Genomic DNA, 115,343 nt, shown 5'->3' with positions numbered 1-115,343 from the left:
GTGTCGGACCACACGTAGAAGTCGCCGTACGGACCCTCGGGGTCGGAGCGGCTGGCCTGGAACCACGGGTGCGCGTCGCTCGTGTGGTTCATGACGAAGTCGATGATCACGCGGATGCCGCGGCTGTGCGCCTCGTCGAGGAACGTGTGGAAGTCGTCGATGGAGCCGATGGCCGGCAGGACCCCGGTGTAGTCCGCGACGTCGTAGCCGCCGTCGCGCAGCGGGGAGGGGAAGAACGGCGGGATCCAGAGGCAGTCGACACCGAGCCACTGCAGGTAGTCGAGCTTCTCCACCAGGCCGCGGAAGTCGCCCGTGCCGTCGCCGTTGGAGTCGCGGAAGGAGCGGACGAGCACCTCGTAGAAGACGGCCGTCTTGAACCAGTCCGGCTGGGGGCGCCCGGCCGACTCCGCGTCCACGCCGGAGTCCGTCGTCCCGTCGACCACCGGGTCGCGGGTCAGCTCCTGCTCCTCGGCGGCCACCGGCTCGCCGGCGGGGCCCGTGCCCTGCTCGCCGGCGCTCATCGGGCCGCCCGCACGGTGAGGACGTGGGCGGGCTCGTGGAACGGGTCGAGCCGCACGTAGTTGTGCTGGCCCCACGTCCAGTCCGCGCCGGTGATCTCGTCGTGGACGGCGAACGACTCGCCCAGGCCGAGGGCGTCGACGTCCAGGTGCACGGTGGTCTCGTGGACGCCGTGCGGGTCGAGGTTGATCACCACGATCACGGTGTCGGCCGAGGCGTCGCCCGGGACGGCCTGCTTGGCGAGGACGAGCACCTGGTCGTCGTCGCTGTAGTGGATGGTCGTGTTGCGCAGCTGCTGGAGCGCCGGGTGCGCCCGCCGGACCTCGTTGAGGCGGCGGACGTAGCCGATGAGCGAGCGGCCGCTCGCCTCGGCGGCCTCCCAGTCGCGCACCCGCACCTGGTACTTCTCGGAGTCCAGGTACTCCTCGCTGCCGGGCTTCACCGCGACGTGCTCGCACAGCTCGTAGCCCGAGTACATGCCCCACGAGGGGCTGCCGGTCGCGGCCAGGGCGGCCCGGAGCTTGAAGGCCGCCGGGCCCCCGTACTGGAGGAACCCGTGGAGGATGTCCGGGGTGTTGACCCAGAAGTTCGGGCGCATGAGGTGGTCGGACTCCCGCGCCACCTCGAGCAGGTACTCCTCGATCTCGGCCTTGCCGGTGCGCCAGGTGAAGTACGTGTAGGACTGGTGGAAGCCCACCGCGCCGAGACCGTGCATCATCGCCGGGCGGGTGAAGGCCTCGGACAGGAACAGGACGTCGGGGTCGGTGCGGCGGACCTCGCCGAGCAGCCACTCCCAGAACGCCACCGGCTTGGTGTGCGGGTTGTCGACGCGGAAGACGCGGACGCCGCGGCTCATCCAGTAGCGCACCACGCGGAGCACCTCCGCGCAGATGCCGCGGGGGTCGTTGTCGAAGTTGACCGGGTAGATGTCCTGGTACTTCTTCGGCGGGTTCTCCGCGTAGGCGATCGTGCCGTCCGCGCGGGTGGTGAAGAACTCGGGGTGCTCGGTGGCCCAGGGGTGGTCCGGGGCGGCCTGGAGCGCCAGGTCGAGGGCGATCTCCAGGCCCAGCTCGCGGGCCCGGGCGACGAAGGCGTCGAAGTCCTCCACGGTGCCCAGGTCGGGGTGGATCGCGTCGTGCCCGCCGGCCTTCGAGCCGATGGCCCAGGGCGAGCCCGGGTCGTCCGGTCCGGGGGTCAGGGTGTTGTTGGGCCCCTTGCGGTTGACCTCGCCGATCGGGTGGATCGGCGGCAGGTAGACGATGTCGAAGCCCATGGACGCCGCGCGCTCCAGGCCGGAAACCGCGGTGCGGAAGGTGCCGCTGACGACCTTGCCGGTGGCCTCGTCGACGTACGCGCCCTCGCTGCGGGGGAAGAACTCGTACCAGCTGCCGAACAGGGCCCGCGGCCGGTCGGCGAAGAGCGGGAACGGGCCCTCGACCGTGACGAGCTCGCGCAGCGGGTGAGCGCGCAGCACCTGGGCGAGCTCGGGGTCCTGGAGGGCGGCCAGCCGCGCCTCGGCGGGGCGTCCGGTGTCGGTGGCGGCCAGCACCGCGCCGTCCAGGACGTCGGCGGCGAAGGTCTCCTCGGGGAGGAGACCCGCGCGCACCCGCTCGAAGAGCAGGCGCCCCTCGGTGAACATCAGCTCGACGTCGACGCCGGCGGGCACCTTGACGCCCGCGTTGTGCTCCCACGTGGCCAGCGGGTCCGACCACGCGTGGACCTCGAAGCTCCAGGCGCCGCCCACGTCCGGGGTCACCCAGGCGCTCCACCGGTCCGGCACAGCGGCGTCCTTCGTCATGCGGACGGGGGCGCGGCGGCTGCCGTCCGGCGCCACCAGCACGACCTCGGCGGCCAGCTTGTCGTGTCCCTCGCGGAACACGGTGGCCGTCACCGGCAGGGGCTCGCCCACGGTCGCCTTGGCGGGTTGCCGCCCGAGATCGACCAGGGGCATCACGTTCATCACGGGGATGCGTCCGACCATGTGACCCACCCAACCGGCTCCGCCCCTGCCCTGCAAGCCACCCCACAGGAGACCCGGCGTGGCCTGCGCGACTTCCCCGCCGCCGGGAGCGCGGGACGGGACGAACCAGGACGCACCGGGGGGAGCCGCGCGGCCGCGCGGCTCCCCCCGGTCGTGGGCGGCGAGGGTCAGCGCGCGTAGACCTGCAGCTCCGCGGCGTGGACGATCGTGCCGCGGTCGGACGCCGTGGAGCAGTCCGTGTCGTTGAGCGGGTCGGCGTCGATCTCCCCGGCGTAGCCGGCGAACCCGGTGCACTGGTTCTCCAGTGCCACGAGCCGGACGGCGGCGGCCCGGACGCGACGGGGGAGGACGAACTCCCGCAGCGTCTGGTCCGGGGCGACCGGGCGGGGCCGGACGGCGGGGAAGGCGTTCGCGTCGGAGGTGTAGACGCGACGCCAGGTGCCCGAGCCCGCGCAGCCGGTCGTGCAGACCTCGATCGCGAACCGGCGCAGCGCGGTGAACCGCGAGCCCGAGTCCTGGTCGACGTCGGTGTCGGAGTCGACCGGGTTGAGCAGCGCGCTCACCTGGACCCGCTTCACCCGGCGGACGCCGCCGGCCAGGTCCACCGAGACCGACGGGTTCGAGACGTCCACGTTCTCGGCCGTGACACCCGCCCAGCTCGTGTCCTCCGTGCCGTCGATGAGCGAGTCGGCGTTCAGCGAGCCCTCGGTGGCGGCCAGGACGGAGGCGCCGTTGGCGGCCGCCGCGAGGTTGCGACGGCTCGGCAGGGGGACGACGGTGCGCTCCCCGGCCACCACGGTGGCGCTCAGCCGGGTGAACCCGCCGCGCGGGGAGACGAACACCAGGTCGTAGGTGCCGGGCGTCATGGACTGCACCGAGCCGAGGTCCGTGCCGGGGAGGGTGTCCGCGAACGGCGTGGCGCGAGCCTCGTAGGTGCCGACGTACACCGAGCCCGGGACGTCGCCCTGCTCGAAGGCGATGGTCCCGTTGCCGGACGGCGCGGCGAACCCGCCGGTGACGCTGGTGGCGTCCCCACCGTCGGTGGCGGCGTCCACGCCCATGCCGCGTCGGGCGAAGGCGGCCCACATGACGTCGACGTCACGGCCCCCGAACCGCATGCGGTCGGCCGCGATCATCGCGTCCCGGGCGTCGAGCATCGACGTGGCGCCCTGCTGGAGCAGGAAGGAGTCGAAGACCAGCTGCACCCAGCGGCGGTTGCCGGGGCAGTACTGCGGGGGCAGCGGCGACGCGGTCGCCGACCCCTGGGCGCAGGCCAGCTGGAGCTCGGCGTCGTCGTAGGGGAACTTCTCGTCGTAGCGCTTCACCAGGGCCTGGCGGACCTCCCACTGCGTGCCGTTCCAGATCTCGCCGTCGGCGTGCACCTCGGCGCCGGTGGTGTCGAACCCGTAGTCGGAGTAGTTCAGCGGGTTGTGGTTGATCGCGTAGTCGCGGATCGCCACGCTGCGGTTCCCGGTGGCGTAGACGCCGACGGCCCAGATGTTGCCGCCGTTGTCGTAGCCGTGGCTGAACTGGTACTCGGCGGCCACCAGGTCGCTCCACGACTCACCCATCGCGCCGCCCTGCTCGGAGGTCAGCCCCTCGTCGGGGCCGGCGACCATGCGGTTGGAGATGGCGTGCGTGTACTCGTGGCCGACGATGCCCATGTCGAGCCCGCCGTCGGTGCAGGGGGCGTAGAAGGAGCCCGCGATCGGCTGGAACAGGTACTGGTTGGTGATGCCGGGGATGCCGTCCTGGAGGGCGATCTGGTTGGCGTTGTCGCGGCCGAGGAGCAGCGGCTGCCCGCCGGTGAGCGCGCCCGCCTGGGCGTTGCCGACCTCGGCGTCCCCGCCGACGCCGCCGCGGCCGAAGTTGTCGGCCTGCATGTTGTAGTTCTTCTCGGTGAAGCCCAGGTAGTAGCTGTAGTCGTGCATCCGGTTGTGCGAGACGAACAGGTTGGTCACCGAGGCGTCGATGTCGTTGCCGCCGGGCACGAGGTTGGTCGGGTCGCACTGCGACTCGTTCCAGGCGTCGGTGAACTCCGGGGTGTAGGTGCGCGTGGGCGAGACGGGCGCCTGGAGCAGGCCACCGGGGGTCAGGGGGCTCACCCAGGCCTCGTGCGTGGTCGCGTTGTTGCCGACCGTGGTCGTGGTGGACGTGGCGCCGGCGTTGACGGTGTCCCAGCCGACGGGGGAGGCGAGGTTCTCGAACGGGCCGGTGGGGGAGGTGCACAGGTCGGTGGCCACCCAGCAGCCGACCACCTCGTCGTCCGGGGTGACGCCGACCTCGGTGGAGTCCATCGACGGGTTCGCCGTCCAGTACGCCCAGGTCGGGTCGAAGCCGAGGCCGTCGGCGGACGGCTGCTCGGCGTCGGAGGTCGCCACCAGCATCGAGTAGGTGCCGACGACCGCGGAGGCGCTGTCGTAGGGGCAGACCTGGGCGGCGTAGACCCCGGCCGGGAGGTCGTCGGAGGCGTAGGTGGCGACCTCGGGGCTGGTCCCGAGGTCGCCGGTGTAGAGGAGGGCGCCGTCGGGGCCGAAGAACTTCACGACCACGTCGTCGACCGGGGCGGCCAGCGCCACCGCGTTGATCGAGCGCGTGGCGTCGTCGGTGAGCTCGAACTCGTGCCGCGGACCGCACTCGGTGCTGCTGTAGGTGCCGGAGTAGACGTCGGAGACGGAGTCGTTCTCGGCCTGGTCCTGACGGAACCAGACGGTGCCGTCCACGGCGTCCACGAAGACGGTGTAGGCGAGGGTGGCGCCGCCCTCGACGTCCACGACGTTGGCGACGTAGACCGGTCGGACGGTGCCGTCGGCCAGGGCCAGGGAGCGCAGGCGCACCTGCTGCTCCTGGGCGAAGCCGGGCACGGTGAGCCGCGTCCAGCTCAGGGGGCCGCCGTCGGCGGTGCCGGCGATCTTCGAGACCTGGGCGGTGCCGAGCGGGCGACCGACGTTCGCGGCGGCGGCCAGCCAGCCCTCGAGGGGGGTGAGGACGGCGGCCTCGGGCGTGGCGTCGGTGCGCACCAGCGAGGACGAGACGTAGACGATCGAGCCGCGCGAGACGCCCACCGTGACGAGGCTGCCACCGGCGGCCGGGAGCCCGCCGAAGCGCTGCCGGAAGAGGACGGCATGGCCGGCGTTCGCGCCTGGATCGCCGTCCGCGTCCGGGTACGAGGCGAGCTCGGCGTCGTTGACCAGTGCGAGCCCGTCCATCTGGGCCGCGGTCATGCCGAACAGGTCGGCGTGCCGGCGCAGCCAGGTGCGGGCGGCCCGGACGGGGTCGGCGGAGGTGGCCAGGGCGAGCACGCCGTCCTCGGCGAGGACCGAGGCCGGCGTCCCGTAGTCGTTCCAGCGCAGGGAGACACCGCCGAGGTCGGCGTCCAGGGCCCGGGCGGCGCGCCGCTGGAGCGCGGAGGGCACGGCCGTGCCCCGGGCGTCGAGGTCGTCCAGTCCGGCGGTGGGGTCGGCGAGGGTGCCGAGCCCGTCCGTGGTGGTGCTGCCGAGCGAGGAGCCGAGCGCGGAGGCGCCCGACGCGGTGGCGGGGAGTGCGTCCGCCGCGAGGGCCGGGAGCTGGGTGAGCCCCGGGGCGAGTGCGGCGGTGAGCAGGGCCAACGCGGCCGTGGTCCGGCGCGCGCGGCGCTGGTGAGGGGTGGTCATGGCCCGACAACGGCCACCGGAAGCCCCGGGTTACGCGCCGGTAGGTCCAACGGCCCTGACGTCACGCACTGTGAACAGAGACCAACGCCGGTCCCCGGCGGCCTGCACGAGGGCTACGGTCGTCCCGTGCGCGCGATCCGACGACTGACCGTCCGCCCGGCGCTGCCGGGGCCGCTCGAGGGGCTGGGGGAGCTCGCGGGGAACCTCCGCTGGGCCTGGCACCCGCCCACCCAGGACCTGTTCGCCGAGCTGGACGCCGGCGCGTGGGCCGACAGCGGGCACGACCCGCTCAAGACGCTGAGCCTGGTGCCGCGCGCCCGGCTGGAGGCAGCGGCCGCCGACGAGGCCTTCGTGGCGGCGGTGGAGGCGGGGGTGGCCGACCTGCGCCGCTACCTCACCACGGACCGCTGGTACCAGCGCTCCGCGGCCCGCGCCGAGGGCCCGGAGGCCGCCGCCTGGCCGCGCGCCATCGGCTACCTCTCGGCCGAGTTCGGCATCTCCGCGGCGCTCCCGGTGTACTCCGGCGGCCTGGGCATCCTGGCCGGCGACCACCTCAAGGCCGCCAGCGACCTCGGCGTGCCGATCGTCGGCATCGGCCTGCTCTACCGGCACGGCTACTTCCGCCAGTCGCTGGACCGCCACGGCTGGCAGCAGGAGAGCTACCCGCTGCTCGACCCGGCGGCCCTGCCCGTCCAGCTCCTGCGCGAGGCCGACGGCACCCCCGCCACCATCTCGCTGGCGATGCCCGGCGGCCCGGACATGGTGGCCCGCATCTGGGTCGCGAGCGTGGGCCGCGTGCCGCTGGTGATGATGGACACCGACGTCAAGGAGAACCCCCAGCACTACGCGGACGTCACCGACCGGCTGTACGGCGGGAACGCCGAGCACCGGCTGCGCCAGGAGCTGCTCCTCGGTGTGGGCGGCCTCCGGGCCCTGCGCGTCTTCTGCCGGCTCACGGGTCACCCCGAGCCGGAGGTCTTCCACCTCAACGAGGGCCACGCCGGCTTCCTCGGCATCGAGCGCCTGCGCGAGCTGAGCGTGGCCGAGGACGGTCCGCAGCTCGACCTCGCGACGGCGCTGGAGGTGGGGCGCGCCGGCACGGTGTTCACCACGCACACGCCCGTCCCCGCGGGCATCGACCGCTTCCCCCGGACCCTGGTGGAGCAGTACTTCGCGACCGCCGGCGGCGTGACGCCCGGGGTGCCGACCGAGCACGTGCTGGGCCTGGGCGCCGAGGACTACGTCGGCGGCGACGCGGGCGTGTTCAACATGGCCGTCATGGGCTTCCGGCTCGCCCAGCGCGCCAACGGCGTCTCCCAGCTGCACGGGCACGTCTCGCGGGAGATGTTCAACGGCCTGTGGAGCTCCTTCGACGAGGACGAGGTGCCCATCACGTCCATCACCAACGGCGTCCACGCGCCGACCTGGGTGGCGCGCGAGGTGCTCGAGCTCGCGGTGGCCCGCGGCGCCGACCCCGAGGGCGACGACACCGAGGCGTTCTGGCGCGCCGTCCAGGAGGTCCCGGACGCCGAGCTGTGGGCCGTCAAGCGGCGGCAGCGCGAGCGCCTGGCCGGCGAGGCGCGCCGCCGCCTGCGGGCGTCCTGGCTCCAGCGCGGCGCCACCGAGGCGGAGCTGGCCTGGACGGACTCGGTGCTGGACCCCGACGTCCTCACCATCGGCTTCGCCCGCCGGGCCGCGTCCTACAAGCGGCTCACGCTGATGATGCGCGACCCGGCCCGGCTCAAGGCGCTGCTGCTCGACCCGCAGCGGCCGGTGCAGCTGGTCATCGCGGGCAAGGCCCACCCGGCCGACGACGGCGGGAAGAAGCTGATCCAGGACATCGTGCGGCTCTCCGACGACCCGGAGGTCCGGCACCGCATCGTCTTCCTGCCCGACTACGACATCGCCATGGCGCAGCCGCTGTACCCGGGCTGCGACGTCTGGCTGAACAACCCGCTGCGGCCCTACGAGGCGTGCGGCACCTCGGGCATGAAGGCTGCGCTCAACGGCGGCCTCAACCTCTCGGTGCTCGACGGCTGGTGGGACGAGTGGTTCGACGGCGAGAACGGCTGGGCCATCCCGTCCGCCGACGGCCTGGACGACCCCGAGCGCCGCGACGACCTCGAGGCCGCGGCGCTCTACGAGCTGATCGAGAACGAGGTCGCCCCGCGCTTCTACGACGCGGACGCCTCGGGCGTGCCGACCCGCTGGACCGACATGCTGCGCCACACCCTGCTCTCGCTGGGGCCGAAGGTGCTGGCCAGCCGCATGGTGCGCGACTACGTCCGGCTGCTCTACTCGCCCGCCGCCGGCTCGTCGCGGGCCCTGGGGGAGGACCACGCCGGCGCCCGCTCGCTGGCCCTGTGGAAGCGGGGCGTGCGCGAGGGCTGGGGCGCGGTGCGCGTCGAGCACGTCGAGGGCTCGTGGGTCGGGCCGGTCGAGCACGAGGTCCCCGAGGTGGGCGACCGGCTCTCGGTCCGCGCGTTCGTGGCGCTGGGCCAGCTGGACCCGCAGGACGTGGCGGTGCAGCTGGTCGAGGGCACGGCGGTGGACTCCGACGAGCTGGTGGACGTCACCACCACCGACCTGGCCCGGGCCGAGTCCCTCGGCTCCGGCCGCTACCGGTTCGACACCGAGATCGAGCTCGCGCACGCGGGCCCGTTCGGCTACACGGTGCGGGTCGTGCCGAGGCACGCGGCGCTGGCGACGCCGGCCGAGCTCGGCCTGGTCACCTACCCGCGCTGACGCCGCCACGGGCGCCGGCACCTAAGCCGGCGCCCGACGGCCGGGCGGCCCCTGGGGGCGGCCCGGTCAGCGCATCTCGCGCAGCACGACCAGCGTCCGCCTGCCCAGGACGAGGTGCTCGCCCGCGCGCACGACCTCGCCCACGGGGTGCTCGGCGTCGGTGGAGATGACGACCTCGCCCTTCTGCACCCAGTCGTTCTCCGGCAGCAGCACCCGCTGCCGGGCGCGGCCGGGGTTGAACCACACGACGAACGAGGAGTCGAGCTGCTGCTCACCCCGCGGGCCGGGGGAGCGCAGGGGGCCGCCCGAGAGGAACATGCCGAACGCGGAGACCTGCGGGTCGTGCCAGTCTGCGTCGGTCATCTCGCGGCCCGAGGGGTGCAGCCAGGCCATGTCCTTCGGGCCGCCGACGATGGTGGGCCGCCCCTCGAACCAGTGGCGCTGGCGCAGCGCGGGGTGGTCGCGCCGCAGCTGGAGGGCCGCCTTCGTCGTCTCGTAGACGTCGAGCCAGGCGTCGTCGGCGCGCCAGTCGATCCACGAGGTCTCGTTGTCCTGGCAGTAGGCGTTGTTGTTGCCGCGCTGGGTGCGGCCCCGCTCGTCGCCGGCCGTGATCATGGGGACGCCGTTGGCCAGGCAGAGGGTCACCATGAGGTTGGCGGCCTGGCGGCGGCGCAGGCCCTGGAGTGCCGGGTCGTCGGTCTCGCCCTCGACGCCGTGGTTCCAGGAGCGGTTGTTGTCCGTGCCGTCCCGGTTCTCCTCGCCGTTGGCCTCGTTGTGCTTGCCGTTGTAGCTGACGAGGTCGCGCACGGTGAACCCGTCGTGGGCGGTGACGAAGTTGATCGAGTTGTAGGCCGTGCGGCCGTCGTCGGAGTACAGGTCGGAGGAGCCGGCCAGGCGCGTGGCGATCGCGTGCACGCCCCAGGTCTGGTTGCGCCAGAAGTCGCGCAGGGTGTCGCGGAACTGGTCGTTCCACTCGGTCCAGGGCGCGGGCATGCCGCCGACCAGGTAGCCGTCCATCGAGGCGTCCCAGGGCTCGGCGATGAGCTTGACGTGGCGCAGCACCGGGTCCTGCCCGATGGCGACCAGGAGGTCGGCGCCCATGTCGACGTTCGTTCCGGTGCGGGTGAGCGCGGACATCAGGTCGAAGCGGAAGCCGTCGACGTGCATCTCGGTGACCCAGTAGCGCAGCGAGTCGAGGATCATCCGCAGGCCGAAGGGGTTCTCGGTGTTGACGGTGTTGCCGCAGCCCGTGACGTCCCAGTAGGTGTCGTCGAAGCCCTCGGTGCTCGGCACCCGGCGGTAGAAGCCGCGGTCGTCGAGGCCGCGGAAGCTGAGGGTCGGGCCCAGCGGGCCGGCCTCGGCGGTGTGGTTGTAGACGACGTCCAGGATGACCTCGAGCCCGGCGCGGTGCAGCGACTTCACCATCTGCTTGAACTCGTTCACCTGGCCGCCCGCGTCACCGACGGAGGAGTAGGCGCCGTGCGGAGCGAAGTAGCCCAGCGAGTTGTAGCCCCAGTAGTTCACCGCGTCGCGGGCGGTGAGGCCCGGCTCGGAGACGAACTGGTGGACCGGCAGGAGCTCGACGGCGGTGATCCCGAGGTCGCGCAGGTAGTCGGTCACCGCGGGGTGGCCCATGCCGGCGTAGGTGCCGCGGAGCTCCTCGGGGACGCGGTCGTGGAGCTTCGTCATGCCCTTGACGTGGCACTCGTAGATGACGGTGTCGCGCCAGCGGCGCTGCATGGGCTCGTCGCCCTCCCAGTCGAAGGAGGGGTCCACGACCACGCTGCGGGGCACGAACGGCGCCGAGTCGGAGCGGGAGCGGCGGTGCGGCTGGCCGAAGACGTAGCCGAACGCGGCCTCGTCGGGCACGAACTCGCCGCTCACGGCCTGGGCGTAGGGGTCGAGCAGCAGCTTGTCGCGGTTGAAGCGCAGGCCCTGGGACGGGTCCCACGGGCCGTCCACGCGGAAGCCGTAGGGGGTGCCCGGCGCGATGCCCGGGAGCGCGCCGTGCCAGATGCCCAGGGAGTGCTCGGTGAGCTCGTGACGGGTCTCGACCTCGCCGCCCGCCTCGTCGGTGCTGAACACGCAGACCCACACCTGGGTCGCCCCCGGGGCGCTGACCGCGAAGTTGGTCGACTCGGGCGTCCAGGTGGCGCCGAGGGGCCAGTTGCGGCCGGGCCAGACCTTGGCGGTCTGACCGAGGTGCTTCCAGGTGACGGGTGGCATGCGGGGATTGTCCCAGCCTTCCGCCCGACGCGGTGGGTGCGGGCGGAGTGACGCGTCTGACAGAGTTGCCGGTGTCCCGCGCGGTCCCGGTCCGCCAGATTGAGCCCCGCGGGTGGACGGGCACCTCCCGTCGCCCCCCGCATCCCCAGCACGGGGGACCTCACGCACATCCCCGAAGGAGCCACCCATGGCCGAGTTCGTCCGCCTCGAGGTCGACGAGGGCGTCGCCACGATCAGGCTGGACCGCCCCAAGATGAACGCGATCAGCCTGGCCGTGCAGGCCGAGCTGCGGGAGGCGGCCGAGGAGGTCTCCGACCGCGAGGACGTCGCGGCGGTGGTCCTCACCGGTGGGGAGCGGGTCTTCGCCGCGGGCAACGACGTCAAGGAGATGGCCGACATGTCCTACGCGGACATGCTGGCCGTCGCCGGGCCGCTCCAGGCCGCCGTGACCGCGGTGGCGGAGATCCCCAAGCCGGTCGTCGCGGCGGTCAACGGCTACGCGCTGGGCGGCGGCTGCGAGCTGGCGCTGGCCGCGGACGTCCGGTTCGCCGCCACCGATGCGGTGCTCGGCCAGCCCGAGGTGCTGCTCGGGATCATCCCGGGCGCCGGCGGCACGCAGCGCCTGGCGCGGCTCGTCGGCCCCTCGCGCGCCAAGGACCTCATCTTCACCGGCCGGTTCGTCCGCGCCGACGAGGCGCTGGAGATCGGTCTGGTCGACCGGCTCGTCGCGCCGGCCGACGTCTACGCCGAGGCGGTGGAGTGGGCCCGGCAGTTCGTCGGCGCGGCCTCCCTGGCCCTGCGGGCGGCCAAGCAGGCGGTGGACGGCGGGCTGGCCACCGACCTCACCACCGGGCTCGCCCTCGAGCGGGCGGCCTTCGCCGGCCTGTTCGGCACCGAGGACCGCGAGGCGGGCATGCGCTCCTTCATCGAGAACGGACCGGGCCAGGCCCGGTTCGAGGGGCGGTGAGCCGCGTGGCACGGATCGCGCGGGGTCGCGCGCTGCTCGCCCAGCTGGTGTGGACAGCGGTCGTCGTGGTGGCTGCGGTGCTCGCCCTGGGCGCCCTGCTCGTCGCGATCGGGGCCAACCCGGACAACACGCTCGTGCGCCTGGTCTTGGACCTCGCCAACGCCGCGGACCTCGGAGTCTTCAGTCGCACCAATGGCATCCGCCAGTTCGGCGGCGAGAATGCGGACGTGAAGAACGCGCTGTTCAACTGGGGCCTCGGAGCGATCGCCTACCTGGTGGTCGGCCGGGTGCTGGCCCGGTTGATCAGCCCGGGCAAGAGCTGAGTGTGACCCAGCCCACCGCCGGGGTGGGCACCCAAATGTGACCGGCGGGTAACATCGCCGGAGTCGAGAGCCCAGGAGTGGCCCCGCGGGGCCGGAGGACCAGATGAACATTGTCGTGTGCGTGAAGTACGTGCCGGACGCGACCGCGAACCGGCAGTTCGAGGCTGACAACACCGTCGACCGCGTCGGCGTCGACGGTCTGCTCTCCGAGCTGGACGAGTACGCCGTCGAGCAGGCGCTCCAGCTCAAGGAGAAGGCCGAGGACCCGAGTGCGGTCACGGTGACCGCCCTCTGCGTCGGCCCGGAGCAGGCCACCGACGCGGTGCGCAAGGCGCTCCAGATGGGCGCCGACGCCGGCGTCCTCGTGACCGACGAGGCCGTCGCCGGCTCGGACGCCCCCGCGACGTCCCTGGTGCTGGCGAAGGCCGTGGAGAAGCTGGCCGCGGAGAACGGGCAGGCCGAGATCGTCATGTGCGGCATGGCCTCCACCGACGCCGGCATGAGCGTGGTGCCGGCGATGCTGGCGGAGCGGCTCGGGCTGCCGCAGGTCACCTTCGCCTCCCGCGTGGAGACCCAGGGCGACCAGGTGCGGATCAAGCGGGACACCGACACCGCCACCGAGATCGTGGGCGGGCGCATGCCGCTGCTGCTCAGCGTCACCGACCAGACCGGCGAGGCCCGCTACCCCTCCTTCAAGGGGATCATGGCCGCGAAGAAGAAGCCCATGACCACATGGTCGCTGGGCGACCTCGGCGTGGACGCCGGCTCCGTCGGCGCCTCCGTGGCGTGGACCGTCGTCGAGCAGACCACCGCCCGCCCGCCGCGCGAGGCCGGCGAGATCGTCACCGACGAGGACGGGTCGGGCGCCGTGGCGCTGGCCGGCTTCCTCGCCGACAAGAAGTTCATCTGAGCGCGGCTGAGCGAAGAGAGAGGACGCAGAACATGAGCGAGGTCCTGGTCGTCGTCGACCACGTCGACGGCGCGATCCGCAAGCCCACCCTCGAGCTGCTCACGCTGGCCCGCCGCCTGGGCACGGCCTCGGCGGTCTTCATCGGCCCGGCCGACGCCGCGGCCGCCGCGGCCGAGAAGCTGGCCGCCCACGGCGCCGAGAAGGTCTACACCGTGGACGACGCCGCCCTGCGCGGCTACCTCGTCGTCCCCAAGGTCGAGGTCCTCCAGCAGCTGGTCGAGAAGACCTCCCCGGCCGCGGTGCTGCTGGTCTCCGGCGCCGAGGGCAAGGAGATCGCGGCGCGGCTCTCGATCCGCACCGGCTCCGGCCTGATCACCGACGCCGTGGACGTGGCCGCCGACGGCACCACCACGCAGTCGGTCTTCGCCGGCTCGTACACGGTGCAGGCGAAGGTCACCACCGGCACGCCGATCATCACGGTCAAGCCCAACGCCGCCCCGGTGGAGGACGTCGCCGGGGCCGGCACCGTCGAGCCGTTCGCGGCCACGGTGAGCGAGGCTGCCCGTTCGGCGATGGTCGTGGCCTCGCAGCCGCGCAAGGCGTCGGGACGCCCCGAGCTGACCGAGGCCGCGATCGTGGTCTCGGGCGGCCGTGGCACCGGCGGCGACTTCGCCCCCGTGGAGGGCCTGGCCGACGCGCTGGGCGCGGCGGTGGGCGCCTCGCGCGCCGCCGTCGACTCGGGCTGGATGCCCCACAGCTTCCAGGTGGGCCAGACCGGCAAGACGGTCTCGCCGCAGCTCTACGTCGCCAACGGCATCTCGGGCGCCATCCAGCACCGGGCCGGCATGCAGACCTCGAAGACGATCGTGGCGGTCAACAAGGACCCGGAGGCGCCGATCTTCGAGCTCGTCGACTTCGGCGTCGTCGGTGACCTGCACACCGTGCTCCCCGCGCTGACCGAGCAGGTCACGCAGCGCAAGGGCTGAGTCCGGCACGGCGGAGGAACGCCGGGTCCCTGTTCCGACGTTCCTCCGCCGCCCGGACAGTGTGCTCCCGCCCACCCCTTCTGCGCGAGGGGTGGGCGGAGTCGTCTGCGCCGGTTCCTCACCGGTGCCCGCGGATTCTCCCGGGGCCACCCGGCGCCGCGGGACGGGCCGCAGACCGCGCCGGTCCGCAGTAGGTTGCCTGGCCATGGCTTCCCTGCCCCCGGCTGCTCACGGGTCCGGCGTCCTGCGGACGACGTGGCTCGCGCTCGTCCTGGGGTCCGTCGTGGGCGCCCTCGCCGCGGTCTACCTGCTCCTCGTCCGCCTGCTGGTCGGGCTGGTGTGGGACGGGGCCGACCCGCGGCTACCCGGCGAGGGCCGCTGGCAGGTCGTGCTCGTCTGCGTGGTGGGCGGCCTGCTGGTGGGTCTCCTGCGCCGGCGGCACGACCGGGACACCCCGCACGACCTCGAGGACGTCCTGACCCTGCTCGACGGCCTCACCGGGGCGGACGCCGAGCAGCAGCCCCTGCCGAGGGCGACGTGGCTCCTGCGCGCCGGCGCGCTGGGCGTGGTCTCGCTCGCGGCGGGCGCCTCGCTCGGCCCGGAGGCGCCGCTGCTCCTGATGGCCAGCGGCCTGGGCCAGCGCGCCGCCCGCATCCTGCGGGTGACCCGGCACGAGGCCGCTTACCTCTCCTCGGTGGGCGCGGTGAGCGGGCTCTTCGGCGGCCCGCTGGGCGCCGTGGTGCTGCCGGTCGAGGGCAGCCGGCGACCGGAGGTGCCGTCCCGGTTGGTCGGGGCCGGGGTGGTGGCGGCCGTGAGCGGGCTCCTCACGCTCCTGGTGCTGCTCCCCGGCGAGGGGCTGCACCGCTACGTGCTGCCGGACCCGGGCAGCCTGGAGGGCCTCGACCTGCTGGTGGACCTCGGCTGGGTCGCCGTCGCGGCCGTGCCCGCGGCGCTGGTGGGTCTCGCGCTGCAGCTCTCGCTCGAGCCGACCCGGCGCGCGGCCGAGCGGCTCGTGCCGTCCGCCGTGCCCCGCGCGGCCCTGGGCGGCGCGGTCCTGGGCCTGTGCGGGGCCGTGGAGCCGCTCGCCCTGTTCTCCGGCGAGCACGACGGGCAGCACCTGCTCGACGCCGCCGCGACCACCGGGGCGGGCGCGCTGCTCGCCGTGGCCGTGCTCAAGCTCGTCGCGACGCTCGCCTGCCTGTCCACCGGGTGGTTCGGCGGACAGATCTTCCCCGTGGTGCTCTCGGGCATGGCGGTGGGGCTGGCCGTCGCGACCCTCGCCGGGGCGGCCCACTGGTGGGGCGTCGTCCCGCCGCTGGGTGCCCTCGCCGCCGCCGGCGCGGCGTCGGCCTGCGTCGTCCTGCTCCGCCGGCCCCTGGCCGTGGTGGCGCTGCTGCTCTTCTTCTTCCCCCTCGAGGCGTCGCCGGGTCTGCTCGCGGGTGCCGCGATCGGGATGCTGGTGCTCTCCGCGCTGGGGGACCGCGTCCCGCAACCGGCGCACCACTGAGCCGGCGCACCCCCAGGACGCCGGCGCACCCCCGAGGAGGGAGTGGCTCAGGACGAGGCGGTGACCAGCGGCGGCAGCAGCACGTCGTAGGCACGCTCGGTCAGGTGCAGCCCGTCGTCCTCGAACGCGTCGTCGCCGAGGTCCTCCAGCAGGTCCCGCGTGTCCACGACGGCGCCACGGCGCGCCACGAACACCTGCTCGGCGGTCTGGCTGTACCAGCTGATGGCGGCGTTGGTGCGGCCCTGGGCGCCGGGGGCGCCGGGCACGACGCCCGGGGGAGCCAGGTAGACCCAGCGGCGGGCGCGCACCAGGTCGACGACCGCGGCCAGGTGCGTGCGGAACGCCTCGCGCGGGGTGGCCGCGGCCGGGGCGGCGTCGTTGGTGCCGACCGAGACCACCACCACGTCGTCCGGGGTGATCGACTGGCTGCGCACCTGCGCGGCCAGGTCGGCCGCGAGGGCCCCGCCGCGCGCCGCGTTCACGACGAGCGCGCCGGCGGCCACGCCGACCTGCTCGCCCTTGACCCCGAGCCGCTCCAGGTGGCTGTCACCCACGAGCACGATCCTCATCCTGCGAACCCCATCTCCGGCCCCCTCGCGGGGTGCCCTCGGCGCGCACCCTCGTCCTGCGCGCTCTTTACCCACGAACCTAGCGGCGCCCGCATGCCGAAGCGCGTCGGGGAGAGGGTTCTCACGCGCCTAGTCTGGGCACCGTGACGACCACCGCCAGTGCGCCCAGCCAGACCCCCGCACCCTCCGCGGTCGCGGAGCCGTCCCTCACCAGCGAGGACGCCGTGCGCGCCCTCGCCCGCCGGGCCCGGACCGCCTCCCACGAGCTGGCCGTCGCCACCCGGGCGGTCAAGGACGCGGCCCTGCACGCGATGGCCGACGCCCTGCTGGCCGCCGAGGCCGACGTGCTGGCGGCGAACGAGGAGGACTGCGCCCGCGCGGAGGCCGGTGGCACCCCGCCGAACGTGGTGGACCGGCTCCGGCTCACCCCCGACCGGCTCGCCGGCATGGCCCAGGGCCTGCGGGACGTCGCGGGCCTGCCGGACCCCGTCGGCGAGGTCGTCCGTGGCTCGACGCTGGCCAACGGCCTGGAGCTGCGCCAGCTGCGGGTGCCGTTCGGCGTGGTCGGGATGATCTACGAGGCCCGCCCCAACGTCACCGTCGACGCCGCCGGCATCTGCCTGAAGTCCGGCAACGCGGTGCTGCTGCGCGGCTCCTCCAGCGCGGCCTCCAGCAACGCCGCGCTCGTCGCGGTCCTCCGCGCGGCGGCCGCCGAGGCCGGGCTGCCCGCGGACGTCGTCCAGCTCGTGCCGGCGGACTCGCGCGAGACGGTCACCCACCTCATGCGGGCCCGGGGCGACGTCGACGTCCTCATCCCGCGCGGTGGCGCGGGCCTCATCGCGGCCGTGGTCGAGGGCTCGACCGTGCCGGTCATCGAGACCGGCGTGGGCAACTGCCACGTCTACGTGGACGCCGCGGCGGACCTCGACATGGCGCTCGAGATCGTCCTCAACTCCAAGACCCAGCGCACCAGCGTGTGCAACAGCGCGGAGTCGCTGCTCGTGCACGAGGCGGTGGCCGAGGCCTTCCTGCCCCGCGTCGCGGCGGCGCTGCGCGAGCGCGGGGTGACCATCCACGGGGACGAGGCGTTCGCCGCGCTGGAGGGCGTCGTGCCCGCCACGGAGGAGGACTGGGGCACCGAGTACCTGGCGCTGGAGATCTCGGCGGCCGTCGTCGAGGACCTCGAGGCGGCGGTGGCGCACATCCGCCGGTGGTCGTCCGGCCACACCGAGGCGATCGTCACCTCGGACGTGCGCGCGGCCCGCCGGTTCACGGCGGCCGTGGACTCCGCCGCCGTCATGGTCAACGCCTCGACCCGCTTCACCGACGGGGGCGAGCTCGGGTTCGGTGCCGAGATCGGGATCAGCACCCAGAAGCTGCACGCGCGGGGCCCGATGGGCCTGCCGGAGATGACCTCGACCAAGTTCGTGGTCACCGGTGACGGGCACGTGCGCTGACCGGCCGACCCACCGTCTAGGATGTCGCCCATGCTGCAGCTGATCGCCCTCGCCGCCGAGTCCGAGTCCGAGGTCAACCACGCCCTGAGCTGGGGCATCGGCGCCCTCGCCCTCGTCGTCCTGCTGGGCCTCATGGTCGCCCTGCTGACGTTCGCCGGTGGCCGCGAGCACAGCTGACGCCCTGATGGGCGGGCCGAGCGCCGCGCCGACCCCCGGCCGTCGCCGGGTGGGGGTCATGGGCGGCACGTTCGACCCGATCCACCACGGCCACCTGGTCGCGGCCTCCGAGGTCCAGTCCTGGTTCGACCTGGACGAGGTCCTCTTCGTCCCCACCGGTGACCCCTGGCAGAAGTCCGGCCGGGCCGTCACGGAGGCGGAGCACCGCTACCTCATGACGGTCATCGCGACCGCCGCGAACCCCCGGTTCAACGTGAGCCGGGTGGACATCGACCGGGCGGGTCCGACGTACACGATCGACACGCTGCGCGACCTGCGCGACAGCCTGCCGGACACGGACCTGTTCTTCATCACGGGCATCGACGCGCTCGCGGAGATCTTCACCTGGCGCGACGCGGGGGAGCTCTTCGAGCTCGCTCAATTCGTCGGGTGCACCCGTCCCGGGTACACCATGGACGAGCAGACGCTGGGAGCGATCCCGGCCGACCGGGTCACCCTCGTCGAGATCCCCGCCCTGGCGATCTCCTCGACCGACATCCGCCGCCGCAAGGAACGGGCGGAGCCGGTCTGGTACCTGGTGCCCGACGGCGTCGTGCAGTACATCGCCAAGCACGACCTCTACCCGGCCACCGGCGAGCAGCCGCGCGGCCACCTCCGAGGAGACTGACGTTCCACCCATGACCGCCACCGACCACGCCCGCGACCTCGTCGTCGCCGCTGCCCGCGCCGGGAGCGACAAGCTCGGCACCGACATCATCGCCTTCGACGTCTCCGAGCAGCTCGCCATCACCGACGCCTTCGTGCTCATCTCCGCCTCCAACGACCGCCAGGTCCGCGCCATCGTCGAGGAGGTGGAGGACCAGCTCCGCGAGATCGGCGCCAAGCCGCTCCGCCGCGAGGGCGAGCGGGACGGCCGCTGGGTCCTCATCGACTACGGCGACGTCGTCGTCCACGTCCAGCACGAGGAGGAGCGGCAGTTCTACGCCCTCGAGCGGCTGTGGCGCGACTGCCCCGTCATCGGCCTGCCCGAGGACGTCACGCGTGGCTGACGTCGTCGACGCCCCCGGGGGTCGACGACTCCTGCTGCTGCGGCACGGCCGCACGCCCTACAACCACGCCCGCGTGGTGCAGGGGCACATCGACTCCAGCCTCGACGACACCGGGCTGCACCAGGCCGCGGCCGTGGCGCCGCGCATCGCCGCGCTCGACCCGCAGCACGTCTGGTGCTCCGACCTCACCCGCGCCCGCCAGACGGCCGAGCCGCTGCTCGCGGCCACGGGCCTCGAGGCCACGTACGACGCGCGCCTGCGGGAGTTCAACCTCGGCACCCGCGAGGGCCTGTCGCACCCGGAGTACGAGGCCGCCGCGCCGGAGGAGTACGCCACCTTCGTCACCGGTGACTTCGACGTCGTGGACGGCGGGGAGGCGACCGCCGCGGTCGCCCAGCGGATGACCTCGGCGCTCGACGAGCTGCTCGCGGCGACCGACCCCGGCCGGGTGTCCGTGGCCGTCTCGCACGGCGCGGCGATCCGGGTCGCCGCCGTGGCGATGCTCGGCTGGCCGCTCGAGGTCTCGCGCAGCCTGCGCGGGCTCGCGAACTGCGGGTGGGTCGAGCTGGTCGAGTACCACGACACCGCCCGCGGGCTGCGCCTCGCGGCCTACAACCGGGTCGTGGGTCCCGACGTCGCCCCCGTGGCCCCCGCGACGGTCTGACCCCGGCGACCCCGGGAGGCCGGCAGGGTCCTCCCGGGAGCGCACCGGTTCACCCGGATTTCGCATTCGCGAAGGCGTTGGTCTACTGTTCTCGACGTCGCAAGGCGCGCCGGAAGGCGGGCGGAGCGGCTACCCACCTCGGGGGTGTGGCGCAGCTGGTAGCGCACCTGCATGGCATGCAGGGGGTCAGGGGTTCGAGTCCCCTCACCTCCACCGGAGGTCAGTCCGCGGGAGACAGGCGAGAGCCTGTCGCCCGCGGACTTTCTCGTTTTCCGCCCCCGGCCGCTCACGCCTCCGAGGGGTCCGGGATCTCCTCCGGCCGGTAGCGGGGGAGCCGCGAGGCCGGGAGGATCGCGATCGCGCTGAGCCCGGCGAGGACCAGCAACCCGATCCGGAGCGCGTCGAGGCGGGCCGTCGTGGTGGCCTCGACGAGGGCGTCGGCGTCCGTGCCCTCCACGCCGCTGTCGGCCAGCGCGTCGCGCAGGTGGTCGTTGCTGATGAAGCCGACCGAGTCGAGCTCGGCCTGGGCGGCGAGCTCGGGGGAGACCTCGGGGTGGTCGAGGGTCGCCTGGGCGATGCTGAGCGAGAGGAACGAGACCAGCATGACCCCGGCGAGGGCGGTGCCGACGGCGGAGGCGAGGTTCTGCGTCGTGCCGCGGATCGAGCCGACGTCGCCGGCCAACGTCGTGGGCGCCGAGGTCACCAGCACGTTGAACACCAGGGTCACGAGGGCGCCCTGCCCGACGCCGAAGACCACGAGCCCGAGGATCGTCGGCACCGTCTCCCAGTTGTTGGTGACCACGAACGCCAGCCACGCCAGCCCGGCGGTGGTGAGGCAGAAGGAGAAGACCGCGATCGTGCGGGGCGGGAAGCGACGGTAGGTGCGGATCACCAGGGTCGCGGTCACGAACACCGTGAGGTTGAACGGCATCATCGCCAGGGACGTCGAGAAGGCGCTGCGGCCCTGCACGATCTGGATGTAGAGCGGCACCGTGAAGTTCAGCGCCGACTCCAGCAGGACCACGACGAACATGGCGTAGACCGCGGCCCGCTCGGTGGGCTCGCCGAGGACGCTCAGCGCGATCAGCGGCGTGCGGCCGTCGCGGGTGCGCCGCCGCGTCCAGAGGAAGAACCCCTGGCCCAGCACGATGCCGAGCACGACCATGGCGGGCGCGGGGGAGACCCCGGCCAGGTCGAACGGGGCGTCCGGCGTGGCCAGCAGCGGGCCCCAGGTGTTGAGGTTGTTGAAGCCGAGGGTCAGCGAGATGACGCCCAGACCGATGAGGGCGGCGCCGACGACGTCGATCTGGACCGACGCGTCCCCCTTGTCCCCGCGCAGGGTGAGGCTCAGGGCCAGGACGGCCACGGCCAGGGCCAGCACGATGAGGAAGGACGGACGCCAGCCCACCAGCGTGCTCAGGGCGCCGCCGATCAGGAACGCGCTGACGCCCGACAGGGCGCGGGCCGAGCCGAGCGAGCCGATCGCGGTGGCCTGCTGGTCGCCCCGGTAGTTCTCGGCGATGAGGGCGACCAGGGACGGGACGATGATCGCTGCGGAGGCTCCGGCCAGGGCCTGGGCCGCGATCACCCACCCGACGGAGGGTGCCAGCACCATCATCGTCGCGGAGACGGCGAAGACCGCCACGACGACCCGGAAGACGATGACCCAGCCGACCCGCTGGCCGAGCTTGGCGCCGACCATGACGAGCGCGGCGACCGCGATGCCGTAGGTGACGATCGCGGTGCTGACGCTCGTGGCCGGTACGTCGAAGTCCTCGACCATGCCGCCCAGGGAGACCGGCAGCGAGGCCACGTTGAAGGACATGAGGACCTGCGCGAGGAAGAGGCCGACCAGCGGCAGCCAGGAGGCCTTCTCGACGTCGGCGGGCGGTGCGGTGGTGCTCGTGCTCATCGGTGGGACCCTCTCGTCGGGACGTGGGCGTCGGAGGCGAAGATGTTGAGGCCGAGCGCGCGGGAGAGGTACGCGGTGGCGCGCTGCCCGCGGACGCTGTTGCCGGCGGGGTCCAGGCGCGGCGAGTAGACGCCGATGCCCGCCTTGCCCGGGGCGATGGTCACGATGCCGCCCGAGACGCCGGACTTGCCGGGCAGGCCGATCTCGAGGAGCCACTCGCCGGAGCGCTCGTAGAGGCCGTTGGTGGCCATCACCGCGAGGGTGTCGCGGCAGACGTCGGCGGCCACGACCTGCTCGCCCGTCACCGGGTTGACGCCGCCGTCGGCCAGCGTCGCGCCCATCACCGCGAGGTCGTGTGCGGTGACGCTGAGGGCGCACTGGCGGGTGTACACGTCCACGACCGCCAGCGGGTCGAGCTCGACCCGCCCGTAGCTCTCCAGCAGGCGGGCGATCGCCCGGTTCCGCTGGTTCGTGGCGGCCTCGGAGCGGTAGACCTCGTCGTCCACCTCCAGCGGGCGCCCGGCGAAGGCGGAGAGCCCCGCCTGGATCGTCGCCCACTGCTCGTCGGCGGACGCGCCGGGCACGAGCGCCGTGGTGGCCAGGGCGCCCGCGTTGACCATCGGGTTGAGCGGGTGGCCGCCGTTGAGCTCGAGCGCCATCACCGAGTTGAAGGGCAGGCCGGTGTTGTTCACGCCGACGCGGTCGGCGACCACGTCGTGGCCGAGGTGCTCGCGCACGAGGGCGTAGACGAAGGCCTTGGAGATCGACTGGACGGAGAAGGCGGCCTGCGTGTCCCCGACGGCGTGCGCATGACCGTCCACGTCGACCACGCAGACCCCGAACAGCGCCGGGTCGGCGCGGGCCAGGACCGGGATGTAGTCGGCGACCGCGCCCTCCCCGTGCGGCGTCGCGTGCGTGAGCGCGCGCGCCACGAGGTCGTCGATCTCCTCCTGGGCCGGGAGCGGCCCCGTCGCCACCCGCTGCTCCACGTGCTCGACCCCGAGGTCCATGCCTCGCCTCCCCCCGCTCCGGGCGGTCGGCACCTGCCGGCCGCGAAACGGCTCGAAAGTAAAGGACCAAGGTGGTCCGCGCCAGGGGGTCTGCACCCGTGTCAGGGGCCTCCGACGTGCGGTCCGGGAGGGCGACGGGAGGGGTCGGGGAGAGGGGCCGGGGGCGGGTTGGGGGCTCGGACCCGGGTGGGCTACTGTTCCGTCCGCCGGTCCAGCGGGCCGGCGACGACGGGCTGTGGTCCGTCGCCCGGGGGTGTGGCGCAGCTGGTAGCGCACCTGCATGGCATGCAGGGGGTCAGGGGTTCGAGTCCCCTCACCTCCACCGGCGACACGACGAGGGGCGGTCTCCCGCAAGGGGCCGCCCCTCGTCGCGTCCAGGGCCGTGCCCCGGGCGCGTCCAGACCGTGTCCCGGGGCCGCCGCACGAAGGTGCGAGGGGGGATCGGGGGCCCGCCCTGAGTGGGATGGACGGGCCCCGTGCGAGTGGGTGACAGCGGAGGGTCGTCACACTCGCACTCGGCCTCGGGCGAGCCTCCCCCCGGAGATCGCCGCGCCGACAGCGACATCGTAGGGCCTGGGTGCACGGCTGGGGTCGCGCGGGGCCCGGAAGGGCCTGTCGGCCGCCCGCGATGACCCGGACGGGCCGCGACGCCTGGCCCATCAGGGCCATCGGGGCCTCGGGTGTGGCGCGCGCCACGTTCCCTGCGGTCCGGACGACCCCTGCCCGCGCGCGAGGGCGGTGCCAGGATCGAGGCGGTCCGTCGCCCGGGCCGCCTCCGGCCGGAGCCGGGGTGCGAGGGCCCGGCCGCCGAGCCGTCCAGGAGGCGCCGACATGAGCACCAGCGACACGAGCAAGGGCACGGGCACCGGCACGGGCACCACCACGGATGCGGGCACGGACGCGGGGGCGGGTGCCCCACCTGGCGTCCTGGTCGTCGCGGTGGCGGCCGTCCTCTTCCTCAGCTACCTCCTCTTCGCGGTGGCCTGGAACTGGGGCGACCTCTACATCCGCAGCCTCGGCTTCTCGGCGTCCCGGACGGCGCTGATGACCAACGCGGTCACCCTCGCCCAGGTGACCGGGAGCCTGGTCGCCGCGGACGTGCTGCTCCGGCTGGGAGCCCGCCGTGCCTTCGCCCTCGGCTCGATGCTGATCGTGCTGGGTGGCGCCGCCGTGCTCACCCACGTGTTCCCCGTCATCTTCCTGATCCGGTTCGCGATGGGAGTGGGTGGCTCCATCGTCGTCGTGCTGATGTCGGGGATCGTCGCCCGGCTGATGAGCGGGCGGGCGCTCCAGGTCGCGAACGGGGTCAACTCGGTCGCGTTCAACACCGGGCTGGCGGTGGCGCTCACGTTCGGCAGCCGGATGGCGGGCACACCGACCCGGGCCGTCCTGCTCGCCGCGGGCCTCTCGGTGCTCGTCCTGCTGGCCTGGCTGGTCCTGTCGCCGCGGGTCCTGCCCCCGGAGGAGGCCGCCGCGGCGCGGGAGGACGACTACTCGATGGCCGACGGCTTCCGGGAGTGGTTCAACTGGGTCTTCTCGCTCGCCTACACCGGGCTGCTGTCCTACTACATCGTCGCCTTCACGTTCATGGACCCCGACACCATCCGGTGGGTCGTCTACGCCGGGGTGGTCGGCGCGCTGTCGGGCACGGTGGTCTCCGCACGGGTGAGCGACCGGACCAAGCCTCTCGTCGTCGTGGTGTGCGGCGCCGCGCAGCTGGTCGCCGCGGCCGCGGTGCTGGGGTTCGCCGAGCACCGGTACGCGCCGTTCGTCGGCGTCCTGCTGGGGCTGGTGATCTTCTTCCCCATGCCGTTCTTCGTGCAGCTCGCCTTCCTGCGGCCGGGGGTCACCCCGCGGCACATCGCCGTCACGTTCTCGATCTTCTGGGCGGTCAGCTATGCAGGCTCGGTGGTCTTCATCCAGGTCTTCGCGTGGATCACGGACGCGACGGGCGGGCTCAGCGGCGGCGTCCCGGTCTCCCACGTCCCGCTGGTGTTCATCGTGCTCGTCGAGTCGACGTTCGTCATCGGGGCGGCCCTGCTCCTGCGGTGGTTCCGAGCCCAGCCGCCGGCCGCGACGCCCGACCACACGCCCGACCACACGCCCGCCCCGGAGGTGGCCTGAGTCATGACCCTGCACCCCGCGTTCCGCACCTACCTGGACGAGCTCGAGCCGCTGGTCGCGGCGGCCGCCGCGGCGGGCGTCGAGCCCACCCCGGAGTCGGCCCGCGCCGCCCTGGCCGGTCTCAACGCCTTCTCGGCCGCGCCTACACCCGTCGCGGTCGTCCGGGACAGCGAGGTGCCGGGCGTGCCCGGCGAGCAGGGACGCCCGGGCGTCGGCGTCCGCGTCTACGTGCCCCGGCCCGGGGTGCCGAGCGACGTGGTGCTCTTCGTCCACGGGGGCGGGCACATGGCGGGCGACCTCGACGTCTACGACTCCTCGGCCCGGCGCACGGCGGCGGCCACCGGCATGGTGGTGGTGTCCGTGGACTACCGCCGCTCGCCCGAGGCGCCCTACCCGCTCGGGCTGCTCGACGTCGAGCACGTCCTCGACCACCTGGACGAGGTGCTGCTCGACGACGCCACGACGGGCACCGTGCACGCGATGGCCGACTCGGGTGGCGGTGCCAAGCTCGCCTCGGTGGCGATGCGGGCGGCGGCGGGGGAGCGGACCTCGCCGATCGCCCGGCAGGTGCTGCTCTACCCGAGCCTCGACTACACGATGAGCGGGGACACGGTCGCGGAGCTCGGCACCGGGTACTTCCTCACCGCCGAGCGCGTCGCCTGGTACTTCGACCACTACTTCCCGTCGGGCGCGGACCGGGTGGCGGCCTCGCCGGTGACCGGGCCGTTCTCCGCGGACATGCCGGACACCCTGGTGGTCGCCGCCGAGTACGACCCGCTGCGCTCCGAGGCCGAGACGTACGTCCGCCGGGTGCGGGAGGCGGGTGGGTCGGCGCACCTGCTCGTCGCCCCCGGCATGATCCACGCCTTCGCGTTCTTCGAGACGCTCGTGCCCGACGAGGTGGGCCGGCTCTACGAGGTGGTCGGTGGCTTCCTGGCGGACGGCGCGGTGCCGGCGTCCTGGTGACGTGCCCACCGTCACCCCTGGGGACGGTCGCCCCCGGCCCCCACCCCTGTGGGAGGCTTCGAGAGCCGCGCCGCCCCGGCGGCGCACCCCGGCGCCGAGCGACGCCGAGCAGATGTCCGAGCCGCACCGAGCAGCTCCCCAACGAAGACAAGCGAGACGAGAAGTGAGCCTGTACGCGGTCACCGACCCCGCCACCGGTGAGGTCGTCGAGGAGTACCCCACCGCCACCGACGCCGACGTCGAGGCCGCCATCGCCGCGGCCACCGCCGCCGGCAACACGTGGTCCCGCAGCACCACGGTCGCCGAGCGTGCCGCGCTCGTGCGCCGTGTCGGTGAGCTGCACGAGGAGCGCAAGGACGAGCTCGGGCGGATCATCGCCCGCGAGATGGGCAAGTCCCTGGAGGACTCGATCGGCGAGGCCGAGTTCGCCGGCGCGATCTACACCTACTACGCGGACAACGCCGAGACCTTCCTGGCCGACGAGCCGATCGAGCTCCTGGACGGCGAGGGCTCCGCCTTCATCCGCCGCTCGCGCTTCGGCACGCTGCTCGGGATCATGCCGTGGAACTTCCCCTACTACCAGGTGGCCCGCTTCGCCGGCCCGAACCTGTGCCTGGGCAACACGATCGTCCTCAAGCACGCCCCCCAGTGCCCGGAGTCGGCCGCGGCGATCCAGCAGATCTTCCTGGACGCCGGCTTCCCGCCCGGCGCCTACGTCAACGTGTACGCGACCAACGAGCAGATGGCCACGGCCATCGCCGACCCGCGCATCCACGGCGTGTCGCTCACCGGCTCGGAGCGCGCCGGCGCGGCCGTCGCCGAGATCGCCGGCCGCAACCTGAAGAAGTGCGTGCTCGAGCTCGGCGGCTCCGACCCCTTCATCCTGCTCTCGACCGACGACCTCGACGCCACCGTCGAGGCCGCTGTGGCCGCCCGCCTCGACAACACCGGCCAGGCCTGCAACGCCGCGAAGCGCTTCGTCGTGGCGGCCGACCTCTACGACGCGTTCGTGGAGAAGTTCACCGCCGCGGTGAAGGCCGGCGCCGAGGGCATCACCCCGCTGTCGTCGGTGGCGGCCGCGGACCGGCTCCAGCAGCAGGTCGACGAGGCCGTGGCCCAGGGCGCGCACCTGGAGAGCGCGGGGGAGCGCGACGGCGCCTTCTTCCCCACGGGCGTGCTCACCGGCGTCACCACCGAGAACGACGTGTACTACCAGGAGCTGTTCGGCCCGGTGGCGATGGTCTTCAAGGCGGAGACCGAGTCGCAGGCCCTGGCCATCGCCAACGACACTCCGTTCGGCCTCGGCTCCTACCTCTTCACCACCGACCCCGAGCAGGCCGCCCGGGTCGCCGACGGCATCGAGGCCGGCATGGTCTTCGTCAACGGCGTCATGCTGGACGGGGTGGAGCTGCCGTTCGGCGGCATCAAGCGCTCCGGCTTCGGCCGGGAGCTCGGCCGGTACGGCATCGAGGAGTTCGTGAACAAGAAGATGATCCGCACGGTGCGCTGACCCGCAGCCGGATCCGGCACCGCCCGTCGCCCCACCGGGGGCGGCGGGCGGTCGTGCTTCAACGGTCCAGTCCACCGGTGCCGCGGCCGTGACCCGTCCGGGGCCGGCTTCGTTGGCCCGGGTGCCGGCGCTCCGCCGGCACGGCCGGGCGTGCCCCACGCCCGCTCCTCCGACGGAGGCGAGCCATGTTCGACCCCGACCTCGGCGCCGGCGGCCCCGAGACACTGCGCGAGCTCCACACGGTCGTCCCGGCGGCGCTCTACTACGACCTCGGCCGGGACCCGGCGGACGTCTCCGAGCGCACGACCACCCAGAGCCACCTGCTCGACTGGGCCTTCGGCGCCCAGGACGACCCCGTGCCGGCGGCCGAGAACCCTGTGGGGGACGCGGGCGAGGACGCGGGCGGAAGGCTGCCCCGCTCCGCCGTCGACCTCCCGGAGACCCCGGACGACGAGCGCGACCGGACCCTGCGGGCGCTCGGGATGCTGCGTGACCAGCTGCCCGAGCAGCCACCCACGGACGAGGCGGACGACGCCGCGGGGCCCGGGGGTCCCGAGGACCCCGACGGGGCCTGACGCCTCAGATCGTGAACATCCCGATGGCGGCCTCCAGGCGGCGCCCCATCTCGGCGAGGTCCGCGGAGACCTGACGGGCCTCCTCGACGTCCTGGCCCGCGCCCGCCATCGCCTGGCTGACCGACCCGATCGAGTCGCCGACGGTGGAGGCGCCCTGGGCCGCCTCGCCCACGGACTGGGAGACCAGCGCGGTCGTGGCCGACTGCTCCTCGGCCGCGCCCGCGATGGCCGCCTGGTACCCGTTCATCTCCTCGATGACGCTGGTGATGCGCCGCATCGCCTCGACGGCCTCGCCCGTCTGGGCCTGGATCTGCTCGATCCGGCTGCCGATGTCGGCGGTGGCCCGGCCGGTCTCCTGGCTGAGGGCCTTCACCTCCTGCGCCACGACGGCGAAGCCCTTGCCGGCCTCGCCGGCGCGGGCGGCCTCGATGGTGGCGTTGAGGGCGAGCAGGTTCGTCTGCTCGGCGATGGAGGTGATCATCCCGACCACCTCGCCGATCTCGGCGGAGGACTGGCCGAGGGCGGTCATGGTCGTCGAGGTCGCGGAGGCGAGGCCGACCGCGGTGTCCGCCACCCCGGCGGCCCGGGCCGCCGAGCTGGCGATCTCGCTGATGGAGGCGTTGAGCTCCTCGGCCGCCGTGGCCACGCTGGCCACCTGCTCGGTCATGTCGGTGGTGGCCACCGTCGCGGCGTCCACGCTCGCCGCGGTGGAGCGGGTCGCGGTGGCGATGCCGGCGGTGGTGACGGCGAGCTGGGTGGCGCCCGCCGAGGCCGAGATCGCCGCGTCGCGCACGTCGCCCATCGTCATCCGGACGTTGAGGAGGGCCGTGTTGACCGCCCGGCCGAGCTCGGCGAGCTCGTCCGTCCCGTCCGCGGGCAGCTCGACGGTGAGGTCACCCACGGCGAGCTGCTCCGCGGCCGCGATGCCCGCCCGGAGCGGGCGTCGCACGGCGCGGGCGAGCAGGACGAGCAGGCCGGTCATGGCCCCGACGACGAGGACCATGAGGGCGGCCCAGATCGTCAGGCTGCGGTTCGCGGAGGCCACCAGCGCCGAGGAGGCCTGCGAGAGCTGCTCGCCGCTGCTGGTCTCCAGGCCGCGCATGACCCCGAGGTAGTCGGTGGCGACCGCGAACCAGTCCTGCGGGTCCACCTTCAGCGCCGGGTCATCGGGTCCCGCCGCGGACAGGGCGGCGGAGGCGATCTGGTGCACCTGGACGGCGGAGGCGTTGGACGAGAGGGCCACGATCTGGTCGTGCAGCACCCCGTCGGTGACCTCGGCTGCTCCGAAGAGCAGGCCGTCGTGGGTGTTGAGCAGCGCGGAGACCGTCTCCTTCTGGCCGTCCGCGAACCCGTGGTTGGTGAGGACGTTCGAGAGCTGGGCGCGGAGCAGCCCGACGCGCTCCTTGGCGGTGACCACGAACAGGTTGGCCGCGGCCTCGCGTCCCAGGCCCACCGCGTCGGTGGCCGACGCGGACTCCGCCATCACCGCCAGCACGGAGGTGTCCACGGCGGTGTACCAGGCCACGGCGGCCGTGACCTCCGTCGAGAGGTCGTCGACCCCGGCACGGGTGGCGTCCAGCTCGCCCAGGGACGAGTCGATCCCGTCGAGCTCGTCGCGCAGGGTCTGCGGGATGTCGAGCCCCTCCAGGGCCGTGGACTCCACGAGGTAGGCGGCCAGGGCGGCGTCGGTCTCGTCGCGGAACCCGGCGAGCTCGGTGCCGAAGGTGGCGCCGCCGCTGCTGAGGAAGACGCTCGTGGCGCCCCGCTCGCGCTGGAGGCCGTGCAGCAGGGTGCCCGCGGCCACGGTGTAGTCGATCCACACCCCGGCATCGGCGGCGCGCTGTCGCGCCTGGAGGGCCTGGAACGACTGCAGGCCCAGCACCAGGGCGAGCGCGAACGTCGGCACCAGGGCGACGGTCACCATCCGGCGCACGAGGGTGCCGGTGACGAGGCCGCCGAGGCGCGAGAAGCCCGGGACCCTCCTGCGGGTGCGCGGCGCCCGCGGCGCGCCCGTGGGAGCGGCCGTGGGTGCGGCGGGGCCGACCGGTGCGCTCCGGGGGGAGCCTGACGAGACGGTCGGGGCGGGCAGGGTGCTGGTCATGGGGTCTCCGAGGGTCGAGGACGCACGCACGCGTCCGGGAGCCGGCACGGACGTCGGGGCGGGCGACGTCCATCCGTTCGGTCGTCCGTGACGTGCGCCACCTGAGGACGTTCCCGGACAAGGGGGACCTTGGTCCCTGGCGGATGGCAGGAAAGGGACAGCGGCCGGTCGGGACGGATCCCCCGTGAGGGCGCCGTGAAGATCTGTCCGCGGGGGCCTCGGGCGGTCGGGCAGCCGTCAGGTGGTCCCGGGCGGCGCCGATCTGTGCGGCACGTGGCGCGACCCCGTCCCACTCGTCCCGTCCGCCCGATCCGTCCCGCAGGAGCGTCCCCATGCCCCAGGCCACCCCTCCCACCCTCGCGGACCCGCGCCCGCGCCGCGCCGCGCCGACCGACGTGCTTCTCAGGCCGGTCGAGGCGCTCTCCGGGAGGCTCTCCTCGAGCTGGCGGCTGGCGCTCGTCGCCCTCCTGCTGCTCGTGCCCGCGGTCATCTCGACGGCGGGCTTCGTCCGGACCCAGCAGGCGACCATCGCGTTCGCCGGGACGGAGCTCGACGGCGTCGACGTCGTGGAGACCGCGGACCTGGCGCTCGCCGAGGTCGTCCAGGGCCTCGACCCCGACCTGACGGACCTCGAGGCGGCCGTCAGTGCGCACCCGGTCCTCGGGCTCGGGCCCGAGCTCGCGGACGTGCAGGCGGCCGTGGGGGACCGGGACGCCGCCGTCGCCGCGCTGCGCACCCTCATCGCGGCGGCGGGTGACCGATCGAACCTCATCCTGGACCCGGACCTCGACTCCTTCTACGTCATGGACGCCCTGGTCGTGCAGGTCCCCGCCGTCATGAGCGCCGGGCTCACCCTGCCCACGGGCATCCGTCCGGACATCACGCGCGAGCAGTCCGCGATCGTGCGGGCCGGGCAGGTGTCCGGATACGCGGACGCGGTGAAGCGCGACGTGGCCACGGCCCTCGAGCAGGACCCGGACCTGGAGCAGGCCCTGAACCGGCTCGTGGCGGCCGCCGACACGGCCCACGGCTACGCCAGCGGCCTGAGCACGCTGGACACCACCGTCAACGCGGGCCTGGTCAGCCGGCTGACGGCGGCCGCCGTGCCCGACGCCGCGGACGCGCTGCGCGGCCTGCTGCGCGCCCGCATCGCCGGGGTCGTGCTCGAGCGGAACGCCGTGCTCGGCGGCGCGCTGACGGCGTTGGGCGTCGCCGCCTGGGTCGGTCTGGGAGCCGGCCGTCGCACGCAGCGGGACACCGCGCTGGCCGTCGCCGCGATGGCCGCCATCGCCGAGGGCGACCTCGCGCCGCGGCCGCTGCCCCGTGGGCGCGACGAGCTGGGCGAGGTGGGCGCGCGCCTCGACGACACCCGGAAGCTGTTGGCCCACCAGCGTGACGAGCTCGCGGCGGCCGTGCGGCTGCGCGAGGAGGAGTCTGCCTCGGCGTTCGCCCGCGACACGGCGATGCGGGAGGAGTCGGCACTGGCCACCCGATTGATGGTGGAGGCGACCGCCGAGGGGGTCGGCCTCGAGCTGAAGGAGCTCGGCGGCCGGGTGCAGGGGGTGCGCGCCGCGGCCGACTCGATCGCGGACCGGGCCGCCTCCGCGGACGCCGTCACCCGTGCCGTCCTCGAGGAGGCGCGCGCCGCGGACGAGCACGCCACCAGCCTCGGCGAGCAGCTGCGCGGGGTCGCGGGCCTCGCGGCGCTCATCAACGGCGTGGCCGAGCAGACCAAGCTGCTGAGCCTCAACGCGTCGATCGAGGCCGCGCGGGCGGGGGAGGCCGGGAAGGGGTTCGCCGTCGTCGCCAACGAGGTGAAGTCGCTGGCCGCGACGACCGCGGACAACGCCCAGGGCATCACCGTCACCATCGACGAGCTGGTCGCGGCCGTGGGTGAGGTCGGCGCGGCGATCGCGGAGGTCACGCGTCGCATCGGCGACCTGGACCTCGCGAGCGCCGAGATGCGGGGCGTCGCGGCCGAGCAGCACGAGGTGGTCCGCTCCCTGGAGGAGATGCTCGCGCAGACGATCGACCGGATCGGGATGCTCGCGGAGATGGGCGAGGCGGCCTGAGCCCCGCCGGGCCCGACCCCCGGCCGAGCGGCGCGGGCGCCTCGCCCGAAGGAGCCCGCGCGCGGTAGGAAGGGGACGTGCGAGACGGCCGTCCTCCCCGGAGCCACCCCTCGACCCAGGCCCCGGAGAGCAGCCGCCCGGCCGTCGCGGTGGGGCTCGTCGCGCTCGCGACCCTGCTGGCGATGAGCGCCTGGTTCTCCGCGACCGCCGTCGTGCCGCAGCTGCGGGTGGAGTGGTCGCTGGGCCCCGGGCAGGCGGCGCTCCTCACGATCGCCGTCCAGGTCGGGTTCGTCTCCGGGGCCCTCGCCTCGGCCGTCACGGGGCTGGCCGACGCGGTGGCGCCGCGCCGCCTGGTGCTCGTGGGAGCCCTGGGCGCCGCCGGCTGCACCCTGGGGCTCCTCCTCTGCTCCTCGCTCGGACCGGCGCTCCCGCTGCGCCTGGGCACCGGCGCGGCGCTCGCGCTGGTCTACCCGCCCGCGGTGCGGGAGGTGGCGTCGTGGGTGACGCGCGGTCGCGGCCTGGCGCTGGGGGTGATGATCGGGGCGCTGACCGTCGGGTCCGCGGTGCCGCACCTGGTGACGGGCCTCGACGTGGGCGGGGGCTGGCGGCCGGTGGTCGCGGTGACGGCCGGGCTCACGGCGTCCGGCGGCCTCGTGGTGCTGGCCGTGCGCGGGCAGGGCCCCGGGCTCGTGCTCGGGGCGCGACGTCGTGTCAGCCTGCTCGCCGGGCTGGCCTCCCTGCGGCGCCCCCGGGTGCTCCTCGCCGACCTGGGCTACGTCGGCCACATGTGGGAGCTCTACGCGATGTGGGCGGGGGTGGCCGGGCTCCTCGCGTCGCTGCCCGCCCTCACCGGTCGAGCGGACGCCGAGCGCCTGGCCGCGCTCGGGGCGTTCTCGTGCATCGGGGTCGGCGCGGCGGGCTGCCTCGTCGGCGGGGTGCTCAGCGACAGGTGGGGTCGTGAGCGGGCGGCGGGCCTGGCCCTGGTCTGCTCCGGCTCGGCCGCCGTGCTCCTCGCCCTCGGCCACGACCGATGGCCGACGGGGTGGGTGCTGGTGCTGTGCGCGGCGTGGGGCTTCTGGGTCATCGCCGACTCGGCCCAGTTCTCCGCGCTCGTCACCGAGGCGGCCCCGCCCGAGGAGGTCGGCGCCGCCCTCGCCGTCCAGCTGGCCCTCGGGTACTCCACGACGGTGGTCTCGCTCTGGCTCGTCCCGCGCGTGGTCGCCGGCGCCGGGTGGAGCGCGGCGCTGGTCCTGCTCGCCGTGGGTCCGGTCGTCGGCGCCCTCGCCATGGTCCGGCTCGCCCGCACGGCAGAGCCCGCCTGAGCCCGCCTGAGCCCAGCCTGAATCAGCCTGAACCCGCCTGAACGCGGGGAGCCGACCCGACCGTGTACGGGTCCGCCGAACGTTCACCTCCCCGCCGCCCTGTCTCCATGCACAGGTCGGGCACAGCATCACGTCGTCTTCCTAGGTTCCTCGCGACCAGTGCCGGCGGCGGCGCCCCGCGTCCGCCCCGAGCGTCCAGGCCTTCACGGAGGAACCCTCCCCATGACCACCACTCCCCAGCGCCCGGCCACCGCGGGTCGCACCCTGCTGTCGCTCACCCCCGTCGGCGGCAAGCGCCACGGCTCGCGCGACCTCATGACCTGCAAGTACAAGTGCGGCAACGCGTGCGACGCCCCGCTCGCCAACGTCTCCGGGAACCCGCACATCGCGGCCGAGCTCACGAAGGTGGTGAAGCGTCGCTCGTTGCTCCGGGCCGGCGGTGCCGGGGCGCTGGTGCTCGGTGGCCTCGCCTCGGCCGCCACCGGTGGCGCCGCGGCCGCCGCCCCGGCGGTCGGAGCCGGTGCGGCGGGCGGCGCTGGTGCCGTGGGTCGCCCCGGGACCACGCTCGCCACGACCGGCTTCCGCTCGGTGGCCCCCAACCGCCGGGACGCCGTGACGACGGCCGACGGCTTCGACCACGACGTCCTCATCAGCTGGGGCGACAAGGTCGAGGCGGGCGCCCCCGCCTTCGACGTCCACCACCAGACCGTCGAGGCCGCCCGGCAGCAGTTCGGCTACAACAACGACTACGTCGGCGTCCTCCCGATCCCGGGGCGGAAGAAGCGCGCCCTGCTCGTGACGAACCACGAGTACACCGACGAGGAGCTGATGTACCCCACCGGTGCCTACACCGCCGAGGAGGTCCTCGCGCTGAACATGAGCTACCACGGCATGTCCGTCGTGGAGATCCGACAGGGCCTGGTCCCCGGGTCGTGGCTCCGGGTGGAGCAGCTCGGCAGGGCGCAGTACAACCGCCGGGTCCACATCGCCACCGAGTTCCGGTTCGACGGCGCGGCCGCCGGGTCCGAGCTGCTCCGCACGGCAGCCGACCCCACCGGCACCCGGGTCCTGGGCACCATCGCCAACTGCGCGGGCGGCACCACGCCCTGGGGCACGGTGCTCTCGGGCGAGGAGAACTTCAACAACTACTTCGACGCCAGCGGGGACCTGCCCGCCGAGTACGCCGAGCAGAACGCCCGCTACGGCATCACCGGCAGCGGGAGCAACGGCTGGTCGGCGGTCGACGAGCGCTTCGACGTCACCCTGCACCCGCATGAGCCCCACCGCTTCGGGTGGGTCGTCGAGCTGGACCCGTTCATGCCGGGCTCGCGGCCGGTCAAGCACACGATGCTCGGCCGCCTCAAGCACGAGGGCGCCAACGTCTCGCTCTCCAAGGACGGGCACGCCGTCGTCTACATGGGCGACGACGAGCGCGGCGACTACCTGTACAAGTTCGTCTCGCGGGACACGTTCGTGCCCGGGGAGGGGCGGCGTGCCCGTCGCCACAACAAGACCCTGCTCTCGGCCGGCACGCTCTACGTCGCGGTCCTCACCGGCGACGGCAGCGAGGACGGGCTCCACGACGGCACCGGCGTGTGGCTCCCGCTGACCTCGGACACCGAGTCGTACGTCGACGGCATGTCGGTCGAGGAGGTCCTGGTCTTCACCCGCCTGGCCGCGGACACGGTGGGTGCCACCGCGATGGACCGCCCGGAGGACGTCGAGCCCAACCCGGTCAACGGCAGGATCTACGCGGCCCTGACCAACAACTCCAAGCGGGGGACGACCTTCGCCGCCGACGAGGCGAACCCGCTGACCACCTCGATGGTGCGCTCCGCGCTCGGTGAGCCGCTGACCGAGGCCGCGGGCAACCGCAACGGCTACGTCCTCGAGATCACCCCGGACGGCAGGGGTCGGGGCGACCACGCGGCCACCACGTTCACGTGGGACCTCATGCTCATCTGCGGCGACCCCGAGGCCGAGGAGACCTGGTTCGCCGGGTACGACAAGTCCCTGGTCAGCCCGATCAGCTGCCCCGACAACGTCGCGTTCGACTCCGTCGGCAACCTGTGGATCGCCACCGACGGCAACGCGCTGGGCTCCAACGACGGCATCTTCCGCGTGCCCGTCGCCGGGGACGAGCGCGGCCACGTGAAGCAGTTCGTCACCATGCCCTACGGCTCGGAGGCCTGCGGGCCCCTGGTCGCCGACGACGACCGCTCGCTGTTCTTCGCTGTCCAGCACCCCGGCGAGGTCGACGGGTCCACCTTCGAGTCCCAGGCCTCCACCTGGCCGCACACCGACGACTTCCCGCGGCCGTCGGTCTGCGTGGCCTTCCGCCGCGCCTGAGGCGGCTCACCCGGTCGGGGCGTTCCCGGGGCGTCCCGACCGGGGACAGGGTGGGGGAGCAGGGGTGTCCGGGGCCGCGGGCACGGCCCGACCACAGTCTTTGGTGAGGCTCGCCTTTCTGGAACTGATCCAGAAAACGTGGTTGGGTTGACCGTGTCGTCCGGGGACGCCCCCGAGACCCACCACCTGGCTGAGGAGCTGTCACATGACCCAGACCCCCACTCGTTCCGCCCGCGTCTTCGTCGCCTCGGAGACCCTCGCCGCCGACCTCCAGCAGCTGCTGGTCGACCTCACCGACCTGCACCTCCAGGGCAAGCAGGCCCACTGGAACGTGGTCGGCAAGAACTTCCGTGACCTCCACCTCCAGCTCGACGAGCTGGTCGACGGCGCCCGCGAGTTCTCCGACACCGTCGCCGAGCGGATGCGCGCGCTCTACGCCGTGCCGGACGCCCGCGCCGTGACGGTCGCCAACACGTCCTCGCTGCCGCCGTTCCCGGCCGAGGAGGTCTCCACCAGCGAGACCGTCGACCTGATCGTCTCCTCGATCTACGCCACCACCGCGACCGGTCGCCGCATCCACGACGAGGTGGACGCCGAGGACCCGACCTCGGCCGACATCATCCACACCATCCTCGAGCGTCTCGAGCAGCTCGCCTGGATGATCGACGCCGAGAACCGGACCCCCGGCGAGGGCGTCCGCTCCATCCACGCCTGAGCCGTCGAGCGGCGCACTCCTGCGCCGCCCTCGGCCGGCCGGTCCCCCCGGCGGACGCAGCCCGCGTCCGCCGGGCGGCCGCGGCGCGGCGTCCCGGATGCTCCTCGCGCAGGCCAGGGGTTAGGATGCCTGCGTGGCACGGACCCTGCTCCTTCCCTAGCCGCGTCGAGCGACCAGCACGACGTGGCCACCCCTCCTGCGCGAGGGGTTTTTTTGTGCCCACGCCCCGGCCCCGGCCGGCGGCTCCCCACTGATCAGCGAGGACGAGGAACCCGAGAAGTCATGAGCGAGGAGACCAGCACCTACGACGTGCGCGCCGTGGAGGAGAAGTGGCTGCCGGTGTGGGACCGGCTCGACCCGTTCCGGGCCGACGACGCCGCTGCGCTCGCCGGCAAGCCGACGAAGTACGCGCTCACGATGTTCCCCTACCCCAGCGGTGACCTGCACATGGGTCACGCGGAGGTCTTCGCGCTGCACGACGTCATCGCGCGGTACTGGAAGTTCCGCGGCTTCGAGGTCCTCAACCCCATGGGCTGGGACTCCTTCGGCCTGCCCGCGGAGAACGCCGCGATCCGCAACGACACGCACCCGGCCACCTACACCTACGGCAACATCGAGACGCAGTACTCCTCGATGAAGCGCTACGGCGTGAGCTTCGACTGGTCGCGCCGCCTGCACACCTCGGACCCCGAGTACTACAAGTGGACGCAGTGGCTGTTCCTGCTGATGCTCGAGCGGGGCCTGGCGTACCGGAAGAAGTCGCCGGTCAACTGGTGCCCGCAGGACCAGACGGTGCTGGCCAACGAGCAGGTGCTGGCGGACGGCACCTGCGAGCGGTGCGGTGCGGTGGTCACCAAGCGTGAGCTGACCCAGTGGTACTTCAAGACCACCGAGTACGCCCAGGAGCTCTACGACTGCCTGGACGACCTGCAGTCCACCTGGATCGGCAAGGTCGTCAACGCCCAGCGGAACTGGATCGGCCGCTCCGAGGGCGCCCACGTCGACTTCGCGCTCAACCTGGCGGACGGCTCGACGAAGCCGGTCACCGTCTTCACCACGCGCCCGGACACCCTCTACGGCGCCACCTTCATGGTCGTGGCGGCCGACGCCGCGCTGGCCGCCGAGATCGTCGCGCCGGAGAAGGCCGCGGACCTGGCCGCCTACCTGGAGGAGGTCCGCAAGGCCTCCGACATCGACCGGCTGGCCACCGACCGACCCAAGACGGGGGTGGACCTGGGCATCACCGCGACCAACCCGGTCAACGGCGAGCAGGTGCCGGTGTGGGCGAGCGACTACGTGCTGGCCGACTACGGCACCGGCGCGATCATGGCCGTGCCCGCCCACGACCAGCGCGACCTGGACTTCGCGAAGGCGATGGGCCTGCCGGTGCGGATGGTCGTCGACGTGGAGGGCGAGGAGGACCCGGCCGTCTCGTTCACCGCGACCACCGGCGACGGCGCCTACGTCAACAGCGGCCCGCTGGACGGCCTCACCGACAAGGCCACGGCCATCTCGCAGATGATCTCCGTCCTCGAGGAGCGGGGCACCGGCACCGGCACCGTGAACTTCCGCCTGCGCGACTGGCTGCTCTCGCGCCAGCGCTACTGGGGCGCCCCCATCCCGGTCGTGCACTGCGAGAAGGACGGCGAGGTCCCGGTGCCCGTCGACCAGCTGCCCGTGGAGCTGCCCGAGCTGCGCGGCTCCGACCTGCGTCCGCAGGGCACCTCGCCGCTGGGCGCCGCGACCGAGTGGGTCGAGACGACCTGCCCGACTTGCGGCGGCCCGGCCCGGCGCGACACGGACACGATGGACACGTTCGTCGACTCGTCCTGGTACTTCCTGCGCTTCGTCTCCCCGAACCTGGAGACCGGTGCGTTCGACGAGGCGCTGGCCCAGGCGTGGGGCCCCATCGACCTCTACATCGGCGGCGACGAGCACGCGGTGCTTCACCTGCTGTACGCCCGCTTCTTCACCAAGGTGCTGCGCGACGCCGGCCTCATCACCTGGGACGAGCCGTTCTCCGCCTACCTCTCCCAGGGCAAGGTCATCAACAACGGCCGCAAGATGAGCAAGTCGCTCGGCAACGGCGTGAACGTGGCCGAGCAGCTGGAGAAGTTCGGCGTGGACGCCGTGCGCCTGACCCTCGTCTTCGCGAGCCCGCCCGAGGACAACATCGACTGGGCGGACGTCTCCCCGGCCGGCTCGAGCAAGTTCCTGGCCCGCGCCTGGCGCCTGGCCGGTGACGTCACCTCCGCGCCGGGCGCCGACCCGGCGACGGGCGACGTGGCGCTGCGTCGGATCACCCACAAGACCGTCGCGGACGCCGAGCAGCTCGTCGAGGGCTACCGGTTCAACGTGGTCGTCGCCCGCACCATGGAGCTCGTCAACGCCACCCGCAAGGCCATCGACTCGGGCTGCGGCGGCGCCGACCCGGCCGTGCGGGAGGCCGCCGAGGCCGTCGCGATCCTGCTCTCGCTCGTGGCGCCGTACACGGCCGAGGAGATGTGGGAGCGGCTCGGCCACGAGCCGTCCGTCGCCCAGGCGGCGTGGCCCGTGGTGGACCCGGCGCTCCTCGTCGAGGAGTCGGTGACCGCGGTCGTCCAGGTCAAGGGCAAGGTGAAGGGACGCCTCGAGGTGGCCCCCGACATCTCCGAGGCCGACCTGGAGGCGCTGGCGCTCGCCGACCCGGGCGTGCAGCGGGCCCTGGACGGTGCCACCGTCCGCAAGGTCATCGTCCGCGCGCCCAAGCTCGTCAACATCGTCGTCTGAGCGAGCCCTCGTCACCGTGGGCGTCGCCGTCGTCACCGACTCGACCGCCAGCCTCCCCGCGGGGCTGGCGGTCGAGCACGGCCTGACGGTCGTCGGCCTCGACGTCGTCCTCGGCGACGAGCGGCTGGAGGAGGGCCCCGACGGGGCCACGCCCGCGCGCCTGGTCGCCGCCCTCGAGGCGCGACGCCAGGTCTCGACGTCGCGCCCCTCCCCGGAGCGGCTGGTGGCCCTCTGGGAGGGGCTCGCGGCGGCCGGGGCGGACGCCGTGGTCGCGGTGCACCTCTCCGGGGAGGTGTCGGGGACCGTCGAGTCGGCCCGGCTCGCGGCCCGACGGCTGGACCTGCCCGTCGAGGTCGTCGACTCGCGGCAGGTCGGGCCCGCCACGGGCCTGGCCGCCCTGGCCGCCGCGGACGCGGCGGCGGGTGGCGCCGGCCTCCAGGACTGTGCGGAGGCGGCGCGGCGGTGCGCCGCCCGTGCCACCACGCTCTGCTACGTCGACACCCTGGAGCACCTGCGTCGAGGAGGCCGCATCGGCCCGGCCGCGGCGCTGCTGGGCGGCGCGCTGGCGGTGAAGCCGCTGCTCACGGTGACCGACGGCCGGGTGGCGCCGCTCGAGCGCGTGCGGACCGCCTCGCGCGCCCTGGCCCGGCTGGAGGAGCTCGCGGTCGAGGCGGCGCTGGGCGCCCGGGACACGGACGGGTCCGGGGAGCGGGTCCGGGTCGTGGTGGGCCACCTGGCCACGCCCGAGCGGGCCGTCGCCCTGCGCGACCGGCTGGACGAGCGACTCTCCGCGGCCCTGGGGGACGCCTGGGGCGGCGCCTGGGAGTCCGAGGTGACCGCGGCGCTGGGCGCGCACACCGGGCCCGGGATGCTCGCCGTCGGGGTCGCGCCGGCCTGAGGCCGACCGGTCCCACGTCCCCGCACGGGCGGCGGCCCGGGCGGGCAGCCACGAGGCGTGCACAGGCCGAGGCCGTCGCCGGGTCGTCCCCAGCGATCCGTCAGCCGGCCGCGGGAGGAGGTGCCGCTCCCTAGCGTCGCCGGCATGCGCACCCGACGACCCTCGCCCGAGCACGCCGAGGCCCTGGCCCGGCGGCTCGCCCACCTGGCCGGCGCCCCCGGTGAGCCCGGCGACCTCCCTGACCCCGCTGACCCCGCTGAGCCCGCTGGGACGGGGCACGGCCCCGGCCTGCCCCTGCCGGTGCCCGGGCGGCACCGTTCGGGCACCGGGCTCGCGGCGGCGCGCACCGAGGAGCTCCGCCGGGCCGCGGTGGAGCGCGTGCGGGAGCACCCCGCCGGCCGGCTCGCCTCCGGTCTCGTCGGCGGCGGCGCAGCGGTCGGCCACCGGCTCTGGTTCGGTGCCGCGCAGGTGGCGGTGCTGGCCGGGCTCGTGGCGGCGGCCCTCGTCGTGGCCACGTGGTGGGTCGTGCGGTCCGACCCCCGGCCGACGGTGCTCAGCCCCGCCGCGGCCACCCAGGGCGCCCTCGCCGTCGCGTCGTCGTCCGCGGAGCCGTCCTCCGCTGAGTCATCAGGGTCGCCCGCGGGCTCGGCCGCGCTGCTGGTGACGCCGGCCGAGGCCGCCGGCTCCACCGAGGCCGTCGGCGTCGCGGGCACTGCCACGGGCCCCGTGACCGACCCTGTCTCCGACGGGGCCACCGGTGAGGTGGTGGTGGACGTCGCGGGCCGGGTGCGCCGGCCGGGCATCGTCGTCCTGCCCGCCGGCTCCCGGGTCGCCGACGCGCTCGCGGAGGCGGGTGGCGCCCGCCCGCGGGTGGACCTGACCAGCCTCAACCTCGCCCGCGTCCTCGTGGACGGTGAGCAGGTGCTGGTCGGCGTGCAGCCGGCGGCGGGGGCGACGGTCGTTCCTGCGCCGGGAGCCTCGGTGGCCTCGGGGACGACGGGCACGGACAGCGCGGCCGGCGCCCTCGTGAACCTCAACACCGCGGACCAGGCGTTGCTGGAGACCCTGCCTCAGGTGGGCCCGGTCACCGCGGCGGCGATCCTCGCCTGGCGGGAGGAGAACGGGGCGTTCACCTCGGTCGACCAGCTGCTCGACGTGTCCGGGATCGGGGAGGCCACGCTCGCGACGGTCCGGCCGCACGTGACGGTCTGAGTGGCGCCGGGTGCCGGCATGAGCCGCGATGTGCCGGACCGGGGGACCGGGTCGCGTCACGACTGGCGGCTGCCTCTCGCCGGTCTCGCGGCCTGGTGCGGTGGGCTGCTCGCGGCCGCGGGCCCGGGCTGGTCCGTGGCCGTGGTGCCGGCGGCGCTGCTGGCGCTGGCGCTCGCGCTGGGAGGGGCTCGGCTGCTGCCCGCGCCCGCGGTCCTCACCGCGTCGGTGCTGGCGCTGGTGGCGCTCGCGGTCGGGGGCGCCGCCCTGGCGCGGGCCGAGCAGGTCCGCACGTCCCCGCTGCGGGCGATGGCCCAGGACCACGCGCTGGTGGAGGTGCGGCTGCTCGTCACAGGCGACCCGCGCGAGATCGCCGGTCGGTTCGCCGACGGCGTGCTGGTGCGCGCCCGGGTGCTGCGGGTGGAGGAGCCCGCGGCCGGAGGCTCCCGGAGCGGCAGCCCGGGAACCGGCTGGACGCTGGGCGCCCCCGTCCTCGTCCTCGCCGACACCTCCTGGGCCGACGTGCGGCTGGGCAGCACCGTCACCACCTCCGGGCGGCTGATGCCGCCGGAGGGGGAGGACCTGGCGGCCGTCCTCACGCCCGTGGGCGCGTGGCAGGAGACGCGGGCCCCCGACCTGTGGTGGCGGGCGAGCGCGAGGGTCCGGGCCGCCCTGCACGAGGCGGTGGCCGGGCGGCCTGAGCCGGTGAGCATCCTCGTGCCGGCGCTGGTCAACGGCGACGACAGCGGCCTGTCGCAGGACGTGCAGGCGGACTTCGCCGCCACCGGGCTCACGCACCTCCTGGCGGTGTCGGGCACCAACCTGACCCTCGTGGTGGGCCTGCTCGTCTGGGTGGCCCGGCTCCTCGGGGTGCGCGGGCGGTGGCTGGGCGTGGTCGGGGCGGCGGGCATCGTCGGGTTCGTCCTGTTGGCCCGCACCGAGCCGAGCGTCCTGCGTGCGGCGGCGATGGGCGCCGTCGGGCTGGTCGCCCTGGGGCCCGACGGGGGACGCCGCGCGGGTCGGGCCCTGGGTGCGGCCGTGCTGGTGCTCCTGCTCCTCGACCCGGGCCTGGCCACGAGCGCGGGGTTCGCGCTCTCCACCCTGGCGACCGGCGGGATCGTGTGGCTGGCGCCGGCCTGGCGCGACGCCCTGCGCGCCTGGCTGCCGGCCGGCGTGGCGGAGGCGGTGGCCGTGCCGACGGCCGCCCAGCTGGCGTGCACGCCCGTCGTGGCCGCGATCTCCGGCCAGGTGTCCCTGGTCGCGGTCGGGGCCAACCTCCTCGCGGAGCCGCTCGTCGCGCCGGCGACGGTGCTCGGCCTCCTCGGCGGGCTGCTGTGCCTCGTCCACCCGGCGCTGGGACGGCCCGTTGGCACCGTCGCCACGTGGTGCGTGGCGGTGGTCGTGCAGGTCGCCCACCGGGGAGCGGACCTCCCGCTGGCGGCCGTCGACTGGGGCACGAGCGGGGCCGCCCTGCTCCTGCTGACGGTGCTCACGGTCGCGGTGGCGCGCTGGGGTCCGGTGCTGGTCCGGCGGCCCGTGCCCGGGGCGTCCGCGGCCCTCGTCCTCGTGCTGGTGACCGTCGTCCCGCTGCCGCGTCCGGGCTGGCCGCCCGACGGGTGGCTGCTGGTGGCGTGCGACGTGGGTCAGGGCGACGCCCTCGTGCTCGCCTCGGGGGAGGGTGAGGCGGTGGTGGTGGACGCGGGGCCCGACCCCACGGCCGTCGACGACTGCCTCGACGACCTGGGGGTCGAGCGCGTGCCCCTGCTCGTCCTGACCCACTTCCACGCCGACCACGTGGACGGCGTCGCCGGCGTGCTCGACGGGCGGGAGGTGGGCCAGGTGGAGGTGACCTGGCTGCTGGACCCTCCGGGCGGGGTCGAGGAGGTGGCCGCCGCCGTGGCCGGGGTGCCCGTCCGCACGGCGGCCGCGGGCGAGGTGCAGCAGGTCGGGGACGTGCGCCTCCAGACGCTCTGGCCGCTGCCGGCCGACCCCGCGGCCGGCCCGGGCGACGGCTCCACCGCCAACGACGCCAGCGTCGTCCTCCTCGCCGAGACGCACGGCCTGCGGCTGCTGCTCACCGGGGACGTGGAGCCGCCCGGCCAGGAGGCGCTGGCCCGGGCCTACCCCGACCTCCGGGTGGACGTCCTCAAGGTCCCGCACCACGGCAGCAGCCACCAGGACCTGGAGCTCCTCACGGGGCTGGGGGCACGGATCGCGGTCGTCAGCGTGGGGGCGGACAACGACTACGGTCACCCCGCCGCGTCCGTCGTGGAGGCCCTCGACGCGGCCGGGGCCGCCGTGCTGCGTACCGACGAGGACGGCGACGTGGCGGTCGTCACGACGGGATCGGGACCGGCGGCCCGGACGAGCGGCGGGGACGGGTCCTAGGCTCGCGCCATGGCGAAGGCCCGCAAGCGCGTGGACAAGGTGACCTACGAGGCCGAGCTCTTCCGGCTCCAGGCCGAGCTCGTGAAGGTCCAGGAGTGGGTGCGCGCCACGGGCGCGCGCGTCGTCGTGGTCTTCGAGGGCCGCGACGCCGCCGGCAAGGGCGGGGCGATCAAGCGGATCACCCAGTACCTCAACCCCCGGGTGGCGCGCATCGCCGCCCTGCCCACGCCCAGCGAGCAGCAGAAGGGGCAGTGGTACTTCCAGCGCTACGTCGAGCACCTGCCCTCGCGCGGGGAGATCGTGCTGTTCGACCGCTCCTGGTACAACCGCGCCGGCGTCGAGCGCGTGCTCGGGTTCTGCACCCCGGAGGAGCACGCCCGCTTCCTGCACCAGTGCCCGATCTTCGAGCGGCTGCTCGTGGAGGACGGCATCCTGCTGCGCAAGTACTGGTTCTCGGTGAGCGACGAGGAGCAGCAGCGCCGCTTCCTCGGCCGGATCGACGACCCGATGCGGCGCTGGAAGCTGTCGACCACCGACCTCCAGTCGATCACGCACTGGGAGGACTACTCCCGGGCGAAGGACGACATGATGGTCCACACCGACATCCCCGAGGCGCCCTGGTACGTCGTGGAGGGCGACGTCAAGCGCGAGGCGCGGCTCAACATGATGGCCCACCTGCTCTCCACGATCCCCTACACGGAGATCGAGCAGCCCGACATCGTCGTGCCCGAGCGCCCCGCCTCCACCGGCTACCGGCGTCCGCCGCGGGAGCTGACCACGTACGTGCCGGACCACGTCGCGTCCCTGCTGGGAGACTGAGCGCCGGGGCTGTCGCCGGGGTGTGGGACGCTGTGCGGACCATGGCCCGATCCACCTCGCGCAGCAGCGCACGCCCCGCCTCCCGCCCGAGCGCCCGGCCCGCCGCACCGGCCCCGGGCGACGTCCTCGGCCACGTCACCCTCGTGACCGGCAAGGAGGAGTTCCTGGGCGAGCGGACGGTGTCCGCCGTCCGCGCGGCGGTGCGCGAGCACGACGCCGAGGCCGAGGTCTCGGAGGCGAACGCCCTCGACCTCACGCTGGCCACGCTGGGCGAGCTGGCGGCCCCGTCCCTCTTCTCCTCCACCCGCTGCATCGTGGTGCGCGGCCTGGAGAACCTCCCGGACGAGTCCTACGACGGGCTGCTCGACTACGCCGGCTCGCCCGTGGAGGACGTGGCGCTCGTGCTCGTCCACGGCGGCGGCCCCAAGGGCTCGGGACTGCTCACCAAGCTCCGCAAGCTGCCCGGCGTCACGGAGGTGAAGTCGGAGGAGCTGCGCGCCTCGGAGTACCCGGCGTTCGTCCAGGCGGAGGCCCGCCGGCTGGGAGCCCGGATCGAGCCGGACGCGGCCCAGGCGCTGATCAGCGCCGTCGGGCAGGACCTGCGGGCGCTCTCCTCGGCCACCGACCAGCTCGCCCACGACTTCCCGGGGGAGTCCCTCTCGGCCGAGCGAGTCGGGCAGTACTTCGGCGGTCGGGCCGAGGCCACGTCCTTCGCGGTGGCCGACGCGGCCTTCGCCGGGCGGCGGCTCACAGCGCTGGAGGAGCTGCGTTGGGCACTGGAGCGGGGCGTGGCCGGGGTGCTGGTCACCTCCGCGTTCGCCGGCTCGGCCCGCGGCCTGGCCCGGTTCAAGGGTCTGCGCGGCGGCGGCCGCGACAACGACCTGGCGCGTGAGCTCGGGGTCCCGCCGTGGAAGGTGCGCACGATCCGGGAGCAGTCGCGCGGCTGGACCGAGGACGGGCTGGCAGCCGCGGTGCGCGCCGTCGCCCAGGCGGACGCCGACATCAAGGGCGCCGCGACCGACGCGGCCTACACCCTCGAGCGGCTGGTCCTCACCATCACCGAGCTGCGCAGCGCCTCGCAGTCCTGAGCCTCTCCGCCCACGGCGCCGGGGCTGCGCCCACGGCGCCGGGGCTGCGGCCGGGCTGGGGGCCGCAAAAACGCCGACGACCCGCCCGGTGCTACCGGGCGGGTCGTGTCAGCGACGACGAGCGGGCTTCAGAGAGAAGCAGCCTTCTTGGCGATGGAGGACTTGCGGTTCGCAGCCTGGTTCTTGTGGATGACGCCCTTGGAGACGGCCTTGTCCAGCTTCTTGGTGGCGAAGCGGGCCTTCTCGACCGCGGCGGCGTTGTCGCCGGCCTCGACGGCCTCGTTGAAGCGGCGGATGGCGGTCTTGAGCTCGCTCTTGACGGCCTTGTTGCGCTCGTGGGCCTTGTTGTTCTGCTTGATCCGCTTGATCTGGGACTTGATGTTCGCCACTGGTGTGCCTAGCTCTCTGGGTCGGTCGTGCAGGTCTGTTGTCGCTGACGTGATGGGCCGATCGAGTCGGACCCGAGTCTGGGTGCGCAAGCGGGCAGAGGGTGCCTCACGAGCGACAAGCGAGATTAACAGCGTCGGGGAAGGCCGCCCAAATCCCGAGGCGGGGCGTCAGCACCCCGCGAACACGGGCCAGCGTACCCGGTCGCCGCCCGGGCCCCCACTCGTGGACGACGCGTCACCAGCCGCGGCGGGCGCACAGCCAGGCGAGGGCGGCCTCGCCCTGCTGCCGCTGGTGCCGCCGCAGGAACGGGCTGGTGGCCGGCGGGCGTCGCTCGGCGGTGGTCAGCAGGTAGCCGGCGGTGGCGGCGAGGAGGGCGTCGACGGCCTCGTCCGGGACACCGGCGGCCACCCGGTGGCCCCGCAGCAGCGGCTCGGGCTCCAGGTGGGCGTCGGTCGCGGCCGACACCAGGAGCCACACCAGGTCCGCCCAGCCCGCGCCGCGCGCGGCCCACGGCCAGTCGCACCACACGACGCGGCCGTCGTCGGTGAGCAGCAGGTTGTCGTCGCGCAGGTCCCCGTGGACCAGCGCCTCGCCGGCGACGGCCCCGGTCACCCCGGCCGCGGCGTCGGCCACCCGGTCCCAGGTCCGCTCGGGGGCGAGGTCGTCGCGCAGGCCCGAGAGCAGCGGCACCAGCAGCGGCCAGGACGCCAGGTCGTCCGCGAGGTCCGAGACCAGCCCGTCGGCGGTGAGGTCCGCGGCGGCGGAGGGGAGCGCGTCGGCCGCGGCGTCCAGCGAGGCGAGGGCGCGTCCGAGGTCCGGCGCCGACCAGGGGCGCGCGGGCAGGCGTCCGTCGACGTCCTCGAGGCACAGCACCACCCACTCGTCCACCTCCAGGCTCCACCGCAGCGCGGGAGCGGGGACGCCGGGGTGCGCGGCGAGTCGGGGGAGCACCGACGCCTCCGCGCGGTGGGCGGCGGCGAAGGCCGGCTGCGCCCGCAGGTTGGCTGCCTTGAGGAAGGCGGTGCTGCCGTCGGCGCACACGAGGGACGACGCGAGGCCGGCCGTCCAGCCCGCTGCGTTCGGGTGGCTCTCCACGACGCGCGACCCGAGGCGGGACTCGACGGCCTCACGCACCGGCCGGGGCAGGAAGCCCCACTCGACCCGTCGCACGGTCCGGCCGTGCGGCACGCCCTCGACGCTCCACGGGTCGAAGGGGTCGAACGCCTCGTCGTCGGCCGAGGAGTCGTCCAGCAGCGGGGAACGGGGTAGCACCGGGTCAGTCTGGCCCCGTCGGGCCCGGGGGAGCGGTTGCCGCGACCCGGTGTGTCGCACCCGGGGCCCACCGGCTCGGGCGCCTCGTGGGTCGTGGCGGCCACGGTAGGTAGGACGACCGACGGCGGCGTGGGAGACTGGCCGGACGGCTCCGGCCCGGCGCCCCGCGGCCCGGCGTCGGTGACGACCCGCTCCCGCCCGAGACGTCCCGGACGCACCCCGAGACACTCCCCGAGACTTTGAGGACCCCGTGCCTGCTGTTCCCCCGTCCGCCTGGCCGAAGCCCGGCCAGACCGACCCGGCGATCATCCGGAACTTCTGCATCATCGCCCACATCGACCACGGCAAGTCGACGCTGGCCGACCGGATGCTGCAGCTGACCGGAGTGGTCGACGAGCGGGCGGCGCGCGCGCAGTACCTCGACCGGATGGACATCGAGCGCGAGCGCGGCATCACGATCAAGTCGCAGGCCGTGCGCCTGCCGTGGGCCGTCGCCGAGGGCAACGAGGAGGGCGCCGAGCCCGGCACCTACGTCCTCAACATGATCGACACCCCCGGCCACGTCGACTTCACCTACGAGGTGAGCCGCTCGCTGGCCGCGTGCGAGGCCGCGATCCTGCTGGTGGACGCCGCGCAGGGCATCGAGGCCCAGACGCTGGCGAACCTCTACCTGGCGATGAGCGCGGACCTGCACATCATCCCGGTGCTCAACAAGATCGACCTGCCCAGCGCCGACCCGGACAAGTACGCCGAGGAGCTCGCCGGCCTCGTCGGCTGCGAGCCCGAGGACGTCCTGCGCGTCTCGGCCAAGACCGGCCTCGGCGTGGAGAAGGTGCTCAACGAGGTCGTCAAGCAGACCCCGGCCCCCGTGGGCGACCCCGACGCCCCGGCGCGCGCGCTCATCTTCGACAGCGTCTACGACACCTACCGCGGCGTCATCACCTACGTCCGCGTCATCGACGGCGAGCTCCGGCACCGCGACCGGATCAAGATGATGAGCACCAACGCCACCCACGAGATGCTCGAGATCGGCGTCATCAGCCCCGAGCAGGTGCCCGCCGGCGACATCGGCGTGGGCGAGGTCGGCTACCTCATCACGGGGGTGAAGGACGTCCGGCAGTCCCGCGTCGGCGACACGATCACCACCCAGCACCACGGCGCCACCGAGATGCTCGGCGGCTACTCCGACCCGAACCCGATGGTCTTCGCGGGCCTCTACCCGATCGACGGCGACCAGTTCGGCGACCTGCGCGAGGCCCTGGAGAAGCTCCAGCTCAACGACGCCTCGCTCACCTACGAGCCCGAGACCTCCGGCGCGCTGGGCTTCGGCTTCCGCTGCGGCTTCCTGGGCCTGCTGCACATGGAGATCACCCGGGACCGGCTCGAGCGCGAGTTCAACCTGGACCTCATCTCCACCGCGCCGTCGGTGAGCTACAAGGTGACGATGGAGGACGGCACCGAGCACGAGGTGACCAACCCGAGCGAGTTCCCCGAGGGCAAGATCCACGAGGTCCGCGAGCCGGTCGTCGACGCCACGGTGCTCGCGCCGAGCGACTACATCGGCACGATCATGGAGCTCTGCCAGACCAAGCGCGGCGACCTCCAGGGCATGGACTACCTGTCCCCGGACCGCGTCGAGATGCGCTACAAGCTGCCCCTGGCCGAGATCGTCTTCGACTTCTTCGACCAGCTGAAGTCGCGCACGAAGGGCTACGCGAGCCTCGACTACGACCCGACCGGCGAGCAGGCGGCAGACCTGGTGAAGGTCGACATCCTGCTGCAGGGCGAGCCCGTCGACGCCTTCAGCTCGATCGTGCACCGCGACAACGCCTACTCCTACGGCGTGATGATGGCCGGCAAGCTCAAGGACCTCATCCCGCGGCAGCAGTTCGAGGTGCCGATCCAGGCCGCCATCGGCGCCCGGGTCATCGCCCGCGAGAACATCCGCGCCATCCGCAAGGACGTCCTGGCCAAGTGCTACGGCGGCGACATCAGCCGCAAGCGCAAGCTGCTGGAGAAGCAGAAGGAGGGCAAGAAGCGGATGAAGATGGTCGGCCGCGTCGAGGTCCCCCAGGAGGCGTTCGTCGCCGCGCTCGCCACCGGCACCCCGAGCGGCAGCGACGGCGGCGGCAAGGGCAAGTGACCCCTCGCTCGAGCGCGGGGTGAGCGGCCTGCGGCTGCCCCCTGCCGTGGAGGCCATGGCCGGACGCGGCCCGGACTGGGCCGCGTGGGTCGGGCGCGTCCCGGCGACCGTGCGGGGGCTGCTCGAGGAGTGGACGCTGACGCCGGAGGCGCTCGAGGGACCCGCTGGAGCGCCGGGCGACGGCCCGGAGGTCTGGCACGGCCACGCCTCCGTCGTCCTGCCCGTGCGTGACGAGGACGGACGCGCGCGGGTGCTCAAGGTGGCGTTCCCCGACGTCGAGACCGAGCACGAGGCCCTCGCCCTGCGGACGTGGGGCGGCCGGGGCGCCGCCGAGCTGCTGCGCGCCGACCCGCACCGCCGGGCGGTCCTGCTGGAGCGGCTCGAGCGTCGTGACCTGGGCGAGGAGTGGGACGTCACGGCCTGCGAGACCGTCGCGGGCCTCTACGGGCAGCTGCACGTGCCGGCCCCGCCGCCCCTGCTCACGGTGCCCGCGTACGTCGGGCGGTACGTCGAGCCGCTGCGCGCGCTGCCGCGCAGCGCGCCCCTGCCCCGGCGGATGGTCGAGCAGGTCCTCGCCCTCGTCCGGGACCTGGGCTCGGACCCGCAGGCCGTCGGCACGCTGGTCCACGGCGACCTGCACTACGGCAACGTCCTGCACGACGTCACCGGCGAGGCCGTCGCCATCGACCCGCAGGCGATGAGCGGTGAGCCCGCCTGGGAGGTGGCGCCGCTGCTGTGGAACCGGTTCGAGGAGACGGCCGGGGACCGGCCCCGCGCGTTCCGCGCGCGCTTCGAGACGGTGGTCGACGCCGCCGGGCTCGACGAGGACCGGGCGCGCGGCTGGGCGCTGGTCCGGCTCGTCCTCAACGCCTTCTGGGCGCTGCGCGACGCCGAGGCCCGCCCCGGCGACGCCGCCCGGGACGCCGAGGTCCGCGACCACGTCACGCGGATGCTCACCGTCGCCAAGGCCGTCGGCGGCTGAGCGCCCCTTCAGCCTCCCGCGCCGGGACCTTCTGCCCTCTCCGTAACCCCCTGGGGGGAGGAGTGTGAGGGGTGGAACGACGACCGCGAGGAGGCGGACGATGCGAGCAAAGGTCCTGGTCCTGGGAGGCAACTTCGGTGGCCTCACCGCCGCGCTGGCGGTGAAGCACGAGCTGCACGGGGACGTCGACGTCACGGTGGTCAGCAAGGACGACCACTTCCTGTTCAACCCCAGCCTGATCTGGCTGCCCTTCGGCAAGCGGGAGCGGGAGGACCTCACCTTCCCCATCGGCCCCACGCTGGAGGAGCACGGTGTCGGGTTCGAGCACGTCGCGGCGACGGGGGTCGACGCCGACGCCAAGACGGTCACGCTGGCCGACGGCCGCGTCCTCGGCTACGACTACCTGGTCATCGCCACCGGCTACCGCAACAACGACGACGTCGTGCCCGGCTTCGCCGACAACGCCGTCACCATCACCACGCTGCCGCAGGCCGAGCGCGCCGGCGAGGCGTGGAAGAGGTTCCTGGACGACCCGGGCGACGTCGTCATCGGCGCGACCCAGGGCGCCGGCTGCTTCGGCGCCGCCTACGAGTTCCTCTTCAACATGAGCTACCAGCTGAAGAAGGCGGGGCTCAAGAAGCAGGTCAACCTCACCTACGTGACGAGCGAGCCGTTCCTCGGCCACTTCGGCATCGGCGGGCTGCCGCACGGCGAGCAGCTGCTGGGGATGTTCCTCAAGAAGGAGGGCATCGACGCCCGCATCGACGTCGGGATCGACCACGTGGAGTCCGACGCGGTCGTGCTCGGCAACGGGGAGACGCTGACGTCTCGCTACTCGATGATCGTGCCGCCGTTCCTGGGGCAGGACTTCCTGCTGGCCAGCGGCCTGGCCGACGACAAGGGCTACGTGAAGGTCCGCGACACCTACCAGACCGAGAAGTACGACGACGTCTACGCCGTCGGCATCGCGGCCGCGGTGGACGTCCCGTGGACCACGCCGACGCCGGTGGGCATCCCCAAGACGGGGTTCCCGACCGAGGCGATGGCGCACACAGCGGCGCGCAACATCGCCGCGCAGGTGAAGGGGGAGACCCCCAGCGAGGAGAAGGCCTTCGGCGACATCAAGGCCGTGTGCGTGATGGACGCCGGCAACAACGGCGTCATCATCCTCGCCGACAAGATGCTGCCTCCGCGCAAGCACGGGGTGCTGATCCCCGGCCCGCAGGCGCACCTGATGAAGCTCGGGTTCGAGAAGTACTTCCTCTGGAAGATGAAGGGCGGGCACGTGATGCTGCCCTGATCCTCGCCGGACCCCGGTCCGAGCGGCACAGGCAGCCTGGCAGGGCCTCCCGCCCACCTCTCCCGAGCGGGAGGCCCGTCCGGGGCGATCGGCGGTCGGGCCGACGTCCCGCAACCCCCGCGGCCCCTGCCCGTGCCCGGAGGGAGCCCCGCACCCGGTGGAGGCCGTCTCTCGTGGAGGCCGCCCCGGGTGCGGTGGCATGCTCGGGCCATGACGCCCCACGCCGCGGCTCCCGGCCCGTCCGTCCGGTCCGTCAACGTCGGCCACGCCCGCGAGGTCACCTTCGCCGGCGGCGGCCGCTCGGCCATCGACAAGTCCCCGGTCACCGGCCCGGTGCACCTGCACCGGCTCGGGCTGGAGGGCGACGAGGTCGTCAACACCACGCACCACGGGGGCCCGGACAAGGCGGTCTACGCGGTCTCGCGCGCCGAGCTCGACCACTGGTCCGGCGTCCTGGAGGCGGACCTGCCGGACGGTCAGCTGGGGGAGAACCTCACGATCGACGGCCTGGCCGTCGACGACGCCGAGCTGGGCGAGCGCTGGGGCATCGGGGACGCCGTGGTGGAGGTGCGCCTCCCGCGGACCCCGTGCTCGGTGTTCGCCGGCTGGGTCGGGCACTGCGGGCTGGACGCACGGGGCTGGGTGCGGCGCTACACCGAGCACGGCCGCCCGGGCGCCTACCTGCGGGTCCTCGCGGAAGGCCCGGTGCGGGCCGGCGACGAGGTGCGCGTCCTGCACCGGCCCGGGCACGGCGTGACGCTGGCGAGGGCGTTCCAGGCGGCCACGACCCGGCCCGAGTGGCTCGGTGAGCTGCTCGACGTCCCGGACCTCCACCCGGACCTGCGCCGCCGAGCGGTCGCTGCGCAGCGCTGAGCCGCCTCGAGCCCTGCCGCCTCCGGCCCCGCCTCCTCCAGACCTGGGAGGGGTGCCGACCCGCGGACGGCGGCACGGGGGAGGCGGACCTACCCATCAGTAGATAGAGTGATCTGCGCCACGTGGCCGCACACAGGGGTGCGGTCACGCTGGACCGACCCTGCGCCCCCGAGCCCGAGGAGCTCCCGCCATGCCGATCAACCCGGACACGGCCTTCGTCGACCACCTGCCCGCCAACGTCGCCGTGCAGTTCTGGGACCGCGTCAGCGCGACCCCGGACCGCGAGGCCTACCGGTTCCCCGTGGGGGAGGCCTGGGAGTCCGTGACCTGGAAGCAGGCCGGAGACCGGGTGGGCGCCCTCGCCGCCGGCCTCATGGCCCTCGGGGTCGAGCACGAGCAGCGGGTCGGCATCGCCTGCTCCACCCGCTACGAGTGGATCCTCGCCGACCTGGCGGTCATGTGCTCGGCCGCGGCGACCACCACCGTCTACCCCTCCACGAACAGCGAGGACACCGCCTTCATCGTCGGTGACTCCGCGTGCCAGGTCGTGTTCGCGGAGGACGAGGGCCAGGTGGCGAAGCTCCGCGAGCACCGCGCCGAGCTGCCGCAGCTGCGCGCGGTCGTGCTGATCGACGGCGCCGTCGCGGCCGGGGACGAGGGCTGGGTCCTCACGATGGACGAGCTCGCCGAGCGGGGCACCGCCTACCTGGCGGAGCACCCGGACGTCCTCGAGCAGACGGCGAAGACGATCACGCAGGACCAGCTGGCGACCCTCATCTACACCTCGGGCACCACCGGGCGGCCCAAGGGCGTCCGGCTGCTGCACAGGGCCTGGGTGTTCGAGGGCGAGTCGATCAAGGCGCAGGACATCCTGTCCCTCGACGACCTCCAGTTCCTCTGGCTCCCGATGGCGCACTCCTTCGGCAAGGTGCTGCTCTCGACGCAGCTCGCCATCGGCTTCCCCACCGCGGTGGACGGCCGGGTCGAGCGGATCATCGACAACCTCGCGGTCGTCCGCCCCACGTTCATGGGCGCGGCGCCGCGGATCTTCGAGAAGGCCTACGGGCGCATCCAGACCATGACCGCGAGCGAGGGCGGCGCGAAGAAGGCGCTCTTCGACCAGGCGTTCAAGGTCGGCCTCGAGGTCGACCGGCTGCGGGCCGCCGGGAAGTCGGTGCCGCTGCCGCTCAAGGTCCAGCACGCGCTGTTCGACAAGCTGGTGTTCAGCAAGGTGCGGGCCCGGTTCGGCGGACGCGTCCGGTTCTTCATCTCCGGCTCCGCCGCGCTCAACGCCGAGATCGGCACGTGGTTCCACGCCGCCGGCATCCTCATCCTCGAGGGCTACGGCATGACGGAGAACGCCGCCGGCGCCGCGGTGAACCACCCCGACCTCTACAAGATGGGCACGGTCGGCCCCGCCATGCCCGGCTCCCGCATCCGCATCGGGGAGGGCGACGAGGTCCAGCTCCAGGGCCCGCACGTCATGGCCGGATACCACAACCTGCCCGAGGAGACGGCCGCCGCCTTCACCGAGGACGGGTGGCTGCGCACCGGCGACAAGGGGAGCCTCGACGAGGACGGGTACCTGACGATCACCGGGCGCATCAAGGAGCTGTTCAAGACCTCCGGCGGGAAGTACATCGCGCCCGCCGCGATCGAGTCGAAGTTCAAGGCGGTCTGCCCGTACGCCAGCCAGTTCCTCGTCTTCGGCAACGAGCGCAACTACTGCGTCGCCCTCATCACCCTCGACCCGGACGCCATGGCGACCTGGGCCGAGGAGAACGGCATGGCGGGGCGGCCCTACGCCGAGGTGGTCGCGTCCGAGCCGGTGCGGGCGATGGTCGCCGGGTACGTCGAGGAGGTCAACGGCCGCCTCAACCGGTGGGAGACCATCAAGAAGTGGGAGATCCTGCCGGCAGACCTGTCCATCGAGTCCGGTGAGCTCACGCCGTCCATGAAGGTGAAGCGGGCGGTCGTGGAGGAGCACAACCACGAGCGGATCGACGCCTTCTACGCCTGAGCGCTCCCGGGCGCTGCTCGGCACGTCGGGTCTGGGCGAATCGGGTCTCGGCGAATCGGGCCCCGCCGTCGCGGGGAGGGAGGATGGGGACGTGCCCTCCTCCCTCCCCGACGGCGAGCCCGCCCCCGACGACGGCGCGCTCCCGGCCTCGGCCCTCGCCGGACTCGGCACGCGCCCGTTCGGGCTGTACGTCCACGTGCCGTTCTGCACGGTGCGCTGCGGCTACTGCGACTTCAACACCTACACCGCCACGGAGCTCGGCCCCCAGGGCGTGCCCGGCGCCTCGCGCGACACCTACGCGGCCGCCGCCGTCGCGGAGGTGCGGCGGGCGAGGCAGGTGCTCGGCGACGTGGACCTGCCCGTCGACACGATCTTCTTCGGCGGCGGCACGCCGACGCTGCTGAGCCCCGACGACCTGGGCTCCGTGATCGAGGCCGCGCGGCAGGAGTTCGGGCTCGCGCCGGACGCCGAGGTGACGACCGAGTCCAACCCCGACTCCGTCGACGCCGCCGCCCTGGCGCGGCTGGCCGAGGTGGGCGTCAACCGGATCAGCTTCGGCATGCAGAGCCAGGTCTCCCACGTCCTGGCCGTGCTCGACCGGACCCACGACCCCCGCCGCGTGCCCGACGTCGTCCGCTGGGCCCGCGAGGCCGGTCTCGGCCAGGTCAGCCTCGACCTCATCTACGGCACCCCGGGCGAGACGCTCGCGGACTGGGAGACCTCGGTCGACGCGGCGCTGGCCTGCGAGCCCGACCACGTCTCGGCCTACTCGCTCATCGTGGAGGACGGCACCGCCCTGGCCCGGCGCGTGCGCCGCGGCGAGCTGCCGATGCCGGACGAGGACGACCTCGCGGACAAGTACGCGGCGGCCGACTCCCGGCTCGTGGCCGCCGGGCTGCGCTGGTACGAGGTCAGCAACTGGTCACGCAGCGAGGAGACCCGCTGCCGCCACAACGTCCTGTACTGGACGGGCGCGGACTGGTGGGGCGTGGGCCCCGGCGCGCACAGCCACGTCGGCGGCACCCGCTGGTGGAACGTCAAGCACCCCGCCGCCTACGCGCAGCGGATCGCGTCCGGGGCCAGCCCGGCGCTGGCGCGGGAGGTGCTCTCGGCGGAGGACCGCCGCGTGGAGCGGGTGCTGCTGGAGCTGCGCCTGCGCGACGGGATGCCGCTCGACGTCCTGGACGAGGCGGGCCTGGCGGCCGTGCCCGGGCTGGAGGCCCGGGGCCTGGTGGAGCGGGCGGGCGACCGGCTGCGGATCACCGACGGCGCCCGCCTCGTGGCGGACGCCGTCGTGCGCGACCTGCTGCCCTGACCTGCAGGCGGGCCTACTGCTTGACCTGCTGCCCGGCCGGCCGGTGGCCGGCCACGCGGCGGTCCCTCAGCTGACCATCCGGATGGTGAGGGGGTAGCGGTAGAACTCGCCGTTCGCGGACTTCACGGTGCCCATGATCGTGAGCACGAGCCACGCGATCCCGACGACCGGCAGCAGGATGAAGCCGACGAGGACGAACATCAGCACGACCGAGACGATCCCGTAGATCAGCATCGACAGCTGGAAGTTGAGCGACTCCACGGCGTGGGCGCGGACCGTCGGCGACGCGTTGCCCTTGACGAGCAGCACGAGCAGCGGCCCGAGGAAGGCGAACCCGCCGATGACGGACCCGACCAGCGCGCTCCAGTGGGCGCCGCAGGCCCAGGTGGTCTCGTCGGCGGGGGACATCGGCGCCGGGCCGGGGGCCGCGTAGCCGTACGGGGGCTGCCCCGGGGGCGGCGGAGCGGGGGGCTGGTAGGAGGCCTGCCCCTGGTTGTCGTGCGGCTCCTGGGGGTGCTGCGGGTCCTGCGGGTCCTGCGGGTACTGCGTCATGACGGTTCGCTCCTGGCGGCGTGGTCCGGTGTCGTGCTGGCCCCGACACTAGTCATCCGCGCGGCCGGGCGCCTCCGGGATCGCCCTGGTCCCGCCCCTGGCCAGGGCGCGGGTCCGGGCGCGGGCCAAGGCGTGGCTCCGGGCGTGAGATCAGGGTGCCGTGACGAAGTCGATGAGCTCCTCGACGCGGCCGAGCAGGGCGGGGTCGAGGTCGCGGTAGTCGCGGACGCCGCCCAGGATGTGCTTCCACGCCCGGGCGATGTCCGCCTGCCCGCGGTGCGGCCAGCCGAGGCGCTGGCACGTCCCCTTCTTCCACTCCTCGCCGCGGGGGACGTCCGGCCAGGCACCGATCCCGAGCCGCTGCGGCTTCACCGCCTGCCAGATGTCGATGAAGGGGTGACCGACCACCAGCACGTGGGGGCCCATGGGCGAGCGCGCGACGGCGTCCGCGATCCGGGCCTCCTTCGAGCCGCGCACGAGGTGGTCCACGAGGACCCCGACCTTGCGCTCGGGTCCGGGCCGGACGTCGCGCAGGTGCTCCACGAGGTCGTCGACGCCGCCGAGGAACTCGACGACCACGCCCTCGATCCGCAGGTCGTCACCCCACACCTTCTCGACGAGCTCGGCGTCGTGCCGGCCCTCGACGAGGATGCGGCTGGCGCGCGCGACCCGGGCCTTGGCGCCGTGCACGGCCACCGACCCGGACGCGGTGCGGGTCTTCTTCTCCGGCCCGGGGCGGGTCACCGGGGGAGTGAGGACGACGGGCCGACCCTCGAGGAGGAAGCCCGCGCCCAGCGGGAACGTGCGCCGGGTGCCGCGCCGGTCCTCCAGCGTGAGCACGTGGAGGTCGCGGTCGATCTCCACGATCTCGCCGCAGAAGTCGGTGGTCACCTCCTCGACGACCTCGCCGAGGGCGGCCGGCGTCTCCGTCGCCCGTCCCCGCTTCGGGACGTTCCAGTCGCCCGCGAGGACGTCGGTGCCGTATCGATCAGCCACCGCAGCAGGCTAGGTGGACGGGCTCGGCGGCCCGTCGAGGCACGCCGAGGCGTCCTGCTCACAGCAGCGGCAGGCGCTTCTGGCTGCGGGGCAGCTGCTCGTAGATCCGGCGGATGGCGTCCCCCAGGTCCTCGGGCGCCCACGGCAGCTCGCTGCCGGCCCACCCCTCGTGCCGGACGGCGTCCTCCACGGAGACGCCGCGACCGGCCAGGTCGCGCACGGTCTCGGCCAGGATGCCCAGCTGGGCGCGCTGCTCCTCGACGAAGTCCCGCCCGACGGGGAGGCCGTGACCGGGGACCACGACCGTCCCGCGGCCGAGCAGGGGGAGGACGACGTCGAGCGTGAGCGGCCACTCGAGGGGGTGGCTGTCGGCACCGAGCGCGGGCGGGCCGGACTCCTCGACGAGGTCCCCGGCGACCACGACGTCCGCGTCCGCGACGACCGCGACGAGGTCGCCGCCGGTGTGGCCGCGCCCGGGGTGCAGCAGCTCGACGAGGCGGTCGCCCAGGTCGACGAAGCCCGCCGCCGAGAACGCGTGGTCGGGCAGGACGAGCGCGTCGACGTCGGCCTGCGTCGTCGTCCACCCCTGGGGGCTCGCCGCCTCAGGCGCGGGTCCCGGGTCGGAGGCCCAGGCGCGGAGCTCCTCCACACAGCCCTCGTGGGCGTGGACGGGCAGGTCGGCGCCCCACGCGTCGCGCAGCGCCGGGGTGCCGAGGACGTGGTCGAAGTGGGCGTGCGTCGCGACGACGGCGACCACGTCGCCGGTCCCGGTCGCTCGGGCGAGGTCGCGGACGTCGTCCACGAGGGCCCGGCCGGCGGCCACCGAGGCGTGCGTGTCGATCACCACGAGCCCGCGCTCCCCGGCCACCACGGTGACGTTGACGTCCCACCACGCCCGGCGCGAGACCCAGACACGATCGGCGACCTCGGTGAACGGGGCGGCGGCGGTGGCGGGGGTCACGGGCTCACCCTAGGACTCCGGCGCAGCAGCCGGGTGGGAGCCCGGGTGCGGTGGGGACGGGGGCCGTCAGTGCAGGGCCAGCCCCAGCGCGTCGCGGAGCAGGGGGCCGAGGTCCTCGGCCGACTCCGCGGGCAGGACGAAGGAGATCCGCCGCTGGTGCGCGCCGCCGTGGTCGATCCAGCCCAGGGTGACGCCCTCGCCGTCCAGGTCGGTGAGCCGGGCGGCGATGATCCGTGCCAGCGGCCGGCCGGCCGCGCGCGCGGCCACGGGACGCAGGACGTCCCCGTGCGCCTCGTTCACGTGCTGGCACCAGCGGCGCAGCAGCGCCGGGTCCAGGCCGAGGTCGGGCGCGGCGAAGGTCGCGAGGTCGAGGCTCGTGGTCCCGGAATCGCGGTGGAGCAGGGCCTGCTCGAGCGTCAGCCGCAGGCTGACCAGCGAGCCCAGGTCCGAGCCGGCGGTCAGGGTGCCCAGCAGGTCCAGGCGCGGGGCGGAGCCGGGCCCGGCACTGTCGCCGGCACCGTCGCCGGGCTCCGCGCCGGCGAGCCACAGGCGGACGGGGACGCCGGCGGCCGCGGCCTCGGCGAGCGGGTGGTCGGCGGGGCAGACCAGGGAGGGGCGGCCCGCGTCGTCGACGAGGGAGACCCCGGCGAGGTCGACCGGCCGACCGGCGCTCTCCGGGACGGTGGCCTGGACCCGGAGGGCGGCGCTCGCGGGAGCGGCGAGGACGGCACGCGCGGCACGGGCGTCGGCGCGGTCGGTGCTGCGGGCCTCGGTCATGGGGACCTCCGGGGTCGTGGCCCCGACGGTGCGGCCGGGACGGCGCTGTCGGGGGGACGACCTGGGTCGTCCAATGGGTAGGCTTGCCTAACTTAGTGCAGCCTAACCGACGGTGTGGCGGTCTTCCAGGGACGTCCGTCACGCGCGCTCCGGCACCCCGGCCCGTCCAGGTGCTCGCCCACCCCGCCCGCGCGGGCGAGGAGCGCGCCCGTGCCCCGGCTAGTAGTCTTGGCACTCGACGTTCGGGAGTGCCAGGCGAGGAGAGGGAGGCACGGGTGATCCAGGAGGAGCGACGGCTCGCCGTGCTGCGCGCCATCGTCGAGGACTACGTCGCCACCGAGGAGCCGGTCGGCTCCAAGGCGCTCGTCGAGCGGCACGGGCTCGGGGTCTCCCCGGCCACCGTCCGCAACGACATGGCCGCGCTCGAGGACGAGGGCTACATCGCCCAGCCCCACACGAGCGCCGGCCGCATCCCCACCGACAAGGGCTACCGGCTCTTCGTCGACCGGCTCACCACCGTCAAGCCGCTCAGCTCGGCCGAGCGGCGGGCGATCACCACCTTCCTCGACGGGGCGGTGGACATCGACGACGTCGTGCAGCGCTCCGTGCGGCTGCTCTCCCAGCTGACCCGGCAGGTGGCCGTCGTCCAGTACCCCACGCTCTCGGGGTCGACCGTCCGCCACGTCGAGCTCGTCGTCCTCGGGCCCGAGCGCATGCTCGCGGTCCTCATCCTCTCCTCCGGACGGGTCGAGCAGCGGATCGTCGAGGTCCCCGTGCCGCTCGGCGACGACGCGCTCGCCGCCCTGCGCAGCCGGGTGCTGCTCGCCGCCGTCGGGCAGCGGATCGCCGAGGCGATGGCGGCGCTCGGCGAGCTCGCCCCCGACCCCGAGGAGCTGCCCCCGGGCGCCCCCTCGGTCGTCCCGGGAGCGGACCCGCGCACCGTGGCGGCCGTCGTCGACGTCCTGCTGGAGGCGATGAGCGACGAGCGCTCCGACCAGCGGGTGGCCGTGGGCGGCGCGGCGAACCTGGCCCGCTTCGGGGACAGCTTCGACACCGCCGTCCGCCCGCTCCTGGAGGCGCTCGAGGAGCACGTCGTCCTCCTCAAGCTCATCGGCGAGGCCGGCTCGGGCGGTCTGGTGACCGTGCGCATCGGCGCCGAGGGCCCCTACGAGCAGCTCGCCTCCACCAGCGTCGTGTCCACCGGCTACGGCCCCGGCGGCGGGGCGCTGGCCTCGCTCGGCATCGTGGGGCCGACCCGGATGGACTACCCGAGCACCATGGCCGCCGTCCGGGCCGTCGCGGGCTACGTCTCGCGCATCCTCGACGAGAGCTGACCCCCCCGCCCCGGCAGCCGGGGCACCACCGCACCACTGCACTGCACGCACACCCAGCGAAGGAACACGAAGGAACACCGTGGCCCAGGACCTGTACGAGACCCTCGGGGTCTCCCGCGACGCCGACTCGGACGCCATCAAGAAGGCGTACCGGCGGATGGCGCGCAAGTACCACCCGGACGTGAACCCCGACCCGGAGGCCAAGGAGAAGTTCGGCGAGGTCAGCCGGGCCTACGAGGTCCTCTCCGACCCGGACAAGCGCGCCCACTACGACCGCGGTGGGGACCCGTTCTCCTCCGGCGGTGGCTTCGGCGGCGCCGGGGCCCAGGGGTTCTCCTTCACTGACATCATGGACGCCTTCTTCGGCGGCGCCGGGCAGGCCCAGGGTCGCGGCCCGCGCCCGCGCATGCGCCGCGGGCAGGACGCGCTCATCCGGCTCGAGGCCAGCCTCGCCGAGGCGGCCTTCGGCACCCGCCGCGAGATCACGGTCGACACCGCCGTCCTCTGCGGCACCTGCTCCGGCGAGGGCGCGGCCCCGGGCACGCACCCGGTGCCCTGCGAGACCTGCCGCGGGGCCGGCGAGGTCGCGCACGTGCAGCGCTCGTTCCTCGGCGAGGTCCGCACCCTGCGCCCCTGCGCGGCCTGCCGCGGCTTCGGCACGATCATCGCCGATCCCTGCCGCGAGTGCGCCGGCGACGGGCGCGTGCGCTCGCGTCGCACGCTCACGATCAAGATCCCCGCCGGTGTCGACACCGGGACGCGGGTCCAGCTCAGCGAGCAGGGCGAGGTCGGCCCGGGCGGCGGCCCGGCGGGCGACCTGTACGTGGAGATCCACGTCGCCGCGCACCCCACGTTCACCCGCGAGGGCACGGACCTGCACTGCACGGTGAGCCTCCCGATGACGGCGGCCGCGCTGGGCACCGCGATCACGCTGCCGACGCTCGAGGCGGACGTGGTCCCGGACGACCGCGAGCCGGTCACCGACCTGGAGACCGAGGTCGAGATCGACGTGCGGCCGGGCACCCAGTCCGGCACCCAGCAGGTGCTGCGCGGGCGCGGCGTCCCGGGCCTGCGCGGCGGCCGCGGCGACCTCGTCGTGACCATCGCGGTGGACACGCCGACCAAGCTCGACGCCAGGCAGGAGGAGCTCCTCCGCGAGCTCGCCGCCCTGCGCGGCGAGGAGGCGCCGTCCGGCACCGTGAAGCCCGGCGCGAAGGGGTCCGTGTTCGGGCGCCTGCGCGACGCGTTCAACAGCCACTGAGCCCCCTGCACCGCCCACCCGAGACCGAGCGAGGACGACCGTGAGCCTGCCCGTGCACCTGGTCCCGAGCCTCGCCGACGAGGGCGTCGGCTCCGTCGTCGCGGTCGAGGGGGACGAGGCGCACCACGCCGTCGCCGTGCGCCGCCTGGCCGTGGGCGAGCGCGTCGTGCTCACCGACGGGCGTGGCCGCACGGCGACCGGGCCGGTCGCCAGCACGGGCAAGCGCGCCTTCAGCGTGACGGTGGAGGAGCTGCGCGACCACCCGGAGCCGAGCCCCTCGCTCACCGTCGTCCAGGCCCTGCCCAAGGGCGACCGCGGGGAGCTCGCCGTCGAGGTGCTCACCGAGGTCGGGGTCGCCCGGGTCGTGCCCTGGGCGGCCGAGCGCTGCGTGGCGGTGTGGAAGGGGGAGCGGGCGGTCAAGTCGCACGCCAAGTGGGCGGCGACCGCCCGCGAGGCGGCCAAGCAGGCGCGCCGGCCCTGGCACCCGGTGGTCGACACCCTGGCGAGCACCGCCGACGTCCTCGCCCTCGTGGCGGAGCACGACCTGGTGCTGGTGCTGCACGAGGAGGCCACGCAGCCGCTCGCATCCGTGCCTGTGCCGGAGTCGGGCAGCATCGCCGTCGTCGTGGGCCCGGAGGGGGGCCTCACCGCCTCCGAGGTCGCTGCGCTCGAGGCCGCGGGCGCCCGCGCCGTCCTGCTGGGCAGCGAGGTGCTCCGGACGTCGACCGCGGGCCTGGCCGCCTGCGCGGCGCTCCTCGCGCGCACCGCGCGCTGGGGCGGCTGACCGGCCCGGCGCGCGCGGGTGTCGTGCGTCAGCCGATCGTGAAGGTCCGGGTGTCGGTGGTCGGGGCCGTCTCGCCCTCGCCGCCGTTGCTGGCGACCTCGACCGTGTAGGTCCCGGCCGGCAGCGAGGAGACGTCCAGGTCCTTGCTGAACGGGTAGAGCTTGTCGCCCCAGCCGTCGGCGGTGACGAAGCCGTCGAGCACGGTGTCCCCGTCCGCGTCGGTGATCGCCCACGGGACCGTGGCCTCGTAGGCGTTGGCCACGCCGGTGAGCGAGAGGGTGGTGCCGCTCAGGGTGGCCCCCTCGCTGGGCGTGGTGAGGTTGACCAGCGCCAGCGTGCTCGCCTGGGCGCCCTCGCTCACGCCGCCCGCGGTGTCGACCCCGTAGAGCGTGGTCGCGCCCGAGCCGTCCTGCACGACCACCGGGAGCCGCTCCTGGAGAGCCCCCTGCACGGTGTAGACGACAGCCTGGACGGCGAGCCTCGCCGCCTTCGCCGACGTGCCGGACGGGCGGGCCGACAGCGCGTCGTCTGCCAGGGTCACCGTGATGGTGGAGCCGTCGTCGCTGACGCCGGAGACCGTGCCGGCGTCGAAGGGGGAGCGGTAGTCCGGGTCGGCCGGGGTGCCGGTCAGCAGCTCCTGGACGGCCGCGGCCGCCGGCTCTCCGGTCACGGACTCGAACTCGCGGTAGAGCCGGTCGCCCTGCGGGGTGGAGCCCACCCAGTAGACGGCGGCGGCGCTGGTCTCCCCGGCCGCGCTGTCGGAGGCCTTGCTCGCCTCAGCGGCGGCCGTGGTCGACCCGGTGGTCGGGGTCGCGGAGGCGCTCCCGCTCGTGGCCGCGTCCGCGGACGTGGTGGCGGCGGCCGCGGTGGTGGCGGTGTCGGTGGCGGTGGTCGAGGAGTCGTCCACGCAGGCGGCGAAGCCCGACACGGCGAGGCCGCCGAGCGCGAGGACGGCGAGGCCGCGCCGGACGCCGCGGGGGCGCTCGTCGGGGCGGTGCCCGCGGGGGGACTCGTCGCTGCTCGTCATGGGGGTGCCTCCGTCTGTGCTCACCGGTCAAGACTCCCCGCAGCCGGACCGCCGCACGGGCAGGACGCGCCGGGGGAGTGCAGGTGGGACGCGCGTCGGCCGGGATCGGTTGCGTGCCGGGTGCACGGCGTCGCTCACCGGTGGCGCTCCACGGCGGGGCCCCGCGTCCTCGCCGTGCCAGGATGGGCGGGTGGACTGCCTCTTCTGCGCGATCGTGGCCGGCGACGTCCCGGCGACGACGCTGCACGTCACCGAGCACACCGTCGCCTTCAGCGACATCAGCCCCCAGGCCCCGCTGCACGCGCTCGTGGTGCCCCGCACGCACTTCGCTAATGCGGCCGAGCTCGCTGCGGGCGAGCCCGCGACGCTGGCCGAGCTCGTGAGCACGGCCGCCGCCGTGGCGACCGCTGCCGGGTACCCCGACGACTACCGGCTGGTCTTCAACACGGGCGCCGGGGCGGGGCAGACCGTCTTCCACACGCACCTGCACGTGCTGGCCGGTCGCGACCTCGGCTGGCCGCCCGGCTGAGCCGCGGCGCGGGCCCTGCGCCCGGACGCGGCGTGCATGGTCGGCGTGAGGGGCTCAGCGGTACGGGAAGGCGAGCGCGGCCACGACGCGGACCAGCGAGACGAGCACCGGGAAGCAGAACACCGCGAGCAGCACCCACGCCACGGCCCGGTGGAACGGCTTGGCCGGGTCCAACCGCCCCGCGAAGTCCAGGAGGGCGCCCTCCTGCGTGTGGTGCGTCAGGCCCTGCTGCCGGGCGTGCTCGGGCAGGCCGTGGCCGGGGAACCAGGACGGCTCGGTGTCGTCGTCGTCCGGGTCCTCCTCGAGCCAGTCGCGCACGTCGCTCCCGGGAGGCATGGGCCCACGGTAGGGCGCCGACGTTGCATCCGCGTGCCGCGCCCGCGTCCCGCCCGCGTCCCGCCCGCGTCCCCCCCCCACCGGCAGCCGTGCCCCCGCCCTGACCTCGTCCTGACCCCCCAGGGGTGGAAACCGCTGTGCCCGGCCGTGACCCGTCGCCGTAGCATGGAAGGCATCGCGGCCCCGGTGCGTTGCACCCGGGGCCAGACCCGCACACCAGACGAAAGGCGCCCCGACGCGGGGCATCCATGACTCCTCCCGAGACCCGCACCGACGCCCCCGGCAGTGACGCCCGCAGCGACGCCCGCAGCGAGCGCGCGGGCACCACGACCCGGCACACCGTCACCGTCCCGAACAGCATCGACATGGTCAGCCTGCTGGGGCCCGGGGACGAGCACCTGGGCATCCTGGAGAAGTCGTTCGACGCCGACCTCCACGTGCGCGGCAACCGCATCACCCTCGAGGGCGAGCCGGGCGAGGTGGCACTGGCCGAGCGCCTGCTGGACGAGCTGGTGACGATCATCCGCACCGGCCAGGGAGTGACGGGCGAGACCGTCGAGCGGGCGGTCGCGATGCTGCGGGCCGAGACGACCGAGCGGCCCGCCGACGTCCTCAGCCTCAACATCCTCTCCAGCCGCGGTCGCTCGATCCGGCCGAAGACGCTGAACCAGAAGAAGTACGTCGACTCCATCGACACCCACACCATCACGTTCGGCATCGGCCCTGCGGGCACCGGCAAGACCTACCTGGCCATGGCCAAGGCCGTGCAGGCGCTGCACGCCAAGGAGGTCAACCGGATCATCCTCACGCGGCCCGCGGTGGAGGCGGGGGAGAAGCTGGGGTTCCTGCCCGGCACTCTGAGCGAGAAGATCGACCCCTACCTGCGTCCGCTCTACGACGCGCTGCACGACATGGTCGACCCCGAGTCCATCCCGAAGCTGCTGGCCGCCGGCACCATCGAGGTGGCGCCGCTGGCCTACATGCGCGGCCGCACGCTCAACGACTCCTTCATCATCCTCGACGAGGCGCAGAACACGACGCCGGAGCAGATGAAGATGTTCCTGACCCGGCTCGGGTTCGGCTCCAAGATCGTCGTCACCGGCGACGTCACCCAGACCGACCTGCCCGGCAGCCAGCGCTCCGGGCTCCGGGTGGTCGAGGACATCCTGGACGGCGTGGAGGACATCGGCTTCCACCGCCTCACCAGCCAGGACGTCGTCCGCCACCGGCTCGTGGGCAAGATCGTGGCCGCCTACGACGCCTTCGACGCGCGCGCCGAGCAGCGCCGCGAGGCCGCACACCGCCCCGAGCGCACCGGAGGGTCGCGATGAGCATCGAGGTCCTCGACGAGTCAGGCCAGGGCCTGGACGTCACCCACCTGGCCCGGCTGGCCCGCTTCGTCATGGACGCCATGCGCGTCCACCCGGAGGCGGAGCTCTGCATCCGCGCCGTGGACGAGCCGACCATCGCCGAGCTGAACGAGCAGTGGATGGAGAAGGAGGGGCCGACCGACGTCCTCGCCTTCCCCATGGACGAGCTGCGGCCCGGCCTGGCCGACGAGGAGCCCGAGGAGGGCGTGCTCGGCGACCTGGTGCTGTGCCCGGTCGTCGCCGAGCGCCAGGGCGAGACCGCCGGGCACGGGACGCTGGCCGAGATCGAGCTGCTCACGACCCACGGCATCCTCCACCTCCTCGGCTACGACCACGCGGAGCCCGAGGAGCACAAGGTGATGTTCGGGCTCCAGGACCAGCTGCTGGGCCGCTGGCGCACGCGGCCCCAGGAGGGGTGAACCCACCCCCATGAGCCACGTGTGGCTGCTGGTGACGGCGGCCGTGCTCGTCCTGCTCGCGGGCGTCTTCTCCGCCGCCGACGCCGCCCTCTCGTCGTTCAGCCGCGCCCGCGCGGAGGAGCTCGCCGACGAGGAGCGGGCCGGCGCCCGGCTGCTGGTGCGGATGCTCGACGACCCGGCCCGCTACCTCAACACCGCGCTCCTGCTGCGGATGCTGTGCGAGGTCTCGGCCATCGTGCTCGTCGCGCTCCAGGTGGACGCGCTGTACGCCGGGTCGTGGTGGGCCAGCGTGCTGACCGCGATCGGCATCATGGTCGTGGTCTCGTTCGTCTTCGTCGGGGTGGCCCCCCGCACGGTCGGACGCCAGCACTCCGAGACGGTCGCCCTGCTCTCGGCCGGCCCGGTCACCTTCCTCACCCGCGTGCTCGGGCCGCTCCCGGCCCTGCTGATCGCGGTCGGCAACGGCCTCACCCCGGGCCGGGGGTTCCGCCAGGGACCGTTCTCGACGGAGACCGAGCTGCGCGAGCTGGTCGACCTGGCGGAGGCGTCCTCGGTGATCGAGTCCGAGGAACGACGGATGATCCACTCCGTCTTCGAGCTGGGTGACACGATGGTGCGCGAGGTGATGGTGCCGCGCAACGACGTCGTCTACGTCGAGCGCTACAAGAACCTGCGCCAGACGCTGTCGCTCTGCCTGCGCAGCGGCTTCTCCCGGCTCCCGGTGATCGACGACAACCTCGACCACGTGGTCGGCGTCGCCTACCTCAAGGACGTCGTCCGCCGCGACTTCGAGGCCCCGGACGTCGAGCTGACGCAGCGGGTCGAGGAGGTCATGCGGGCCCCGTACTTCGTGCCGGACTCCAAGCCGGTCGACGACCTGCTCAAGGAGATGCAGGCGCGTCGCCAGCACGTGGCCGTGGTGGTCGACGAGTACGGCGGCACGGCGGGCCTGGTGACGATCGAGGACATCCTCGAGGAGATCGTCGGGGAGATCACCGACGAGTACGACGCCGAGGAGGAGGCCGTGCAGGCCCTCGGCGAGGGTGTCGTCCGGGTGCCGAGCCGGTACCCGGTCGACGACCTGGAGGAGCTGCTCGGCGTGCCCGTCGAGGAGGAGGACGTCGACTCTGTCGGCGGCCTCATGGCCAAGCACCTGGGCCTGGTGCCCATCCCCGGCTCCCACGTGCAGGCGCACGGGCTGCGCTTCCTCGCGGAGGAGACGGCGGGACGACGCAACAAGCTCGGGACGGTGCTCATCACCGTCCTCGGGCCCGACGACGAGGAGGACGACGAGGATGAGTGAGCGCACCCGGCAGGAGCCGCCGGCGACGCTGGAGGCCGAGGACAAGAAGCTGGTGACGCTGGCGCGCGCGACCCGCGCCCGGACGCAGGCCGCGCAGGGCGCGGCCGTCCGCGACTCCGACGGCCGCACCTACGCCGCCGCCACCGTCGCGCTGCCGTCCCTGGCGGTCTCGGCCGTCGGCGTCTGCGTCGCGATGGCCGTGGCGTCCGGCTCCGCCGGGCTCGAGGCCGTCGTCGTCCTCGGCGGCGAGGACGTCGCGGAGGCCGACCTGGCCGCGGTCGCGGAGTTCGCCGGCGCCGGCGTCCCCGTCCACCACGGCGACGCGCGCGGCACGCTGGGCGCCACCTTCCTCAGCTGAGCGCGCCTCCCCGGGTGCGGGTCCGACCGCGTGGCCCCTGCCACGCGGCCACGGTGATCCACACCACCGAAGGGGTGAGTTTCTCGGCAGTTGCGGGCGTCAACCATGCGGACATGGCCACAGACACCTCCCCCCGCGCCGCCACGCCGGCGCCGTCCGAGAACCCGGGCCTCAAGCGTCACGTCGGCGTGGTCGGCCTGCTGTTCGCCAGCGTGGGCTCGATCATCGGCTCCGGCTGGCTGTTCGGTGCCCTGAATGCCGCCCAGACCGCCGGCCCCGCCGCCATCGTCAGCTGGCTGCTCGGCGGTCTCCTCATCCTGCTGCTCGCCCTCGTCTACGCCGAGCTGGGCACGATGTACCCGCTCTCCGGCGGAGTGGTCCGCTTCCCACACATGAGCTTCGGCAACCTCGCCAGCTTCGCCTCCGGGTGGATCACGTGGGTGGCCGTCTCGACGACCGCACCCATCGAGGTCGCGGCGGCGCTCCAGTACGGCACCCGGTACGCCCCGTTCACCAGCGAGAACACCGTCAACGGCTCGACCGTCTACACGCTGACGGCCCTCGGCTACGCCGCCGCGGTGGTGCTGATGGGCGTGTTCGTGGTCGTCAACGCCGTCGGCGTGCGCTGGTTCGCCCGCATCAACAACGTGCTCGTCGGCTGGAAGCTCGTCGTCATCCTGCTGGTGATCGTGGCGTTCCTCGTCACCGCCTTCCACGGCGACAACTTCACCTCCCACGGGTTCAAGCCGAGCGGCTGGCACGGCGTGTTCACCGCGGTGGCCACCAGCGGCATCGTCTTCTCCTACCTCGGCTTCCGCCAGGGCATCGAGCTGGCCGGCGAGACCGACAACCCCCGGCGCAACGTGCCGCTCGCCGTCATCGGCTCGGTCCTCATCACCGCGGTCATCTACGTCGCCCTGCAGGTCGCGTTCATCGGTTCGCTCGACCCGAGCACGCTCGCGGACTCCGGCTCCTGGGCCAGCCTGTCCTTCGCCAACGACTTCGGCCCGCTCGCCGCGGTCGCGACCGCCCTCGGCCTCACCTGGCTGGCCGTCGTCCTGTACGCCGACGCGATCATCTCGCCCGGTGACACCGGCCTGATCTACACCACCGTCACCGCGCGCATCACCTACGCGATGGCCAAGAACGGCAACGCCCCGTCGGCCCTCGGCCGGACGAACTCCCGCGGCGTGCCGATGATCGGTCTGCTCATCGCCTTCGTCGTGGGCCTCGTCGCGCTGCTCCCGTTCCCGTCGTGGCAGCAGCTGGTCGGCTTCATCACCTCGGCGACCGTCCTGTCCTTCGCCTCGGGCCCGCTGGTGCTGGCGGCCCTGCGCAAGCAGGTGCCGGACGCCGAGCGCCCGTTCCGCCTGCCCGGCGGCCACGTCATCCCGTTCCTGGCCTTCTGGGGCTCCAACCTGATCGTCTACTGGAGCGGCTGGACGACGGTGTGGAAGCTGATGATCGCCGTGCTGATCGGCTTCGTCCTGCTCGCGGTCTTCGCGGCAGTCGGTCAGCTCAAGGGCAAGAACCTGGACGCGCGCAGCGGTCTCTGGGTCGTCCCGTGGCTGGTCGGGCTCACGGTGATCTCGTTCCTCGGCAGCTACCCCGAGCCCGCGACCGGCAACCTGATGAAGCTCGGCTTCGTCACGTCCTTCCTCCTCATCGGCGCGCTCTCCGCGGTCGTCTACGTGATGGCCTACCGGATGCGCCTGCCCGACGACCGGGCCCGGGCCTACGTCGAGGAGGTGCTCGCGGAGGCCGACGCCGAGGAGACGGAGGTCGGCGGTGCCGTGTGAGCCCGTGCGGGCCAGAAGAGACCACTCGTGCGCGGGGCGGGCGTCGGCCCGCCCCGCGCGGCGCGTGCCCGCGGGGCGCGGTGTGAGGCACGGAACTGGGTGCCACGTCACGTCCCGGGTGGGGGTCGACGGCGTGCGGCACCGGCGTAGGTTGGCCCGGTGAGCCTGCCGAGGGGATGGACCGAGCACCAGCACGCGGTGGAGAGGCTGCAGGCCTCCTACGCGGCGCTGCCTGCGGGCGCGCCGGTCCGGCTCGCCAAGCGCACCTCGAACCTCTTCCGCCCGCGCGCGGGGGTCACCGCCGGCCTGGACGTGACGGGCCTGGACGGCGTCATCGAGATCGACCCGGTCGCGGCGACGGCCGAGGTCCAGGGCATGTGCACCTACGAGCGGCTGGTCGAGGCGACCCTGCCGCACGGGCTCATCCCCACCGTCGTCCCCCAGCTGCGGACCATCACGCTCGGTGGCGCGGTCACGGGCCTCGGCATCGAGTCCACGAGCTTCCGCTCGGGCCTGCCGCACGAGGCCGTCCTGGAGATGGACGTGTTCACCGGCTCCGGCGCCGTCGTCACCTGCAAGCCCGGTGACGCCCTGTTCGACGCGTTCCCCAACTCATACGGGTCGCTCGGCTACGCGGTGCGCCTGCGCATCGAGCTCGAGCGCGTCCCCGGCTACGTCAGCCTGCGCCACGTGCCCTTCACCGACGCCGCCGCGCTCGCGGAGACGATCGCGGAGGTCGTGCGCACCGGCGAGCACGAGGGGATCAGCGTCGACGGCATGGACGGCGTCTCCTTCCGTCCCGGTGAGCACTACCTGACGCTGGCCACGTGGGCGGAGTACCCCGACGCCCCGCCGAGCGACTACACGGGCGAGAAGGTGTACTACCGCTCGCTCCAGGAGCGGGCCACCGACGTCCTCACCATGAACGACTACCTGTGGCGCTGGGACACCGACTGGTTCTGGTGCTCGGCGGCGTTCGGCGTCCAGAACCCGCTGGTGCGTCGGCTCTGGCCGCGCCGCTGGCGCCGCTCGGACGTCTACCACAAGCTGGTCGGGCTGGACGAGCGCTACCGGCTGGTCGAGCGGCTCGACGCGCGCGCCGGTCGGCCCCAGCGCGAGCGGGTGGTGCAGGACGTCGAGGTGCCGGTCGAGCGGCTCGCCGACTTCCTGTCCTGGTTCGACCGCGCGGTCGGGATGCGCCCGGTGTGGCTGTGTCCGCTCGTCGCGCGCGGGACCTCCTCGGGGGGCCGCTGGCCCACCTACCCGCTGGAGCCCGGCGAGACCTACGTGAACATCGGCTTCTGGGGCACCGTCCCCGTCGGCCCCGACGCCCCCCAGGGGCCCACGAACCGCGCGATCGAGGAGGAGGTGCACGAGCTGGGCGGCCACAAGTCGCTCTACTCCGAGGCCTTCTACGACCGCGAGACCTTCGACCGGCTCTACGACGGCCCCGGGCTCGCCCGGGTGAAGGCCGAGCACGACCCGGACGACCGACTGACCTCTCTCTACGACAAGGTGGTGCGACAGCAGTGACCGCGAGCTCCCAGCAGCAGGGCTTCACGATCGGCGGGGCGGTGGCGTCCCTCATGCGCGACGGCATGCCGGTGCGCCTGGAGGTCTTCGACGGCTCCTCGGCCGGCCCGGCCGACGCGCCCGTCACGCTGGAGCTGATGAGCGAGCGCGGCCTGGCCTACGTCGTGGGTGCGCCGGGGGACCTGGGCTTCGCCCGGGCCTACGTGTCGGGCGAGCTGAAGATCCATGGCGTCCACGAGGGCGACCCGTACGAGGCGCTCGCCCTGCTGATGAACCACACGAAGTTCCGCATCCCGTCCCCGTCCGACGCGATCGCCCTGGTGAAGGGCCTCGCCTCGACGGTCGGGCTCAAGGCGCTCACCCCGCCTCCGCCCCCGCCGCAGGAGGCGCTGCCGCGCTGGCGCCGGGTCGTGGAGGGCGTCCGCCACTCGCTCGGCCGTGACGCCGAGGCGATCCACCACCACTACGACGTGTCCAACACGTTCTACGAGCACGTCCTCGGGCCCTCGATGGCCTACACCTGCGCGGTCTACCCGGAGCTGGACTCCACGCTCGAGCAGGCCCAGGAGGAGAAGTTCGACCTGGTCTGCCGCAAGCTCGGTCTCCAGCCCGGTCAGCGGCTGCTGGACGTCGGGTGCGGCTGGGGCGGGATGGTCCGGCACGCCGCCAAGCACTACGGCGTGAAGGCGCTGGGCGTGACGCTCAGCCGCGAGCAGGCGTCCTGGGCCAAGGCCGCCATCGACGCCGAGGGCCTGGGCGACCTCGCCGAGGTGCGGCACAGCGACTACCGCGACGTCCTGGAGGACGGCTTCGACGCGGTGAGCTCGATCGGCCTGCTGGAGCACATCGGCGTGAAGCAGTACCCCGCCTACTTCTCGTTCCTGCGCTCCCGGCTGCGCCCGGGCGGTCGCCTGCTGAACCACCAGATCACCCGGCCGCACAACAAGCCCACGTCCACGGGCCAGTTCATCGACCGCTACGTCTTCCCGGACGGCGAGCTCACCGGCTCCGGCACGATCATCGCCGCCGCGCAGGACTGCGACCTCGAGGTCGTGCACGAGGAGAACCTGCGCAAGCACTACGCGATGACGCTGCGCGACTGGAACCGCAACCTCGTCGAGAACTGGGACGCCTGCGTGGCCGAGGTCGGCCTCGGCACCGCCCGCGTGTGGGGCCTGTACATGGCCGGCTCGCGGCTGGCCTTCGAGCGCAACGAGATCCAGCTGCACCAGGTCCTCGCGACGCGCACCACCGAGGACGGCGACGACGGGTTCGGGCTGCGTCCCACCTGGTGAGTCCACGGGTGGGCGCGGACGTGCGCGGCGAGGGGATTCGGGTCCCACCGCACGCGGTGAGTAGCCTCGTGCGGTGAGCACCCGGGCCCAGCAGCACACCGCGACCGTCCTGCGCCGCGAGCCGCTCTCCGCGCACCTCGTGCGGCTGGTGCTGGGCGGCGACGGACTGGCCGACCTGGTCTCGACGGGGGTCCCGGACGAGTGGCTCGGCCTCGTCGTGCCGGGCCAGTTCCAGAGCCGCTACTACACGGTCCGCTCGTGGTCCGACGGCGAGCTCGTGCTCGACGTCGTGGTCCACGACCACGGCCTGGTGACCGAGTGGTCCCAGCGCCCCGACGGGGTGGTGGGGGAGCAGGTGACGGTCACCGACCCCAAGGGCTCGGTGAGCATCCCGGACGACGCGGGCTGGGTCGTCCTCGTCGGCGACCTGACGGCTCTCCCGGCGATGGCACGGACGGCCGAGCACGCCCTCGCGCGGGGCCTGCCCGTCCAGGTGCACGCCGAGGTGCCCGAGCCGGTGCCCGGGTACCTGCCCGAGGGCGCTCCGGTGACGTGGCTGCCGCAGCCGGCCCCCGGCGCCTCGGCCCTGGCCGAGGTGGTCGAGGGCCTCACGTGGCCCGACGGCCCCGGGTACTTCTGGATGGCGGGGGAGTCGGCGCAGATGCGCGCGATCCGCAAGCACCTGATGCGGGACGTGAAGATGGCCTCCGACCACTACGACGTGATGGGCTACTGGCGCGGCGGGCAGGAACGTCAGCCGCGCGCCGTGGACCCCGGCCCCATCTGGCGCGCCGGCAAGGCCGCCGGCAAGAGCGACGAGGAGATCTGGGCGGACTACGACGCCGCCCGGGAGGAGACCAGATGACCAAGCTCCCGCCGCCGGCACCGCCGGTCTTCGGCTCCGGCGCCGTGATCCCCGAGGGCCACCGCAGCGGCTTCGCGTCGTTCGTCGGGCGCCCCAACGCGGGCAAGTCGACGCTCACCAACGCCCTGGTCGGCACCAAGGTCGCGATCACCAGCGACAAGCCGCAGACCACCCGCAGCGTCATCCGCGGCATCGTCCACCGCGAGGACGCCCAGCTCGTGCTGGTCGACACCCCCGGCGTCCACCGCCCCCGCACCCTGCTCGGCGAGCGCCTCAACGACCTCGTGCTCTCGACCTGGTCGGAGGTGGACGTCGTGGCGGTCTGCTTCCCCGCGAACGAGAAGATCGGCCCCGGCGACCGGTTCATCGTCAACGAGCTCACCAAGGTCAAGCGGACCCCCAAGATCGCGGTGGCCACGAAGACCGACCTCGCCTCGCCGGAGCGGATCGCCGAGCACCTGCTCGACATCTCCGCGCTGGGCCACGACACCGGCACCGACTGGCTGGAGATCGTCCCGGTCTCCGCGCAGGACGGCAGCCAGGTCGGCCTGCTGGCCGACCTGCTCGTCGGGCGGCTGCCCGAGGGGCCGCCGCTCTACCCCGAGGGCGAGCTCACCGACTCCCCCGAGGAGACCCTCGTGGCCGAGCTCATCCGCGAGGCGGCGCTCGACGGCGTCCGCGACGAGCTCCCGCACTCCATCGCGGTGGTGGTGGAGGAGATGACGCTGCGCGAGGACCGCCCGGCCGACAAGCCGCTCCTCGACGTCCACGCGAACCTCTACGTCGAGCGCGACTCCCAGAAGGGCATCGTGATCGGCCGCAAGGGCGCCCGGCTCAAGACCGTCGGCGCGGCCGCCCGCCAGCAGATCGAGGCGCTGCTCGGCACCCCGGTCTTCCTCGACCTCCAGGTGAAGATCGCCAAGGACTGGCAGCGCGACCCGCGCCAGCTGCGCAAGCTCGGCTTCTGAGCCGTTGCCGGGCCGGCGGCCGTTGAGGAGTGGCCGGTGAGGAGTGGCAGGTGAGGGGTGGCCCGCTCAGGCGGGCGCCCAGCAGTAGCCCCAGGTCTGCCCGGCCTGCCACTGCTCGCGGGTGGGCCACTCGTAGCCCCACTCGAAGTCCAGCGAGCCGCCCGCGGCGGCCTGGCCGGCGGACTCGCACGTCGACTGCCCGGCGGCCCGCGCCGCCTTGCGTCCGGGGTAGGCGCCGCCCGCCGTGCCGACGTCGACGCTGCTCAGGGCCTTCCACGTGTGGGTCTCGCCGCAGGGCACCCGGGAGAAGTCCGAGGCGCTGGGGCGTGCGGTCCCGCACATGCCGTACTCCTGGCGGCCGGCGGAGGTGGCGAGGACGCCGGCCAGGCCCGTGTCGAGCCGGGCCAGCCGCGTCCCCGAGCGCAGGACGACGTCGCAGCGCAGCCAGGTCGCGCCGGCGTCCGACTCCGCCAGCGACGGGGTGAACCAGACGCTGCGCAGCATCGACAGCCGCCAGCGCTCCTCGGAGCCGCCCAGGTAGTCGACCAGGGCGGCGGGGCACGTGGTGGCGCCCTGCGCGGACACGTAGGAGCTGTCGACCGCGAGGAGATGGCCGTCGACCACCGAGTCGAGCTCGGCGACGTCGAAGGTCTGGGTGGTGTGCCGGCTGCGGCAGGGCACCGCCTTCGCGGAGCTGGTGGGGGAGACCACGGCGTCGTAGCCCAGGCGGTAGCAGGCGCCCTGCGCGGGCCGGTCGACCGACGCGTCGGCCGAGGCCGTGTCGGACGCCTTCGCGGACGCCGTGCGCGACGGCGAGGTCGACCCCGAGCCCGTCGCGGAGCCGGAGCCGGAAGGAGTGGTGCCGGAAGGAGTGGCGCCGGAGGAGGCCCCGGAGGGGACCGCGGACGACGGCTCGGCGGCGACGTCGCTCCCCGACCTGGCGGCGCCGACGAGCCGGTAGGCCAGGAGGCCGAGCCCGACCACCAGCGCGAGAGCCACCACGCCGACCAGGGGCGCGAGCAGCCGGGCCCGCAGGCTCCGGCGTGCCCGGCGACGTCCGCTCACGTGCTCGTCTCCGCCCAGCAGACCGAACGCCGGTTGCCCTGCGCCCAGGCGTCCTGGCCGAACCAGGTGTAGGCGTAGTCGAAGTCGTCCGGATAGCCCAGCCAGGCGTCCACGGACTCCTCGCAGTAGTCCTTGGTCGTGGACTCCACCGTCGCGTCACCCGGGTACGGCGTGTCGGGGTAGGGCACGACCTTGATGGTCGTGACGGCGCGCCAGGTGTGCTCGCTGGAGCAGTCGACCTGCTGCCCGCTCTCGAGCGTCTCGCCGTCGACGCAGAGCATCCACACGTCGTCGGGCGTGGCCAGCAGTCCCTTGGTGCTCTCGGGCAGCGAGCGGTAGCCGTCGAGCTGGGGGCCGCCCCCGACCAGGTCGCAGCGGAACCACCGGGCTCCCGCCGCCCACTCCTCGTCGGTCGGGCGGAACCAGACCCAGGAGAGGATCGTGCGCATCGCGGTCGACTCGTCGGCGCCGAGGTGCTTCTCGAACCGGGTCGTGCACCGGGTGTGGACCCACAGGCTGACCTGCTCGGAGTCCGCGGCGTCGTCGGCGAGGCGCGCGGGGAGCTCGCCGCTGGCGAACGTCTCCGCCGTGTGCCGCGACGAGCAGTCGACCGTGGCGCTGCTGTTGGAGTCCGCGGCGATGTCCGCGGCCGTGAGCTGCCGGCAGGCGCCGACGGACGGCGCCTCCAGCTGGAGGGCGCCCGACGAGTCCCCGGCCCCCGCTCCGAGGCTGCAGGCGGTGAGCGGGAGGAGGAGCGCCGCCGCCGTCACCAGACCGAGCACTCGGCGGAGCGCAGGGCTCCGCAGACGCTGGCGGCACGGGGTGCGGGGCACGGTTCCTCCGGGAGTGGGCGGACGACGGGCCGGTGCGGTGACGCGCGGGGGAGCGCGGCGCGGGCGGCTCCCGTCGGCGCGGATCGTACCCGCCGGGCGCCTCCGACCCCGACCTCGCGGCGCCCGGGGCGACGCCATGTCAGGGAGATAGGTCACTGAATGGTCGGAACCGGTCACGTCAGGCCACAAGTGTTGCCAGAATGCGTCGAGTGCTCCCTGATGCCCGCCGTGCCCGCGCTGCCGTGGTGCTCCTGGCGACCCTGCTGTCGGTGGGTGCCTACCTGCTCTTCGCGGGCGACGGTGCGGTGCTCGGCTACAAGGACACCGTCTCGCACCTGCTGATCGGACGGCGCCTGGTCGTCGGCCAGGAGACGGGCCTCGCCCAGCTGGGCGGCATCTGGCTGCCGCTGCAGCACCTGTGCATCATGCTGCTGGCCTGGAACGACACGCTCTACCTGTCGGGCCTCGCGGGCAGCGTCTTCTCGATGGCGGCCTACGTCGGCACGGTCGTGGCGCTGTACGCCGTCGGCCGCCGGTCCACGGGCTCCCACGTCGCGGGGCTGGTGGCCGCCGGGGTCTTCGGTCTGAACGTCAACGTGCTGTTCCTGCAGGCGACCCCGATGACCGAGACGCTCATGTACTGCGGCGTCGCGGTGGCGGTGCTCGGGGTCGTCCGGTGGTGCCAGGACGAGTCGGTGCCCTGGCTGTTCCTCTCCGCCCTCACCTGCGGTCTCCTCGTCTTCGTCCGCTACGAGGCCTGGGTGTTCGACGCCGCCCTGTGGTGCGTCGTCGTCTACGCGTCGTGGCGCCGTGGTGACCGCTTCCTCCGCGGGGACGCCGAGGGGCAGGGTCTGGCCCTCTTCTTCGGCCTCTACATGGGGCTCGGGCTGGTCGCCTGGCTGGCGTACTGCCAGATCATCTTCGGCGACGCCCTGGTCTGGCTCCACGGTGACTACAGCAGCAAGGCGCAGGTGAGCGAGATCGGCGACCAGGTCGTCGGCGAGCTCTCCCGGACCGTGCGCACCTACGGCTACGCCGTGCTGCACACCATCCCGGTCGGGCTGCTCGTCACCGGTGGCGCGGGCCTGGTGGTGATGGCGGTGCGGGAGCGGTTCTCCGCGGTCTGGGCAGCGTTCCTCTCCACCACGGCGCCCGGGGCGTTCCTCGTCTACGGCCTCTACTCCGGCTCGCAGCCGATGAACGTGGTGGAGGTGGACGGGCTCCTCTACAACCTGCGCATGGCCGTCGTGTGGATCCTCCCGGTCGCCCTGTTCACGGGATACCTGGCCGCGACGGTGTCCCGCGCCCTGGTCGGGCTCGCGCGCCGGCGGGGCCTCGTGCGCCCGGCGCACCGGGGCGCCGTGCCGGTCGTGCTGGCCGCAGCGGCGACGCTGGTGTTCCTGGCCCCCGCGCTCGCGGCCTTCGGCGAGTCCTCCGTCGACCCCACGGACGGCGTCATCACCTACGAGGAGGCGCTGCAGGCGCGCGCCGACTACGCGCCCGACCGGGCGGCCGGCCTGACGGTGGCGAGCGAGACCGACGGGCTGGTGCTCGCGCAGGCCTTCTCCAACGAGTGGGTCGTCTTCCCGCTCCAGGAGCGACTCGTCTACGAGGGCACGTCGAGCGAGTGGGACGCCGCGCTGGCGGACCCGGCGGCGGCCGACATCGACGTGATCGTCATGCGGGTGACGCCCGGCTCGACCGACCTCGTGACCGAGCGGCTGCGCGGCAGTGACGCCGTGCGACGGGACTACCGGCTGCTCCTGAAGACCTACGACCTCCGGATCTACGTGCGCAGGGAGACCTCGTGAGCCTCACCCAGGAGACGGTGGTGCACCGCACCCCGCACAGGCGGACCGGTTCCACCGGGACGGCCGCCGCCGGCACCGCCCCCACCCGCACTGCTCCCACCAACACGGCACCCACCAGCACCGGGCGGACCGGCCCGCTGGGCACGCCGGGCGGCGCGGCGCCGCGCCCCGCGGCGTCCTCGACGGGCCGCACCGGGTGGCGGCGCGAGACCGCGGACGTGACCCTCACCCGCGCGCAGCGCGTGGTCGCCGTGACGGCCCTGCTCCTGCTGGCCGCCACCGCGCTGGTCAGCCCGCTGACGCCCGTGCGCCTCCTGCTCACGGGGACCACGCTGTTCCTCGTGGCCTACGTCGCGCTGCGGCTGTTCCTCGTCCTCGCCAGCGGCGGGCACCGGCACGTGCCGCGCGTGCACGTCGAGACCGAGGACCTCCCGCGCTACACGACGCTGCACCCGATGTACCACGAGGCCAACATGATCCCCCTCGTGGTCGCGTCGATGTCGGCGATGGACTACCCGAAGGACCGGCTCCAGTGCCTCCTCGTCCTGGAGGAGCGCGACACCGAGACGGTGGAGGCGGCCCTGGCCGCCGACCTGCCGCCGTGGGTCGAGATCGTCGTGACCCCGGCGGTTGCGCCGTACGGCAAGCCCAAGGCCTGCAACTACGCGCTCCAGTTCGCCACCGGCGAGTTCGTCGTCATCTACGACGCCGAGGACAAGCCCGAGCCGGGCCAGCTCCGACGGGCCGTCGAGACGTTCCGCGCCGCCGAGCTCGCGGGGGAGCGGCTCGGCTGCCTGCAGGCGCGCCTGGTGTTCGACAACGCCGTCCCGCTGCGGGACGAGAGCGGGCGGGTCCTGCGTGACGCCGAGGGGTTCGACGTGCGGCCCACCACCTGGACCACGCGGTTCCTCGGCAACGAGTACCTCCTGCACTTCGGCTTCGTCCTGGCCGGCCTCGACCGCTTCGCCCTGCCGGTGCCCCTGGGCGGCACCTCCAACCACTTCCCCCTGAGCGTGCTGCGGTCCGTCGCCCTCGAGCCCGACCAGATGCCCGTCATGCCGGACCCGCAGGACGCCTCCGTCGGCGCCTGGGACCCCTGGAACGTCACCGAGGACGCCGAGCTGGGCGGCACGATCGCGGCGCGCGGGCTGCGCACCGGCCTGCTCGACAGCTGGACCGACGAGGAGGCCGTCCTCACCGCCTCGGCCGCGATCAACCAGCGCAGCCGCTGGGTGAAGGGCTACGCCCAGACCTCGCTGGTGCTCCTGCGGCACCCGCTGCGCAACCTGCGCGCGCTCGGCCCCGTCGGCTACCCCGTGTTCCTGCTCCAGGTGGGCGGGACGTTCCTCTCCCTGCTGCTGGCCCCCCTGCTGTGGGTGCTCACCGCGGTGTACCTCGTCACCGGCTCCCCGCTCATCGAGTCGCTCTTCTGGCTGCCCGTCTACTACGCGGGGCTGGGCCTCCTGCTGGTCGGCAACCTGGGCCTGGCGTCGGTGTCGTTCTACGTGGCCGCACGCACCCGCCAGCTCGGCAGCATGCGGCACCTGGTGCTGCTCACGCCGGTGTGGTGGGCGCTGCTCTCGACCGCCACGGTGCTGGCGTTCCTCGAGCTCTGCTTCCCGTCGTGGCGGCCGGCCTGGAACAAGACCGCCCACGGCGTCCGGTACATGACGCGCCGGCGCCGTCTCGCACTGGCCATCGCGGCCCGCCTGCGCGGCCCGGTCGCCACGCCCGTGGCCGAGCCCGTGGCCGAGCCCGTGGCTGTGCCGGTGGCTCCTCCGGTGGCTGCTCCGGTCCTGGCCGTCAGCGCCGAGGCGGCGTTGGCGGAGGAGGCCGCCCTGGCGGCGGAGCGCGAGGCCGCCCGCCTGGTCACCGAGCGCGAGGAGCTCCGCGCCGCCGCCGAGCTGGAGGCCCTGCGGGTCCGCGCGCTGCGCGCGGAGGCCGAGTCCCGGGCCGCTGCGGCCCGCGAGGCCGTCGCAGCCCAGCAGGCGGCGGCCGCCCGGGAGGCTGCCGCCGCCCGCGAGGCCGTCGCTGCCCGTGACGCTGCCGCCGAGCCGGTCGCCCGCGGCACCGCGCCGGCAGGCGGCGGGCTGCGCCGCCTGGTCAGCGGCGGCCCGACCGCCGCCCCGGCCATGGCGCGCTCCGCCGTCCGGTCCCGGCAGGCCGCGGACGCCGGCCACGGCACCGCGCCCGAGACGGTGCCCAACACGGTGCCCGCCGCGGCCCAGGCCCGACGTCGGGCGGTTCAGCCGCCGAGCGACATGGGTGCCGCGCTGCGCCGCTCCGGCCGCCGTCCCGAGCCGATCGAGAAGCCCCGGCTGCGCTTCGTGGCCCCGGCCACCGGTGGGCCGGCGGGCCTCGCCGCGCCGACGGTCCCGAGCCGGTCGCGGCTCGCGTCCGCCGGGACGTCCGGCGCGCTGGTGCTCCTGGACCCGCCCGGGTCCGACCTGGCGCTCGGCCCCGCCGACGACGCGCGGGAGAAGGAGCTGGTCGGCGCCCGCTGACCCGGGTGCGGCCGGGGTGCTCCGGCGGTCAGGGGGCCCAGCCGTGCCGGTGCGCCCAGGCGACGGCCTGGGTCCGGCGGGCGGTGCCCGTGCGCTGGTAGATCTCGCGGATGTAGGTCTTCACCGAGTTGACGGACACCCCGAGGCTGGCGGCGATCTCGTCGTTGGACTGTCCGAGCCCGATGAGCACGAGCACCTCGGCCTGCCGGTCGGAGAGCCCGGGGAACATGGGGCCGGTGGGCGGCACGACCGAGCCACCCGTCGCCACCGTGCGCAGGGCCGCGAGCAGCTCGACGCCCCCGCAGGTCTTGGCCACCACGCCGCGGGCCCCCGCGGACAGGGTGCGGCGCACCAGCGCGGGGTGCAGCCGCCAGCCCCAGCCCAGCACCCGGGCCGGGGCGACGGCCTCGATCCAGGTGAGCCGCGCGGTGGTGTCGTGCCGGTCGAGCGGGTACGGGTCGAGGAGCACGACGTCGACCTCCCGCTGCGGCGTCGGGGCCGGGACGACGCGGAGGTCGACGTCCACCTCGCCGGCGGCAGCCAGCAGCGGCCCGAGGCCTCGGACGACGAGCTCGGGCTCGCCGAGCACGCCGACCCTCAGGGGTGAGATCGACATGGCCGGAAAACTAGTGCGGAATGATCCCAGCACGTTCCGATGATGCCTCATCCTTCGGGGTGAAATCTGCCCCCGATCTTCCCAGGCCGGCGCTCGTCCCACGGGGGACCGGACCGGCCGACCCCCGGGACTGGGGCGCCCGGGGATGCTGCGCTACTCTGGCTGGACCATGACGCGCCGCCTCCTCCTTGGTTGCCGCAGCGGGGTCTGAGCCAGCCGGACCTCCTCGCTGCGGGTGACTCGCGCGCGCCGGCCCCCTCTCGCGCCGGACCTCTGTGCCGGGCGCACACACCCCGAGGAAGCACTTCCATGAGCACGTCCAGGATCCACCTGAGCAACACCGCCAACACGCAGTCCGCCAGCGGGATGCCGGTCGAGCGGTACCGCCCGTTCGTCCCCGTCGACGTCCCCGACCGCACCTGGCCGACCAAGAAGATCGAGAAGGCCCCGCGCTGGCTCTCGACCGACCTGCGTGACGGCAACCAGGCGCTGATCGACCCGATGAGCCCTGCCCGCAAGATGAAGATGTTCGACCTGCTGGTGCGGATGGGCTACAAGGAGATCGAGGTCGGCTTCCCCAGCGCCAGCCAGACAGACTTCGACTTCGTCCGCCAGCTGGTGGAGGGCGACAAGATCCCGGACGACGTCCGCATCTCCGTGCTGACCCAGGCCCGCGAGGACCTGATCGAGCGCACCGTGCAGTCGATCGTCGGGGCGCCCAACGCCAGCGTCCACCTGTACAACGCCACCGCGCCGCTGTTCCAGCGCGTCGTCTTCAAGGTGACCCCCGAGGAGTGCGTGGGGATCGCGGTGCGCGGCACCGAGCTGGTGATGAAGTACGCCGAGCAGGCCCTGGGCTCCGACCTGGCGGGCTTCGGCTACCAGTACAGCCCCGAGATCTTCACCCAGTCCGACACCGACTTCGCCCTGCACGTCTGCGAGGCGGTCTCGGACGTGTGGCAGCCCGAGCCCGGGCGCGAGATCATCCTCAACCTGCCGGCGACCGTGGAGATGTCCACGCCCAACACCTACGCCGACCAGATCGAGTACTTCGGCCGCGGCCTGACCCGCCGCGACGTCTCGGCGATCTCGCTGCACCCGCACAACGACCGCGGCACGGCCGTCGCCGCCACCGAGCTCGCCCTGATGGCCGGTGCCGACCGCGTCGAGGGCTGCCTCTTCGGCCACGGGGAGCGCACCGGCAACGTCGACCTGGTGACGCTGGGCATGAACCTGTTCAGCCAGGGGATCGACCCGCAGATCGACTTCTCCGACATCGACGAGGTGCGTCGCACGGTCGAGTACTGCACCCAGCTGCCGGTGCACCCGCGCCACCCCTACGCGGGCGACCTCGTCTACACCGCCTTCTCCGGCTCCCACCAGGACGCCATCAAGAAGGGCCTGGAGGACCTGGAGACCCGGGCCGCCGAGGCGGGCGTGAGCGTCGACGAGATGCCCTGGGAGGCCCCGTACCTGCCGATCGACCCCAAGGACGTCGGCCGCACCTACGAGGCGGTCATCCGGGTCAACAGCCAGTCCGGCAAGGGCGGCGTCGCCTACGTCCTCAAGGCCGAGCACAAGCTGGACCTGCCGCGTCGGGCCCAGATCGAGTTCAGCCGCGTCATCCAGCAGCACACCGACGCCGAGGGCGGCGAGATCACCCCGGAGCAGATCTGGGACGTCTTCCGTGCCGAGTACCTGGACAAGCAGGCCCCGCTCAAGGTCAACTCCGTCTCCCGCTCCTCCACGGAGGGGGAGAAGGACCACATCGAGGCGGACGTCTACGTCGACGGCGAGAAGCAGCACCTCACCGGTGAGGGCAACGGCCCGCTCTCGGCGTTCGTGGCGGCCATCAACGGGCTGGCCGCCGACTTCGACGTCCGCGTCCTGGACTACTCCGAGCACGCGCTGTCCGCCGGTGGCGACGCGCTCGCCGCGGCCTACGTGGAGTGCTCGGTGCGCGACCAGATCTTCTGGGGCGTCGGGATCGACGCCAACATCGTCCGCGCGTCGATGAAGGCGGTCGTGAGCGCGGTCAACCGCTCCGCCTGACCGGCCAGGGACACGTCGACGGGCTGCCGCACCGGCCGTCACCCCTGGCCACCGCCGCGAGCCTGCAGGGCCCGGTCCTCGTCACCTCGAGGGCCGGGCCCTTCCGCTTGCGCGGAGGTGAGTGGGGGGTGGGTCGGGGGTGAGCCGGTGGCCGGCGCGCTCAGCCCTCGCCGACCGGCAGCGCCGTGTGCCGGCCCGGGCCGTGCCCGGGCTCGGGGGCGGCGCCGGGCAGGACGACGGTGAAGGTCGCCCCCTGGAGGTGCTCGGAGCGCACCGACACCGTCCCGGCGTGCGCGGCGACGACGGCCGCGACGATCGACAGGCCCAGGCCCGGGCCCTGCACGGCCCGGTCCACGGCGGTCGAGGAGCGGTAGAACCGCTGGAACAGCCCCTCCTGCTCCTCGGCCGGGATGCCGAGACCGGTGTCGCGGACCTCGAGCCGGACCTCGGCGGCCGTGCCCGTGACGGTGAGGTGGACCTCCCCGCCGGCCTCGGTGAACTTCACGGCGTTGCCGAGCAGGTTGTCGGTCATCCGCCGCAGCAGCACCTCGTCGCCGAGCACCTCGGCACCCCGCTCGGCGGTGCAGGACAGGGAGAGCCCCCGCAGGGCGGCCGCGTCCGCATGCCGCTCGCAGGCCTCCTCGGCCACCCGCGCCAGGTCGACGCGGTGCCGCTCGCGCCCCTCGACGATCCCGGCGTCCATCCGGGCGAGGAACAGCAGGTCCTCGTTCATCGCCGCCAGCCGCTTGGCGTTGCGCAGCACGGCGTCCACCATCTTCAGCTGCTCCGGTGCCAGCGGCTCGTCGGCGAGGAACTGGGCGTAGCCGAGGATCGAGGTGGTGGGGGTGCGCAGCTCGTGGGAGACGGTCATGACGAAGTCGGACTTGGCCCCGTCGAGGGCCTTCAGCTGCTCCACGACCTGTCGCTCCGCCGTGACGTCCCGGGCGACGAGGAGGTACCGCGAACGTGCGGCCGGCTCGTCCACCCTGCTCAGGGTCACCGACAGCGTGACGCTCCCGCCGCCGGGGAGCCGCACCCGCCAGTCGGTCGGCTCGGCGAGGTCACCGTCGGGGGCGGCGAGCGTGGTGAGGGCCTCGGCGTTCCGGTCGCCCGGCTCGGCCGGCGCCTCCCCGAGGGCGTCCACGCGCTCGAGCAGGTCCGCCACCGGCGTCCCGACGAGCGCGTCCACGGCCCGGCCGAGCAGGATCTCCGCGCCGGCGTTGGCGACGGTGACGACGCCGTGCTCGTCCAGGCCGAGGATGCCGGTGCCCACGGGAGCCCGGAGCAGGTGGTCGACGAGCGAGGACGCCGCGCGCTCCTGCGTGACGTCGATGCCGGTGAGGACGAGCAGGGCGGCCTGCCCGTCGGCGTCCCGCACGGCGTTGTCGCTCCAGCGCACCCGCAGCGTGTCACCCGCGGCGGTCCGCGCGTGGCGCTCGCGCACGACCGGCGCGCCGGAGCGGTTGGGCCAGGTCGCGAGCGTCTCGAGGTCGCCCCGGGCGCCGGGGACGAGCCCGGTCTCCCAGACGGGACGGCCCAGCAGGTCGGCGGCGGGCCAGCCCGTGACCCGGGTGGTGGCGTCGTTGACGAGCCGCACCCGGCCGTCGGGGTCGCACACGACGATCATCGCGGCGGTGGTCGCGAGGGTGGACTCGGTGAGCCGCTCGGCGTCCTCGGCCCGGCGCCGGGCGGCCTCCTGGTCGGTGAGGTCGAGCAGCTGCACCGACCAGGTCGCCGGTTGCTCCCCGGGCGCGGTGAGCGGGGTCAGACCGAGCTCGAGCCGGGCTCCCGGGCGCCCCGGCACCCCGGTCCGTCCGCGCCAGGTCTCGGCCCGCCCGGTGGCGTGGGCGAGGCGGGTCCGGGCGGACTCGTCCACGAGGGCCCCGAGGGGCTGGCCCAGGATGCTGGCGCGGCTGCGGCCCAGGGCCGCGAGGGCCGCGTCGTTGGCTCGGGTGACCCGGACGGTCCCTGCGTCGTCCTCCTCCGCCAGCAGGTTGCCGAACACGGAGTCGGTGAAGTGCCGGGTGAACAGCGCCTGCTCGCGCACCAGCGCGGAGCTCAGCCGTCGCCGCTGGTGGAGCAGCAGTGCCGGGGGCAGGGTCAGCAGGACCACGCACACGACGTAGGCCTGGACGAGGACGGAGAGCAGCACCGGGTCGCCGTCGGTGTCCGCGTAGGGACCCCAGCCCTGCTGGGTGGCCAGCGTGACCCCGATGCCGACGAGGAGCACCTCGAAGGCCGTCACCCGTGCGCCCAGGCGCAGGGCGGCCCAGGCCAGCAGGGGGAGCGGGGCGACGGCGAGGGCGAGCTGCTGCCCCGGGGAGAACGCGAAGCCGAAGGCCAGGCACGCCAGCACGACCTGCACCGCGGTCTCGCCGCCACGGGCACCCTCACCGGGCGCGGGCGAGGGGCTGCCGACGGCGGCGAGCGCCACCACGGAGGACGCGAGCCAGGCGATGACGGCCGCGCCGCCCAGGCGCAGCAGGCCGGCGGGGGTCGGGCCCTCCCCGGACGCGGAGAAGGCCAGCGTCAGCGCGGCGATGCCGCCGCCGAAGGCGAGCGAGCCGGCCAGGCAGGCCGCCAGCAGGCGGGCCAGGTCGCGCGTCCCGTCCAGGCCCCGCCAGGAGGTGCGGCGGCCGACGCCGCGCAGCGAGAGGGCGACGACGGTCGCCGCCACGGCGTCCGTCCCGCCCAGGACGACGGAGGCGACGAGGGGGGTGCCGGAGAGGGCGGCGTGGGCGATCCCGACGGCCAGGGCGAGGAGCACCGGCACGACGACCTGCGTCCACCCGGGACGCGCCCGCACGGTCAGCCACGCCGCGAGGCCGGCCGCGGGCCAGCCGACGGGCAGCGCGGAGCCCTCGGACTGCTCGCTCACGAGCAGGGTGCCGCCGGCGACGAGCGCCGCGAGCACGAGGAGGAGCGCGAGGGCCCCCGGCCCGAGCGGGGCGGGTGCCTGCCGGCCCGCGAGGGCGGGGTGGTCGATCGGCCGCGCGTCGCCGTGGGCGGCGGGGTGCGTGACCCGGTCGCCTGGGGTTACGGCGGCGGCGCTGGGGGCGCCTGCCGGGGTGGGGGGACCCACGGACATGAGCACAGTGTGGCGCACACGGCCCCGCAGCGTGCCGGAACCGCGGCCTGTCGGTGCGGCGCGGCACAATGGCCGGGTGCCCCTCTACCGCGACGAGGCGGTCGTCCTCCGCACCCACAAGCTGGGGGAGGCCGACCGCATCATCACGCTGCTGACGCGCCAGCACGGCCTGGTGCGCGGCGTCGCGCGCGGCGTGCGCCGGACGACGTCGCGGTGGGGCTCGCGGCTGGAGCCGTTCACCCACGTCGACGTGCAGCTGGCCGAGGGCCGCAGCCTCGACACGATCACGCAGGCCGAGACGGTCACGCCGTTCGGCCGCTGGGTGGGGGAGGACTACGACCGCTACACGGCCGGGACGGCGATGCTCGAGACCGCCGAGCGGCTCGTCGCGGAGGAGAAGGAGCCCGCCGTCCAGCAGTTCCTCCTGCTCGTCGGGGCGCTCTTCGCCCTGTGCGGGGACAAGGAGGGTCGCGAGCCGGCCCAGGTGCTCGACTCCTACCTGCTGCGCTCGCTGTCCGTGGCAGGCTGGGCCCCCTGCTTCGACGGGTGCGCCCGCTGCGGCCTCGAGGGGCCGCACCGGTGGTTCAACCCCGGCATGGGCGGCGTCCTGTGCGCCACGTGCCGGGTGCCCGGCTCGGCGAGCCCCGCGGTGGAGACGGTCACCCTGCTCTCGGCGCTGCTCACCGGGGACTGGCCGGTGGTCGCCGACGCGGACGCGAGGTCGCGCCGCGAGGCCAGCGGGCTGGTCTCGGCGTACGTGGCCTGGCACCTCGAGCGTGGCCTGCGCTCGCTGGCCTACGTCGAGCGCTGAGCCGGACCCGTCGGCCCGGAGGTCGGCCCCGAGGTCGGCCCGGGGATCGGCGCGGGCCGCGGCCCGTCGTAGGCTCACGGGTCGTGAAGCGTCCCGTCGCCCGCCCGACCCCGCACCCGTCGGGGGCCACGCCCCCGCCGATCCCCGCGGACCTCGTGCCCCGGCACGTCGCGGTGATCATGGACGGCAACGGCCGCTGGGCCAAGGAGCGCGGGCTGCCGCGGACCAAGGGCCACGAGGCCGGCGAGGCCGCGTTGTTCGACGTCGTCGAGGGGGCCATCGAGCTGGGCGTGAAGGCGGTCTCCGCCTACGCCTTCTCCACCGAGAACTGGTCCCGCTCGCCCGACGAGGTCCGCTTCCTCATGGGCTTCAACCGCGACGTCATCCGTCGGCGCCGCGACGAGATGCACGCCCTCGGCGTGCGGGTGCGCTGGGCCGGCCGCGCGCCACGGCTGTGGAAGTCCGTCGTCAAGGAGCTCCAGGTCGCCGAGGAGCTCACGAAGGACAACGACGTCTGCACGCTCACCATGTGCGTGAACTACGGCGGACGTGCGGAGCTGGCGGACGCGGCACGGGCCCTCGCCCGCGACGTGGCGGCGGGTCGGGTGAACCCCGACAAGGTGGACGAGAAGGTCTTCGCCCGGTACCTCTACGTCCCCGACCTGGCCGACGCCGACCTCGTGTGGCGGACGTCGGGAGAGCAGCGGCTCTCGAACTTCATGCTGTGGCAGGCCGCCTACGCCGAGATGGTCTTCACCGACATCCTCTGGCCGGACGTCGACCGGCGGGCGCTCTGGCGGGCCTGCGAGGCCTACGCCTCCCGGGACCGGAGGTATGGCGGCGCGCTGCCGAACCAGGTCGGCACCGGCACCGGCACGGGGGCCCCGGTCACGGGCGAGGCCTGACCGCCCGCTGCGCCACGAGCCGCACCGCCGCGTCCAGGACGGCGGGCGGGGGACCGGTCACGTCCAGCACCACCCCGTCCTCGTCGTCCTCCAGGGGCTCGAGCGTGGCGAGCTGGGAGTCCAGCAGCGAGGCCGGCATGAAGTGGTCGGGCCGGTGGGAGACCCGACGCCGCAGCTCGTCGACGGGCGCGGTGAGCAGCACCGGCAGCACGTCGGGGACGCCGTCGCGCAGCCGGTCCCGGTAGACCCGCCGCAGCGCCGAGCACGTCGCCACGCACCCGCGACCGGCCTCGGCGTGCTCCGCCAGCACCGCGTTGACCCGGTCGAGCCAGGGCCGGCGGTCCTCGTCGGTGAGCGGCGTGCCCGCGGCCATCTTCGCCACGTTCGCCGCCGGGTGCAGGTCGTCGCCCTCGACCAGCTCCCAGCCGAGTCGTCGCGAGAGGCCCTCGGCGACGGTCGACTTGCCGGTGCCGGAGACCCCCATGAGCACCACGCGCAGGGGTGGCAGCGCGACGTCTGGGCGACGGGGCTGGTGACGGAGGTCGTCAGGGCGGGAGGCGGGAGCGGTCACGGCGTCGACGCTACGCCGGGGCCACCTCTCCCTCCGGGGGGCGGCTCAGGCGCAGGCCGTGCAGGTCCCGAAGATCTCCAGGGTGTGGCTGACGTCGGTGAAGCCGTGCTGCTCGGCCACCCGGTGCGCCCAGTCCTCGACCTCGGGGCCCTCGATCTCGACGGTGGTGCCGCAGACCCGGCAGACCATGTGGTGGTGGTGGCTGGTCGAGCAGGACCGGTAGACGGCCTCGCCGCCCTCGGTGAGCACCCGGTCGACCTCCCCGGCGTCCGCGAGGCGCTGGAGCGTCCGGTAGACGGTGGCCAGCCCGACCGTGTCGCCGCGGCGGGTGAGCAGCTGGTGGATCTCCTGGGCCGATCGGAAGTCCGAGAACGTCTCCATCGCCGCGCTGACCGCCAGCCGCTGCCGGGTGGGCCGCAGGCCGGCCGCGCCCTTGGTGGCGCCTCCGTCGGTGCCGCCGTCGGTGCCTCCGTCGGTGCCGCCGTCGGTGCCTCCGTCGGTGCTGGTGTCGGTGCTGGTGTGGTCAGTGCTCGTCATAGTGCTCTCCGTGGACGGCGTGCCGGTGACCGTCGTGGACGTAGTCGACGTGGTCCCCGTGCGGCACGGCCTGGTGGCCGCACGCGGGCCCGTGGGCGTGGTCGTGGTGGCCGGCTACGTCGTGCTCGTCGGTGTCCTCGACAGCGTAGGGGTCGTCCGGGAACGGCGCCGCGAGACGCTGCCGGTGGCGCGACCAGGCGCCCACCGGCCAGGCCAGGGCGAAGAACGCCAGCGAGAGCAGGACGATGGTCGGGCCGGGCGCGACCCGGGCGGAGTAGGACGCGACGGCCGAGACCCACAGCCCGCCGACCGCGGAGACGAGCCCGACCAGGACGGCGCCCACGAGCGTCGCCCGGAAGGACCGGGCGAGCTGCTGGGAGGCCGCGACCGGGACGATCATCAGCGCGGAGACCAGCAGCAGCCCGACCGTGCGCATCGCGACGGTGACGGTGGCCGCGGCCACCACGGCGACGAGCACGTTGTAGAGCCGCACGCGCAGCCCGGCGACGCGGGCGAACTCGGGGTCCTGCGACACGGCGAACAGCTGCGGGGAGAGGCCGAGGCAGACCACGACCACGAAGGCGGCCAGCACCATCGTCCACACCACGTCGGCGACCGAGATCGTGGTGATGGAGCCGAAGAGGTAGGACTGGAGGTTCGCCGCGCTCTGACCGCCGATGCCGGTGAGCAGCACGCCGCCCGCCAGTCCGCCGTAGAACAGCAGCGCGAGGGCGACGTCGCCGCCGGCCCGCCCGCGCTCGCGGATGAGCTCGATGAGCAGCGCGCCCAGGACGGCGGTCACCACCGCCGTCCAGGTGGGGGAGGTGCCGGTGAGCAGGCCGATCGCGATACCGGTGACCGCGACGTGCCCGAGGCCGTCGCCCATGAGCGAGAGCCTGCGCTGCACCAGGAATATCCCGACCATGGGCGCGGCCAGTCCGGTCACCACGGCGGCGATGAGCGCGCGCTGCATGAAGGGGTAGTCGAGCAGCTCGAGGGCGGTCATCGCGGGTGCTCCGTGGCGTCGGGGGCGGGGCTGTCGAGGGGCCGGTCGAAGGGGGAGAGGACCGGGGGCGCGCCGTGGTCGACCGCGCCGTCCGGGGCGTGGCCGTGGCCGTGGCCGGTCCCACCGCCCAGCATCGTGTGCCAGGGCAGGTGGACCTCGGCGTCCGTGAGCGGCCCGCCGTCGCGGACGACGCGGCCGTCGCGCAGGACGACGCACCGGTCGACCAGCGGGGCCAGCGGCCCGAGCTCGTGGGCGACCAGGACGATGGTCGAGCCGCGGTCCTTGAGCACCCGCAGCGTGTCCGCGAGGGCCTCCTGGTGCGGCAGGTCGACGCCGGCGGTGGGCTCGTCGAGGAAGAACAGCTCCGGCTCGCCGGCCAGCGCCCGGGCGATGAGGACGCGCTGCTGCTGCCCGCCGGAGAGCTGCGCGACGTTGTCCCGCGCACGGTCCGCCATCCCGACGGTCCCCAGGGCGTCCGTGATGGCCGCACGGTCGGTGCGGGTGAGCGGGCGCAGCGGGCGTCGGCGGGTGAGGCGTCCGCTGGCCACGACCTCCCACACGGAGGCGGGGACGCCGGAGGCGGCGCTGCCCCGCTGGGGCACGTAGCCGACGCGGTGCCAGTCGCGGAACCGCCGGGCGTCGGTGCCGAACAGCTCCAGCCCGCCGCGGCCGAGCGGGAGCAGCCCGACGAGCGTCCGCACGAGCGTGGACTTGCCGGAGCCGTTGGCGCCCATGAGGGCCACGAAGTCACCGCCGGCGACCGTGAGGTCGATCCCGCGCAGGACGGGGCGGCCGCCGAGGGCGACCGCGCCACCCGTGAGGCGCACGGGCGGGGCCGCGGACTCGGCGGGTGCGCGGCCCTCCTGGCCGTGGGGGGCGGGGCGGGGCGTCAGCGGCATCCGTCGGCCTTCTCCAGGGCGGCGAGGTTCTCCTGCATCAGGGAAAGGTAGTCCTCGTCCGCGGTCTCGTCGGTGAGGCCCTCGATCGGGTCGAGGACGGCGGTGGTCACCCCCGCGTCGTCCGCGAGCGTCCGGCTCAGGGACGCCGGAGCCAGCCGCTCGCCGAAGACGGTCGTGATGCCGTCGGACTCGATGAGCGCGTGCAGCCGCGCCAGGTCGGCGGGCGTCGGCTCGGCGTCGGGGGAGAGCCCGGCGATGCCCTCGACGGTGAGGCCGTAGCGCTCGAGGTACCCGAAGGCGTCGTGGCTCACCACGATCGTCGACCGTGCGCACTGCGCCAGGCCCTGCGTGTAGGCCGCGTCGAGGTCGGCGAGGTCCGAGACGAGGTCGGCCGCGTTCGCGGCGTACTCCTCCGCGTGGTCGGGATCGGCCTCGGCGAGGGCGTCGGCGAGCGCGTCCGCCACCTGGGCGAGCCGCGTCGGGTCGAGCCAGAAGTGGGGGTCGATCTCGTTGCCCTCGGCGTCGGTGACGTGCTGCTCGGCCTCGCCGTCCAAGGACTCCTCGTCGTGCCCGCCCTCGTCGTCGAGGGTGAGGAGGTCGACCACGTCGCCCACGTCGATCGTGGCGCCGGTGGCGTTCTGCTCGACCGCGTCGGCGACCGTCGGCTGGAGCGCCGTCTCGTACAGGACGACGTCGGCGTCGGCGATCTGCTCGGTCTCGGCGACCGTGAGCTCGAGGTCGTGGGGCTCCTGCCCGGGCTGGGTGAGGTCGTCGACCTGCGCCAGGGCGCCGCCGCCGGTCACCCGGTCGGCGACGAACTCCAGCGCGTAGAAGGCGGTGGCGACGCGCACCGTGCCGTCCTGTGCGCTGCGGGGGCTGTCGGCGCCGTCGGAGAAGGCCGAGCAGCCCGACAGGGCGCCGGTGGCCGCGACGGCGAGCAGCCCCGCGGCGGCCAGCGCGACGGGGCGCCTCGCGCGCGAGGAGCGGACGGATCGAGGGAGCATGAGAATCAGTCTCATTGGTGCTGAGAATCGTTGTCAACTCGAGCCTGCCCCCGCGGCGGGGGTCGGCCCCCCTACGCTGGGGCGGTGCTGGTGGTGAACCGATTCCGGGTGGGCGGCGACGCCGAGGGGGAGCAGGACGCCGAGCGCGCGGCCGCGTTCGCCCGCGACGTCCTCGAGGCCCACGAGGTGCTGGCGGCCCGGCCCGGCTACGTGACCGGCCACGTCGGGCGCAACGTCGACGAGCCGGACCTGTGGACGCTGGTGACCCTCTGGGAGAGCGTGGGCACGTACCGCCGCGCGCTGTCCGCCACCGAGGTCAAGATGCGGGTGCACCCGCTGCTCTACCGGGCCCTGGACGAGCCCAGCGCCTACGAGCTCGTCGGGCCCGGGGCCGACCTCAACGTGCCCGAGCCCCGCTCGTTACCCTGACCTCTCACCTCTCCGCCGGCAGCCAGCCGGCGGTCTGCCCTGCTGGAAGGAACTCCCGTGGCCAAGCCGCCGCCGTCCGTCGTCGACACCGTCGTCTCGCTCGCCAAGCGTCGAGGTTTCGTGTACCCGTGCGGTGAGATCTACGGCGGTACGCGCTCCGCCTGGGACTACGGCCCGCTGGGCGTGGAGCTCAAGGAGAACATCAAGCGCCAGTGGTGGCGCTCCATGGTGCAGTCGCGCCAGGACGTCGTCGGCCTCGACTCCTCCGTCATCCTCCCGCGCCAGACCTGGGAGGCCTCCGGCCACGTCGCGACCTTCACGGACCCGCTGACCGAGTGCCAGTCCTGCCACAAGCGCTTCCGCGCCGACCACCTGCAGGAGGCCGTCGCCGAGAAGAAGGGCATCGACGACCCCGACTCGATCCCGATGTCGGAGATCGCCTGCAGCAATTGCGGCACCCGCGGCGCCTGGACCGAGCCCAAGCAGTTCTCCGGTCTGCTCAAGACCTACCTCGGCGTCGTCGAGGACGAGTCCGGCCTGCACTACCTGCGCCCCGAGACCGCGCAGGGCATCTTCCTCAACTTCGCCAACGTCGTGACCAGCCAGCGGATGAAGCCCCCGTTCGGCATCGCGCAGATCGGCAAGTCGTTCCGCAACGAGATCACGCCGGGCAACTTCATCTTCCGCACCCGCGAGTTCGAGCAGATGGAGATGGAGTTCTTCGTCAAGCCGGGTGAGGACGAGGAGTGGCACCAGTACTGGATCGACACGCGGACCGCCTGGTACACCGACCTCGGCATCAACCCCGACAACCTGCGGCACTTCGAGCACGCCAAGGAGAAGCTCTCCCACTACTCCAAGCGCACCGTCGACATCGAGTACCGGTTCCGCTTCGCGGGCTCCGAGTGGGGCGAGCTCGAGGGCATCGCCAACCGCACGGACTTCGACCTCTCGACGCACGCCGCCGCCTCGGGCAAGGACCTGTCGTACTTCGACCAGGCCAACAACGAGCGCTACACGCCGTACGTCATCGAGCCCGCAGCCGGCCTGTCCCGCTCCCTCATGACGTTCCTCGTCGACGCCTACCACGAGGACGAGGCGCCGAACACCAAGGGCGGCGTCGACAAGCGCGTCGTGCTGCGGCTCGACCCGCGCCTCGCGCCGGTCAAGATCGCGGTCCTTCCGCTCTCGCGCAACGCCGACCTCTCGCCCAAGGCCAAGGACCTCGCCGCTGAGCTGCGCAAGCACTGGAACGTCGACTTCGACGACGCCGGCGCCATCGGCAAGCGGTACCGCCGCCAGGACGAGATCGGCACGCCGTTCTGCGTCACGGTCGACTTCGACACCCTCGAGGACGGCGCGGTCACCATCCGCGAGCGCGACACCATGAGCCAGGAGCGGGTCTCCCTGGACCAGGTCGTCTCGTGGATGGCCGGGCGTCTCGTCGGCGCGTAGCCCTGCGGGCCGGGGTGCCGGTGTGGACAATGGCGCGGTGAGCAGCAACCGCACCGCCCGTCCCACCGGCCCCACCGCCCGCCCGCGCCGGGCCTCGGTGGCAGTCCCCGGACTGATCGCCGGGGCCCTCGTGCTGTCCGCGGCCCTCGCGGGCTGCTCCGGGGACGACTCCCCGGCGCCGGCGGACTCCACCACCTCGGCGTCCGCCACCTCGACGCTGGCGGTCCCCGCGGGCGTCACCCTCACCGAGGACGGCACCGCGCTCAAGGTCGGCCAGAAGGCCACCGTGGCCTACAAGGTCACGCAGAAGAAGGTCGGCGTCCTCACCATCACGGTCAAGAGCCTGCGCCGGACCACCTTCGCCCGGTCCTTCTCCGGGTGGCGGCTGCCCGCCTCGGTGAAGAAGTCGCGCCCGTACTTCGTGACCGCCACGTTCAAGAACCGCGGCACCACGAGCCTGGCCGGCGAGCGGCCGCCGCTCTACGTCACCGACGCCGACGGGGTGCTCGTCGAGTCCTCGCAGTTCGCGAGCTCGTTCACGCCCTGCCCCTCGACGTCCTTCCCCTCGACGTTCAAGCCGGGCGCCACCGTGACGACGTGCCTGGTCTACCTCGTGCCCGACGGCGGCACGCTGGAGAACGTGGCCTTCCGCCCGACGCAGGACGTCGCGGGCCTGACCTGGACCGGCAAGGTCGTGGCCGTCGGCGAGAAGAACAAGCTCAAGAAGAAGCAGAAGAAGGGCTGAGCCCGCCCGGGGCGCCACCGGCCCGCGAGCGGGCCTCGGCGACGAACGCCCGGGGCTCGTCCACCCAGGCCGCGACCGCGTGGGCGCGCACCACGCCCCCGCGGGTGTCGATGGTGCGCGGCTCAAGGAGCGCCAGCAGGACGTTGGTCCGACCGCTGACCGCCAGCGACAGCACCACCGACGTGCTCCCGTCGGCCCGCTCGACGGGCGCGCCCGCCTGCAGCGCCCACAGGGAGCTCTCCAGGTCCTCCTCGACGGCTCGGGCGTCGGCCACCTCCACCCAGGGGAGCCGCAGGACGTGGCCGCAGCCCTGGCGCAGGGTGATCGCCTCGTCGTCGACCAGGTGCGGGCGGGTCCGCAGGCCGCCCAGCATGCCCAGCATCCAGACGAGGCCCCAGACGCTCAGCACGAGAAGCGCGAGCCGGAGCGGCTCCCAGGGGACGATCAGGTGCATCGCCACCGTCTCAGCGGCGGACGCGCCGATCCACAGCCACGTCACCGGGCTGACCAGGCGCGCGTACCCCCAGGGCGTGCTGCCCGCCGGCACGTGCGGGCGGCGAGCCAGCCAGCGGGCCAGCGACACGTAGGCCCAGACCTCGGTCACGAGCGTGTGCACGACGAGGCCGCGCCAGGACGTCCAGGGCCTCATCGGCCCGGCCTCCGGCACCGTCGCCACGGCCGCTCAGCCCCGGTGGGCGACGAGGACGCGGCCCGTCCAGGTGCCGGGGGAGTACGGGCGCCCGGACGGCGAGCCGACCCGTCCGCCCGCCTCGGTGAGCAGCAGCGAGCCGGGGGCGTGGTCCCACGGCTTGGTCTTGGGGAAGACCCCCAGCCGGGCGGAGCCCTCGGCCAGCCTCGGGTAGTCGATCCCGCTGGCGGTGAGCGTGAGCAGGCGCCCCGGTCGGCTCGACGGCGGCGCGAGCCGGACCCCGTCCGCGTACGCGCCGGCGCCCCGCTCGGCGACGAAGGCGCGGCCGTGCTGCGGCTGCCAGATCCAGGAGCGGACGACCTCGCCCGCGCGCAGCTCCGCCAGCATGACGGCATGGTCCGGGCTGCCCGCGACGAAGTGCCGGGTGCCGTCGACCGGGTCGACGGTGAAGGCGTGCGGGGCGCCCACCCCGGCCAGGAGCCGGGGGTCGGCCGCCACGGACTCCTCGCCGACCACCACGGCGTCCGGGAAGAGGGAGCGCAGCCGGGCGGTGATCGCGACCTCGGCCTCGCGGTCGGCGACCGTGACGAGGTCGAAACGGTGGGCCTTGCTGGCGACGTCCTCGGGGTCGAGGTGCCCGAACCGGGGCGTGATCACCTCGGCGGCGACCTCCTGCAGCATCCCCAGCACGCCGTCGGTGTCCACGGGTCCACTCTAGGGAGGCTCCCCGCGCGATTCGCGCCCCGCCCGACCCGCGCGGATCATGGAGGTCATGTCCCCGACCGCCACCGCGCCCCACCCCGGCCTGACGCTGGGCAACCTGCACGTCGACGCCCCCGTGGTGCTGGCGCCGATGGCCGGCATCACCAACGCGGCCTACCGCCGGCTGTGCGCCGAGCAGGGCGCCGGCCTGTACGTGTGCGAGATGATCACCAGCCGCGGGCTGGTCGAGGGCGACCAGCACACCCAGGACATGCTCGTCTTCGACGAGCGGGAGACCACCCGCTCCGTCCAGCTCTACGGCACCGACCCGTACTACATCGGCCGCGCGGTGCAGATCCTCTGCGAGGAGCACGGCGTCGCCCACGTCGACCTCAACTTCGGGTGCCCGGTGCCCAAGGTGACCCGCAAGGGCGGGGGTGGCGCACTGCCGTGGAAGCGGGGCCTGCTGCGGGAGATCCTCGAGTCCGCCGTCGGCGCGGCCGAGCCGTTCGGGGTGCCCGTCACGATGAAGACCCGCAAGGGCCTGGACGACGACCACCTCACCTTCCTCGACGCCGGCCGGATCGCGGCCGAGACCGGCGCGGCCGCGATCGCGCTGCACGGCCGCACCGTCGCGCAGGCCTACTCCGGCCAGGCCGACTGGGACGCGATCGCCGAGCTCGTCGCCGCCGTCGACGTGCCCGTCCTGGGCAACGGCGACATCTGGGAGGCCGCCGACGCGCTGCGGATGGTGGAGCACACCGGCGTCGCCGGCGTCGTCGTCGGCCGGGGGTGCCTCGGGCGTCCGTGGCTCTTCCGCGACCTCGCCGCGGCGTTCGCGGGCGAGGAGGTCGCGACCCTGCCGACGCTCGGTGAGGTGGCCGCGATGATGCGTCGCCACGCCGAGCTGCTGTGCCAGCACATGGGCGAGGAGCGGGGCTGCAAGGAGTTCCGCAAGCACGTCTCCTGGTACCTGAAGGGCTTCGCCGCCGGCGGCGAGCTGCGCAAGGCCCTCGCGCTCGTGGTCACGCTGGACGACGTGGACCGGCTGCTCGCCGAGCTGGACCCGGCGGAGCCCTTCCCGGTCTCCGAGCTCGGCACCCCGCGGGGCCGCCAGGGCTCGCCGCGCTCGAAGGTCGCCCTGCCGGACGGCTGGCTCGACGACACCGACGGTGCCGGGTGCGGCGTGGCCGAGGAGTCGGGGCCGCCGAGCGGCGGCTGAGCCGGCTCCTCCCGGCTCCGGGCCCGGGGCGGGTCAACCCCCGGATGAGGGGTGCGTCGCGTCACGATGCCCCTCAGGATGGTGCAGGATTCACCCATCCGGGTCGCGGTGTGCTTTCCTGCTGGACCCGGAGACCGTGGCCGAGGCGCCCCGGTCGTCCCGTCCCTGACCCCGAGACGCACCCCGAGGCCCCACCGTGCCCCACCGTCGACGAGCCACCTGGCGTGACCGCGCGCGGGCCCGACGTCTCGGCCCGCAGGCGCTGCTGGCCGGGCCGGTCGCCCTCCTGGCGACCGCCGCCGCCGTGGGCGTGGGCGTCGCCGCGGGGGAGAGCGGGTCGGAGGACGAGCGGGACCGGCTGGTCGCGGCCTCGTCCCTCTCCCTCGGGCTGACCGGCCTCGACCTCCCCGGCCAGGACGACGAGGTGCTGACCCGCCCGTGGGTCGACCCCGTGGGGGCGGGCTCCCGCGACGTCCTCTCCCGCTCGCTGGACCGGGCGGCCACCGAGGCCGCAGGGACCGCCGCGACGGCGCAGGACGGCCCCGCCGGCCGGCTCGCCACCGTCCTCGACGCCGCTGCCACCCGCCGCGCGGTCGCCGCCGCGGACCAGCGCGTCTGGGCCACGGCGCCCCTCAACCTCTGGACCTCCCCGGCGTCCTCCGCGCGGCAGCGCGGCGTCCTCGACGAGGGCACCCGCGTGCTGCTCACGGGTCGCAGCCTCCGCGGCCGCGAGGAGGTCGTCATCGGCGGCCGCGCCTCGTGGGTGACGGTCGGCTACCTCACCGAGGACAAGCCGAGCACGGGGCCCGCCGCCGGCGTCGGCGGCGAGTGCACCAACGGCAGCAGCGTGCCGACGGGGGTCTCGGCCGGCGTGGTCGCCGTGCACCGGGCCGTCTGCGCCCGATGGCCCGAGATCACCTCCTACGGCACCTTCCGCGCCGACGGCGAGCACAGCCAGGGCCTGGCCATCGACGTGATGGTCTCCGGGGACCTGGGCTGGGAGGTCGCAGAGTACGTCCGGGCCAACTACGCCGCGCTCGACGTCGAGTACGTCATCTACGCCCAGCACATCTGGTCGGTCGACCGCGCGAGCGAGGGTTGGCGGGCCATGGAGGACCGCGGCTCGGCCACGGCCAACCACTACGACCACGTGCACGTGACGACGTACTGAGGACGGCGAGCCCGCGGCTCCTCCCGTCGGCCCCCGCCTCTACAGTGCCCAGCGATGGATCCCCACGACCTCTACTCCGCCGCCGACGCCGAGCGGCTCGTGCCCGAGCCGCCCAAGCGCGTCGACGCGCCCGTCCGCACGCCGTTCGAGCGGGACCGGGCCCGGGTCGTGCACGCGGCCTCCTCGCGCCGGCTGGCGGCCAAGACCCAGGTCGTCGGGCCCGCGAGCGACGACTTCGTCCGCAACCGGCTCACCCACTCCCTCGAGGTGGCGCAGGTGGCGCGCGACCTGTCCCGCGCGCTCGGGTCCCAGCCCGACATCGCCGAGACGGCCGCGCTGGCTCACGACCTCGGTCACCCGCCCTTCGGGCACAACGGTGAGCAGCTGCTCGCCTCGGTGAGCGAGCCCTGCGGCGGCTTCGAGGGCAACGCCCAGACCCTGCGCCTGCTCACCCGGCTCGAGGCGAAGACCGTCGACGCCGAGGGCCGCTCCGTGGGCCTCAACCTCACCCGGGCCACCCTCGACGCCTGCACGAAGTACCCGTGGGAGCGCGCGGACGCGGAGCCGGCGGGCGGCGTGCACGCGGACGGGACGCCCCGGGGCGGCGTGAAGTTCGGCGTCTACCCCGACGACGTGCCGGTCTTCGCCTGGTTCCGCACCGGCTCACCCGCGGGCCCGGACGGCGGCCCTGGGCGGCGACGGTGCCTCGAGGCGCAGGTGATGGACCTCGCCGACGACGTCGCCTACTCGGTGCACGACGTCGAGGACGGCGTGGTCGCGGGCAAGATCGACCTCACGCGGCTCGACCTGGCTGCGGTGGGGGAGTCCGTGCGCGCCTGGTACGTCCCGGACGCCGACGACGACACCCTCGCCGAGGTCCTGGCCGGCCTGCGGGCGGTGGGCTCGTGGCCGACCCGCGCGCACGACGGCAGCCGGGCCGGCCTCGCGGCGCTGAAGAACCTGACCAGCGACCTCATCGGGCGCTTCTGCGGCGACGTGCAGGCGGCGACGTTCGCCGGCGCGCAGGGCCCGTTCGTGCGGTACGCCGCCGACCTCGTCGTCCCGCGGACGACGCTGCTGGAGATCAGCCTGCTCAAGGGGGTCGCGGCCCACTACGTCATGCAGACCGACGAGCGCCTCAGCCTGATGGAGCGGCAGCGCGACCTGCTCGCCGGGCTGGTCGACGTCCTGCTCGCCCGTGGGCCGGAGGTGCTGGACCGGCCCTTCGCCGACGACTGGCGCGAGGCGGCGGACGACGCGGGCCGGCTGCGGGTGGTCGTCGACCAGGTCGCGAGCCTCACCGACGCCTCGGCAGTCGCCTGGCACGCCCGGCTGTGCGCCGGCGCACACCCGGACCTCCCGGCCGGGTGAGGACGCCGACGGGTGTCGCACTAGCGTCGGAGGCATGAGCGACCCCCTCGTCTGGCTGCCCTTCGACCCCGCCGAGCTCGGCGCAGGCCTCCCGACCACCCTGCGCTACGAGCAGGTGGACCCCCGGGAGCACGTCCCCGACTCGGTCGAGGACGTCGCGTTCTTCGTCGCCCCCTACGGGATGGACCCGAACGTGGCGGACGCCGTCCCGCGGATGCGCAGCCTGCAGGTCCTCCAGGTGCTGTCCGCCGGTGTGGACAACGTCCGGGGGATCGTCCCCGAGGGCGTGACGCTCTGCAACGGCCGCGGCATCCACGACACCTCGACCGCGGAGCTCGCGCTCACCCTCACGCTGGCCGGGATGAACGACGTCCCCGGCATGGTGCGCGACCAGCAGCGCCACCACTGGGGGACGCGCTGGCGCACGGCCCTCGCGGACCGCCGCGTCGTCCTCGTCGGCTACGGCTCCATCGGCGGGGCCATCGAGGCCCGGCTCGCCCCCTTCGAGGTCGAGGTCGTCCGGGTCGCGAGGACGGCCCGGGACACCGAGGCGGGCCACGTGCACGCCTTCACCGAGCTGCCGGGGCTCGTCGCGGACGCCGACGTGGTGATCCTCATCTGCCCGCTCACCGACGAGACCCGCGGGCTGGTCGACGCCGACCTCCTGGCCCGGATGCCGGACGGCGCCCTGCTGGTGAACATGGCACGCGGCCCGGTGGTGGACACCGACGCGCTCGTCGCCGAGCTGCGCGCCGGGCGGCTGCGGGCCGCCGTGGACGTGCTCCCCACGGAGCCGCTGCCCGCGGACTCCGAGCTGTGGGACCTGGAGAACCTGCTGATCTCCCCGCACGTCGGTGGGGCGAGCACCGCCATGTGGCCGCGTGCCTACCGGCTCGTCCGGGCCCAGCTCGAGCGGTTCGCCGCGGGGGAGCCCCTCGCGGGCGTCATGGACGGTGCGTACTGAGCCGCCGGCCCGGCACGACGGCTCCTCCACAGGCCGGCGGTGCCGCCCGTCCGCTCCGTCCGGCGCGCCCGTAGGATCGCGGCGTGGCAGGCCGGATCCGTGAGGCGAGCATCGCCGAGGTGCGCGAACGGGCGCGCATCGACGACGTGGTCAGCCAGTACGTCACCCTCAAGCGCGCCGGTGGCGGCTCGCTGAAGGGCCTGTGCCCGTTCCACGACGAGAAGTCGCCGTCCTTCAACGTCAACCCGGGCCGAGGGTTCTTCCACTGCTTCGGCTGCGGTGAGGGCGGGGACGTCATCTCGTTCCTGATGAAGATCGACGGGCTGTCCTTCGCGGAGTCCGTCGAGCGGCTGGCGGAGAAGTCCGGGATCACCCTCGAGCGGGAGGACGGCGACGGCGAGCCCGAGCGCCCTCGCGGCCCCCAGCGCGGCCGCCTCGTGGAGGCCCACCGCGTCGCCCAGGAGTGGTACGCCGACCAGCTCTCCGGCGCCGAGGGCGTCGTGGGGCGGCGCTTCCTCGCCGAGCGCGGGTTCGACCAGGACGCCGCGGCCCGCTTCGGCCTCGGCTACGCCCCGCGCGAGGGGGAGGCGCTCTACCGCCACCTCAAGCAGAAGGGCTTCAGCATCGAGGAGATGACCGTCGGCGGCCTCGTCGCGGTCGGTCGCTCCCCGTACGACAAGTTCCGCGGGCGCCTGCTCTGGCCGATCCGGGAGCCGGGCGGCGAGACCATCGGGTTCGGCGCCCGACGCCTGCACGACGACGACCGGATCGAGGCCAAGTACCTCAACACGGCCGAGACCCCGCTCTACAAGAAGTCCCAGGTGCTCTACGGCATCGACCTGGCGCGGCGCGAGATCGGCAAGGCCAGCCAGGCGGTCATCGTCGAGGGCTACACCGACGTGATGGCCTGCCACCTGGCCGGCGTCCCCACGGCCGTGGCCACCTGCGGCACCGCCTTCGGCGACGACCACGCCCGGGTGCTGCGTCGGTTCATGGCGGACCACGAGGAGTTCCGCGGCGAGGTCATCTTCACCTTCGACGGCGACGCGGCCGGGCAGAAGGCCGCGCTGCGCGCGTTCGAGGGCGACCAGAACTTCGTCTCCCAGACCTACGTCGCCGTCGAGCCCACCGGCAAGGACCCGTGCGACCTGCGGATGGCGGAGGGCGACGAGGCCGTCCGCGAGCTCGTCGCCAAGCGCGTCCCCCTCTACCGGTTCGTGCTGGGCAACGTCGTGTCCAAGTACGACCTGGACCGGGCGGACGGTCGCGTGGACGCTCTGCGGGAGGCCGCACGCCTGGTCTCGAGCGTGCGCGACAAGTCGAAGGTCGAGGGGTTCGCCCGCGAGCTCGCCCAGATGGTCGGCGTCGACCCCGAGGACGCCCGCGCGGAGGTCCGCCGCGCCGGTGCCCGCGGGGCGGCGCGCGGCGGTCAGGGCGCAGGGCGCGACGCGCGTCGGCACGGACGCGGGGAGGAGCCGCCCGCCCGGCCCGAGCGTCCGCAGGGCCCGGACCCGCGCGACCCGCGCTTCGCCCTCGAGCGAGAGACCCTCAAGCTGTTCGTCCAGCACCCGATGGTGGTCGGCAGGCTGACCTCCGAGGTCGACGGGCAGGACTTCCTCCACCCCGCCTACCGGGCCGTCTGGGACGCGATCGCCTCCCTCGGGGGCCCCGGCGCCGGGGTCGGCGACGCCGGCTGGGTCGCCCGCATCCGGGACGCGGTGGCCGAGCCCGAGCTCGGGGCGCTGGTCTCCGCGCTCGCCGTCGAGCCGCTGCCGATCATGCGGGAGCCGGACGCCCCGTACGTCGCCCAGCACGTGCTGCGGCTGCTGGAGCTGACGGCGACCCGCGACGTGGCCGACGTGAAGTCCCGGCTCCAGCGCACCAACCCGGTCGACGACCCCGACAGCTACAACCGGATGTTCGGCGAGCTCGCCGCCCTCGAGCAGCACCGGCGCGCCCTGCGCGACCGGCTGACGGCGACGCTGTGAGCGTCCTGGGCCGCCGCGCCCCGCGGCTCGTCCTGCCGCGAGGGGAGCGCCTGCTGGCCGTCGCCCGCACCGAGGACGGGCTGCTCGTCGGAGGCAGCCGGAACGCCCTGCACGCGGGGGCGCCCGGGGAGGCCCCCACCGCAAGCCTCGCCTGGGAGCGCGTCCAGGCGGCGGACTGGGACGCCGAGACCGGCGAGCTCGTCGTCGCCGAGGTCGGGACGTGGGGTGAGGAACGCGTCGTCCACCGCTGGCGCCCCGTGGACGCCGGGCGTCTGCTTCAGCTCGTGCGCGAGCGGGTGACCGCCTCGGTCGTGCTCCAGCGGCACCGCAAGGTCGTCGGGGAGCGAGGCGTGCGGGTGGTCGTCCGGCGGGCGCCGTCCGGGGCCGGGGAGCCCGAGTGGTTCGTCGAGTTCGACACCGGGCTGGACCCCGCCGACCCGGCGGTGCGTGCCGCCGCCCAGGACCTGCTGGCCGAGGCCCGCGGTCTCGTGGGCCGCTGACCGGCGCGAGGAGGGGGCTCGATTTCGGCTGTGTGACAGGCCGTTGCTAAGGTGTGCGAGCGCCGCAAGGCAGCGATCCCCTGTAGCTCAATTGGCAGAGCATTCGGCTGTTAACCGGAGGGTTGTTGGTTCGAGTCCAACCGGGGGAGCCACCGCAGAGCCGCCGACCACCAGGTCGGCGGCTCTGGTGCTTTCCGGGCGCGCGGAGACAGTCGGCCTGCCGGGTGCCCCACGCATGCCCCACGGACGCCCGATGGGCGCCCCGGGACGGTCGCCGGGTACGCTCCCGGGCGCGGTCGCGGGGCGTTAGCTCAGTCGGTCAGAGCAGAGGACTCATAATCCTTGGGTCGTGGGTTCGAGCCCCACACGCCCTACGGGGCCCGCCGCCCAGCGGCGGGCCCGCGACCGCTCCGCGAGCGGTCCGGCGAGAGGCCGGCGGCCTCAGAACCGGAAGCCGGCCACCAGCCCACGCAGCCGCTGCGAGGAGTCCGTGAGCCGGTCCGCGGAGGCGCGGGTGACCCCGGCGGCCTCGGTGGTGTCCGCGGCCAGGCGCGCCACCTGCTCGGCCGTGCCGGCGATCCGGCTGGAGCCGGACGCCGCCTCGCTGATGTAGCGGCTGATCTCGGTCGACGTCGCGCGCTGCATCTCCATCGCCGAGGCGATGGACTGCTGGGTGCCGCTGACCTCGCCGATGATCGACCCGATCCGGTCGATGGCGTCGACGGCCCCGCCGGTGTCCGCCTGGATCGCGGTGACCCGCTGCGCGATGTCGCCCGTCGCCGAGCTCGTCTGGTTCGCCAGGTCCTTGACCTCCCCGGCGACGACGGCGAAGCCCTTGCCGGCGTCGCCCGCGCGAGCCGCCTCGATGGTGGCGTTGAGCGCGAGCAGGTTGGTCTGGTCGGCGATGCCGGAGATGAGGTTGACGACGCCCTGGATCTCGGCCGACGACGTGCCCAGCCGGCTCACCATCGCGGTGGTCTCGCCGGCCACCCCGACGGCCTGCTCGGCGATGCTCACCGCCGAGGCGGTCTGCTGGGAGATGTCACCGATGCCCGACGTCATCTCCTCGGTGGCGGCTGAGGCGACCTCCATGTCCTGGGACATGCGGACGGCGGTGGAGGCGACCTCGCGGGCGCTCTCCTCCGAGCTCTGCGCCGAGGCGCTCATCTGCACGGAGACGGCGGTGAGGTCACCGGCGGCCGCGGAGAGGTCCTCGGCCGAGGACGCGAGGTCGGAGACGGTGGAGCGGAGCCTTGCCGTGGCGACGTCGAGCTGCGTGGCCATCCGGCCGATCTCGTCGCGCCGCGTGAGGCCGGCGGTGCGGGTGAGGTCGCCCTCGGCGAGCCCCTCGACGACGTGCAGCACGCCGGCCAGCGGGCCGGAGATCGAGCGGGCCAGGAGCAGGCCCAGCACCGTGACGAGGGCCAGGCCGAACGCCACGCCGCCCAGGACCTGCCAGCGCATGGCCTGCTCGGCCTCCACCTGGGCCGCGACGTCGTCCGCGTACGCCTGCACGGCGTCCGCGACGGCCGGCATCGCGGCCTCGAGCTCCTTGAAGCTGGTCATGAACCCCGGCCACGCGGTCGCCGCGCCGACGGGCGAGCGCTCCGCCGAGTCCATGAAGGTGGTGGCGGCCGCCAGGTAGCTCTCGGCGACGGGCCGCGTCTGCGCGACGGCCTGGTCGACGCCGGTCCCCAGCCCGAGGGCGACGACGGCGTCCAGCTGTGCGGTGAGCTCGGCGGAGTGCTCCTCCAGGTCGGCGGTGGCGGAGGCGAACACGCTCGCGTTGCCAGGGTTGGCCAGCACTTGCAGGACGTCGCCCCGGATCGAGTCGTGCATCATGTCGGCCACCAGCGCGGCGCGGGTCGCGGTGCTGGCGTCCTGGAGCGTCCGTGCCGATGCGGCCTCGACGCCGAGCGCTCGGAACGAGAACGCCCCGAGCGAGGCGACGACCAGCGCCACGACCGCCACGATCCCGAGGATGCGGGCGCGCACCGAGAGGTCCGCGACGACGGACGTGAGGCGGCCGGCGAGCCGGTGGGTCCCCTCGGTCGGGACGGCCGGGACGGTCGGGGTGGCCGTCGCGGCGTGCGGGGACGTGACGATCACGGACATGTGGGCTCCTGGTCAGGGGACGTTCGACTCCTTCATCGGCGCGGCCGGCTGCCGAATGAGCCCGCCGGGCCCCCGCGGGTCCGGAACCCGGGAGGTTTCACAGATTCCTCACGCCTCGCGGTCGGCCTGGCCCGGCCCCGCGACCGGCCGCCGGTCGCGGCCGCCCCGGGCGGTAGGGTGCGGGCGCCGCCAGGAGGCGCGACGAGGAGGTGGGCGTGGTGGGGGACGAGCACCCGCCCGGTCCGCGCACGGGCCCTCCCCGCGAGGTGCTCGCCACCGGTCTCGGGACGCTCCACCAGGGTGACTGCCTGGACTGGCTCCCCACGCTCGCCGACGACTCCGTCGACGCGGTGTTCGCCGACCCTCCGTTCAACCTGGCCAAGGACTACGGGACCCGCCCCGACGGCGCGGGCATCGACGACCTCCTGCCGGACGAGGCCTACCTGGAGTGGTGCCGAGCCTGGCTGGCCGAGTGCGTCCGGGTGCTGCGCCCGGGCGGTGCGCTGTGGGTGTTCCACGTGCCGCGGTGGAACATCGAGCTCGGCCACGTCCTGAACGGGGCCGGCCTGATGTTCCGGCACTGGGTCGCCGTCGACCTGAAGATGGGGCTGCCCATCCGGGGCCGGCTCTACCCGGCCCACTACAGCCTCCTCTACTACACGCTCGGCCGGCCGCGGACCTTCACCCGCCCCCGGGTCCCGGTGGCCGTGTGCCGCCACTGCGGCGGCGACCTCAAGGACTACGGCGGGCACCGAGCGAAGCTGCACCCCGACGGCCTGAACCTGTCCGACGTGTGGACGGACATCAGCCCGGTGCGGCACCGCAGCACCAAGCACCGGGGCCCCAACCAGCTCAGCGAGAAGCTGCTGGAGCGGGTGCTCACCATCAGCACCGAGCCCGGGGACCTGGTCGTGGACCCCTTCGCGGGCAGCGGGACGACCTGCGCCGTGGCCGAGCGGCTGCACCGCCACTGGCGCGCCGTCGAGCTCGGCGACGTCGACCCGGTCGTGCGACGGCTGCGCGGCGAGGAGTCCGGCTACACCCCGCCCGGCCGCGGGGACGCGGGCAAGGGCCCGGGCCCCGTCCTTCCCTGACGGTCGGTCTCCCGTCGCGCCTGCTCGGCGGGCGGTGTCGCGCACGTCACGGTTATCGACAGGTGTCGAAACGCGATTCGCGGGGCACAGTTGTCGACGGGTGTCGATAACTGCCAGGCCTACCCACCTGCACCCGGCACCCGTCAGACCCACGGCCGCTACCCGCGACCGCCGTACACCCTGGAAGGGGAACCCCCATGACCACCGCCAACGCTGCCGTGCTCACCGGTCAGGACGCCGACTTCGAGTTCAAGGAGATCGAGGTGCGTGACATCCGCGCCGACGAGATCCTGGTCAAGATCACCGCCACCGGCCTGTGCCACACCGACCTCGCCGTCCAGCACGGTCAGATCCCCTCGCCGTTCCCGATCGTCCTGGGCCACGAGGGCGCCGGCATCGTCGAGCAGGTCGGGTCCGGCGTCACCGGGTTCGAGGTGGGCGACCGCGTCGCCGCCTCCTTCACCTCCTGCGGCCACTGCCTCAACTGCGAGCAGGGCAAGCCCGCCTACTGCCTCAACTTCATGCCGCTCAACTTCGGCGGTGCCCGCGAGGACGGCTCGGTGACCCTCGGCGACGCCGACGGCAACGACGTGCACGGCAGCTTCTTCGGCCAGTCCTCGTTCGCGACCTACGCGATCATCTCGCCGCGCAACGCGGTCAAGGTCCCCGACGACGTGCCGCTGGAGATCGTCGGCCCGCTGGGCTGCGGCATCCAGACCGGCGCCGGCACCGTTCTCAACAGCCTCGGTGTCCGTGCCGGCGAGAGCATCGTCGTCTCCGGCACCGGCGCGGTCGGCCTCTCGGCCATCATGGCCGCGAAGGCCGCGGGTGCCACCACGATCATCGCTGTCGACGTCCTGGAGGAGCGCCTCCAGTTCGCCGCGAAGCTCGGCGCCACGCACACCATCAACGGCAAGGCGGACGACGTCGCCGACCAGATCAAGGCCGCGACCGGCGGCCTCGGCGCCAAGTACGGCCTCGACACCACCGGTGTCCCGGCCGTGATCCAGAACCTGATCGCCGGCACCCAGTTCGGTGCGCAGATCGCGGTCCTGGGCGCGACCCGCCCCGACTCGACGCTGCCGCTGAACCTGGTCTCCGCGGCCGGCAAGTCGCTGGTCGGCGCCATCGAGGGCGACGCCGTCCCGCAGACCTTCATCCCGCGCCTGCTCGACCTCTACCGCGCCGGTGACTTCCCGTTCGACCAGCTCATCACCACCTACCCGTTCTCCGACATGGAGAAGGCCATCGCCGACACCGCCTCCGGCGTGTCGGTCAAGGCCGTCCTGGTCATGTGAGCGACCCCCGGGAGAGGATGTCGCCCGTGACGTTCCGCGCCACGGGCGACCCCCGCAGCGCCCGCACCGTCGCCGCCCTGCGGCGAGGGCTGCGGGCGCTCCTGTCCGAGCGTCCGCTGGACGAGGTGACGGTGGCCGAGCTGTGCCGCGCGTCCGGCGTCCGGCGGACGACCTTCTACACCCACGTGAGCAGCCCGGCCGCGCTGCTGACCGACATGCTCGTGGGGGACGTGGACGCGCTGCTCGGGGTCGAGGACGCCGACGAGCTGGACCTGCCCGGCCTCGCGGCCCACCTCCAGCGCAACCTCGTGGACGCCTTCGAGCTGGTGGCCCGCGAGCGCGCGCTGTTCCGCGCGGGTCTGGACTCGGACTCCTCGGCACCCCTGCGCCGCGCGCTGCTGGCGATGTGGACGCTGCGGATGCAGTACGCCATGGGCCTCATGACCCGCCTCGGCCTGGACGCCGACGACCAGGCCTGGGCCGCCGTGCCGTTCTGCGCGGGCGGCTTCACCACGGCGCTCGAGGCCTGGGCGCTCTCCGACGACACGGACTCCGAGGCCTGGGGGAGGGCCGTGTACGCGCAGCTGCCCGCGTGGTGGCCACGGGCCTGAGGCCCGGCCACCACGCGAGCGGTCGTCAGGGGCCCGCGGTCGTCAGGGGCCCCCGGTCCTCAGCGGCTGCGGGCGACGGTGACGGCCTGCGCGAAGACCTCGACGCTGGCGCCGTTGTCCTGCTCGTCGTCCGGCGCGTCCAGCTGGAGGGTGTTGCCACCGGCCAGGTGGATCACCCAGGTCCCGCGCAGCGGGGCGGTCCCGTCGTCGCCGTCCTCGAGCTCGGGGAGGGTGAAGTGCACGGCGCGGATGGTGTCGATCGGGTGCCACGACGCGCGGACCCGCGCGCCGAACGGCACGCCGGAGGTGTCGAAGGACCAGGCCTCGCGGGCGTCGGCGTGCACCTCGACGAGGCCGCCGGCCACGAGGGCGGCCAGCAGCCACTCGCTGCCGTCGTCGTTGCGGACGGCGACCGCCTGCTGCGGGCGGTGCCCGAAGGCGAGCAGGGCCTGGATGGCCTGGCGAGGCGCGGTGGTGCCGCGGTCGACGAGCTGACGGGGGAGGTCACCGAAGTGCCCGCCCTCCTCACGGGTCGCGCCGAGGCGGGGGATGCGTTCGAGTCGGGGGCTCATGGCCACTCCTGTGGGGCGTCCGCGGTGCACGGTGCTGGGTGCGGGTGGTGGAGGTGGACGAACGGCTGGGCCGTTGTCCCCCTCTTCGGCCCGTGGGGCGCCGACCTGAGGAGGCGGGGGCGCCGGACGGGTGCGGTGCGGTGCCGGCCGCTGGTCCTACGGTGGCGTGGTGGTCTCCGCCCGACCGCGCGCCCGACGCGCCTACTTCTGGATCATGGGAACCTGCCTGACCCTGGTGGTCGTCGCGTGGACGCTCGTGCGGCTGGTCTCCCCGGCGACCGCGATCGCCATGAGCGCGGTGGCGGCGGTCCTGCCGCCGGTGGCGGTGATCGTCGGCAGCTGGGGGGCCTTCAGCGACCTCGAGGACGGCCCCGGCGAGGCGCCGCCGCAGCCGGCCAGGAGGCCGGTCCTGCCCCAGGACCACCCGGAGAACGGCCGGGAGAACGGGCCGGGCACCCGCGCCTGACTCCCCGCGGCGCACTCAGGGAGCGGTCGTCGTCCGGTACGTGTCCTGGTAGGCGGCGAGGGAGCGCCGGGCCTGCGCCAGGGCCTCCTCCGCGGGAGCGAGGAGCGCCAGCGCGCCCTCCACGGAGCCGGAGTCGGCCAGGATCTCGATCCGCTGCACCGACTCGCCCGCCCGGCGGACCCCGAGGTTGAGCGCCCCGCCGGCCAGCTTGTGGGCGTGGGCGCGCAGCGCGGACGCGTCGCCCGCCTCGATGTCGGCCCGGAGCTGGGGGAGGACCTCCTCGCTGTTGCGGGCGAAGTTCCCGATGGCCCGGTCGAGGTAGGCCGTCGAGCCCGGGTCGAGGTCGCGGAGCATCTCCAGGCGCGCGAGGTCGAGACCCTCGAGCTCCGGACGGTCGACCAGGTCGGACAGCGGGGGGCCGTTGAGCTCGTCGGCCGGCGGTTCGGTCGGCTGGGCTGCCATGGGTGGTTCCTCCTGGGGGAGAGGCTGTTGGGTCTGGGGGAGGGACTGCGAGGGGCCGGGGGGTGCGGCCGTGACGGGGCCGAGCCAGGACTCGAGGGAGCCCGCGAGCGCGGCGGGGTCGACGGGCTTGGTGAGGTAGTCGTCCATGCCCGCCTCGAGGCAGCGCTCGCGCTCGCCCTCGACCGCCGCGGCGGTCATGGCGATCACGGGCACGCGCGGACGGCCCGAGGACTCCTCGGCGGCGCGGATGCGTCGCGTGGCGCCGTAGCCGTCGAGCACGGGCATCTGGACGTCCATGAGGATCGCGTCCCAGGTCTCCGCGGCTGCGGCCTCGACGGCGGCCTCGCCGTCGTCCACGGTGCGGTGCGCGTACCCGAGGTGTTCCAGCAGCCCGGCCGCCACCATCTGGTTCACGGGGTTGTCCTCGACGACCAGGACGCGCCGTCCGGCCCCCGAGCGCTCGGCACGAGGGTGCTCCTGCTCGTGCTCGCGGTCACCGCCCAGGAGGTCCGTGAGCGTCGCACGCAGGACGCCGCCGAGCACCGGCTTGACGAGCAGGTCGTCGATGCCGGCGGCCGAGACCTGTGTCGAGGTCAGGTGCGTCACCGAGGTGAGCATGAGCAGGCGGACGCCGGCGTTGGCCGGGTCCTGCCTCAGCGACCGGGCCAGGGTCAGGCCGTCTCGACCGGGCATGGCCATGTCCAGCAGCACCGCGGCGTAGGGACGTCCCTCCGCGTGGGCCCGCTCGACGAGCGCCTCGGCCTCGTCCGCGTCGGCGGCGGCCTCGGCCTCGACCGACCACCAGCGCAGCTGCTCGCTCACGATGAGGCGGTTGTGGTCGTGGTCGTCCACGACGAGCATCCGCAGCCCGCCGAGGAGCCGTCGGGCGGCGTCGTCGGCGTCGGCGGGCAGGTCTCCCTGCGCCGGTCCGAGCAGGACGTCGAAGAAGAACTCCGAGCCGCCGCCGGGCCGGGGCCGGAACCCGATGGAGCCGCCGTGGGCGGCGGCGATCTCCCGGGAGATCGCCAGCCCGAGGCCCGTGCCTCCGAACGTCCGGGTGGTGGAGGCGTCGGCCTGGGTGAAGGGATCGAAGAGGGCCTCGGCCCGCGCCGGGTCGACCCCGACGCCCGTGTCGCTGACGCTCACGTGGAGCCGCGTCCCCCCGCCACCGCGCGGGTCGTCGCCGTCACCGCTCGGGGGGACGTCCTCGCTCGTCGCCCGCACGACCACCTCGCCCTCGGCCGTGAACTTCACGGCGTTGGAGACGAGGTTGGTCAGCACCTGCGCGATGCGGGTCGGGTCGCCCGCGACGACGCGCGGCACGTCGGGGGCGCACGAGAGGACGAGCTCGACGCCCTTGGAGCGCGCCGCCTCGCCGAGGACGCCGGCGACCTGGTCGAAGACCGGTCGGACCTCGAAGTCGATGCTCTCCAGCTCGAGCCGGCCCGCCTCGATCTTGGAGAAGTCCAGGATGTCGTTGATGACCCCGAGGAGCGCCCGGCTGGCGACCTGGACGCCGGTGGCCAGCCGCTGCTGGTCGGCGGTCAGGGCGGTGCGCAGCAGCAGGTCGTTGAGCCCGATGACGCCGTTGAGCGGCGTCCGGATCTCGTGGCTCATCGTCGCGAGGAAGTCCGACTTCATCCGGGACGCCTCCATCGCGGCGTCCCTGGCCTCGGCGAGCTCGGCGACCGTCCGCTCCCGCCACGCGACGCGCGAGAGCTGGTCGGCCACGTGGTCGACCAGGCCCTCGACCAGCCCGCGGTCGGTCACGGGCTCGGTGGCGCGCATGACGACCACCGCCCGCACGTCGTCGGCCTCGCCGACGGGGAAGGCCAGGGCGGTGCCGTCCTCGGCCCACGTGCGACGCTGGAGGACGAGCGTGCGCTGCGCCAGAGGTGCCAGCCGCTCGGCCTCGGGACCGGCGGCCCCGGTCGGGAGCGGGTGCACGGTGCCGTCCACGACCGCGTACGCGTGGGCACCGAGCCACGAGGGCGGCAGCGCGGTCACGGGGACGAGGTCGAGGAGGTCCGCGAGCGACTCGGCCTGGTTGGCGGCGCTGGAGACGATGTGCATGACGTCGTTGGTGGCCACCTGGGAGCGGAGGGCGCCCTGCGTCCGGACCACCTCGGTGACGTCCTGCAACGTGCCCCGGACGTGGGTGACCGCGCCCGCGTCGTCGCGCTCGGCCACGCCCCGCCCCCGGGTCCACTGCCAGGCACCCCGGACCTCCACCCGCGCGGTGACGTCCATCGCGACGCCCCGCTCCACCAGGTCCTCCAGCGCCAGCTGCACCGACTGGCGGTCGCGCGGGTGCACGATGCCCAGGAACCTGGCCGGGGTCCACGGGCCCTCGGAGGAGTCGAGGCCGTACATCGCGTCCAGCTGGTCGGAGCCCAGCATCGCGCCGGTGGCGAGGTCGAGCTCCCACGAGCCGACGCGCGCGATGCTCTGGGCCTCCGCCATCTCGCTCTGGGACGCCTCGAGCCTGGCGAGCACGGCCCGGCGCTCGGTGATGTCGGTGAAGGTCGAGATGACGCCGAGCACGGGCCCGTCGCCCTCGCGGTAGGGACGCTCCCGGACCAGGCACCACAGCTCCGTGCCGTCGGGCCGCTGGAGCCGCACCTCGACGGCCCCCGCCTCGAGCCCGTGCGACCGGCGCTGGGCCAGGTGGGACCGGTACTGCTCCTGACCCTCCGCGTCCAGGAAGTCCGCCACGGAGGCGCTCGTCAGGCGCTCCCGAGGAACCCCCGCCATCGCGGCCATCGCCGGGTTGGCGTAGAGGGTGCGGTCGTCGAGGTCGACCACCCAGATCCCGTTGGGCGATCCCTCGACCACGTCGCGGTACAGCCCCGCCAGCTCCATCGCGCACCTTCCTCCCGTGCCCGCGCAGACTACGAGGTGGCGGGGCCCTCCGGAAGGGAAAGTCACAGGCCGGAGGGGGTGGGCACCGGACGGGTGGGCCCGCGGGCGCCGGACACGCGGGCTCGCTTGCGGACCCGCGGCCCCCATGAGGCAGGCTTGGACGCGGCGCCGCACGGCGTCGCGCCCGCCGGGTCGCCCGCGACCCGAGTCGGCGGAACCACCTCCGGGCTGCGGTCCGGACCCGAGACGGAAGGGGCCGACGTGCCCATCGACCAGACCCTCCTCGACGACCTCGAGTGGCGCGGACTCATCGCGCACTCGACGGACATCGACGCGCTGCGCGAGGCGCTGTCGTCCGGGAGCGTCCGGTACTACGTGGGCTTCGACCCGACCGCGCCGAGCCTGCACATGGGGAACCTGCTCCAGATCGTGACGGCCATGCGCCTCCAGCGCGCGGGCCACACGCCGTTCGTCCTCGTCGGCGGCGCCACCGGCATGATCGGTGACCCGCGCGACTCCGGTGAGCGCACGCTCAACTCGAACGAGACGGTGCGCGAGTGGGAGGCCAAGGTCCGGGCCCAGATCGAGCCCTTCCTCTCCTTCGAGGGCGAGAACGCCGCGACGATGGTCAACAACCTCGACTGGACGCAGAACCTGTCGACCATCGACTTCCTGCGCGACATCGGCAAGCACTTCCCGGTCAACCGGATGCTCGCCCGGGAGACGGTGAAGCGCCGTCTCGAGGCCGGCGGGATCAGCTACACGGAGTTCTCCTACGTGCTGCTGCAGTCCATGGACTTCCTCAACCTCTTCCGCACCCACGGGGTCTCGCTCCAGTTCGGCGGCTCGGACCAGTGGGGCAACATCACCGGCGGCGCCGAGCTGATCCGGCGCGCCGAGGGCGGCGCGGCGCACGCGTTCGCGACCCCGCTCATCACCAAGGCGGACGGCACGAAGTACGGCAAGACCGAGGGCGGGGCCCTCTGGCTCGACCCGACGATGCTGTCGCCGTACGCGTTCTTCCAGTTCTGGCTCAACGCCGAGGACGAGAAGGTCGGGGAGCTCCTGCGCGTCTTCACGTTCCTGCCGCGGGAGGAGATCGAGGAGATCGAGGCGCTGACGGCCGAGAAGCCGTTCCTGCGCACCGGCCAGAAGAAGCTGGCCGAGGTCATGACCACCCTCGTCCACGGCGCCGACGAGACTGCACGCATCCAGGAGGCGTCGGCCGCCCTCTTCGGCGGCGGGGAGATGACCGGCCTCTCCGCCGACACGCTCGGCGCCGCGCTCCGGGAGGCGGGCAGCGTCCAGGTCCCGGCGGCCGAGCTGCCCGGGATCGTCGACCTCTTCGTCACCGCCGGCCTCGTGGCGAGCCGCAACGAGGCCCGCCGCGCGGTCAAGGAGGGCGGCGCGTACCTGAACAACGTGCGCGTGACGGACCCCGACGCCGTGCCGGGGGAGTCGGACCTCATCGGCGGGACGTGGCTCGTGCTGCGTCGCGGCAAGAAGAGCTTCAAGGGCGTGGAGGTCGTCTGAGGTGACCTGGCAGGAGCGCGTGGCCGAGCACGCCCGGGGGGCGATGACCCCCGAGGTGTGGGACTACGTCGCCCACGGCTCGGGCGGGGGAGCGACCCTCGCCGAGTCCGGCCCCGCCTGGGGCTCGCTCCGCCTGTGGCCCCGGGTCCTGCGTGAGGTCACACAGGTCTCGGTCTCCACGACGCTCCTCGGCACCGAGGCCCGGTGCTGGGGCGTGGCCCCCACCTCGCTCCAGGTCGCCGTCCACCCCGACGGCGACCTGGGGACCGCGCGGGCCTGTGCCGCGGCCGGGGCGGTCATGACCGTCTCCAGCAACACCGGCACGCTGTTCTCCGACATCGCAGCCACGGACGTGGCGTGGTGGCTCCAGGTCTACCTCCCGGCCGACCGCACCCTGGCCCTGCCGCTGCTGGAGTCGGCCGTCGCCCACGGGGCACGGGGCGTCGTCCTCACGGTCGACACTCCTGTGGTCGCCTCCTGGTCGCCGCGCGGTGCCTCGGTGTGGGACGTCGTGCCCCCCGGCTCCGCGCACGTGAACTTCGAGCCCGGCTTCGCCGACCAGCCCGGCGCCGAGAAGGCGCGCGACCTCGGGCCGGCGGACATCGACTGGCTCGCCCGGCGCACCGGGCTCCCCGTCGTGGTCAAGGGCGTCCTCCGCCCGGACGACGCGGTCCGGTGCGTCCACGCGGGGGCCTCCGCCGTGTGGGTGTCGACCCACGGGGGACGACAGCTCGACCGGGCCGTCAGCACCGCGACGGCTCTGCCCCTCGTCCGCGAGGCGGTGGGTGACGGGTGCGAGGTCTACGTGGACGGCGGCATCCGCTCCGGCCTCGACGTCGTGACCGCCCTGGCCGCCGGCGCCGACGCCGCCTTCCTGGGCCGGCTGCCTGTCCAGGCCCTGACGCAGGGGGAGGAGGGCGTGAGCCGCATGCACACCCACCTCGCTGCCGAGGTCGAGGAGGCGCTCCGACTGTGCGGCGCGCGCCTTCCGAGGGAGGCCCGCGGTCTCCTCGCGCCCTCCTGAGGTCGACCACCGCCCCGAGCCCAGGCCGTTGACCTGGGGTTTTGTGTGGGTGGTGGTGTGGATTTGTGTGGTGGTGGGGTGGGGTC

The 115,343-nt window shown here is 74.0% G+C and carries 94 protein-coding genes and 4 tRNA genes (1 of these 98 running past the window's edge); 68 read left to right on the top strand and 30 right to left on the bottom strand.

The window, feature by feature from the left end; translation table 11 throughout:
- The 3 genes from treS to E8D37_RS04215 all read right to left on the bottom strand — a co-directional run.
- Window positions 1-521, bottom strand: partial view of a maltose alpha-D-glucosyltransferase gene (gene treS / locus E8D37_RS04225; protein WP_136568532.1) — the 5' end (the start) only. The gene continues 1,294 nt to the left of window position 1, outside the view; 521 of the gene's 1,815 nt are visible here — the first part of the coding sequence; the start codon lies at window positions 519-521; its stop codon lies beyond the left edge, outside the window.
- The gene (locus E8D37_RS04220) at window positions 518-2,500 is read right to left on the bottom strand and encodes an alpha-1,4-glucan--maltose-1-phosphate maltosyltransferase (protein ID WP_136568531.1); all 1,983 of its coding nucleotides are present in this window, start codon (window positions 2,498-2,500) and stop codon (window positions 518-520) included. The genes treS and E8D37_RS04220 overlap by 4 nt, the downstream gene beginning before the upstream one ends.
- Before the next feature lie 167 nt (window positions 2,501-2,667).
- Window positions 2,668-6,153, bottom strand: a complete 3,486-nt coding sequence (locus E8D37_RS04215; protein WP_136568530.1) for a M36 family metallopeptidase — start codon at window positions 6,151-6,153, stop codon at window positions 2,668-2,670.
- Window positions 6,154-6,279: 126 nt separating this feature from the next.
- On the opposite strand from E8D37_RS04215, the gene glgP reads away from it, so the two are divergent.
- Entirely contained in the window at window positions 6,280-8,898 is a 2,619-nt protein-coding gene (gene glgP / locus E8D37_RS04210) for an alpha-glucan family phosphorylase (protein ID WP_136568529.1), read from the top strand.
- 66 nt (window positions 8,899-8,964) lie between these two features.
- Here the strand turns inward: glgP and glgX are convergent, their stop codons facing one another.
- Window positions 8,965-11,124 (bottom strand): glycogen debranching protein GlgX, encoded by a 2,160-nt coding sequence (gene glgX / locus E8D37_RS04205; protein ID WP_136568528.1) that lies wholly within the window; start codon window positions 11,122-11,124, stop codon window positions 8,965-8,967.
- A 187-nt stretch (window positions 11,125-11,311) separates the two neighbouring features.
- On the opposite strand from glgX, the gene E8D37_RS04200 reads away from it, so the two are divergent.
- The 5 genes from E8D37_RS04200 (at window position 11,312) to E8D37_RS04180 (ending at window position 15,817) form a co-directional block, all read left to right on the top strand.
- Window positions 11,312-12,091, top strand: a complete 780-nt coding sequence (locus E8D37_RS04200) for an enoyl-CoA hydratase-related protein (protein WP_136568527.1) — start codon at window positions 11,312-11,314, stop codon at window positions 12,089-12,091.
- Between the two features lie 5 nt (window positions 12,092-12,096).
- Window positions 12,097-12,414, top strand: coding sequence for a hypothetical protein (locus E8D37_RS04195; RefSeq protein ID WP_240770182.1), 318 nt, complete (start codon window positions 12,097-12,099; stop codon window positions 12,412-12,414).
- Window positions 12,415-12,517: 103 nt separating this feature from the next.
- On the top strand, window positions 12,518-13,324 hold the full coding sequence (locus E8D37_RS04190) for an electron transfer flavoprotein subunit beta/FixA family protein (RefSeq protein ID WP_136568525.1): 807 nt from the start codon (window positions 12,518-12,520) through the stop codon (window positions 13,322-13,324).
- Between the two features lie 32 nt (window positions 13,325-13,356).
- Window positions 13,357-14,310, top strand: coding sequence for an electron transfer flavoprotein subunit alpha/FixB family protein (locus E8D37_RS04185; RefSeq protein WP_136568524.1), 954 nt, complete (start codon window positions 13,357-13,359; stop codon window positions 14,308-14,310).
- A 205-nt stretch (window positions 14,311-14,515) separates the two neighbouring features.
- The gene (locus E8D37_RS04180; protein ID WP_136568523.1) at window positions 14,516-15,817 is read left to right on the top strand and encodes a chloride channel protein; all 1,302 of its coding nucleotides are present in this window, start codon (window positions 14,516-14,518) and stop codon (window positions 15,815-15,817) included.
- 47 nt (window positions 15,818-15,864) lie between these two features.
- Here the strand turns inward: E8D37_RS04180 and E8D37_RS04175 are convergent, their stop codons facing one another.
- A complete protein-coding gene (locus E8D37_RS04175; RefSeq protein ID WP_168929611.1) occupies window positions 15,865-16,371 on the bottom strand; it encodes an SGNH/GDSL hydrolase family protein in 507 nt (168 codons plus the stop codon).
- A gap of 158 nt (window positions 16,372-16,529) precedes the next feature.
- Here E8D37_RS04175 and E8D37_RS04170 point away from each other — a divergent pair, with 158 nt between their 5' ends.
- The 6 genes from E8D37_RS04170 to E8D37_RS04150 all read left to right on the top strand — a co-directional run bounded on the left by E8D37_RS04170 (window position 16,530) and on the right by E8D37_RS04150 (window position 19,946).
- Complete coding sequence (locus tag E8D37_RS04170) at window positions 16,530-17,843, top strand: glutamate-5-semialdehyde dehydrogenase (protein WP_136568521.1); 1,314 nt, start codon at window positions 16,530-16,532, stop codon at window positions 17,841-17,843.
- A 30-nt stretch (window positions 17,844-17,873) separates the two neighbouring features.
- On the top strand, window positions 17,874-18,020 hold the full coding sequence (locus E8D37_RS19695) for a hypothetical protein (protein ID WP_168929610.1): 147 nt from the start codon (window positions 17,874-17,876) through the stop codon (window positions 18,018-18,020).
- 7 nt (window positions 18,021-18,027) lie between these two features.
- Window positions 18,028-18,687, top strand: a complete 660-nt coding sequence (gene nadD, locus E8D37_RS04165; RefSeq protein ID WP_136569021.1) for a nicotinate-nucleotide adenylyltransferase — start codon at window positions 18,028-18,030, stop codon at window positions 18,685-18,687.
- A gap of 10 nt (window positions 18,688-18,697) precedes the next feature.
- Window positions 18,698-19,069, top strand: coding sequence for a ribosome silencing factor (gene rsfS, locus E8D37_RS04160; protein ID WP_136568520.1), 372 nt, complete (start codon window positions 18,698-18,700; stop codon window positions 19,067-19,069).
- A complete protein-coding gene (locus E8D37_RS04155) occupies window positions 19,062-19,733 on the top strand; it encodes a histidine phosphatase family protein (RefSeq protein WP_136568519.1) in 672 nt (223 codons plus the stop codon). Before rsfS ends, E8D37_RS04155 begins: the two co-directional genes overlap by 8 nt.
- A gap of 140 nt (window positions 19,734-19,873) precedes the next feature.
- Window positions 19,874-19,946, top strand: a tRNA-Ala gene (locus E8D37_RS04150).
- A 73-nt stretch (window positions 19,947-20,019) separates the two neighbouring features.
- Here E8D37_RS04150 and E8D37_RS04145 read toward each other — a convergent pair.
- Both E8D37_RS04145 and glsA read right to left on the bottom strand, forming a co-directional pair.
- Window positions 20,020-21,645 carry an MFS transporter gene (locus E8D37_RS04145; RefSeq protein WP_136568518.1) on the bottom strand — a complete coding sequence of 542 codons (1,626 nt, stop codon included), beginning with the start codon at window positions 21,643-21,645 and terminating at the stop codon, window positions 20,020-20,022.
- Window positions 21,642-22,655: a glutaminase A gene (gene glsA, locus E8D37_RS04140; RefSeq protein ID WP_136568517.1), complete on the bottom strand. Its 1,014-nt coding sequence runs from the start codon at window positions 22,653-22,655 to the stop codon at window positions 21,642-21,644. Before glsA ends, E8D37_RS04145 begins: the two co-directional genes overlap by 4 nt.
- A gap of 249 nt (window positions 22,656-22,904) precedes the next feature.
- On the opposite strand from glsA, the gene E8D37_RS04135 reads away from it, so the two are divergent.
- The 5 genes from E8D37_RS04135 (at window position 22,905) to E8D37_RS04115 (ending at window position 27,830) form a co-directional block, all read left to right on the top strand.
- Window positions 22,905-22,977: transfer RNA gene (locus tag E8D37_RS04135), tRNA-Ala, on the top strand.
- 509 nt (window positions 22,978-23,486) lie between these two features.
- Entirely contained in the window at window positions 23,487-24,779 is a 1,293-nt protein-coding gene (locus tag E8D37_RS04130) for an MFS transporter (protein ID WP_136568516.1), read from the top strand.
- Between the two features lie 3 nt (window positions 24,780-24,782).
- The gene (locus tag E8D37_RS04125; protein ID WP_136568515.1) at window positions 24,783-25,745 is read left to right on the top strand and encodes an alpha/beta hydrolase; all 963 of its coding nucleotides are present in this window, start codon (window positions 24,783-24,785) and stop codon (window positions 25,743-25,745) included.
- A gap of 163 nt (window positions 25,746-25,908) precedes the next feature.
- On the top strand, window positions 25,909-27,255 hold the full coding sequence (locus E8D37_RS04120) for an NAD-dependent succinate-semialdehyde dehydrogenase (protein WP_136568514.1): 1,347 nt from the start codon (window positions 25,909-25,911) through the stop codon (window positions 27,253-27,255).
- 185 nt (window positions 27,256-27,440) lie between these two features.
- Window positions 27,441-27,830, top strand: coding sequence for a hypothetical protein (locus E8D37_RS04115; protein WP_136568513.1), 390 nt, complete (start codon window positions 27,441-27,443; stop codon window positions 27,828-27,830).
- A 4-nt stretch (window positions 27,831-27,834) separates the two neighbouring features.
- On the opposite strand, the gene E8D37_RS04110 is transcribed toward E8D37_RS04115, so the two are convergent.
- Window positions 27,835-29,931: a methyl-accepting chemotaxis protein gene (locus E8D37_RS04110; RefSeq protein ID WP_136568512.1), complete on the bottom strand. Its 2,097-nt coding sequence runs from the start codon at window positions 29,929-29,931 to the stop codon at window positions 27,835-27,837.
- A 332-nt stretch (window positions 29,932-30,263) separates the two neighbouring features.
- Here E8D37_RS04110 and E8D37_RS04105 point away from each other — a divergent pair, with 332 nt between their 5' ends.
- The 10 genes from E8D37_RS04105 to holA all read left to right on the top strand — a co-directional run bounded on the left by E8D37_RS04105 (window position 30,264) and on the right by holA (window position 45,560).
- Window positions 30,264-32,003, top strand: a complete 1,740-nt coding sequence (locus tag E8D37_RS04105) for a methyl-accepting chemotaxis protein (protein WP_136568511.1) — start codon at window positions 30,264-30,266, stop codon at window positions 32,001-32,003.
- A gap of 77 nt (window positions 32,004-32,080) precedes the next feature.
- Window positions 32,081-33,325 (top strand): MFS transporter, encoded by a 1,245-nt coding sequence (locus tag E8D37_RS04100; RefSeq protein ID WP_206055561.1) that lies wholly within the window; start codon window positions 32,081-32,083, stop codon window positions 33,323-33,325.
- Between the two features lie 222 nt (window positions 33,326-33,547).
- Complete coding sequence (locus E8D37_RS04095) at window positions 33,548-35,674, top strand: PhoX family phosphatase (RefSeq protein ID WP_136568510.1); 2,127 nt, start codon at window positions 33,548-33,550, stop codon at window positions 35,672-35,674.
- 205 nt (window positions 35,675-35,879) lie between these two features.
- Window positions 35,880-36,389 carry a DNA starvation/stationary phase protection protein gene (locus E8D37_RS04090; RefSeq protein ID WP_136568509.1) on the top strand — a complete coding sequence of 170 codons (510 nt, stop codon included), beginning with the start codon at window positions 35,880-35,882 and terminating at the stop codon, window positions 36,387-36,389.
- 282 nt (window positions 36,390-36,671) lie between these two features.
- Window positions 36,672-39,158, top strand: a complete 2,487-nt coding sequence (gene leuS / locus E8D37_RS04085) for a leucine--tRNA ligase (protein WP_136568508.1) — start codon at window positions 36,672-36,674, stop codon at window positions 39,156-39,158.
- Between the two features lie 16 nt (window positions 39,159-39,174).
- The gene (locus E8D37_RS04080; protein WP_136568507.1) at window positions 39,175-40,056 is read left to right on the top strand and encodes a DegV family protein; all 882 of its coding nucleotides are present in this window, start codon (window positions 39,175-39,177) and stop codon (window positions 40,054-40,056) included.
- Between the two features lie 144 nt (window positions 40,057-40,200).
- On the top strand, window positions 40,201-41,268 hold the full coding sequence (locus E8D37_RS04075) for a helix-hairpin-helix domain-containing protein (protein WP_136568506.1): 1,068 nt from the start codon (window positions 40,201-40,203) through the stop codon (window positions 41,266-41,268).
- Window positions 41,269-41,286: 18 nt separating this feature from the next.
- Complete coding sequence (locus E8D37_RS04070; RefSeq protein ID WP_136568505.1) at window positions 41,287-43,653, top strand: ComEC/Rec2 family competence protein; 2,367 nt, start codon at window positions 41,287-41,289, stop codon at window positions 43,651-43,653.
- Between the two features lie 9 nt (window positions 43,654-43,662).
- Window positions 43,663-44,472: a polyphosphate kinase 2 gene (gene ppk2 / locus E8D37_RS04065; protein ID WP_136568504.1), complete on the top strand. Its 810-nt coding sequence runs from the start codon at window positions 43,663-43,665 to the stop codon at window positions 44,470-44,472.
- 41 nt (window positions 44,473-44,513) lie between these two features.
- Window positions 44,514-45,560 (top strand): DNA polymerase III subunit delta, encoded by a 1,047-nt coding sequence (gene holA, locus E8D37_RS04060; protein WP_136568503.1) that lies wholly within the window; start codon window positions 44,514-44,516, stop codon window positions 45,558-45,560.
- A gap of 128 nt (window positions 45,561-45,688) precedes the next feature.
- On the opposite strand, the gene rpsT is transcribed toward holA, so the two are convergent.
- Together rpsT and E8D37_RS04050 are read right to left on the bottom strand one after the other, a co-directional pair.
- Window positions 45,689-45,949 (bottom strand): 30S ribosomal protein S20, encoded by a 261-nt coding sequence (rpsT, locus tag E8D37_RS04055; RefSeq protein WP_136568502.1) that lies wholly within the window; start codon window positions 45,947-45,949, stop codon window positions 45,689-45,691.
- A gap of 235 nt (window positions 45,950-46,184) precedes the next feature.
- Window positions 46,185-47,222, bottom strand: a complete 1,038-nt coding sequence (locus E8D37_RS04050; protein ID WP_136568501.1) for a phosphotransferase — start codon at window positions 47,220-47,222, stop codon at window positions 46,185-46,187.
- Between the two features lie 250 nt (window positions 47,223-47,472).
- On the opposite strand from E8D37_RS04050, the gene lepA reads away from it, so the two are divergent.
- From lepA to hemW, 6 genes are all read left to right on the top strand, one after another.
- Window positions 47,473-49,365, top strand: coding sequence for a translation elongation factor 4 (gene lepA, locus E8D37_RS04045; RefSeq protein ID WP_136568500.1), 1,893 nt, complete (start codon window positions 47,473-47,475; stop codon window positions 49,363-49,365).
- Between the two features lie 19 nt (window positions 49,366-49,384).
- Window positions 49,385-50,347 carry an aminoglycoside phosphotransferase family protein gene (locus E8D37_RS04040; RefSeq protein ID WP_240770181.1) on the top strand — a complete coding sequence of 321 codons (963 nt, stop codon included), beginning with the start codon at window positions 49,385-49,387 and terminating at the stop codon, window positions 50,345-50,347.
- 100 nt (window positions 50,348-50,447) lie between these two features.
- Window positions 50,448-51,647 carry an FAD-dependent oxidoreductase gene (locus E8D37_RS04035; RefSeq protein WP_136568499.1) on the top strand — a complete coding sequence of 400 codons (1,200 nt, stop codon included), beginning with the start codon at window positions 50,448-50,450 and terminating at the stop codon, window positions 51,645-51,647.
- Between the two features lie 210 nt (window positions 51,648-51,857).
- Window positions 51,858-52,520 (top strand): MOSC domain-containing protein, encoded by a 663-nt coding sequence (locus tag E8D37_RS04030; protein WP_136568498.1) that lies wholly within the window; start codon window positions 51,858-51,860, stop codon window positions 52,518-52,520.
- 190 nt (window positions 52,521-52,710) lie between these two features.
- A complete protein-coding gene (locus E8D37_RS04025; RefSeq protein ID WP_136568497.1) occupies window positions 52,711-54,540 on the top strand; it encodes an AMP-dependent synthetase/ligase in 1,830 nt (609 codons plus the stop codon).
- 91 nt (window positions 54,541-54,631) lie between these two features.
- Entirely contained in the window at window positions 54,632-55,855 is a 1,224-nt protein-coding gene (gene hemW, locus E8D37_RS04020; protein WP_136568496.1) for a radical SAM family heme chaperone HemW, read from the top strand.
- Between the two features lie 66 nt (window positions 55,856-55,921).
- On the opposite strand, the gene E8D37_RS04015 is transcribed toward hemW, so the two are convergent.
- The 4 genes from E8D37_RS04015 to E8D37_RS04000 form a co-directional block, all read right to left on the bottom strand.
- Window positions 55,922-56,407, bottom strand: coding sequence for a DUF4870 domain-containing protein (locus tag E8D37_RS04015; protein ID WP_240770180.1), 486 nt, complete (start codon window positions 56,405-56,407; stop codon window positions 55,922-55,924).
- 150 nt (window positions 56,408-56,557) lie between these two features.
- Entirely contained in the window at window positions 56,558-57,403 is an 846-nt protein-coding gene (locus tag E8D37_RS04010; RefSeq protein WP_136568495.1) for a DUF3097 domain-containing protein, read from the bottom strand.
- A 58-nt stretch (window positions 57,404-57,461) separates the two neighbouring features.
- A complete protein-coding gene (locus E8D37_RS04005) occupies window positions 57,462-58,364 on the bottom strand; it encodes an MBL fold metallo-hydrolase (protein WP_136568494.1) in 903 nt (300 codons plus the stop codon).
- A 66-nt stretch (window positions 58,365-58,430) separates the two neighbouring features.
- Complete coding sequence (locus tag E8D37_RS04000; protein WP_136568493.1) at window positions 58,431-59,141, bottom strand: DUF2470 domain-containing protein; 711 nt, start codon at window positions 59,139-59,141, stop codon at window positions 58,431-58,433.
- A gap of 278 nt (window positions 59,142-59,419) precedes the next feature.
- On the opposite strand from E8D37_RS04000, the gene hrcA reads away from it, so the two are divergent.
- The 3 genes from hrcA (at window position 59,420) to E8D37_RS03985 (ending at window position 62,520) form a co-directional block, all read left to right on the top strand.
- On the top strand, window positions 59,420-60,475 hold the full coding sequence (gene hrcA, locus E8D37_RS03995) for a heat-inducible transcriptional repressor HrcA (protein ID WP_136569017.1): 1,056 nt from the start codon (window positions 59,420-59,422) through the stop codon (window positions 60,473-60,475).
- Window positions 60,476-60,554: 79 nt separating this feature from the next.
- Window positions 60,555-61,736 (top strand): molecular chaperone DnaJ, encoded by a 1,182-nt coding sequence (gene dnaJ, locus E8D37_RS03990; protein WP_136568492.1) that lies wholly within the window; start codon window positions 60,555-60,557, stop codon window positions 61,734-61,736.
- A gap of 40 nt (window positions 61,737-61,776) precedes the next feature.
- Window positions 61,777-62,520, top strand: a complete 744-nt coding sequence (locus tag E8D37_RS03985) for a 16S rRNA (uracil(1498)-N(3))-methyltransferase (RefSeq protein WP_136568491.1) — start codon at window positions 61,777-61,779, stop codon at window positions 62,518-62,520.
- Between the two features lie 28 nt (window positions 62,521-62,548).
- Here E8D37_RS03985 and E8D37_RS03980 read toward each other — a convergent pair whose 3' ends face one another.
- A complete protein-coding gene (locus E8D37_RS03980; protein ID WP_240770179.1) occupies window positions 62,549-63,571 on the bottom strand; it encodes a Gmad2 immunoglobulin-like domain-containing protein in 1,023 nt (340 codons plus the stop codon).
- A 166-nt stretch (window positions 63,572-63,737) separates the two neighbouring features.
- On the opposite strand from E8D37_RS03980, the gene E8D37_RS20230 reads away from it, so the two are divergent.
- A complete protein-coding gene (locus tag E8D37_RS20230) occupies window positions 63,738-64,076 on the top strand; it encodes an HIT domain-containing protein (RefSeq protein ID WP_240770178.1) in 339 nt (112 codons plus the stop codon).
- A gap of 54 nt (window positions 64,077-64,130) precedes the next feature.
- Here the strand turns inward: E8D37_RS20230 and E8D37_RS03970 are convergent, their stop codons facing one another.
- Window positions 64,131-64,412: a hypothetical protein gene (locus E8D37_RS03970; protein WP_136568488.1), complete on the bottom strand. Its 282-nt coding sequence runs from the start codon at window positions 64,410-64,412 to the stop codon at window positions 64,131-64,133.
- 365 nt (window positions 64,413-64,777) lie between these two features.
- Here E8D37_RS03970 and E8D37_RS03965 point away from each other — a divergent pair, with 365 nt between their 5' ends.
- The 9 genes from E8D37_RS03965 (at window position 64,778) to era (ending at window position 74,322) form a co-directional block, all read left to right on the top strand.
- Entirely contained in the window at window positions 64,778-65,743 is a 966-nt protein-coding gene (locus tag E8D37_RS03965; protein ID WP_240770237.1) for a PhoH family protein, read from the top strand.
- Window positions 65,740-66,201, top strand: coding sequence for an rRNA maturation RNase YbeY (ybeY, locus tag E8D37_RS03960; protein WP_136568486.1), 462 nt, complete (start codon window positions 65,740-65,742; stop codon window positions 66,199-66,201). The genes E8D37_RS03965 and ybeY overlap by 4 nt, the downstream gene beginning before the upstream one ends.
- Before the next feature lie 10 nt (window positions 66,202-66,211).
- Window positions 66,212-67,504 (top strand): hemolysin family protein, encoded by a 1,293-nt coding sequence (locus E8D37_RS03955; RefSeq protein WP_136568485.1) that lies wholly within the window; start codon window positions 66,212-66,214, stop codon window positions 67,502-67,504.
- Complete coding sequence (locus E8D37_RS03950) at window positions 67,497-67,862, top strand: cytidine deaminase (protein ID WP_136568484.1); 366 nt, start codon at window positions 67,497-67,499, stop codon at window positions 67,860-67,862. Before E8D37_RS03955 ends, E8D37_RS03950 begins: the two co-directional genes overlap by 8 nt.
- A 113-nt stretch (window positions 67,863-67,975) precedes the next feature.
- Window positions 67,976-69,661: an APC family permease gene (locus E8D37_RS03945; protein WP_136568483.1), complete on the top strand. Its 1,686-nt coding sequence runs from the start codon at window positions 67,976-67,978 to the stop codon at window positions 69,659-69,661.
- A 159-nt stretch (window positions 69,662-69,820) separates the two neighbouring features.
- Window positions 69,821-71,194: an FAD-binding oxidoreductase gene (locus E8D37_RS03940; RefSeq protein WP_136568482.1), complete on the top strand. Its 1,374-nt coding sequence runs from the start codon at window positions 69,821-69,823 to the stop codon at window positions 71,192-71,194.
- Window positions 71,191-72,489, top strand: coding sequence for a class I SAM-dependent methyltransferase (locus E8D37_RS03935; protein ID WP_240770177.1), 1,299 nt, complete (start codon window positions 71,191-71,193; stop codon window positions 72,487-72,489). The genes E8D37_RS03940 and E8D37_RS03935 overlap by 4 nt, the downstream gene beginning before the upstream one ends.
- A 73-nt stretch (window positions 72,490-72,562) precedes the next feature.
- Window positions 72,563-73,354 (top strand): siderophore-interacting protein, encoded by a 792-nt coding sequence (locus E8D37_RS03930; protein WP_136568481.1) that lies wholly within the window; start codon window positions 72,563-72,565, stop codon window positions 73,352-73,354.
- Entirely contained in the window at window positions 73,351-74,322 is a 972-nt protein-coding gene (gene era, locus E8D37_RS03925) for a GTPase Era (protein WP_136568480.1), read from the top strand. Before E8D37_RS03930 ends, era begins: the two co-directional genes overlap by 4 nt.
- A 66-nt stretch (window positions 74,323-74,388) precedes the next feature.
- Here the strand turns inward: era and E8D37_RS03920 are convergent, their stop codons facing one another.
- Window positions 74,389-75,387 carry a septum formation family protein gene (locus E8D37_RS03920; RefSeq protein ID WP_136568479.1) on the bottom strand — a complete coding sequence of 333 codons (999 nt, stop codon included), beginning with the start codon at window positions 75,385-75,387 and terminating at the stop codon, window positions 74,389-74,391.
- Window positions 75,384-76,169 carry a septum formation family protein gene (locus tag E8D37_RS03915; RefSeq protein WP_240770176.1) on the bottom strand — a complete coding sequence of 262 codons (786 nt, stop codon included), beginning with the start codon at window positions 76,167-76,169 and terminating at the stop codon, window positions 75,384-75,386. Before E8D37_RS03915 ends, E8D37_RS03920 begins: the two co-directional genes overlap by 4 nt.
- A gap of 260 nt (window positions 76,170-76,429) precedes the next feature.
- On the opposite strand from E8D37_RS03915, the gene E8D37_RS03910 reads away from it, so the two are divergent.
- Both E8D37_RS03910 and E8D37_RS03905 read left to right on the top strand, forming a co-directional pair.
- Complete coding sequence (locus E8D37_RS03910; protein ID WP_168929609.1) at window positions 76,430-78,031, top strand: glycosyltransferase family 39 protein; 1,602 nt, start codon at window positions 76,430-76,432, stop codon at window positions 78,029-78,031.
- The gene (locus E8D37_RS03905; RefSeq protein ID WP_136568476.1) at window positions 78,028-80,535 is read left to right on the top strand and encodes a glycosyltransferase; all 2,508 of its coding nucleotides are present in this window, start codon (window positions 78,028-78,030) and stop codon (window positions 80,533-80,535) included. Before E8D37_RS03910 ends, E8D37_RS03905 begins: the two co-directional genes overlap by 4 nt.
- Window positions 80,536-80,563: 28 nt before the next feature.
- Here E8D37_RS03905 and E8D37_RS03900 read toward each other — a convergent pair whose 3' ends face one another.
- Window positions 80,564-81,151, bottom strand: a complete 588-nt coding sequence (locus tag E8D37_RS03900) for a response regulator transcription factor (RefSeq protein WP_136568475.1) — start codon at window positions 81,149-81,151, stop codon at window positions 80,564-80,566.
- Window positions 81,152-81,460: 309 nt separating this feature from the next.
- Between E8D37_RS03900 and leuA the strand changes: the two genes are divergently transcribed.
- Window positions 81,461-83,203 carry a 2-isopropylmalate synthase gene (gene leuA / locus E8D37_RS03895; protein WP_136568474.1) on the top strand — a complete coding sequence of 581 codons (1,743 nt, stop codon included), beginning with the start codon at window positions 81,461-81,463 and terminating at the stop codon, window positions 83,201-83,203.
- Between the two features lie 160 nt (window positions 83,204-83,363).
- Here leuA and E8D37_RS03890 read toward each other — a convergent pair whose 3' ends face one another.
- Window positions 83,364-86,291 carry an ATP-binding protein gene (locus tag E8D37_RS03890; RefSeq protein WP_136568473.1) on the bottom strand — a complete coding sequence of 976 codons (2,928 nt, stop codon included), beginning with the start codon at window positions 86,289-86,291 and terminating at the stop codon, window positions 83,364-83,366.
- A gap of 76 nt (window positions 86,292-86,367) precedes the next feature.
- On the opposite strand from E8D37_RS03890, the gene recO reads away from it, so the two are divergent.
- Complete coding sequence (gene recO / locus E8D37_RS03885; protein ID WP_136568472.1) at window positions 86,368-87,102, top strand: DNA repair protein RecO; 735 nt, start codon at window positions 86,368-86,370, stop codon at window positions 87,100-87,102.
- Window positions 87,103-87,185: 83 nt separating this feature from the next.
- Window positions 87,186-88,007, top strand: a complete 822-nt coding sequence (locus E8D37_RS03880) for an isoprenyl transferase (RefSeq protein WP_136568471.1) — start codon at window positions 87,186-87,188, stop codon at window positions 88,005-88,007.
- On the opposite strand, the gene E8D37_RS03875 is transcribed toward E8D37_RS03880, so the two are convergent.
- From E8D37_RS03875 to E8D37_RS03855, 5 genes are read right to left on the bottom strand one after another with little or no spacing between them, the layout of a single operon-like run.
- Window positions 87,991-88,578 carry a gluconokinase gene (locus E8D37_RS03875; RefSeq protein ID WP_240770175.1) on the bottom strand — a complete coding sequence of 196 codons (588 nt, stop codon included), beginning with the start codon at window positions 88,576-88,578 and terminating at the stop codon, window positions 87,991-87,993. The two genes, E8D37_RS03880 and E8D37_RS03875, sit on opposite strands and share 17 nt — an antisense overlap.
- A gap of 45 nt (window positions 88,579-88,623) precedes the next feature.
- A complete protein-coding gene (locus tag E8D37_RS03870) occupies window positions 88,624-89,115 on the bottom strand; it encodes a Fur family transcriptional regulator (RefSeq protein WP_136568470.1) in 492 nt (163 codons plus the stop codon).
- Window positions 89,102-90,121 carry a metal ABC transporter permease gene (locus E8D37_RS03865; protein WP_136568469.1) on the bottom strand — a complete coding sequence of 340 codons (1,020 nt, stop codon included), beginning with the start codon at window positions 90,119-90,121 and terminating at the stop codon, window positions 89,102-89,104. Before E8D37_RS03865 ends, E8D37_RS03870 begins: the two co-directional genes overlap by 14 nt.
- The gene (locus E8D37_RS03860) at window positions 90,118-91,020 is read right to left on the bottom strand and encodes an ATP-binding cassette domain-containing protein (RefSeq protein ID WP_136568468.1); all 903 of its coding nucleotides are present in this window, start codon (window positions 91,018-91,020) and stop codon (window positions 90,118-90,120) included. Before E8D37_RS03860 ends, E8D37_RS03865 begins: the two co-directional genes overlap by 4 nt.
- The gene (locus tag E8D37_RS03855) at window positions 91,011-92,024 is read right to left on the bottom strand and encodes a zinc ABC transporter substrate-binding protein (protein ID WP_168929608.1); all 1,014 of its coding nucleotides are present in this window, start codon (window positions 92,022-92,024) and stop codon (window positions 91,011-91,013) included. The genes E8D37_RS03860 and E8D37_RS03855 overlap by 10 nt, the downstream gene beginning before the upstream one ends.
- 84 nt (window positions 92,025-92,108) lie before the next feature.
- Between E8D37_RS03855 and E8D37_RS03850 the strand changes: the two genes are divergently transcribed.
- From E8D37_RS03850 to E8D37_RS03840, 3 genes are read left to right on the top strand one after another with little or no spacing between them, the layout of a single operon-like run.
- Window positions 92,109-92,453 (top strand): antibiotic biosynthesis monooxygenase family protein, encoded by a 345-nt coding sequence (locus tag E8D37_RS03850; protein WP_136568466.1) that lies wholly within the window; start codon window positions 92,109-92,111, stop codon window positions 92,451-92,453.
- A 57-nt stretch (window positions 92,454-92,510) separates the two neighbouring features.
- Window positions 92,511-93,908, top strand: a complete 1,398-nt coding sequence (locus tag E8D37_RS03845; RefSeq protein ID WP_206055560.1) for a glycine--tRNA ligase — start codon at window positions 92,511-92,513, stop codon at window positions 93,906-93,908.
- 37 nt (window positions 93,909-93,945) lie between these two features.
- Window positions 93,946-94,653 carry a hypothetical protein gene (locus tag E8D37_RS03840; protein WP_136568464.1) on the top strand — a complete coding sequence of 236 codons (708 nt, stop codon included), beginning with the start codon at window positions 93,946-93,948 and terminating at the stop codon, window positions 94,651-94,653.
- Here the strand turns inward: E8D37_RS03840 and E8D37_RS03835 are convergent.
- Complete coding sequence (locus tag E8D37_RS03835) at window positions 94,628-95,302, bottom strand: hypothetical protein (RefSeq protein ID WP_136568463.1); 675 nt, start codon at window positions 95,300-95,302, stop codon at window positions 94,628-94,630. The two genes, E8D37_RS03840 and E8D37_RS03835, sit on opposite strands and share 26 nt — an antisense overlap.
- A gap of 33 nt (window positions 95,303-95,335) precedes the next feature.
- Entirely contained in the window at window positions 95,336-96,007 is a 672-nt protein-coding gene (locus E8D37_RS03830; protein WP_136568462.1) for an inositol monophosphatase, read from the bottom strand.
- 67 nt (window positions 96,008-96,074) lie between these two features.
- Between E8D37_RS03830 and dusB the strand changes: the two genes are divergently transcribed.
- From dusB to E8D37_RS03790, 8 genes are all read left to right on the top strand, one after another.
- Window positions 96,075-97,226 carry a tRNA dihydrouridine synthase DusB gene (gene dusB / locus E8D37_RS03825; protein WP_136568461.1) on the top strand — a complete coding sequence of 384 codons (1,152 nt, stop codon included), beginning with the start codon at window positions 96,075-96,077 and terminating at the stop codon, window positions 97,224-97,226.
- A 196-nt stretch (window positions 97,227-97,422) separates the two neighbouring features.
- Window positions 97,423-98,397 carry a hypothetical protein gene (locus tag E8D37_RS03820; protein ID WP_136568460.1) on the top strand — a complete coding sequence of 325 codons (975 nt, stop codon included), beginning with the start codon at window positions 97,423-97,425 and terminating at the stop codon, window positions 98,395-98,397.
- A 54-nt stretch (window positions 98,398-98,451) separates the two neighbouring features.
- On the top strand, window positions 98,452-99,768 hold the full coding sequence (locus tag E8D37_RS03815) for a deoxyguanosinetriphosphate triphosphohydrolase (RefSeq protein WP_136568459.1): 1,317 nt from the start codon (window positions 98,452-98,454) through the stop codon (window positions 99,766-99,768).
- Window positions 99,769-99,802: 34 nt separating this feature from the next.
- Window positions 99,803-100,732: a 2-hydroxyacid dehydrogenase gene (locus tag E8D37_RS03810; protein WP_136568458.1), complete on the top strand. Its 930-nt coding sequence runs from the start codon at window positions 99,803-99,805 to the stop codon at window positions 100,730-100,732.
- 83 nt (window positions 100,733-100,815) lie between these two features.
- Window positions 100,816-102,720 (top strand): DNA primase, encoded by a 1,905-nt coding sequence (gene dnaG, locus E8D37_RS03805; RefSeq protein WP_136568457.1) that lies wholly within the window; start codon window positions 100,816-100,818, stop codon window positions 102,718-102,720.
- Entirely contained in the window at window positions 102,717-103,220 is a 504-nt protein-coding gene (locus E8D37_RS03800; RefSeq protein ID WP_136568456.1) for a hypothetical protein, read from the top strand. Before dnaG ends, E8D37_RS03800 begins: the two co-directional genes overlap by 4 nt.
- Window positions 103,221-103,296: 76 nt before the next feature.
- Window positions 103,297-103,372: transfer RNA gene (locus tag E8D37_RS03795), tRNA-Asn, on the top strand.
- 148 nt (window positions 103,373-103,520) lie between these two features.
- Window positions 103,521-103,594 (top strand) — tRNA-Ile (locus E8D37_RS03790).
- A gap of 67 nt (window positions 103,595-103,661) precedes the next feature.
- Here the strand turns inward: E8D37_RS03790 and E8D37_RS03785 are convergent.
- Window positions 103,662-105,335, bottom strand: a complete 1,674-nt coding sequence (locus tag E8D37_RS03785; RefSeq protein WP_136568455.1) for a methyl-accepting chemotaxis protein — start codon at window positions 105,333-105,335, stop codon at window positions 103,662-103,664.
- A gap of 215 nt (window positions 105,336-105,550) precedes the next feature.
- Here E8D37_RS03785 and E8D37_RS03780 point away from each other — a divergent pair, with 215 nt between their 5' ends.
- From E8D37_RS03780 to E8D37_RS03770, 3 genes are all read left to right on the top strand, one after another.
- The gene (locus E8D37_RS03780) at window positions 105,551-106,429 is read left to right on the top strand and encodes a site-specific DNA-methyltransferase (protein WP_206055559.1); all 879 of its coding nucleotides are present in this window, start codon (window positions 105,551-105,553) and stop codon (window positions 106,427-106,429) included.
- Window positions 106,430-106,626: 197 nt separating this feature from the next.
- Window positions 106,627-107,727: an NAD(P)-dependent alcohol dehydrogenase gene (locus E8D37_RS03775; protein ID WP_136568454.1), complete on the top strand. Its 1,101-nt coding sequence runs from the start codon at window positions 106,627-106,629 to the stop codon at window positions 107,725-107,727.
- A 26-nt stretch (window positions 107,728-107,753) separates the two neighbouring features.
- Window positions 107,754-108,338 (top strand): TetR family transcriptional regulator, encoded by a 585-nt coding sequence (locus E8D37_RS03770; RefSeq protein ID WP_206055558.1) that lies wholly within the window; start codon window positions 107,754-107,756, stop codon window positions 108,336-108,338.
- A 59-nt stretch (window positions 108,339-108,397) separates the two neighbouring features.
- Here the strand turns inward: E8D37_RS03770 and E8D37_RS03765 are convergent, their stop codons facing one another.
- Window positions 108,398-108,910 carry a hypothetical protein gene (locus E8D37_RS03765; protein ID WP_136568452.1) on the bottom strand — a complete coding sequence of 171 codons (513 nt, stop codon included), beginning with the start codon at window positions 108,908-108,910 and terminating at the stop codon, window positions 108,398-108,400.
- A gap of 169 nt (window positions 108,911-109,079) precedes the next feature.
- Here E8D37_RS03765 and E8D37_RS03760 point away from each other — a divergent pair, with 169 nt between their 5' ends.
- Entirely contained in the window at window positions 109,080-109,376 is a 297-nt protein-coding gene (locus E8D37_RS03760; RefSeq protein ID WP_136568451.1) for a DUF3099 domain-containing protein, read from the top strand.
- Between the two features lie 15 nt (window positions 109,377-109,391).
- Here E8D37_RS03760 and E8D37_RS03755 read toward each other — a convergent pair whose 3' ends face one another.
- Complete coding sequence (locus E8D37_RS03755; RefSeq protein WP_168929606.1) at window positions 109,392-112,700, bottom strand: response regulator; 3,309 nt, start codon at window positions 112,698-112,700, stop codon at window positions 109,392-109,394.
- A gap of 261 nt (window positions 112,701-112,961) precedes the next feature.
- Between E8D37_RS03755 and tyrS the strand changes: the two genes are divergently transcribed.
- Both tyrS and E8D37_RS03745 read left to right on the top strand, forming a co-directional pair.
- A complete protein-coding gene (gene tyrS / locus E8D37_RS03750; protein WP_136568449.1) occupies window positions 112,962-114,233 on the top strand; it encodes a tyrosine--tRNA ligase in 1,272 nt (423 codons plus the stop codon).
- Between the two features lies 1 nt (window position 114,234).
- Window positions 114,235-115,257 (top strand): alpha-hydroxy acid oxidase, encoded by a 1,023-nt coding sequence (locus tag E8D37_RS03745; RefSeq protein ID WP_136568448.1) that lies wholly within the window; start codon window positions 114,235-114,237, stop codon window positions 115,255-115,257.
- Window positions 115,258-115,343 lie beyond the last annotated feature (86 nt).

It is taken from the genome of Nocardioides sp. GY 10127 (assembly GCF_004919085.1).
GTDB lineage: Bacteria > Actinomycetota > Actinomycetes > Propionibacteriales > Nocardioidaceae > Nocardioides.
Note: the sequence above shows the minus strand (reverse complement) of the source record. Positions and strands in the feature narration are given on the sequence as shown.

Coding starts and splice junctions, on each gene's coding strand:
- E8D37_RS04025 (WP_136568497.1), top strand. CDS start 52,711: ATGCCGATCAACCCGGACACGGCCTTCGTCGACCACCTGCCCGCCAAC.
- E8D37_RS04075 (WP_136568506.1), top strand. CDS start 40,201: ATGCGCACCCGACGACCCTCGCCCGAGCACGCCGAGGCCCTGGCCCGG.
- E8D37_RS19695 (WP_168929610.1), top strand. CDS start 17,874: ATGCTGCAGCTGATCGCCCTCGCCGCCGAGTCCGAGTCCGAGGTCAAC.
- E8D37_RS04090 (WP_136568509.1), top strand. CDS start 35,880: ATGACCCAGACCCCCACTCGTTCCGCCCGCGTCTTCGTCGCCTCGGAG.
- ybeY (WP_136568486.1), top strand. CDS start 65,740: ATGAGCATCGAGGTCCTCGACGAGTCAGGCCAGGGCCTGGACGTCACC.
- holA (WP_136568503.1), top strand. CDS start 44,514: ATGGCCCGATCCACCTCGCGCAGCAGCGCACGCCCCGCCTCCCGCCCG.
- rsfS (WP_136568520.1), top strand. CDS start 18,698: ATGACCGCCACCGACCACGCCCGCGACCTCGTCGTCGCCGCTGCCCGC.
- E8D37_RS03900 (WP_136568475.1), bottom strand. CDS start 81,151: ATGTCGATCTCACCCCTGAGGGTCGGCGTGCTCGGCGAGCCCGAGCTC.
- E8D37_RS03865 (WP_136568469.1), bottom strand. CDS start 90,121: ATGACCGCCCTCGAGCTGCTCGACTACCCCTTCATGCAGCGCGCGCTC.
- ppk2 (WP_136568504.1), top strand. CDS start 43,663: ATGGCGAAGGCCCGCAAGCGCGTGGACAAGGTGACCTACGAGGCCGAG.
- E8D37_RS03945 (WP_136568483.1), top strand. CDS start 67,976: ATGGCCACAGACACCTCCCCCCGCGCCGCCACGCCGGCGCCGTCCGAG.
- E8D37_RS03965 (WP_240770237.1), top strand. CDS start 64,778: ATGGTCAGCCTGCTGGGGCCCGGGGACGAGCACCTGGGCATCCTGGAG.
- E8D37_RS03810 (WP_136568458.1), top strand. CDS start 99,803: ATGAGCGACCCCCTCGTCTGGCTGCCCTTCGACCCCGCCGAGCTCGGC.
- E8D37_RS04000 (WP_136568493.1), bottom strand. CDS start 59,141: ATGACCGAGGCCCGCAGCACCGACCGCGCCGACGCCCGTGCCGCGCGT.
- E8D37_RS03970 (WP_136568488.1), bottom strand. CDS start 64,412: ATGCCTCCCGGGAGCGACGTGCGCGACTGGCTCGAGGAGGACCCGGAC.
- E8D37_RS04130 (WP_136568516.1), top strand. CDS start 23,487: ATGAGCACCAGCGACACGAGCAAGGGCACGGGCACCGGCACGGGCACC.
- E8D37_RS04145 (WP_136568518.1), bottom strand. CDS start 21,645: ATGAGCACGAGCACCACCGCACCGCCCGCCGACGTCGAGAAGGCCTCC.
- E8D37_RS04190 (WP_136568525.1), top strand. CDS start 12,518: ATGAACATTGTCGTGTGCGTGAAGTACGTGCCGGACGCGACCGCGAAC.
- E8D37_RS03815 (WP_136568459.1), top strand. CDS start 98,452: ATGGATCCCCACGACCTCTACTCCGCCGCCGACGCCGAGCGGCTCGTG.
- E8D37_RS03890 (WP_136568473.1), bottom strand. CDS start 86,291: ATGTCCGTGGGTCCCCCCACCCCGGCAGGCGCCCCCAGCGCCGCCGCC.
- E8D37_RS03855 (WP_168929608.1), bottom strand. CDS start 92,024: ATGCTCCCTCGATCCGTCCGCTCCTCGCGCGCGAGGCGCCCCGTCGCG.
- E8D37_RS04095 (WP_136568510.1), top strand. CDS start 33,548: ATGACCACCACTCCCCAGCGCCCGGCCACCGCGGGTCGCACCCTGCTG.
- E8D37_RS04125 (WP_136568515.1), top strand. CDS start 24,783: ATGACCCTGCACCCCGCGTTCCGCACCTACCTGGACGAGCTCGAGCCG.
- E8D37_RS03955 (WP_136568485.1), top strand. CDS start 66,212: ATGAGCCACGTGTGGCTGCTGGTGACGGCGGCCGTGCTCGTCCTGCTC.
- E8D37_RS04105 (WP_136568511.1), top strand. CDS start 30,264: ATGCCCCAGGCCACCCCTCCCACCCTCGCGGACCCGCGCCCGCGCCGC.
- glsA (WP_136568517.1), bottom strand. CDS start 22,655: ATGGACCTCGGGGTCGAGCACGTGGAGCAGCGGGTGGCGACGGGGCCG.
- E8D37_RS04070 (WP_136568505.1), top strand. CDS start 41,287: ATGAGCCGCGATGTGCCGGACCGGGGGACCGGGTCGCGTCACGACTGG.
- E8D37_RS04185 (WP_136568524.1), top strand. CDS start 13,357: ATGAGCGAGGTCCTGGTCGTCGTCGACCACGTCGACGGCGCGATCCGC.
- E8D37_RS03775 (WP_136568454.1), top strand. CDS start 106,627: ATGACCACCGCCAACGCTGCCGTGCTCACCGGTCAGGACGCCGACTTC.
- E8D37_RS04015 (WP_240770180.1), bottom strand. CDS start 56,407: ATGACGCAGTACCCGCAGGACCCGCAGGACCCGCAGCACCCCCAGGAG.
- E8D37_RS03835 (WP_136568463.1), bottom strand. CDS start 95,302: ATGAGGCCCTGGACGTCCTGGCGCGGCCTCGTCGTGCACACGCTCGTG.
- E8D37_RS03765 (WP_136568452.1), bottom strand. CDS start 108,910: ATGAGCCCCCGACTCGAACGCATCCCCCGCCTCGGCGCGACCCGTGAG.
- E8D37_RS04035 (WP_136568499.1), top strand. CDS start 50,448: ATGCGAGCAAAGGTCCTGGTCCTGGGAGGCAACTTCGGTGGCCTCACC.
- E8D37_RS04030 (WP_136568498.1), top strand. CDS start 51,858: ATGACGCCCCACGCCGCGGCTCCCGGCCCGTCCGTCCGGTCCGTCAAC.
- E8D37_RS03860 (WP_136568468.1), bottom strand. CDS start 91,020: ATGCCGCTGACGCCCCGCCCCGCCCCCCACGGCCAGGAGGGCCGCGCA.
- glgX (WP_136568528.1), bottom strand. CDS start 11,124: ATGCCACCCGTCACCTGGAAGCACCTCGGTCAGACCGCCAAGGTCTGG.
- era (WP_136568480.1), top strand. CDS start 73,351: ATGACCAAGCTCCCGCCGCCGGCACCGCCGGTCTTCGGCTCCGGCGCC.
- E8D37_RS04110 (WP_136568512.1), bottom strand. CDS start 29,931: ATGACCAGCACCCTGCCCGCCCCGACCGTCTCGTCAGGCTCCCCCCGG.
- E8D37_RS04220 (WP_136568531.1), bottom strand. CDS start 2,500: ATGGTCGGACGCATCCCCGTGATGAACGTGATGCCCCTGGTCGATCTC.
- E8D37_RS03950 (WP_136568484.1), top strand. CDS start 67,497: ATGAGTGAGCGCACCCGGCAGGAGCCGCCGGCGACGCTGGAGGCCGAG.
- E8D37_RS04180 (WP_136568523.1), top strand. CDS start 14,516: ATGGCTTCCCTGCCCCCGGCTGCTCACGGGTCCGGCGTCCTGCGGACG.
- dusB (WP_136568461.1), top strand. CDS start 96,075: ATGTCCCCGACCGCCACCGCGCCCCACCCCGGCCTGACGCTGGGCAAC.
- leuA (WP_136568474.1), top strand. CDS start 81,461: ATGAGCACGTCCAGGATCCACCTGAGCAACACCGCCAACACGCAGTCC.
- E8D37_RS04200 (WP_136568527.1), top strand. CDS start 11,312: ATGGCCGAGTTCGTCCGCCTCGAGGTCGACGAGGGCGTCGCCACGATC.
- E8D37_RS03755 (WP_168929606.1), bottom strand. CDS start 112,700: ATGGAGCTGGCGGGGCTGTACCGCGACGTGGTCGAGGGATCGCCCAAC.
- E8D37_RS03785 (WP_136568455.1), bottom strand. CDS start 105,335: ATGTCCGTGATCGTCACGTCCCCGCACGCCGCGACGGCCACCCCGACC.
- nadD (WP_136569021.1), top strand. CDS start 18,028: ATGGGCGGGCCGAGCGCCGCGCCGACCCCCGGCCGTCGCCGGGTGGGG.
- E8D37_RS04115 (WP_136568513.1), top strand. CDS start 27,441: ATGTTCGACCCCGACCTCGGCGCCGGCGGCCCCGAGACACTGCGCGAG.
- E8D37_RS04215 (WP_136568530.1), bottom strand. CDS start 6,153: ATGACCACCCCTCACCAGCGCCGCGCGCGCCGGACCACGGCCGCGTTG.
- E8D37_RS03870 (WP_136568470.1), bottom strand. CDS start 89,115: ATGACGAGCACTGACCACACCAGCACCGACACCAGCACCGACGGAGGC.
- leuS (WP_136568508.1), top strand. CDS start 36,672: ATGAGCGAGGAGACCAGCACCTACGACGTGCGCGCCGTGGAGGAGAAG.